This window comes from Pseudoalteromonas sp. SANK 73390 (assembly GCF_054966645.1).
In genome coordinates this window covers 1-99,723 of the sequence record NZ_ARPN01000105.1, presented here as the reverse complement: position 1 = coordinate 99,723, position 99,723 = coordinate 1, and the positions used below count along the sequence as shown (strand labels likewise).

Genomic DNA, 99,723 nt, shown 5'->3' with positions numbered 1-99,723 from the left:
CTTCGCGTAATGAAAGCCTTTGATTTGAACAAAATTCATACTTAAAAGATCAACAGACCCTAATGACTGGTAAATTCATCTTATTAACAATAAAACCTCAGGTCGAGTATACCGCGAGTACGGATATTAAGCAGTTTATATGCCGTTAAACCGGTTGGCTAGAACTCAAGGTAGTTTAGATAAATTGCCCCTTTTGTGTTTTTATAAACATAAAGGGGCGTATATCTGGGGGAGGGAAGTTATAGTGTTGCAAGAATTTGTTTTGCAGTGTTTCTGGTTAAACACGCTGCCATAGGAGACTTATTAAACTTTTTCCGACTTACCGTTTGTAAAGTACTACTATGTTTGTGAGTGTTATTTAGTACTATGACTTTGCATTCAATGTTGTTTTCAACTTCACTATAACGCAGCTCTACACGCTCTGCCTTGCGGATCACATTTTTATATGGGTAACCTTCATTGGTATTGATATGCTCAACATGTTGGTGTTTTGCATACGTTGCAGTGGTGAATATAATCAATAATAGTGTTATTAACGTTTTCATTATGTACTCTCTATTGCTAGTTGGCTTGAGGAAATTATTAGCTTATTTGACATTACTGACAAACGATAAAAACTGCTCTATAATTAAGTTTTTCTTAACTGTGTTGATGTCATGAGTTTACCTCCATTAAAAAGCCTGATGTATTTTAAATACGCAGCTCAGCTAGGTAGTTTTAAGCTAGCATCACAGCAATTGTTTGTTACACAGGCTGCCATTAGCCAACAAATAAGGGCTTTAGAAGCACATTTAAGCTGTGAATTGTTCATTCGCCAAACTAGAAAGGTAACGTTAACTCGACAAGGTGAGCAGTTATTACCTTATGTATTGGCAGCATTTAGCCAGTTTGAAGAGGGTGTAAAAGCGCTGCACCAAGACCCTTCTCCACATACTCTTAACTTATCAGTATTGCCGTCCTTTGCTGCCTGTTGGTTACTTCCCAAAATTCATGACTTTCAACAGCACCATAGTGATATTAAATTACGAATTGACCCAAGTGATAAACTGATAGATTTTGAACAAGGAGAGGCTGATTTAGGGATACGCTTTGGTTTAGGAAATTATATGGATGTGCATAGCGAGCTGCTCGGCGGAGATCATATGCTATTAGTTTATAAATCAGACATGTTAGATGAAACAAAGCCGCTTAAATCTCAGTTGTTATCGCAAAGGCTAATCATGGACGTTTGCCCCGATGCAGAACGGGCATGGCAGTTAATGTTTGATGAACTTGGCGTAACAGAGGAGCAAAAGCCAGACTTTTTAGAAATTGATAATGCGGCGCTGGTGGTGCAAAGTGTGTTGTCTGGACAAGGGATTGGCATGCTTAGGCGCAGACTTATTGAGAGTCAGTTAGCTCACCTACAATTACAAATCTGGCCGGGCTTTGAATTACTTTGTGAGTATCAGTATTATTTGGTGGGACCCATGAGTCATTTTTCTTGGACTAAAGTAATGGCTTTTAAAAATTGGCTTCAGTTGCATTTTAACCAATCATGTTGATTGTGAAGGTGATCTATATTTGCGCAACCAGTTTATTTACTTAATGCCTGTGCTATTGGCGATATTTGAAACCGGTTCCAAAGCATCTACTATTTCAAAATCCTTATTCCAGCCTGAGGCTTTAGGCGATATAGGTGTTAATTCACTCGCGCGTGACTTGAAGTTGTCATTGCATTTTCCTCCATGATCGTAGTGGGTTATACCTAGATTATGCTAAAGTGCTTACGAAAGTTTGTGGTGTGTGAAACTCTGCCAATGTGTGGTTTATGTAAATTACACTGGATTACACGGTTGAATAACGGGTACTCTGTGCCTATTGAGGTAAATTGGCTTGGCACTATGCTTGCTTTATCTACTTAGCTGTTTTGGTCATGCAAAGTAGGTGTTGTATGAAAAGTCTATTTGGGGTGTAAAATGCGCAAGCATGTGGTATTTACTATCTTCTTTTTATTGCTTTTATCGGGATGCGGGCAAGATATTCCGTTAGCTGAAGAGGTGGTGCATCAATTTGAAGCGGAGCCTTTACTTACAGGCCAAATTTCTGACGATGGTCGGTTGTTGTTAACGGTGACCACCTCAGAGCAAGTTAAAATTTGGCGAGCGGCGTCAAAGCAAGTTGAGTACCAAGTGCCTGAAAGTGAGTTACTCAAGCCTGTTCGTCATGCGCTTCTGTCGAATGATAATTCATTATTACTGATTGCTAACTACGATACGTTAGGCGTATGGTCTGTGTCGGGTAAGGCGTTCATACATAAAGTACAATTTAGTGGTGTTGATTCAATGGCCGCAATCAGTCATATTGCGTTATCGCCTAACAATGGTCGGGTCTTAGTTGCGATGACGGATGGTTCGTTAAATATGGCTGACTTAAATACCCGTCTTAACAACCGCTTTAAACCGCACGCTCGTCCTATCGACTTTTTGTTGTTTGGTAATCAAGGTGAGTTATTTTTATCCGGAGCGCAAGACGGCAAAGTAGGGTTATGGCAATTTGGCTCACCAAAGCCTTTGTTTGAAAAGGAGTTTGCACATCGTGTCACGAGTTTAAGCGTTGATCATGGCTTCTCACGCCTTTTTGTATCGGATGGCTTGAACGCTCAACATATAAAAACATTAACCCGTGGTGATGAAGTAACAAAACTAAACTATTCTGCGCGTTTTAAAGTCTTTAGGAAGTCACTGTTTATTCCCTCAACTCAGTTACTAGCAACTTCATCTTCTAAATCACATCTAAGTTTATGGAATACACAAACGGGAGATGAGCTAGGCACCTGGACTATTAGCGCACAACGGTCAGGGGCAACTATTATATCTATGCACGCAACACAAACTGGCAAACTTTATACGTTAAATAGTGATGCAATGCTTCAACGTTGGGATTTAAATGCGCTAACGCTTTAAATAAAAGGCACCAATATGATTAGAGTAATGTTACTTGGGCTATTTACTTGCCTTTTAGTCGCGTGTGGTGAGCCAGCTATGATCACATCAACTGAAAAACATCAGTTTAGTGATGCGTTGGTACTTGACGGGCAAATGTCGGCAGATGCTAAGCAAGTGATGTTATTGATTGAGGGCCCTAACTTAGCAGTATGGCGCACTAATGATAAGCAAATTGTAATGACGTTAAATGAAGAGCAATTACCAGCAAAAGTACGTGCCATATCGTTGAACGAACGCATTAATTTGTTACTAGTCGCTGGAGATAACAGCGTGCAGTTGTGGCACAGCCTTAGTGGCAGATTACTTAGCACCATTGACGTTAAAGGTATGGATGAGCTGGCTCGAGTATCAGCACTGAGGGCAAAAAAAGATGGCAGTGAAATAGCTGTTGGTTTCACCGATGGTTCTGTGGCGTTATTTGATTATGCAAATAAAAAGATGAAACATTTTATGCCACATTCTAGTAACATTATGGCCATTGAGTTTTACCAGAACAAGATAATAACGGGCTCGCATGATGGCTCTGTTAAAGCATGGGATGCGCATACAGGTACTACACAATATCAACGCCAGTACACCTCAAGGTTAAGCAGTTTGGCATTATCAGCAGATAAACAACAGCTTTTTGTAGCTGATGGACTGAAGACTCAGCAGGTGTTGCTAGCTGAAAATGGTGAGGTTGCAAGTGAGCTAACTTACCTCTCGCGCTTTAAATGGTTTAGGCAGGCACTATTTATACCAAATTCTAACTACCTGGTGACTTCAACCCCAAAATCAGAACTCAATGTTTGGGAAACTTCACTAGGTAAAGAGCAGGTAAGCTGGCAAATAGACTCACACAGTATGGGAACAACATTGCTAGACATGGTGATAATAAACAATGAGTTAATAACGCTCAGCAGCGAAGGCGTGATTGAAGTATGGCCGCTGATGTCTATTTTGACACAGCTTTAACCACTTATTTTATATTAGTATAATGATCAAATGACAGGTTTATTAATGCGTTTGAATAGCTTAATTCATTTTTTACAGCATAACAAAATTCAGCTGCTTTTGGTGGCTGTGTTTTATGTTACTAATGCGACAGCAAATGTGACGCTCTCAAATGAAGTTTGTAAGGGCTTTTTATTTGAGGCACAGCAACTTGAACGTGCAGGCAGCAGTGAAAAAGGGGCCCCATCGTATGGGCGATTTCAACGACTAGAAGAGCGTTTAAGGTTATTTTGTCCCGACATTAGCTATCAGGCACCATCAAAAAATGCGAGTAAAAACAAAGCAACGAGTGATAATAAACCTATCTTGCAAGTGGCTGCTACTGACTTAAAGCAAGGTATAGAACCATACGAGAGCACAAAAAAACAGCAAGCATGGCTAGCGTTTTATCGCGCCACAGAGCGTTGTACAAAAATCCGAAAGACGACACAAGAGCATGTGTATTGCACAGATGAAATATCAAAGCAAAAACGTTTATTTGACTTACACTGGGAAGACTTAGAGCAGTCAAAAGAACGTGAAATGGCTGCAGTAAAAAAGGTAGAACCGAAAAAGCAAATTGCTACTAATCAAAGTGTTGAGCAAAAACACAATACCAGTACTCAAGGCACTGATAACGATAGTGTTAAACCAAGTGCCACTAACACTCCTAATCAATATAAGCAAAGCTCTCAACAAGCCTCTACTTGGTTGTTTATCGGCCGCTATATTTGGCTTATTTTACTTATCACAAGTATTGTGGTTGTAACTGTTACGCTTTGGCCCTATACACGAAGAATTCTTAATAACCAAATAAGTAGACTATTCCTAAGTACTTTTTTATCTAAATCATTACCAAAGACTGATTACTATTTAGCTGGGAAAATACACTTTGTAAGTGATGGCAAAACGCACTATATTGATCAATTGATTCTCTCAAAATTTGGTGTTTTTGTTGTGCAATATCAAACTCAGTGTGGGTCTATTTGGCAAGATACACATTCAGAACTATGGACGCAAAGTGTTGACGATGAACGTTATTATTTCGATAATCCTATTGTGGATTTGGATAAGAAAGTGGCTTTTTTAAAAGACTTATTAGATATTGAGGGGCATGTTCAAGGCTGTATTATATTTCCGAATGACGTATCTTTTAGAACGACAGTGCCCAGCCAAGTCTGCCTGTATGACCAAGCCCCAAGCTATATTAAACAAATAGATACGCCATATTTTGAATTGCAACGATTAGAGACACTCAAAGAACAAATTAAGTTATACCAGAAAGACACATCATTCACAGAGCGTTTTAGTCAGCTTGTGACTCAAGGGCCTTAATTATTTTTGTGCCACAAGAAGGTATAGCCTAGATTAGCTCTTATGATGGTGCAGAAGCTCTGCTGTAGCGTAAAGAACTTAAGCTATAAGTTCTTTACGTGGTGACTTTAGTGAGGAACTAAACAATTTATTTAAACAAAAAATGTGCGCTATTTGTCTATAAATTTTTACTCGCTTAGTTGCCTAACTAAAGCTTCGCCTACAGCTTGGGCACTTGCAGGGTTTTGCCCAGTAATTAATCTATCATCCTCTACAACAAACACACCCCAAGGTTGCACTTTGTTAAAGCGTGCCGCACTTCGAGTCAGCGACTCCTCTAATAAAAAGGGGATATCATCAATTGTGCCATAATCAATTTCTTCTTCACGCGTAAAGCCTGTTACAGATTTATTGGCTAATAACTTATCGCCATTACTTAATGTTATAGGTAATAATCCCGCAGGGCCATGACATACTGCTGCTAGTACACCACCATTCTCATAATGCTTAGCGCTCAGAGCAGCAAAGCTCTGATTGCTTGCTAAATCGGATAGCAAACCGAAACCACCTGGGTAATAAATTGCATCATAACCATTAATATCAAGCTCTGTTATTGCAATGGTATTATTAACTTTGCTTTGAAAAATTTCATTACTCAAAATTTCATTATTCACTGTATCATCTTCTATATCTGTACCATACAGTGGTGCTTTACCTCCTTTTATTGAGGCAATATCGTAATCATATCCTGCCTCTAAAAATATGTGTAAAGCATGTGTTAGTTCAGGAGAAAAAGTACCGTTTTCTTTATCAGTAGTGCCCAATGTGGGGTGGTTGGTGACTGGGATTAGTATTTTTTTCATTGAAAAGTCCTTTATCTGCGTTGCTACAATATTAAGTTAAGTTTACGGATACAGATTAACTTTAGATCATTTTACAGCTTTGCAACTAGAGTCTCATATGAACTCCCTGCAAATGTCAAAAAGAAAGAGTTAAAATAAATTAGATGCTCGCTGATAGACGGGCTCAAATTGAGGAGCTACCTCTGGCTTTTGATGTATTCGCAACATTTTGACGTCTCTGTTGAGTAGTTTATGCAACTTCAGACCCTAATAATAAAGATTGTAATAACTGATTTTTATAAAGTGTATAGAGGTCTTAATTTAACGAATTGTGACTTTGGACTTTAATATTGATTATGCCACTATAATTAGCCTTCTATCGATTTTTACCAACCAGATAGAAGGCTAATTAGTTGCATGCTTTTCTCTGTGTTATGAAAATACATGCTCGCTCAGTAGCAATGTTGTTTGCACTACATTCAGGTCGAATCAGATCGGGTCTCAGCTTGTGCGGTCCAGCGTATGATCTCTGGGATCATGCCTTGGTTTTCTTCTGGAAGCTCAAGGTGTGGGCTAGATAAGAAAACGCGGCCCTTTCCATAGGTTGTATGAATACACGCAGTGTGACCGCTCATATGTTCATCGCTAAAGTATTCTGGAAAGCGAATACTTTCGTTTTCTGAGTCTTCAGGTTCTATCACAGATGCAAAAGAGGCGACTTCGTTTATAGTGCCAAAGCCTTTTTTGCGCTTGGCTTCCGTAGGTTGTCCGTAAGGAGGAGCAAGCATGAGAGGGCCTTGCCAGTAGAGCATCGGGAGCGTGTCTTTGAGTGTCCACTCAGTAGAAAGGATTGCCTCTACATGGTCAGCATTTAGCTTCACATTAATCAAACCGCCACCACGATTTTGGTGTTTCATGTCGTGTAGTTTTACATCAACTAATGCGAGCCATCCAAATCGAGCATTTGTCGCGAGAAATGCACCAGAGCAAATACCAAAGTAGCCACCTCCTTGGCGAACGAAATCGCGCACAATTTTTCTGCCGCGAACGCCAAGAACCCATTGTTGATGCAACATTACTCCACCGCCTGGAATAATAAAAACATCAACGCCTTCAAGCCTGCTTTGTCGTAGCTTTTTCCCGGTCACGATTATTGTATTTAAATCGGGCTCTGCCTTTAAGATCGAATGCAGAACCCTGGCTGATTTATTTTCTGGTCCAGCCAAGGAGCCCTCGTTGTTAACATCTAAAATAGCGACTGTTGTTGAGTTCACACGTTTTTCCTTGTTAAGAAATTGCAATTTCAATCTTCAAAGACATACCATAGAGCACAGGTCTATTCATTCTTAGATGCTATATACGATAACAAATAAATTATGACAAAAAATTAACAACGAATATAATTACTGTCAACAACTACTTGTGATTATGTATTTGAATACTGGCATAGATGATTACTCTATTAAATTGCACAAAGAGGGTTAAGTCGTTTGCTTCACAACCTATGTGTCAATTTACGTGTTTTCTATGCATTGAGTCCTCAAAATCACTTTTTGAGCTAAAGCGTGAGCAATAAAACTAACGTAAGTTTAATTAATGCAAGCAGAACGGTGTTTTTACACTTTTAATAGCAATAAATATTTGTTACATCAATAACCTTGTAGATTATCTGTGTTTAAATGCACGGGTTAGTATTACACTGTTATTTTAAATACAAACGAGGATATAATTATGATCGAACAAGGACAAGCATTACCACAAGCAACGCTAAGTGAATTAACGGCAGATGGAATGGTGAATCACCAAGTCGAGGAGCTATTTGCAAATAAAAAGGTTGTTTTATTTGCTGTGCCAGGTGCATTTACACCAACTTGCTCTGAGTCTCATTTGCCCGGTTTTGTTACACTTGCCGACAAAATTAAAGACAAGGGTGTAGATCTGATAGTCTGTGTTTCTGTAAATGATGCATTTGTTATGAAAGCTTGGGGCGAGTCGCAAAATGCTTCACACATAGCCATGTTAGCCGATGGTGATGCAAGCTTTACGCGTGCACTTGGACTTGAGATGGATACGCAATCATTTGGCGGCGTACGTTCACAACGCTATGCGATGATCATAGATAACGGCGTAGTATCTAAGCTTAATGTAGAAGCACCAAAAGAGTTTGAAGCAAGTAAAGCTGAAACTATTTTAGAATATTTATAGAATAGATAAACATACTGAGCTGCCGGCAACTGCAGCTCTTAACTCAAAAAACTTAAAATACTTACCATGCACCCACAGCAAACACGCCAGAATATCAAAAATATTATTACTGCAATAACGCAACAAGAACAGCACGTTAGAAACAAATATGGCATTTTAAAATACCAGAACCACATTAGCATAGCTATCTTACTGTTCTCATTTTTCGGTATGCTAAGTACTGGGTGGCTATATATTATTGGTGAGATTAACGGGTGGGTTGCCATTTTTTCAGCTGCTTTTTTTGCATCTATCTCTCATGAGCTTGAACACGACTTGATCCACAGGCAGTATTTCAAGTCGAACCCCTTGGTCCATAATATGATGATGCTAATTGTTTGGCTAATGAGACCAAATACGATAAGCCCTTGGTATCGTAGGCGAATACATCTGCATCACCATAAAGCGTCTGGAACTGAACAAGACATTGAAGAGCGTTTAGTAGGTAATGGCATTAAAAACCCACTGCTCAGGTTGCTGGTCATATCCGATGGGCTATTAGGTTTGATACTTCAGCGTAAACGCTATCAACGGGAAATAAATGGGTTTAGCTTTTTCAGCATTTTTAATGCCGGTTTTCCTATTGCTACTTGCTACTTTTTAATACTTTACTTTGCCATAACTTTTCACTGTTTTGATTTTATAAGTAATGGAAAAATCGAATATCCAGCATTACTGGCCAATGCAACACAGTGGGTCGATACAATGATGGTTATATTAATACTACCTAATCTATTGCGCTCTTTTTGTCTAAACTTAATCACCTCATCCATGCATTATTATGGTGGAGTAAATAATGTGCTGCAGCAAACACAGGTACTTAACCATTGGCTGCTTTTTCCTTTGCAACTATTTTGCTTTAATTTTGGTGTTACGCATACAATTCATCATTTTGTCCCTAACCAACCATTTTATATTAGGCAGCTGATCGCAAAACGTATTTTGCCTGTACTTAAACAAAATAATGTTCGGTTTAATGATTTTGAGAGTTTGAAAAATGCAAATTTGTATAGTCCTAACTAAAATATGATCTAATGGATTGACCGAATACAGAGCGTGCATTTGACCAAAGCTATGTTAATGACTAACTTTACGATTAAGTAAAATTTTATTCTCTTGTATGTCCAGTATTACCATTTCAAGAGAATTGCAGTCATTCAGAGGTCCAGTGTGACGTCTAAAGTAATCTGGCTCATCCTATGTGTAATGCTTTTTGCGCATATACACTTTGTGTACGCTCAAGATGATTTGTTTGATTTATCTTTGGAAGACTTAGCCAACTTTCAGGTGAATACAGCATCATTACGTAATCAAAGTAGGGCGCAAGCCCCCTCAAAAGTCACGCTTATTACCCAAGATATTATTCAAAAAAGAAATTACCGTTATTTGGCCGATTTACTCAAAGACTTGCCCGGTGTTCGATTGTCTTTATATTCATCGTCGGTGGACTCTGGCTCTTCTCAGTTAATTGTTAGAGGTATTACAGGGAACAACAAGTTAGTGTTAATGTGGAATGGCCAGCGGCTAAACCATCCAGATGCGCAACCTTTGCATATTACTCCATATCTTTACCCATTAGAGAATATTGAAAAAGTCGAAGTGGTTTATGGCTCTGCATCGGCAATTTATGGCAGTGACACTATCAGTATGAGTATTAATCTTATTTCTGCGGATACATTTGAAGAGCATAGCTTTTCAACCAATCTGGCAAGCGGTCGCTATAAAGAACAACAAGCAACTGTTGCATACCAAGGCAGTTATCAAGGCCTAACTAGCGAGCTAATGTTTGATTGGTTTAACACTGATGGTGTAGACTTTTCAAGTTTTGATGAGTTTTATAGCCAGTATCCTTTAGCTTCAGGCGTAGATGCACCGCTGTTGGACTTTCCAAAACAACAAAGAGCACCATATTATAACCCAAGTGAGCACGCTTTTACGGCTCGCGCTAGATTTGCCATTGACGACTGGGCATTTCAGACATATTACCAAAGCTTTAAAACCCAAACGCAAATTGGCTGGTCACCTATCATTTATGAGTCAAATAACAGCTCAGGGCAATATCATTTTGTTCAAAAGGGTTTTTACCTAACCCATAAACATACTTTTTCAAACGATGTTACTTTAGAATCATCATTGGAGCATACTCGAAATAAACTTAATCCCGATTCTCACTGGAATAGGCCCAATGCCTTTCCCTTTTTACAATACAGCGCTGCGCTGGAGCCTAGGGGAGTCGGTACAAAAACTTATAAGCTAAACTATGGTAAACGGTCAAAGCTAGAAGAACGATTATTCTTCAGCGCTTTTGACAATCAACTTCATACTGTGGCGGGTATTTCTTATACCCATGTAGATATGTTGCCAAAATCTGGCAATCTTGATTTCCCTGGTATCTATAGCCAAGCAACATCTCAAGTAGATCCGGTGAACTTTCATGATTTAAGTGAGCACAATTTAGGCCTTTTTATTCAAACACAATATCACTATTCAAGTGCTTTTTCAATAACAGCAGGAGGGCGTTTTGACGACCAAAGTCGTTATGGCAATACTTTTAACCCTCGGTTTGTGATTAACTATGAAAATGAGCCACAAAAGTGGTTCGTAAAGGGGATTTACAGTACGAGTTATCTGGCACCCGCAGCGTTTTTTACTTTTGATACTTTTATTGTTCCCAGAACATCCCAACAAGTACCAAACTTAAACCTAAAGCCTGAAGAAACAACAAGCTATGAAATAAATATGGGTAAAACGTTTAAGTACTTCGCATTAGAGGGCTCAATTTATCACACCAAAGTTGAAAACTTGATACGTCAACGACAAGTTAAGTCAATACAAAACTTCACAGATGAGCTGGGTAATTACACTTTTATCACGACGCATACAATTAATGCAGGCAACACAGAAATCACTGGTCTAACACTTGAAGCCAATACCGTGATAAACAATCAAATTATGCCGTATATTTCATACACGTTGGTAAATGGTAGCACCCAAGATACCGGTAATGCTGGGCAGCAGTATGACCTTATTCATGCGCCACAACATCAAATTAAACTTGGGTTTGATAGCCAATGGCTTGATGATAAGTTAACTTTTTATGCTCAGGCACATTACTTTGGTAAGGCACCGTTACATCCAGATAATTATCGCCGACCAGCGATAGATAATAATGGGCAACAATTTGAAATGGCAGATTACTGGTTAATTGAGATTGGCGCTCGTTATAAATTTAATCGTCACATGAGTGTGTATTTTGATGTTAGTAATACGATGGATAAACACTATGAGCAACCGATTGTTGGACAAGAAACCTCTGATTGGACAAGAATTGCCGCAACTCCTGGTATACCAAGGCAGTACTTTTTGGGAGTAGAAGTACAGTTTTAAATTTACTGAAGACATAAATAGCCACCTACCTCAGCAAGTGGCTATTTTCATATTCACAATCAGCTAGGCTGTTTAATTCTAAATACTAAACAGTACATAACGGGTACCACAATCAACGTTAATACTGTAGCAAACCCTAAACCAAACATAATTGTTACTGCCATCGACTTAAAAAATACATCAAATAGTAAAGGGATCATGCCCAATATGGTCGTAATGGCCGCCATTGAAACAGGTCTAACACGACTTACTCCTGAATCAAATACTGCATCATAAGGCGATTTACCTTGTGCTAACTCAAGATTGATCTGGTCAATAAGTACAATGCCATTTTTAATTAGCATTCCTGATAAACTTAATAGGCCCAGCAGAGCCATAAAACTAAATGGGGCATTCAGAGCAACTAAACCCGCAGTTACACCAATAATTGCCAGTGGTACTGTTGACCAAATAACTAATGGTTGTTTCAGTGAATTAAAGAGTAACACTGTAATCATAAACATAGCTAAATAACCAATTGGTAGCGAACCAAATATTGCTTTTTGTGCTTTAGATGAAGACTCAAATTCTCCTCCCCATTGCATTTCATATCCATGAGGTAATTCAATATGCTCAATATCACTGCGTACCCTTGCAAATAACTTGGCAGGTGTTTCATCACCAATCACGTCATGATCGGCCATCACGGTTATTGTGCGTTTGCGGTCACGACGCATGATCAACGGGTCTTCCCACATGACGTTAAACTCATCTACAACTTGTGTAATTGGCACGTAAACTCCCAAAACTGGGCTAAATATTTGCAAATCACTCAAGTTCTCAACATTTTTGCGCTCTTCTTCAGGCGAACGAGCAACAATGGGTAATAGCTGTGTGCCATCTCGGTATAAGCCAACTTTGTTACCCGATACGCTTGTTAACAACAATTCATCAATATCGGTCTTACTGATACCCAAACGACGTGCTTTTTGCTCATTAAACTCTGGGCGCAATACTTTAGTGCGTTGGCGCCAATTGTCTTTAATATTAAAAGCACCCGCATCTTCGGCCAACACAGATTTTGCTTGCGCAGCAAGTTGACGAAGAACAACGGGGTCAGGGCCTGAGAATCGAGCTTCTATTTTTGCATCTGTCGAAGGGCCAATCTCCATGCGTTTTATCTTAAGTGCACCTGCAAGTACATTTTCACGTTCGAACTCTCGCAGTCTGGCAATCATCGTTGTAACCGCTTCTCGATTGCTCACTCGAACAATAATTTGACCGTACGCTGCATATTGCTTTTCAGGTGCATAGGTCAACATAAAGCGTGGTGCACCTTGGCCTATCGTCGTTGTGACTTCTTCAACTAAAGCATCTTGTTGCAAAAATGCTTCGATAGTTGCAAGGTTGTCAGCCGTACTTCGTATATCTGCCCCCTGATAGTGCCAATAGTCCACATAAAACATCGGAGTATTTGAGGCTGGGAAAAATGATTGTTTCACTGACTTAAAGCCAACTACTGACGCAGCCAAAAGAGCAAGCATAAGTAGAATAGTCATAGCGCGGTGCTTTAATGAAAAAGACAGCATTGCTTTATAAACATTAAAAATAATGCCTTTATATGGGTCTTCAGTATTGTCTGAAGATGGTTGGTTAGAAGCCTTAAACAGCTTGTCGGCAAAAAATGGTGTGAGTGTTATTGCTGTTACCCAGCTTAATAGTAAAGAAATTAATAAAACCCAAAACAGCGAGCCTGCAAACTCTCCACTGGCATCACTACTTAAGCCAATTGGCGCAAAGGCCGTGATACCAATCACTGTCGCACCTAATAACGGCCACTTAGTTTGTTCAACAATGTTCACCGCAGCCTGCAACTTGCTTTGTCCGCGTTTTAGATTTATCAGTATGCCTTCTGTCACCACAATGGCGTTATCCACCAGCATACCGAGCGCAATGATCAAAGCCCCCAAAGAAATGCGCTGCAAATCAATTGCAAACATCTTCATAAAAATAAATGTACCTAAAACAGTCAGTAATAATACGGCACCTATTAATAAACCACTTTTAACGCCCATAAATAGCAGTAATACGACAATGACAATTGCAACGGCTTCGAGCAAACTTATTATGAAACCATCGACTGACTTTTCTACTTCATTTGGCTGATGATAAACGTTGTTAATTTCTATACCGTGAGGGCGTTGGTACTCTAATGAATTTAGATGTTTATTTATAGCGTTACCGATATCGACCACATTGACGCCTGAACTAAACGAGACCCCAATTAGCAATGAACGCTGTTGGTTATAACGGGTAATATGGCTTGGAATTTCAGCATACTCTCGGCTTACTTTGGCAACATCTCCAAGATAAATTAATTCTTTTTCACCTGCTTTAGATATCAGTAAATGTTCAAGTTCAGTGACATCTTGAAATTCCCCCGTTGGGTGTAAACGAATAGATTCATCAGCAACACGGATCTTACCGGCATTTGATACACTATTTTGAGACTGTAATAAGCCAAAAATATAAGAGGGTGCAATACCAAGCTGTGACAGCTTTTGTGTTGAAATTTCAACGATTACTTGTGCTTGCTGCTCACCAGCTACTGTGACTTTGCTCACACCATCAACCAGTACTAACTCACGCTTTAAGTAATCAACATAATCCTTTAATTCGTCATATGAATAACCATCGCCAGTTACGGCATACATAACACCATACACATCCGCAAAATCGTCTATTACTTTGGGCGTATATACTCCTGGTGGCAAGCTAGGTTTAAGGTCGTTAATTTTACGACGTAGTTCGTCCCAAATTTGCTTTAAGTCTTTTTTACGATAATTACTTTTCATTTCTACCGTAATCTGCGATTTACCAGCAGATGAAATTGATGTCACATAATCCACATAAGGAAGTTGCTGAATGGCGTTTTCAATCACAAAAGTGACTTCTTCTTCAACTTGCTGTGGAGAAGCTCCCGGGTAAAGCGTCACAACCATCGCTTTTTTTAAAGTAAATTCAGGGTCTTCTAGCTGACCTAAGCCAAAGTAAGACACCGCGCCCGCCATAAGTAACAGTAGCGCGAACATCCAACTAATTACTTTATTTTCAATTGACCACTTAGCTAGACTCATAATTAAAGCCCTCGCTCCTTAGTCCAAGGCCTCACTTTTAGACCTTCTTCTAAATGGTGAACGCCAGCACCAACAATAATTTCCCCCCCTTTAAGACCAGATAAAATTTCAATGCTTTGTTGCTGCATTTTACCCACACTGACAGCTTGCTTGGAAACTGTTTGACTACTTTCATCAAATACCCAAACATTAGCGCTATCAGAGGTGGGCTCATTGGTGTGGGAAAATACGGCTGATATCGGCACAAGCAGTTTTTTTGCTGGAGAGTGTGTTATTTTACTGCGGTCAATATACACATGGCCTGTCATGCCTGCGAACAAATTAAAATCTTCAGGGATCGGTAGAGTAAATACCACTTTGTAGCTTAATGTAGCTGGATCTGCTTGTGTATCCCACTCTTTTATCGTTAGCTCATATGACTTATCAGGATAACCATCAAACACCACACTTGGATGGTAGTCTAACTCTTTGTCGACCCGAGCGACTAGTTTTTCAGGTACTTGAATTACCACATCCATCATGTCTCGGGTTTCTAAACGGAGGATATTTTGCTTTGCCACAACATTTTCAAAGTTTTTCACAAATACTTTCGCAATAGTGCCACTAAAAGGTGCTCGTAATTCACTATTTTGTAAATTGGTTTGTGCAATTTTAAGTGCAGACTCTGCAACTTGCTTGTTTGCCAGCGCCTGATCATACTCTGATTTACTTGCTATCGATTTCTGATATAGAGAATTGACGCGTGCTAATTGAGATGAGGCAAGCTCATATTGTGCTTTGCGCTGCTCTAGCTGTAAAAGAAAATCTTCAGGGTCAAGTTTGGCAAGAAGTTGCCCTTTAATAACTTCTTGTCCTGCTAACACTGGAAACGCCATGAGTTCTCCATTGACTCTAAAAGCCAAATAAGATCCTTGATTCGCAACCACTTCAGCAGGAAAGTTTCTAATATCACTTAACTCACTGTTGGCTACTGTGACAAGTTTTACAGGCCGAACAATTTCTCGTTCATTTTGAGGTTGTTCAGTTTCTTGGCAGCCAGTTAACAAAATTAGCACCGTCACTATTGCGGCTATTCTTTGCATGTAAAAACTCCATCTACGTTGTAGGTAAAAACTTATGCTGCAGAATATATAAAATCAATATAAAATAAAAATTATATAATATTAGATTCTATATAAATTTTTATTATGAAGATTGCTGATTTAGAGATTCTACATGCTGTTGCCAAGACCCATAGCCTAAGTGAGGCCGCATTGCGATTACATAGAACGCAGCCCGCTGTTACTCAAGCACTGAAAAGGCTTGAAGAACAGTTAGGTTTTAAAATTGTAAATCGAGATAATTATCGTGTAACGCTGACTCAAGAAGGACGAAGATTTTGTGATGAATCAGCAAAACTGCTCGTTTTTCGAGATGACTTGCACATTCTTGCCAAAGAGTTTTCTGCAGGCAATGAAGCTCAGTTTAATATTTGCTACGAGCCTCTGTGTTATCAAGCTCAGTACAATGACGTGATCAGTGATATATTTAAACAGTTTAAGCACACTGAAATGGCAATAACTAGCGGTAAACGTTTTGTCGCTCTGGAGCAAGTTAATAATGCAGATGCTGATTTGGGAATTGGGCCATGGTTTGATTTGTTTCATGCAACGGGTGATTTAGAGTCTATTGCAATTGGTGATATTCATCTTGGCTTGGTTGCTAAAAAAGGGTTGCTTCCCACGAAGCTCTGTTACGAACAACTTGCTAGCTACCCCAGTCTTGCCATGTTTGAAAGTGGATTTAATTTCGATAGTGAACGTCTTGCCTATGCAAAGGGCGCTAACATGATAAAACTAGATGATATTGCGTCTATTAAATCATTTTTACTAACAGGTACCGGTTTTGCAATGATTAGCCTCAGCCATTGTCAAGCAGAGCTTGATGCTGGATTACTAGAACAAATAGAGGTATTAGACCGACAATGTACGTTTACGGCCAAAATACATGCCTTTAGAAAACAAGTTCGACATCACGGGCCTGTTGCACGTGCTATTTGGCAAAAATTTCAAAAAATAGGTGCGCAATATGCAAAACAATAAAAGCCCTATTGATACTGCTTTTAAAGAGCGTATATACACCTTAATCGGTTCTATACCCATGGGAAAAGTCGCGGCGTATGGTCAATTGGCAAGGCTTGCCGGCGCCCCAAATCAATCAAGAGCAGTTGGAAGGTTGCTAAAAAACCTGCCGGCTAAAAGTACGCTGCCATGGCATCGTGTAATAAATAGCCAAGGTAAAATTTCTTTTTCAATAGAAAGCGAAAAATACCAGCAACAACGTAAGTTGTTAACAACAGAGGGGGTTATATTTAAAAACAATAAAGTCAGCTTAAAAACTTATCAGTGGCTAGCATAACGTTGATCGTTAATTTATAGCTATACGTAACTAACTACATATATTTTTTAACCGTAGGTAGTTATGATTCGAGCTATTTTTCCGTTACCCGTTTTTCTTCTTCCGGGCGGATATACCAAACTAAGAATATTTGAGCCTAGATATCTGAGTATGGTAGGAGAGGCGCTCAAGCGTGACCATGGGTTTGTTATCTGCAAACCCAGTGATGATGAACAATTAGAAATTACCAACGAAGGTATTTATGTGCGAATAGTCGATTTTTCACAAGATCAAAATGGTCAATTGCTGGTCGATGTACACGCGCAGCACCGAGTTCATATTAAATTGCCATTTAAAAATAATCAAAGTCTTACATACGCTACCATTTCTGAGTTTAGTGGGCCGCTTTGGAAACATTCCGATGACACCGTATCTCATTTTACCAGTGAGATGGGTGAAATGTTATCTAATGTGTTTTATCAACATCCGCAAATTGATGCTTTATATCAAGAAAAGCATTTTGAAGATCCGGTCTGGGTTGCAAGTCGTTGGTTAGAGTTGTTACCCATAAAAAATTCGGAAAAACATAAGCTTCAGTCATCTGTAAACTTTGAACAAGTCGTTAATTTCCTCCATACTGTTTTATACAAGTCACAGTGATCCATTAGATACGCGTAATCGTATATTTTTTATCGATAGTCTAAGAAGATATTAAGTTATGGTCGACCAAGTATCCCGATGCGATCCTCATGTAGTCGCGAGAACAAATAAAAGTATGGAACAAGCGCCAACCCAAGCTTTATCTGAAGCGCTATGCAAGGTTGCACAGTTAAGAGACAAACGTGCTTTTGCAATGCTATTTGAATATTTTGCACCAAAAATAAAGCGCTTTGGTATCAAACAATTTGGAAACGAAGCTTTAGCGATGGAACTGGTTCAAGACACTTTAACCACCGTTTGGCGAAAAGCTCATCTATATCACCCTGAAAGAGGTGCTGCAACAACTTGGGTATATACAGTAATGCGTAACGCATCATTTGACGCGTTAAGAAAAATCAAAAGCAATAAAGAAGAGCATTTAAGCGAAGATATTTGGCCTTTATTGCAAGAAGAGCAATCCTCTGAAGACGGGTTCTCGGACCACCTTGAAGACCAAAAGATTCAAGAGCATATTGGCAAGCTTCCTCCTGCACAGCAAGATGTTGTTAAGGGAGTGTATTTTCAACAAATGTCACAAGAACAACTTGCCGAACAATTAGATATTCCTGTTGGCACTGTTAAGTCTAGGTTAAGACTGGCGTTACAAAAGTTAAGAGCAGAAATGGGAGACCGTAATGATTAAGCACCATCCATCAGAGCAGCTACTATCTCAGTACAGCAAAGGTGAATTACCTGCAACACTATGCATGGCAGTTTCTGCACATCTAGATTTTTGTAGCTGTTGTAGAGATAAAGTTGCAGCGCTTGAGCTAAATCAAGCAAGTTCTGCTTTTGAAGCAAGCGAGGTCACACCAGATTTAGACGACTTTTCTGATATGTTTGCGCAAATAACGCAAAATGAAGATATTTATCAAGCAAAACCGTTTCACAATGAGCCTCTAAGCTACCAAAATAAACGTGTTGTTTTACCGCGTGCAATTGCAAGTTCCAGTAGAAGTAAATTTGTTCAATTAGGCAAACTTGCGCGCGCACGTTTGAACATAGACGATGGGGAACTTAGGGCAAGTTTGCTACAAATCGACGCAAGTGGCGAGATACCACACCATACTCATACAGGTTTTGAGCTAACGCTTTTACTTGATGGGGAGTTTTCAGACGAAAATGGCTCCTATGTGCCGGGCGATTTTATTTGGTTAGATGGTAAACATCATCACCAACCTGTCACAATGGAAGGCTGTTTATGCTTTACTGTTGTTAATAGCGCCCTACACTTTAATAAAGGGCTGAGCAAATTGCTTAACCCAATTGGCAACCTCATTTACTAGGTGTGATCAGATTATGGATAAGCTATCTGAAATAAAAATAGGCATTAGCGCTTGCTTAGCGGGTGACAAAGTACGTTTTGACACCGGGCATAAGCGCTCGAACTTTTGTATGGATGACTTTGCAAACCATGTAGAGTACGTAAAATTTTGTCCAGAAGTTGCTGTAGGTTTACCTATACCAAGGCCTACTATTAGGCAAGTAAAGGTAGGAGATACTATTAAAGTATGTCGCCCAGACGGCTCTGGTGACGTAGGTCCTAAACTCACTGAATATGGTAAGAAAGTAGCAACTGAGCAAGCAAAACATCTTTCTGGGTTCGTATTTTGTGCTAAAAGCCCGAGTTGCGGCATGGAGCGGGTGAAAATTTATAACGAAGCTGGAACGGGTAATACTTCAGAAGGGGTTGGCTTTTTTGCACAGCAAATTATGGCGCACAATCCGTTACTACCTTGCGAAGAAAATGGTCGCTTAAACGACCCGCATTTACGCGAGAACTTTGTTATGCGTGTATACGTATTTAAAAACTGGCAAAACTTGATTTTGACTCAGATAGGTTTACATGAATTAACTCAATTTCATGCAAAACACAAATATTTAGTTATGTCTCATAATTATGAGTCTTACAGGGCGTTAGGCCGGTTTCTTGCTCAATCCTCTGACATGCCAATTGAACAGGTAAAACATGAATATATCGCTGGGCTTATGAAGGCTTTATCTAGTCCCGCATCGCGCAAGAATCAAACCAATACACTGACGCACCTACAGGGCTATTTTAAAAATAATATTTCTAAGATTGAAAAGCAGGAGCTTTGTGGTGCCATTGATGACTATCGCCAAGGTGTTGTGCCGCTTTGTGTTCCGCTAACATTACTCAAGCATCACTTAACGGTTCATCCAAATGAGTATTTAGCGCAGCAGGTATATTTTGACCCCTATCCAAATGATTTAAGATTAAGGTTTAGCATCTGATGAATCCTATATTTTGGTTTCGACGAGACTTACGCTATTTTGCAAATGAAGCGCTTATCGAAGCAATTGAAAATGGTGCCACAGAGGCACTTTTTTTTGTCTGCCAAAAACAGTGGCAACAACATCATTGTGCCGATATACAAATAGATTTATTAAAACGTCGAGTGGCGTGGCTTGGGCAAGCGTTGTGTGCATATGGCATTCATTTAAATATACTTGAAGTCGATGACTTTTCCGCTATTCCTAAAGCGCTTAAACATTTTTGTGATCAACAAAATACGCAGCTTGTGTATGCCAACGCAGAATATGAACTTAATGAACGACAGCGCGATCAACACTGTATTGATGTAGGTATACAATTAGAACTATTTCATGGCGATTTAATGGCCCCGCCTAAGAGTGTTAGAACTAAAAGTGGTGAAATGTTTAAAGTTTTTACGCCATTTAAAAAGGCATGGTTAAAGCAGTATGAGCAAAGCCATGTTTTTATACCAAGTTGGCCTAAACCAGCATTAAATCAAGCACCAAGCTGGCATGTTCCTGATTGCTTACACAGTGATGGTCGCTCACAGAAGTGGCCTGTAGATGATGATGCGATTGCATCTGTTGCGGCTCATTTTGTAGAGAGTAAATGTCAAGATTACAAATCAGTAAGAGATATTCCAAGCATAAAAGGCACTTCAGGGTTGAGCCCGTATTTAGCTCTAGGAATATTGTCTGTAAAGCAACTACTTGCTCAACTTCAGCTTAATTACCCTGATATATTACATACAACAGAGCAGCCTGAATTTTGTTGGGTAAATGAACTTATTTGGCGCGAGTTTTACCGTCATTTAATCATCGAGTTTGCTGATTTATGTAAGCATCATAACTTCAATGCCAAATACAATGCAGTTGCTTGGCGATATGACAAGCAACAGTTCCACGCATGGTGTGAAGGAAAAACGGGTTACCCACTCGTTGACGCAGCAATGCGTCAGTTAAATCAAACAGGGTGGATGCACAATCGTTTACGGATGGTGGTTGCAAGCTTTTTGACTAAACATTTATTAATAGATTGGCGCTGGGGTGAAAAGTACTTTATGCAACAACTCATAGATGGAGATTTTGCGAGTAACAATGGCGGTTGGCAATGGGCTGCAAGTACTGGCTGTGATGCACAGCCCTATTTTCGGATATTTAACCCTATAACTCAAAGCAAAAAGTTTGATCCGCAAGGAGATTTTATTCGTAAGTATATACCTGAGTTGGAGAGTGTACCAATTAAATATTTGCACTTTCCTCATGACTATTTGGCTACGACTCAAAGTACTCATTACGTGTCACCGATTGTTGACCATAAAGAGGCAAGAGAGCGGGCTTTAGCAGCATTCAAGGTTTAATAAATGCATCACATAACTGCTCGTTTTATAGATATGTATAATCAACTTAACGCAGATAATTTGGCGCTTTTGCAACAGGTATATCACCGAGATATTCATTTTGTTGACCCCCTGCATGATGTTAAGGGCATAGGTGCACTTGAATCTTATTTTGCAAATATGTACGCCAATGTTAGCGCTATTGAATTTAACATTATTGAAACATACGATATTGAAGATCAAGGTTTCGTTTATTGGGAAATGCATTTTAACCATAAGAAGCTGAACCGTGGGAAAGATATTCAAGTGAATGGCCACAGCCACCTCAAATTTAGCGATGATAAAATAATTTATCAACAAGATCACTTTGATGCTGCTGCAATGTTGTACAGAAATATTCCGGTACTTGGCCATTTAATTCGTTTTATCGATAGGCGAGCGGTGAAATAATGAAAAATATCCTCATAACTGGTGCAACCTCAGGAATAGGGCGAGGACTTGCTGAGTACTACGCAAAAGAGCATACGGTTTATGCTTGTGGTCGAAATGAAGACGCCCTTAATGAGCTTGCAACATTCAACAACATTAACCCTGTCAAACTCGATGTGACTGATATTGGTTCAATCAGCACTGCATGTGAGCATATTGAAAAGTTAGATATTTTAGTGCTTAATGCGGGCAACTGCGAATACATTGATGATGCCAAACATTTTGACAGTGCGTTGTTTAAACGTGTTATAGATGTCAACTTACTTGCGTTGGCATATTGTTTAGAGGTTTTATTGCCAAAAGTATCTTCTGGCGGTCAGTTAGTCATTGTCAGTTCAAGTGCTGCATTTTTGCCTTTACCGCGAGCACAAGCTTATGGAACTTCAAAAGCGGCAGCCACCTACTTAGCAAAGTCATTGGCTACAGATTTAGCAGACATTGATGTAAGTGTTGTTCATCCAGGCTTTGTAAAAACCCCATTGACCGATAAAAACGATTTCCCAATGCCGCTTGCTGTAACTGTTGAACAAGCAACCATTGCTATCAGCCAAGGGATTGCAAAACGCCATAAAGATATACACTTTCCCAAACGCTTTACCTTCATTCTTAAATTTATACAGCTGTTGCCTTTTGGCGTCTGGCAATTTTTATCTAAAGGAATTAAACGTTGAAAAGAATAGCAATCATAGGTTCTGGTATTTCTGGTATGACAGCAGCCTATTTATTGAGCGATAAATATCAGGTGACGGTGTTTGAGAAAAATGATTATATCGGTGGCCACACCGCCACTGTAGATGTTGAACTGGATGGGCAACAATATGCGGTAGACACTGGCTTTATTGTTTTTAATGATAGAACATATCCTAAGTTCGAGAAATTACTAGCCAAACTTGGTATTAATCGACAACCCACTCAAATGAGTTTTAGCGTTAAAAATTCTCAAACTGGTTTTGAATACAATGGACATACGCTAACTACATTGTTTGCTCAAAAACGTAATCTATTACGCCCCAAATTTTGGCGGTTACTTTATGACATTGTTAGATTTAATAAAATGTGTAAAGCAATGTATGACAGCCAAGACTACTCACACTGTAAAACGCTTGGAGAATTACTCTCGCAACATCACTTTAATGACTTTTTTAAATTGCATTACATTTTACCTATGGGTGCGGCAATTTGGTCAACGAGCATTAAAGAAATGGCTCAGTTTGAAGTCGAGTTTTTTATCAAGTTTTTCTACAATCATGGCTTGTTAGATATCACCAACCGCCCGCAGTGGTATGTGATACCAGGTGGTTCGCGTGAGTACATCAGCCCGCTGATTGAGAAGTTTAAGGACAATATTAAGCTCAATGCCGATATTAGCAAGGTCGTTCGCGATGATAAAAGTGCGAAAGTTGTTATGCGTAGTGGCGAAAGCTTAGATTTTGATAAGGTTGTATTTGCATGCCACTCCGACCAAGCCCTCGCGCTCATAGACAACCCCAGTGAGGACGAACTATCTGTACTTGGTGCAATTGCATATACTGCCAATTCTGTCATCTTGCATACAGATCAAAGCATACTACCTAAAAGGCCTGCGGCTTGGGCTAGTTGGAATTATCTATTAGACAAACATACCGACAAAGCAGCCGTAGTCACCTATCAAATGAATATATTACAAGGCCTAAGTAGCCCTAAACCTTTTTGCGTCACCTTAAATCATGACGAAGGTATAGACGAAAGCCAAATTTTACGCCGTTTTACCTACCATCACCCGGTATTTAACCGCAATAGTATTGCTGCACAGCAGCGCAAGCCACTTTTAGATGGTAAGCATCATAGCTATTTTTGCGGTGCTTACTGGTTCAATGGTTTTCATGAAGACGGCGTTCGCAGTGCAGTAGATGTAGCAAAACAGTTAGGAATAGAGTTTTGAGTCAACCACTCAACAGCGCACTTTATATAGGTGATATTCGACATAAACGTTATTTACCAACAGAGCACAAGTTTAAATACCCGCTTTATATGGCATGGATAGATTTAGACGAAATAAACCAATTGAATGGTATTCATCCGTTATTTGGCACCAAAGGGTTTAAGCTACTTAGCTTCAAACAGCAAGACTATCTTACTAATTATAAAGGTAATTTGCATGAGCGTGCCATAGCAGCTAGTCTTGAGTTAGGTTGGAGTGGAAACATCAGTAAAGTAATGATGCTCTGTCAGATGCGCTGTCTAGGGGTCTATTTTAGCCCTGTTAACTTTTATTTTTTTGCTGATGATAATGGGCAATTTCAGCATATGATTGCTGAAGTAAGTAATACGCCTTGGAACGAACGACACTGTTATTTGGTAAAATTGCATCAAAAAGTGAACTTTAAGAAAAGCTTTTCCGTATCTCCATTTATGGATTTAAATATGCATTACCACTGGACAGTTAAAATGGCTGGTCGTATAGCATTGATACACATAGAAAATAAATCCGAAGAGACACTTTTGTTTGATGCAACTTTAAGGCTAAAAAAAGAGGCGCTGGCAAAAGGTAATGTATCTACTTTGTTAAAACGATTTCCTGCCATGACTTTGACTATTTTTAAAAGTATTTATTGGCAAGCATTAAAGTTATTCGTAAAAAAAGTTCCTTTTATTGGGCACTCGGGGCATTAATATGGAAAATACATCTTCAATTGAAAGTCAGTTACCTTTATCTTGGTCAGAAAAGTTTTTTAGTAAATTGGTCTTTTCTGCATTTGATAGCATTGAAACGGGCCACTTAACTGTACTCATGGCGCAGCAAAGGCATGAATTTGGACAGCGCGACAGCGAGTTGTCATGCACTATTACTGTTGTTGATAGTGCAATGTTCAAGTTATTTGCATTAGGGGGGAGTACAGGTGCAGGAGAGGCTTACATAGAAGGTTATTGGCGTTGCTCCAACCTTACTGCGTTAATTGAAATTTTTGCTCAAAATCAAGCTCAACTAGATGCATTTGAACGTAAGTTTGCTTTTATCACGGGGTTTGTTAACAAGTTAAAACACCTTAAAAATAAAAACTCAAAGCACGGCTCAAAAAAGAATATTGTTGCCCACTATGACATTGGTAATGATCTTTATAGCTCGTTTTTAAGTGACGAAATGCTATATTCGAGCGCTGTCTATCCCACTGCAGATAGCACTCTAGAACAAGCTCAACAGCACAAATTAAAAACTATCTGTCATCAAATCGACCTACAACCGAATGATACGGTAATAGAAATTGGTACAGGGTGGGGCGCTTTTGCAATATACGCGGCGCAAAATTTTGGATGCCACGTCACAACAACGACTATATCTGATGAACAGTATGAATATGTTTCTAATAAAATTAGAACACTAGACCTTGAAGACAAAGTAATGCTGCTTAAAAAAGATTACAGAGATTTAGAAGGACGTTATGACAAACTAGTATCGATTGAAATGATTGAAGCCGTCGGACATGACTATTTACCAAGCTTTTTTAAAAAATGCGATTCGCTATTAAAAGACGATGGTGCAATGCTGATCCAAGCCATTACGATTGCTTGTCAACGCTATGCTCATTACCTGAAACAATCAGATTTTATTCAACAGTATATATTTCCTGGGGGTTGTTTGCCGTCAATCACTGAGCTGAATAAGCAAATCTGTGCAAACACATCAATGGTAGTTCACAATATCAATGATATTGGATTGCATTATGCAAGAACGCTTAACGATTGGTATATGCGTTTCAAACAGGCTTGGCCGCAGTTGGATCATAACAAATTTGATCAACGTTTTTATCGCCTTTGGGAATTTTACTTATGCTACTGCGAAGGTGCCTTTAAGCAGCGCGCTACAAGCACCATCCACTTAGTAGCAAGGAAGCCTCGTTATGTATCGTCACGCTGCAACAATACGCTTAGTTATTAATTTTGCGCTGTTTCAGCTTTGCTGGTTATTAGCATTTTTTTTCCAAGCCCAAGCTGTGTGGGCTATGCTATTAATTTGCATAGCTTTATTATTCTCCCATGAAAAGTATTTGAAGCAATTACCGCTACTTGCAGCTTGTTTGCCAATAGGTATAGGGCTTGAAGTTTTTGCAAGTTATAGCAGCCTGATAGTTCATCCACAAGGTACGGTGCCGGGTTGGCTAATTATTTTGTGGATTGCGTTTATTTTAACGTTTGATAGCTCTTTAAAACGCCTGTTTACTTTGCCGAAATACCTAGGAACAGTGGTTTTTGCTCTATTCGCTCCAATAAGCTATATAACTGCTGCTAACTTCGGTATTTTCGACATTATAATGTCAATTGAGACATTTTATCTTGCCTTTAGTATGCTGTGGCTGATTTGTACTTTATTTATTATCAGAATTTATGATTGGTTATTAATCAAAAGCTAATTTATCACTGTTAAGGTATTGCGAAAAGTACAAACGCTTGCTAGTTTGTAGATGCTTGGTTAGTGTTACGCAAAAGCGTCATGAAAGCGCGCCATTCCTTGCTTTTATTAATTTTTGGCTAAATTTTTCAGGAAATGGTTGCACATCTAATCAAAATGCATAAACATAGATTTTGCTTAGGCAAAATATAAAATGAATAGGAATCTAATAATGAATAAAGCTCAACTAGTTGAAAAGATGGCAGCAGATGCTGAAATTTCTAAAGCGGCAGCAGCTCGCGCCCTTGAAGCATTTACTGGTGCTGTAACCACGTCTTTGAAAGACGGTGATTCTGTTGCACTGGTTGGTTTTGGTACATTCTCAGTTAAAGAGCGTGCGGCACGTACTGGCCGTAACCCACAAACAGGTGCTGAAATCCAAATCGCAGCGGCGAATATCCCAAGCTTTAAAGCTGGTAAAGGTTTAAAAGACCAAGTTAATCCTTAATCCGATTATATAGTTTAAACAACAAAGGGACTGATATGGTCCCTTTGTTTTATACTAACCTTATCAAAACACTGTCTATGTTAGCCTTTTAATGCTTTATCTCCTCGACCAATGCCTACTGCGCCAGATCGAACAAGTTCAATAATGTCACTTTCATGTCTTAGCATGTCTAAAAACGACTCTAATCGCTCAGCATTGCTCAATAGCTGCAATGTATAGCTCTGCTTACCCATATCTATAACCGAGCCTTGATATACGTCTGCGATACGCGTAACAGCAGCTCGTGTGGCTTCGTCTTTCGCAAACACTTTAACTAATAGTAGTTCTCTTTCTATGTGTGGCACTTCCGTCAAATCAATGATTTTAAGTACATCGACCAACTTGTTCACTTGCTTTGTAATTTGCTCAACTACTCGGTCATCACCATGCGTAGTAATAGTAATACGCGATAACGTGTTATCTGCAGTCGTACCAACAGTCAAGCTATCTATGTTATAAGCGCGCTGTGAGAATAGTCCTACTATACGTGACAAAGAACCAGGTTCATTTTCTAATAAAATACTTAAAATTCTGCGCATTATGCTTTTACTCCCTTTTTAAGCCACATCTCGTCAATTGCGCCCAGTTTAATTTGCATTGGATACACATGTTCATTTTCATCTACAAGAATGTCTAAAAAGACTAACCTGTCGGTGATTGAAAACGCTTTTTCTAATGCTGCGTCTAATTGATCTGGATGATCGACTCTTATACCAATGTGTCCGTAACTCTCTGCCAGAGCAACAAAGTCAGGTAAAGATTCCATGTATGAACTTGCATGTCTGCCGTCATACATCATATCTTGCCACTGCCTTACCATCCCTAAAGAACGATTGTTCAGCGAAACAATTTTTACCGCCAAGCCATACTGTAAACAGGTAGACAATTCTTGAATATTCATTTGAATAGAACCATCACCTGTTACACATACAACATGATGATCAGGGTATGCCAACTTTACGCCCATCGCAGCTGGTAAACCAAACCCCATCGTGCCTAAACCCCCAGAGTTTATCCATTGTCTTGGGTTTTTAAACGGGTAGTATTGCGCGGCAAACATCTGGTGTTGTCCAACATCAGAGCTAACATAGGCATCACCATTGGTAACTTCATACACTTTTTCAATGACTGTTTGAGGCTTAATAACATCAGTGCCCATATCGTATGATAAGCATTGCTGTTCTCGCCATTGGGTAATTTGCTGCCACCATGCTTCTTGTGCACTTCTATCGATACGACTGCTACTGTTATCTATAGCTACCTGTAATTGGCTTAGTACCGTCGATAAGCATCCAACTACTGGAATATGGGCCTTAATAGTTTTTGAAATAGAAGTAGGGTCAACATCAACATGCACAATTGTCGCATCTGGACAAAATTTTCTAACGTTATTAGTAACTCGGTCATCAAAACGAGCTCCCAATGCCAAGATAACATCGGCCTTAGACATCGCTTTGTTGGCTTCTAAGCTGCCATGCATCCCCAACATACCTATAAAATTAGGGTGTGTTCCGCTAATGCCTCCCAAACCCATTAAAGTGTTTGTAATAGGGGCATTTAATGTTTCAACTAACTCAGTAAGTTGCGCTGATGTATCAGATAAAACAATGCCACCACCTGAGTAAATAACCAGACGCTGAGCACCAAGAATTGCTTCGACCGCTTTTTTAATTTGTTTTGGGTGGCCTTTGCTACTTGGATTGTATGTACGCATATCGACTTTGTCAGGCATAGTGTAGTTAAATTTGAGCTGTGGGTTTAGAATATCTTTTGGTAACTCAACCACCACAGGCCCTGGTCGACCAGTACTGGCGAGGTAAAATGCTTTAGCTAGCACTGTTGGGATTTGCTGTGCATCCCGACAATTAAAACTATGTTTTACTATGGGCCTTGAACAGCCAACAATATCCGTTTCTTGAAATGCATCATCGCCAATAAGGTTTGACGGTACTTGGCCTGATAGCACTACCATGGGAATAGAGTCCATATAGGCTGTCGCTATACCAGTTACACAGTTTGTAGCACCAGGACCTGACGTGGCGAGCACAACACCGACGTTGCCTGTAGCGCGTGCATAGCCATCCGCCATATGCGTTGCAGCTTGCTCATGGCGAACTAAAATATGCTCAATCTCACTTTGTTGAAAAAGGGCATCATATAAATCTAAAACAGACCCTCCTGGATAGCCAAATATATACTCAACTTTTAAAGCTGCAAGTGCTTTTACAACAAGCTCGGAGCCATTAAATTGCTTTTTATTCATCCTCATTCCTCAGTATTGTCTTTACCTGTAGGTTATTTTTTCCAAAAAAAAACCCCGCAAGTTGCGGGGTTAAAGCGTAAATTTGCTCAACACGGCCCCGCTGGACTCAAAGATAAGACCAGGACTTGCACATGTAGATTAGATAAAATACGTTTCATTTTTGGTTTACTGTTAATTTATTTTTATTTACGAGCTTTATTAAATGTCGTTTTGATACTTATGTCAAGTGGAGTTAGCAGTATGCGCATAAAAATCGCATTTTATAAATATATTTAGGATTTCTATAGTATTTATAAATAGATGTTATGGGTATGGGAATTAAATATGCAGAATCAAGTGGGTCTATTATAAACCAGGCATACTACTGTGCCTGTAAAGAGGACTAGCAATTGCTAGTCCTCTTTATCGATTTACAAACGTTCAATCACGGCCTGTGTGAAATCAGTTGTACCATGATTACCACCTAAGTCACGGGTAGTACGATCACCAGTTTTGATAACATCAGCCACTGCACTTCTAATACGTTCTGCTGTTTCACCCATTTCTAGGTACTCAAGCATTTGAATTGATGCTAAGATCACAGAAGTTGGGTTAGCAAGGTTCTTACCCGCAATATCAGGAGCACTACCGTGAACCGCTTCAAAAATAGCTGCGTTCTCACCAATGTTTGCACCCGGTGCCATACCTAAACCACCAACAAGACCTGCACACAGATCAGATAGAATGTCACCGAAAAGGTTTGTTGTAACAATTACATCAAACTCTTCTGGGGTCATTACTAATTTCATACAGGTTGCATCTACAATCATCTCGGCAGATTCAATGTCTGGATAACGCTCGCCCACTTCACGCGCTACTTTCAAGAACAAACCTGAGGTTGATTTCAAAATATTTGCTTTATGAACTGCGGTAACCTTCTTACGGCCTTCACGGGTTGCTAATTCATACGCAAAAGTTACGATTTTTTCAGCGCCTTCGCGTGTAATTTTTGACATAGCTTCGGCTTCATTGCCGTCATCCGACACAACCTGACCTAAACCAGAGTACATACCCTGTGTGTTTTCACGTACAGTGATGATATCAATGTCATCATAGCGCGCTTTAGTGCCTTCAAATGACTTTACAGGGCGAACGTTTGCGTAAAGCCCAAACTGTTTGCGCAATGTTACATTAATAGAAGTAAAACCTTCACCTACCGGAGTTGTTAAAGGACCTTTTAAAGTAATCTTGTTTTTTTCAATCACTTCTAGAGTATCTTTAGGAAGTAGCTCACCAGTTTTTTCTAGTGCTGCAAGACCTGCATCTACGAACTCATAGTCGAAATCACACCCTGCTGCATTTAAAATTTCAATTGCAGAGTCGATGATGCTAGGACCTATGCCGTCGCCTTTAATTACGGTAATGGTTTGCTTTGCCATTCTGGTTTTTCCTTTATCAAAAGTATTTGTTACACCATACCCAATGGGCACTACTGAGAAGTTTAGTAAACAAAAAGGGAAGGTGTGTGTTCGCTTGAAAATTTAAGCGCGTTTTATAACAATTTATGCGTACTTATACCAGCAAGGAATTAAAATAAACCATAAATGGTATTTATGCCTAGTATCAACTCTATTTATTATGTAAATAGCAAACGCAGTTAGCCATCCTCATTATGCTTATGGCTAATCAATACAACAGCTTGGGCTATGAGCAAGAAAAGCATCACAGAAACTTGCAAGAGACTGCCATTGCATCTTTTGAAGTACATCTTCTAATAGCTGTTTTTGCCATGCACTAATAGTTTGCGATTCACCTAATGTATAAATAGCCAGCAACTTAATTGCTATTATATGTCGAGCATCTTCACTTAAAGTTTGCTTATCCTTAGCTTCAGTTTCTAGAAAAGCTTGATGCGTGTCAGAGTATTTAAAGTAAGTTTCAATGTATGATGTTAATTTAGCTTCACTCAATCGTCCAAAACCAAATAAATGTGCAATCGATATACCTTTGTCTTCGACTTCTTCTGTACAAGGTATAACACGTCGCATAACTGAAGTACTATGCTGATAAAGAATAAAGTAAATTGCTGCTGTAAAGGGGCTTAATAACCTTTCAAACTGTTCGCCTTGGGCATGGCTTAATAGAACCATAATTACTTTATTAATATGATTATATTTGTGCCACACATCATTGGCAAAAGGGTGATGAAGTTCAGAAATTAACGTCTCCAATAGCACCCGTTGGCAAAGTAGCCCCGCGATATCTAAACCAACCATTGTTAAACAATGGCGAACTGTCGTTGCTTTTTGGCCCTGACGATTATATTGCCTCGCTGCTACTTGCAGCGCTAGTTTAATCTGTGAAAATGGCATAATCGCTTTTTCTATTGCCTTAAATTCTAAAAATTGATGTTTCCCCAAGTCAGAAATTGCTTGCCAAATATCCGCTTGCAGGTGCTCTGACGTGATTGGTTCAGGCATTTGCTCATTAAACCATATTGAATAAAGCAAAGTTTTATCAGATGTAGAAATGGGTTGATAAAGTGGCGTAAAACGCTTGTTTGTTTTAATCATACCGACTGCGCGGTTATTATCTAACAACACCAACAAATGGCCATTATGGGTTGCAGATAAAATTAACGCACTTTGTCCCTTATATTTAACTAAGGAACCACCAGGGTATAAAACAATTTGCTTAGCAAGGGCTGATAATGATAGTTGTGCAAATTCATTATGAGTGCCAAGGTATAGTGACTTGATTGCTTGTACAATGGTAAAAGTTTTGACATTCGGTCTAGGTGTAATTGCTTTGGCTATTCGCTTTGCCAATGTGACCAAGATACTTGTATTATCATACAAAGGGAGTGCTTTTTGGCCTGTGATTGCTGTACTATATTTGTCGAGTCGAGACAAAATGCGCTGCATTTGCCCTTGTGGTACATTGGCGCTATCTAGCATTTTAAGAACAAATTGATGACGTAACTGGACTAACTTGCTCTCTTGTTTACTTAACACCGCAGAGCGAGCAATTTTATTGGTTTCATTAGAGCAACACAAATAGTCACTCAAGGCTGCAATCACAAGCTCTTCAGTAAACATCTCGTTATATCCATTCGCATAGCAGAATGCGCAAACTAATATACATTGGTTAACTGTTAAATTTGTTGTGTAGCCATAATCTGCCGCATAAAACTGTAAGTGTGCATGCATTGCATTAGGCTGTGTTTGATAACACAAAACAAAACGTTCAGCTAATTGAGTCAGGGTAGGGTAAATCGCTGACCACTTTTGTTTGTTGTAATATAATCTCAGCGCTTGATGAGTATGTTCAAATAAACGTTTTAGGTGTGTTGGGTTAGGCTTGAAGTCTGACATAGCTACAATGCCTTTTCATAAGCCACGTTTGCTGCAGGCCCCCATAAAATAAGTTTGCCGTTTTCAAACAACAAGCCTGTGCACTCATCTTGTGTCGTGATCCCATCAGGTTTAACTAACTGAGTACGGTAATAAACAATCTGCAACATTTTATTTGGTTGTTTCTTTACGTAAGTAAGGTCTGGACTTCCAAGCGTTTCTAATACTTGGTCGATTTGCACGCTCTGTTCTGGCTTGAATTTATTGATATATCGATTATTAAATGCTTCTCGGTCTTGCCAAATCATAGCTTGCGGGTCGTCTTTATAAAAATTAATGACTAACATCACGATTGCCGCATAAACAGCTAGGCCTAAAATAATATACTGTAATACTTTTTTGATCATAAAAAACTCACCTTAACACCGTGTGAGAGTATAACAGAGCATAGACTGAGACAAATGAAGATGCGACTAAACCATATCATGGTGATTAAGCCGTAACTGTTTCATGTTAAACCCAAGGTGTATATCTTTTCGCAAAGTAACCAACTGCTTGCTAATAACATAATCATCCATGCCAATAGTGAGTTTCTTTTTGATGGCTGGTTTGCAATTGGGGTCATCAATTGCAACTGCGATATCGCGATAGCCGTTTATAAGTTGGCATGCCGATTTTTGTCCAATTCCAGCGACTCCAGGGATATCATTGGTTTTATCACCAGCAAGCGCCCAAAAGTCTATGAGTTGGTGTTTATTAACACCAAATCGTTCAATGATGTAATTATCAGTCAGCCAATCTCGTTTGAAGTAATCATAAATAGTAATGTTATTACTCAATAAAGGGTAAAACCCTTTATCAGTTGACACGATAACAGACTGAACTGCGGCGTCACTGGCCTTGCAGGCTAATGTTGCAATCACGTCATCCGCTTCATCTTGCTCAGGTTTATATACGGTGATCCCTTGTTCAACAAAAGCCTGTGAAATAAACTCCAGATTATTTGCCAACTGCTCGGGCATAGGTTTACGGCTATGTTTGTACTTAGCATAAAAATGATAGCGCCAGCTTTTTTGACCATCAAAAACGGCAATTGCATGGCTTGCATCAGTTAAAGACAATAACTTCTTTGTTGCGTGACTAACTCGGCTTTTACAAGATATTAGAGTTTGCTGCGCGCTTCGGTGATTTTGCTGCTCATCAACAGCATAGATGCGCCGAATCAAATTCAGCGCATCTATTAATACTATTTTTGCTTTCATGCTTTTATTTGGTAGCAAGGCACATATTTACTGCCTGGCAGTTTCATTCGGCCTTGTTCAACAAACGCGCGCAACAGTTTATCCATATCTTTCATCAAAGACGTGTCACCACTGAGGGTGTATGGACCATGTTGTTTAATTGCTTGAATACCTTCATCTTTAACATTACCGGCAACAATACCAGAAAATGCACGACGTAGATTAGCTGCCAGCTGTTGAGTAGGTTGAGACAGGTGTAAGTCTAACGCTGCCATGTTTTCATGAGTTGGAGCGAAAGGCATTTGAAATTCATTATCGATTTTTAATGTCCAATTAAAATAATATGCGTCACCTTGCGCTTTGCGATACTCTCTTACCTCTTTCATACCGATTTTCAATTTTTGAGCAACCAAAGCTGGGTCATCAACAATTACTTCAAATTTACCTAATGCAGCCTCTCCAAGCGTACTTTTTACAAACATACAGATCTCTTCAAAGTACTGCGCAGATTCCTTTGGGCCTGTCAAAATAACAGGTAGGCACTGCTTTTGGTTATCCGGGTGCAACAAAATACCTAACAAATAGAGTAGCTCTTCGGCTGTTCCTGCTCCCCCTGGAAAAATGATAATGCCATGAGCGGTACGAACAAACGCTTCAAGGCGTTTTTCTATATCTGGCAGTATCACCAGTTCATTTACAATAGGATTGGGCGGCTCAGCAGCGATTATACTTGGTTCGGTCAGCCCCAAATAACGATTACTGCTAATTCGTTGTTTTGCATGACCAATTGTTGCGCCCTTCATTGGCCCCTTCATCGCGCCAGGCCCACAGCCGGTGCAAATATTTAAGCCACGTAAACCAAGTTGATAGCCAACCTCTTTGGTATATCTATATTCAACTTCATTTATCGAATGGCCGCCCCAACACGTAACAATATTGGGGTCGCAATTAACTTCCAAAGCATCTGCGTTACGTAGCATATCAAAGACCATGTGGGTTATCTCCCGAGGGGTGTTGATCTGCTCTTGATGACGTTGGCAAATAAATAATATATCTCTAATAACTGAAAAAATATGCTCATGAATACCAAGAATAATTTCGTTATCTACAAACGCTGTTTCAGGTGGGTTTGTCAGTTCAATCTTAATTCCGCGTTCACGAGCAATCAACTTTATATCAAAATCGTGGTACTTATTATAAATTTCTGAACTGGAGTCGGTGTGACTGCCAACATTCAATACAGCCAAAGCACAATTTCTAAATAGTCTATACCGCTCACTATTTGACGATTGTTCAAGTAAATCTACCTCAAGTTGAGATAGTAGGTTTAGTACACCAGTCGGGTTTAACTGTACTTGCATAGGCATTCTCCTTGTTATTCACGAAGGCATAGCCGGTCTCTACCACTATTTTTTGCCTCGTAAAGAGCGCTATCAGCCCTATCAAATGCTGAAAGCGGTGTATCACCTTCTTTAAACTGTGTTGCGCCTAAAGATATGGTGATTTGTACTTGCGTCTCTTTAAACTTAAAAGGGATCGACTTAATTGCATTACGTAACTTTTCTAATGCAGGCTTTGCATGTTGAACATTCATTCCAGGCATCAGTACTACAAACTCTTCACCACCATAACGGGCTATAAAATCAGTTTTCCTGATTGACTTTTTCAATGCTCTGGCAATAACTTGTAGTGTTTTATCACCTGCACTATGACCATATTTATCATTAATTGACTTAAAGTGATCTACATCAATAACGACTAAGGTCATATCACCTTTATTCACTCCAAATAGATGAAACTCTTGATTAAATCTATCATCAAATGCAGAGCGATTAGGTAATTTTGTTAATCCATCTAATAAACTTTTAAAACGCTGTTCAGATAAGCGCTTTTTATATGTATTAACTTTTGTTTCTAATATATTTATACGGTCGTTAATTTTATTAAAATTTTCATATAGCGCTTGTTTATCAAGGCTTTCTATTCGTTCTCGTTCGATCAAATCCTGACTGAGTAACTTTAGTTCATCATCAACCAAACTCTTAAGCTCACTAATTGATGTCGCCTTTTGCGTGCGTGAATTGAGGCTTTGAATTTTTGATTCTATCTGTTTGTTTAAATTAGTGATTTTCTTATTAACACTTTGTGAGTGTTGGGTTGTTGCTACAATTGAACTGTTTAGTTCTTCTAGAGTTTGGTTTAAAGAAACTAAAAAACCTTGTGCAGATTGTCTCTCTCGGCTGATACTTTTAACAATCACTTTTATAATATTTAAAGCTGAATTTAGCAGCGAGTCAACGCCATCACTTAAGTTAATGTCGTCTTTTATTACCTTAACTTCTTGCGACACATCTTCGTCAAAAGTTAGTTCATTGGCTAAATTCATCAACTCATTAGCAATTTCTGGCGCTTGGAGTGCACTTGCATCATCATCACTTGCGGATTGAGTTTTTAAAACTTTTAACTGTAACGCCTTTTGGTAGATGTCAGAGAGTTTTTCTATTACTGGAATATAATCATTAGCTGCATTGATATTACTGAGTTCGTTGTCTAGCAAAAAGCGCAGTTTTCTTCGTCCATCGTCAGGTAAGCCTTTTATTTTTTGTAGTTGCTTTCCTGCTTGAGTAATACTCTGTTGCAATGCACGGCTATTGGCAGAATTTGTTGCTTCTTGATGCTTGAGTGTTTCACTCATGCTTTCTATTAAGGGTTCAAAAGCTTCAAAATCCATACCTTTTTGTAAAGCGCTGCGAAATTTAGCCAGCTGGTTATCCAGCGCCACATCTTGGCCCTTACAGCTTAAAGATAGCTTTACTGCAAAGTTAGACAATACATCTACTTGATGTTTACGCGCTGTTTCAAGTGCTTTACGAGCTTTGATAGTTTGGTCTAGTTTTTTTTCTAGCAGCGCTGAGTTTTTAGTTACCAATATTAACTACTTCCATCATCACAATGTTTTAACCTAAGTTTACATCAATTATCTATTTTTGTTCATGAATTTTGTATCAGCTACTTTTAAAAAACGCCCAGCCCATTCACCGAGTTTTTTAGACAAGGTTTTGGGTTTTGTTATGCTCTTTGCAATTTTTTTAATCGTGGTCATATAATGAACGTCAAAAACTTACTCTTACCGCTTAGCTTGCTATCGTTAAGTGCGCTGGCAGAAGTTGAATATAAACTTGTTATTGAGCAGAGTGAGCATCACTTGGGTAATGTCTCTGTGATATTTCCAAAGTCAGCTCAAGCTCATCTAGACATTAAACTACCAGATTGGCGCACCGGACGCTATGAAGTGTTAAATTTAGCAAATGGTATTCGCTACTTTGATGCGACAGATCATAATGGTGACGTGCTAAACTGGGAAAAAATTGATAAAAGTACCTGGCGGGTACATTTAGATAACCCAACACAGGTGCAAGTGGGTTATCAAGTTTACGCAAATGAATTAGGTAAACGGGCTCGTCATATTGATGATAGTCACGCATTTATTGACGCGTCAGGTTTTTTTATGTTTTCTGAGTCCTTCCGCCAAGAGCCTGTGACTGTTGACCTCGACGTGCCCGCTCAGTGGCGTTCTGTCTCGGGTATGGACTTTGCACATGATGAGCACAGTTTTAAGGCGAAAGATTACGATACGTTAGTAGACTCACCAATTGAAACAGGCATTAATGAACTACACAAGTTTAAAGTCGATGAACGTGATTATGAATTAGTGATTTGGGGGCAGGGGAATTACAGTGTCGACCAAATGTTATTGGACTTAAAGAGGCTAGTTAAAACAGGTTCACTGATTTGGCATGACTACCCTTACCAGCGTTATGTATTTATGGTGCATGCAACCAGTGGCGCACGCGGTGCAACAGAGCATATAAACTCAACAATTATACAAAGACATCGAGACACATTTGCAAAACGAGAGGATTATGTTAGCTTCATTTCTACCGCAGCTCACGAGTTTATCCATACTTGGAATGTAAAAGCTTATCGTCCTGCAGGGTTAGTACCCTATGATTATACAAACCCAAATTACAGTGATCTGCTTTGGCTATCAGAGGGGTCAACAAGCTATTTAGAAGACTATTTATTGCTCAGTGCGGGGATCACCAATTATCAAGAGTTTTTTACCAACCTAACCCATACTCTCAATAAGCATTTGGCAACGCCAGGCAGACAGGTGCAGTCTGTAGCTGAATCAAGCTTTGATAAATGGATTAACAAAGGTGGTGATCATGGTAAAAACTACAGTACTAATATCTATCAAGAAGGTGCTATGGTGTCTTTAGCATTAGATATTGATTTGCTCGCACACAGTAACGGTGAAGTCAGCTATAAAGATGTACATAGCCAACTTTATAAACAGTTTCAACTGCCAAAGTCTTTTACAAGTAATGATGTCAAAAACATACTAAGAAACATATCAGGTCGTGATTACAGCCAATGGTGGGAGCAGCATATTAATTCACCACTAGCATTAGATATCGATGTACTTCTTGAGCATGTTGGTCTTGAATTTTCACGCCCTGCAAATGCAAAGCCAATTGCTAGTTTAGACCTAATTACAAAAAACGAAGGTCAGGTACTCATTATTGAGCATGTTGCTCGAAGTAGTTCGGCTTGGCAAGCAGGTTTAACTATTGCTGACAAGATTGTAGCATTCAATGATCATCATGTAAGAGACAATTTAAATGACTCTCTAGCTTACTTCAAAGGGGGTGATAAAGTAAAAGTAGACTTCATTCGCCGCGACAAACTCATGAGCACCTATGTGGTGTTGGATAGTGATTTTGATAAGCGAAAAAAAGTACGTGCAATCGCATTACCAAACGCCTCACAGCAAAAACTATTTAAAGCGTGGGCTGGAATTGCGCATCCGTTTGCTAATTAATTGATATTAAATAGTTTAACTGTGATGTGCAGTTAACTAAGGACTGTTGAACTTTGCTGTGTATTTTCACAGCAGTCATTCGGGTATTTTCCCAAGGTTGAATCTGCATTCATAGTTATGACATGTAAGTCAGGTGATATCATGGAAAATACCCCCAATGGACAGCCCAAAGTGGCCAACCAGAGGCTTACACGGCACTTTCATGGGCTATTAACATAGATTATTATGTAACATAGCTCATTTTTGTAATGAAAGCCTTTGATTTGAAAAAATTCATACTTCAAAGATCAACACGCACTCATATCAATTACATTAAATAAATGACCAGATATTGCGATTTTTAAATGCTGTTTATTTATCGTAAAGCGCTAGAGCTGCACCTGTGACATTTGTATATTCAACGATAGCAACGGGATAGAACCCTGTTTTACGCAGCGCTTTTGAAGTTGCACTGTTTGATGGACCTGCCCAAAAGTAACCTATGAATGGCTGCACCCACCCTGAAGCTGAACTTAACGCGCCTTTTAGTTGCGCTTGCTTTTCATTATTAGGTAGTAGCGTTTGTGGCAGTACATTGTCTCCAACACTATACAAAGGGGTTTGAGAACCAACTTTGCGTAAATAACTTAGCTCAACAATAGGTGTGTAGTCAGGTAAGTTACCTACTTGTAAGTCAACATAGTATTTACCAACCCAGTAGTTAATTTCGGCACGAGACTTCGGGTATCCCCAAATCTCTTTTCCAGCCTTTATCGCAAGTGGATTGTTTAGTTTTAGGTCTTGGTTGTACATCGCGTAATCTGACGGAAGACCTTGTTGTACATTCTTTGCATTCGCTTGCGCCATAATTTGTTGTGATGCAAGGAGGTATTGCATTTGTTCTAATTTAGTTGCACTTTTAGGTAAGCAGGGTAAAGACAATGAAGGGGCTATCTTACGTTTTACACCAATGGTGTTAACCGTTTCAGCATAAGCGCCGACAGGGCTTTTCGTTATATCTTGAAAGTAAAGTACGCCAATGCTTTGATTTGTGCCAACTCCGTCACAGCTAATTTCAATTGGCTCAAACTCGCTGTGGTTAATGAATTTTTTCGCTTGTTTTGTTTTTATAATGGATAAAAAAGCGGTGGTCAAATTGCCTTCAACATGAAATGGTACCGAGACGGTAGTGCCATCGCTTAACTGCTGGTATTCGGTTACAGGGAACTGTTCTTCGAGTTGTGTTGCATTTGCGAGCCCGCATACAAATATAGAAGTACTGAGAGCGGCAATCCGATAATAATGTACGTTATCATTCTTTATTCCTTATAGATGATTTATAGGTACTATTTTTGGTAAATCAAGGTAGCATGTTTTTATTTTGGGTCCAAGGTGGCTGAGAGAGAAATGCCAATACAAAGACAAAAAAACGCCGCTAAATAGCGGCATTTTTTAAGTTTATATATTTTATCTAACGGCCATCATAATGATACCTGGTAGTACAAAGAATGAACCAAGTACATAGCCAAGTGCCGCAGGTTTGTTATTGGCACCAATCTGCGCTAGTTTCTCAGCAAGGCGCAGAGGTAACTCTCTAAGCACAGGAGTTCCATAAATCAGTGCAACAGCAAATACGTTAAACATAACATGAACTAAGGCAATGGTAAGCGCCACTTCTGCTGCTGGGCCGGTAATTGATGTTGCCGCAAGTAATGCGGTAATAGTAGTACCAATATTAGCCCCTAACGTGAAAGGGTAAATTTGACGCGTTGTGAATACGCCACTTCCAGCAAGGGGTATCATTAAGCTTGTTGTTGTAGACGACGATTGCACCATGATAGTAACTGCAGCACCGGAACCAATACCCGCGATTGAGCCGCGACCAAGTGCGCCGTGTAAAATATCTTTAGCTTTACCTACCAATGCTTTTTTCAGTAGTTTACCAAGTGCTGTTACAGCAAATAAAATCAGGCCAATACCTGCAATTACCATTGCAACACCCAGCATTTGTCCTTCTAAGAACCCCAATGCGTCTTTTATCGTACCAACGGCAGGTTTTACTAATGGTTTAACAAAGTTATAGCTTTTCAGTGAAAGGTCTGCATCACCAACAAACATGTGTGACAGGTATTCAGCCAGTTTTTGTAAAAATCCAAACATGATTTCAAGTGGTAAGAAAATAGCGACTGCAAGCAGATTAAAAAAGTCATGAACAGTCGATGCTGCAAATGCTCTTTGGAACTCTTCTTTTGAGCGGATGTGTCCGATTGAAACTAAGGTATTTGTAATGGTTGTACCAATATTGGCACCCATGATCATTGGGATTGCAATGCTAATGGGTAATCCACCAGCGACTAAACCAACGATAACCGATGTAACGGTCGAAGATGATTGAACTAGGGCCGTTGCTAATGCACCTAAAATTAACGCTACAAAAGGGTTGGTTGCGAATGCGAAAATTTCTTTGGCGCCTTCACTGCCACCAGAAGCAATTTTAAAACCGCCACTCACGGTGCCAACAGCAACTAAAACAGAATAAACCAACAGGGCGATTGCTGCCCAGTTTAAAAACTTATAAAAGCCTGAATTTGCGGTATTACGCATATGTTTTCTCATTGGTTGCGCATCAAATTATTACAATTTGATGGTGTCTTTAAATTCAGATCGGATTTAAACATGCCTTTGTTACAGAAATATTTCAATGAGTCGGGATTTGGTTCGTTTTTTACAACATGGCGTGTATCTATGTACCTGTGCCAGTTCTCTTTGATTGAGTAATGAGTATGGCGTATATTATTATTAATGCCTTTGTGATTGATATCTTTCGATTATTTTTGTTTTTAAAATAATTCTCCCAGTGTTTGTTCCTTCTCTATTGTTACGCTTGCGAGTTATAGCGTATATATAAAAAGAATAGATGTGATGAAATAATTGTAATCTTCTTTATTATGTATGGCCAAGGTGACAAATTGGTGTAGGTTTCTCAACGTGACTCAATTCGGCAATTATTGATAAAACTGCTTGTGAAAAACCATGAAGGCGCTATTGTCGAGTAACTCAACTGCTAACTTGGTACTTTATCACTAGCTTGAGGGTTGGGCGTTAGTAAATTTTATTGTTTCTCCACAATTTCTCCATTTTCATTGTTTAATGTGGGCGCATATTAGGTAGCTCATGTAGATAAATGAAATTACTTCCTCTTTTGCTGTTAATAACCTCTTGGACAAGTTGTTTTTTTGTTCATGCCGGCTCGTTGGAACTTTCTGACGGACAACACGCCTATGATCTAAAGCAATTTGGTTTATTTTTTCACGACTACGATAAACAAATTACATCTTTATCCCAATTACAAGATTTGCCGCAATTACTTAAGCCTTACTCGATACAAAAGCCTCATATAAAGCCTTATTGGAAATGGTCAAAAATCGAATTGATTAACAACACAGATATTACTAATTGGTATGTCTCATTTGGTTTTGCCCGTTTACCCATATTAGAGATGTATTGGTTAGATGAGTCACAAAATATCATATCGCTCAACGAGCAAAGCTCTTTTTCTAAGCGGCCACTGCATTACCCTCAAATGTATGTCTCTATTAATATATTGCCCAATGAACGAAAAACTTTATTTATAAAATATCAAACTTTTGCAAATGCCCCAGCCAAAATCCAAATCCATCCGCCCGAGCACTTTAACAATACCGTGCAATTAAGCTTATTAAATAATGCAGTTATCGCTGGTGTGGTCATCGCTATTTTATTGATTGTTCTTGTGAATTTGTACTTTAATCGCAATCTGACTAATGTATATTATGCTACCTGGTCATTCATGTTTTTACTTATTGTTATTGATATGGCTGGGTTTACTTACCAATATTTATGGCCTGAGCTGGGTGAATTTGCTACTACATTTTCAATCATGTTAATGGTGTTAGTACCCATATTTCATTTGCTATTTGTGCGAAGCTTTTTGCAGCTCAAGCATCATCACCCTCAGCTTGATAACATTTACTTAGGGTGTCTGACGATTTACATCGTGCTTGTACCATTGGCGCTGTACTTACAATCTGTATTCTATAATCTACTTGCTAGTTCATTGATGATTGTTATTTTTATTTACACTTGCTATTGGTGTTGGCAGCAGCGAGCTCCAGGCATCAAAATATTTTCGGCCAGCTTGTTGAATCATGTGCTTTTTGTCAATGTACTCACTATATTAGGTGCAAGCTTTGGAAATATATTCGCAGCCTTTGATATTTCTACATACATTAAAATTGGTTACTTAATAGAGGTATGTTTATTTACTGTAGCAATGGCTGTTCAGCATAAATCAGTGCAACGCCAGCTTGTGTATCATTTACAAAATCAGGTAGATGTACTTAATCAATCGGTGCTTAACGAGCAGCGAAACTCGCAGCAAAAATCTGAACAAGTAAAGAAGCAAGAGCAGCGCTTATTTACAGACCTTTCGCACGAATTACGCACACCTTTAACGGTAATGAAAATTCAAGTTGAATCACTGCAACATAATATTGTTGAAAACGTACACGAATCCTACAGTAAATTGCATGACAAAATTGATGAGCTAAACGATTTTATAAATACCTTAATGTTAGTGAGCGACTCAAGAGATTTACATTTTGGCTTAAATATTCGTGCAACTGCTATCGGTCCTTTTATTAATGAAGTTAATCATTCATGTTTGCAAAAATTAAACTTACAAAAACAGCGTTTAACTCTAAATTGTCAACTAAGTGGCATTGAAACCATTAATATTGATAAAAATGCGGTTGCTAAAGTAGTTGAAGAGGTTGTGATTAATGCAGCGAAATTTGGTGGAGCAAACGTAGAAGTTATTTTGAGCTTTATTGATAAAGATGAGCATTTAATTGTGCGAATTGAAGACTCTGGTAACCCACTTACTTATGAAGCGCATCAGTTATTGTTTGAGCCATTATTCAGACAAGAGCCTTCTCGAAGTAGTTTACTTGGGGGGAAAGGGATGGGTCTTGCAGTGTGTAAGAAGATTATTCAAGCTCACCAAGGAGAGATCACCTCTCATAATAGTTTGTTAGGCGGGGTGTGTATTGAATTTACGCTACCCAAAAGCTTTGCCTACGAACCAGTGTGATCTTTGCGTATCATCCTATATTTCAGTAGACTTCACACCTTGGCAGCAATGATGAAGTATCTAATATGAGTAACTCGCAGTTTTGGCAAACTAAAAGCCTAGAACAAATGAATCAACAAGAGTGGGAAGCCATCTGCGATGGATGTGGTAAGTGTTGTTTACATAGCTTTATAGATAGTGATCTTGAAGAAGACGAAAATTTTGCCAGTACTGACTTCTTGCGTGAAGGAGAGTCACTTATCTATACTAGCTTGGTTTGTCAGTACATTGACGAGCAGACCTGCGGCTGTACTCGCTATAATGAACGTCAATCACTTGTTCCATCTTGTGTTAAGTTAACCAAAGCAAACCTCAAAGATATTTTCTTTATGCCACAAAGTTGTAGTTATCGCCGTTTACATGAAGGGCGAGGTTTAGCCAGTTGGCACCCATTACTTAACAATGGAAGCAAAGAAAAAATGCATTCTGTGGGCATTAGTGCAAAAGGTCGAGTTACCAAAGGTAATACCGTTGATATGGAAAATGAGTTTGAAGATTATGTGGCTCAGTGGCCAACCTTTGACTGTGATTAATTAATGAGTAGATTTGTTAAGGTTCAATCAAATACCACTATTTGCCTGTAAAATACGCAATGTGTTTTAAAACACGTAGCTTATTCAATCGTTGACTTTCTTGGTAGGCTTTACGAAAGCATCAAGCTAGAACCAATCTATTAAGCTTTTTATCTGTCAGCTGAGTATTTATTAACGTTATTGATAAGCGGAACGATTGATCTACAGTCGCTCCGCTTGAATGTGTTAAAACGATAACTTATCTAAAATATCGTCATCTACGTTATTGGATAATGTGACTTTGAGCTTGGGTGTACGTGCCATTTCGCGTTTAATGGCAAAGTTCGCTTCTTCATTACGCGCCCAACTTCGTCGCGCGATACCGTTGTTTACATCAAACAACAGCATTGATTTAAGGCGACGCTCAGCATCAGTGGAGCCGTCAAGCAACATACCAAAGCCACCGTTGATCACTTCACCCCAACCAACACCGCCACCATTGTGGATAGATACCCACGTAGCACCACGAAAGCCATCACCAATGACGTTGTGAATAGCCATGTCAGCGGTAAAGCGGCTACCATCATAAATGTTTGATGTTTCGCGAAACGGTGAGTCAGTGCCACTCACATCATGGTGGTCACGACCAAGTACCACTGGGCCTATTTCTCCTTGATTAATTGCATCGTTGAAGGCTTTCGCGATTTCTATACGCCCTTGTGCATCTGCATATAAAATACGTGCTTGAGAACCAACTACCAATTTGTTTTGCTTCGCGTCTTTTATCCAAGTAATGTTATCTTGCATTTGTTGCTGAATTTCTTCAGGCGACTCAAGCATGATCTTTTCGAGCACCTTTGCGGCAATCGCGTCAGTTTTATCTAAGTCTTCAGGCTTGCCTGAGGCACATACCCAGCGAAATGGACCAAAGCCATAGTCAAAACACATAGGACCAAGAATATCTTGCACATAAGAAGGGTATTTAAAGTCAATACCGTTGTCAGCCATTACATCACTACCTGCACGTGATGCTTCAAGCAAAAATGCATTACCATAGTCAAAGAAGTAAGTGCCTTTAGCCGTGTGCTTGTTAACTGCACTTGCGTGGCGTTTTAGTGTTTCTTGTACCTTTACTTTAAATACATCTGGCTCTTCGCGAATTAAGCGGTTTGATTCTTCATAACTAATCCCAACGGGATAATAACCACCAGACCAAGGATTGTGCAGTGATGTTTGGTCGGAGCCTAAATGTACAAAAATATCATGTTCATATAAAGCTTCCCAAACCTCAACAATGTTACCAATGTACGCAATTGAAACGACTTCTTTATTAGCTTTTGCTTCTTTAACACGTGCAATTAAGGCATCCATATTATCTATTAACTCATCAACCCATCCTTGTTGATGGCGTTTGGTTGCCGCTTTTGGGTTGACCTCGGCACAGATAGTAATACAGTTCGCAATATTACCAGCTTTAGGCTGCGCGCCACTCATACCGCCAAGACCAGCAGTTAAGAAGATCTTGCCTTTTGGACTTTCGCCTTTATTTAACACTTTACGAAATGCATTCATCACTGTAATTGTGGTGCCATGTACAATGCCTTGTGGGCCAATGTACATAAACGAGCCTGCTGTCATTTGCCCGTACTGCGTTACACCCAGTGCATTGAATTTTTCCCAGTCATCCGGTTGCGAGTAATTCGGGATCATCATGCCATTAGTCACAACCACACGCGGTGCATCTTTTGACGATGGGAATAAACCCATAGGGTGACCAGAATACATATGTAGCGTTTGGTCTTCTTCCATCTCGCTTAGGTATTTCATTGCCAGTAGGTACTGTGCCCAGTTTTGGAATACAGCCCCATTGCCACCGTAAGTAATAAGCTCTTCAGGGTGCTGTGCGACAGCTGGGTCTAAGTTGTTGTCGACCATTAACATGATTGCTGCTGCTTGCTCACATTTGGCAGGGTAGTCGGTGATTGAGCGAGCCTTAAGCGTGTAATTTGGTTTAAAGCGGTACATGTAAATACGGCCAAAATCTTTTAGCTCTTGTGCAAATTCAGCTGCCAGCTCTTGGTGCCACTCTTTTGGAAAATAACGCAGTGCATTACGAATAGCTAACTGCTTTTCTTCTGCTGATAAAATGTTTTTACGTTTAGGGGCACGGTTAGCGTCAGCCGGGTATAGTTTTGGCTCTGGTAATACGCTTGGGATCCCTTGCTTAATTTGTTCTTGAAAAGTCATCGCGATTCTCCCTTAGTTCACTGTAAATGCTTGTGATTTAACTAATTCTATCATAGCGTCGATATCTGGTTTTAATAGTCTATCTTCTTCGAGCTTAGCGACTTGTGCTCTGATCACAGCAAAGTTCTCTTCAAGTAAATGAGAGCATTTGTTTGGACGTCTAAACTCGATAGCTTGCGCCGCGTACATTAACTCAATCGCAAAGATTTTTTCTAAGTTGCCTAATATTTGATTGAGCTTACGACCTGAGATGCTACCCATAGAGACATGATCTTCTTGACCCATAGATGTTGGAACGCTGTCGGCAGAGGGTGGAAAGCACAGTGATTTATTTTCAGTAACCAACGCTGCTGTGGTGTATTGCGGGATCATCATACCTGAATTTAAACCACCAGAGGATGTTAAAAGGCGTGGTAAGCCATGTAACCCTTCAAGTAATAGGTAACAACGTCTATCTGATATGTTACCTAATTCAGCTGCGGCAATTGACGCGTAATCTAGTACCATTGCTAAAGGTTGGCCATGGAAGCTACCACCAGAAATTGCTTCTTCATCGCTTATTACAATGGGGTTATCAGTCACTGAGTTCATCTCAATTTCAGCTAACTCTTTAAGATGATTATAGGCATTACGTGATGCACCATGTACTTGAGGAATACACCTCAATGAATATGGGTCTTGCACACGGTCACACTCTTGGTGATCAGACATGTTTTGAGAGTCTTTAAAAAAGCGCCGCATACGCGCTGCTACTTCAATATTGCCTGCAAATGCACGAATTTGATGAAGCTCTTGCCTAAATGGAGATTGACTACCTTGCATACCTTCAATGCTCATGGCTCCAGCTAAATCAGCTAAATCAAGCAAATAGCGCATTTTTGTCAGTGCCGTGATGGCATGAGATAAAATAAACTGAGTACCATTGATTAGTGCAAGGCCTTCTTTTGCGTGTAGCTCTAAAGGTTTTAATCCATGTTCTTTAAGCGCTTGCGCAGCAGGCACAGTACTATCGCCTTGCCAAAACTCACCTTCACCTAATAATGGTAAGAACAAATGGGATAGTGGTGCTAAATCACCAGATGCACCCACAGAGCCTTGCTCAGGCACTACTGGAATAAGATCTAACTTAATAAACGTTAACATGCGCTCGACTACTTCAAGACGTATACCCGAATAACCCTGACTTAATGCATGTACTTTGGTAATTAGCATCAGCTTGGATATTGGTTTAGCAATCGCTTCGCCAACACCTACAGCATGCGTGATCAGTAAGTTTTTTTGCAGTAAATGTGTTTCTTCAGGGGAGATCTGTGTATCACAAAGTGGACCGAAGCCTGTATTAATACCATATATTGCTTTGTCTGAAGCTGCCATTTTGTCTACATTTTGGCGGCTCTTATTAATTTTATCTAAAGCGATTTGGCATAGTTCTGCTTTAATATTGCCATTAGCTATATCATTAACTAAGTCGAGATCTAGTCGATCAACACCATATCTAAAAGTCATATTATTCTCCTGAATATCATCTTGTTATGCACAGATGCACTACTAATGAGTGGATGTTAACTTGCTGTGGATGTTTTATAAATGCATAATAATCGTAACTCATTCCGAAAATATCAAACATTAAAGAAGGTATGCAATGCAGGTTCATGACGTTGATTTGCGCTTACTCAGAATATTCGTTGCGATTGTTGAATGCGGTGGCTTATCTGCAGCAGAAGCGCGCTTAAATATTGGTCGCTCTACTATCAGTTCTCACTTATCTGATTTAGAGGTGCGTTTAGGGATTAAACTATGTAAACGTGGTCGCAGTGGCTTTGAGATAACCGAGCCGGGGCGTATTACCTATCAAGCTTCATTAGAATTATTACAGCAGTGTGAAGCCTTTGCCACAACCGTGGCAAGCTCCAAGAATGAACTTTCAGGTCGCGTTACAATCTCGGTAATCGATACAATGGTAAGTGATCCGCGTTGTGGCGTAGCACGAGCAATAGCAGCATTAAAGCAAAAAAGCGATAACATTCAGTTTGATATTAATGTGTGTGAGGCACGTGAAGTTGAAACATCTGTTGTAAATGGGCGCTCGTTAGTAGGCCTTGGTGTAAGCCGTCATCATATACGGGGGCTAGACTATTTCCCCCTACACAATGAAAACAATTACTTATATTGTGGTAAGGATCACCCATTGTTTGATTGCAAACCCACACAAGTAAACAAATTATTGAAACAAGCTGAAGTTGTGACCAGCAATTATATGAGAGATAAAGAGGCTCGCAATGATGGCTTAAATTATCAAAACAGTGCAACCGCTTATCATGATGAAGGTATTGCTCATTTAATATTATCTGGTCAGTTTATTGGTTACTTACCCGATCATTATGCAAATTATTGGATTGATAAAGGCGTATTCAAGGCCATTTTACCAAAGCACTATAGTTATCAAATACCAGTCGTATTGATCACATCAAAAAATTATGTGGCTTCACCACTGGCCAATGCGCTTATTGAGCAAATAAAGCAGTGTCACGCTTTTTAAAAAAGTCGAATTGATTATCGAGCGGCAGTTTTCTATCAAAATGCTCGTGCTTTTTTGGTAATTGTGCTTGAGATACTGTTTATGGTGGCAACGGAAATCACACACTGATAGGTGGCGAAGGTTTAGAGACTTTATTCGGTGATGCAGGGGGTGATATTTTAAGTGGCGGAAGAACATACGGTGTATGGACCAGCGACAGTTTATATGGAGGTTCTGGTTATGACACATGTTACAATATCAGTGATGCACCTTACTTTAACTCGTGCGAAAGTCTGCCATGACATTTATGGCATGATTGATTTGATTGAATAACGTCTAACCTCTACATGAAAGTAGAGGTTATTTGTTATGATAAGAGCATAACAAATAACCTTTAGTACTATCTCGTTTTTTAAACGGCTTTAAATCCATCAAAAACCAATAACTCCATGATATTAAGTGTTTAATTAAAGGGTGGTATATAAAACACAGTGATTGGAACGTTCCTATGTGTTGAAAGTGATTTTATCACTGCAGTGTGTAAAATCAATATATCCCTACAATTGGAGTTTTACATGTGAGTGATATAAACACGCAACAGAGTTTTGCTGTGCAAGGTAATAACGAAAACAAAAACTACTTGTTACCGCTCAGTGCAATGACCACCTTATTTTTTCTTTGGGGCTTTATTACAGTCTTGAATGATGTATTGATACCCAGACTTAAAGGCGTATTTGATTTAAATTACACTGAAGCAATGATGATCCAGTTCTGCTTCTTCAGTGCCTACTTTATTGTTTCTTTGCCCGCTGGTGCATTGGTTAAAAAACTAGGCTATAAAAATGGCGTATTAATTGGTTTAGTTGTTGCCTCGATAGGGTGCATGTTGTTTTATCCAGCTGTTGTAGTACATGAATACTGGCTATTTTTAGGCGCACTATTTGTATTGGCCTCTGGTATCACGGTGTTACAAGTGTCTGCGAATCCTTATGTAGCAGCACTGGGCCCAGTTAAAACAGCATCAAGTCGGCTGAACTTGGCTCAGGCACTAAACTCGTTAGGTACAACAGTAGGCCCTTATGTTGGAGGTTTACTGTTTTTTGGCTCAGCAGGCGCTATGGCAGCACAAGCTGGTGCAGAGTCAGTGAAAATACCCTATTTAATGCTCGCAGCTGCTTTGCTAACTATAGCTATCGTGTTCGCATTTTTGAAATTACCAACGATTGAATCTCACTCTCAAGAAGACGATTGTAAAGCCAAGTCGCATAGTTTATTTGAAGCACCGCATTTGGTTATGGGTGTAGGTGCAATATTTTGTTATGTGGGTGCAGAAGTTGCGATTGGTAGTTTTTTGGTGAACTATTTTGCACAACCTAGTATCGCAGGACTTGAAGAGCACGCAGCAGCTAAGTTAATTAGTTATTATTGGGGCGGTGCAATGATAGGACGATTTATAGGCTCTGTTGTATTACAAAAAGTTGCACCTTCTAGAGCGGTAACATTTAATGCAGTGTGCATCATTGCACTTTTGACCATGACTATGTCTACTGATGGTAATCTTGCTATGTGGGCCGTATTAGCGATTGGCTTATTTAATTCTATCATGTTTCCAACCATTTTTTCAGTTGCAATTGAAGGGCTTGGCTCATTGACAAGTAAAGGCTCTGGTTGGCTTTGCCTTGCAATTGTTGGCGGGGCAATTGTGCCACTCATGCAAGGTGTATTTGCTGATTCGTTGAATATTCAAATTAGCTTTATTGTTCCATTAGTGTGCTACCTTTACATCGCTTGGTATGGCCTGCATGTCGCTAAGTGGACAAATATTTGGAAAACTAAAGTAAAATAACATCACACTTTAATTACAAACATTAAAAGGTAAGCACTTGCTTGCCTTTTTCATTGCTTTTACTAGGATCTGTTGATCTTTGAGGTATGAATTTTTTCAAATCAAAGGCCTTCATTACGCGAAATGAGCCATGTCGCATAATAGTTTATGTCAGTTACCAATGACAAAGTAGTGAAAGCCTTTGGGCAGCGCCATTCGGGTATTTTTTCTGCTTTATCACTTAGCTGACATAGAATAGCTATGCGACATGGGTTCTGCCTTGCCAAAACATTCGAATGACTGCTGCAAAAACACACAGCAAAGATCAACAGACTCTAATTATTTTAAATGTATTGAATACGTATTCATTGTATGTATATGACATATTTAATGGAACGTTCCATTAATTGTTTTAGGCAAGGTTGTAGAAAGTTATACCCATAAGGCGCATCTTTGTTGTTTGTCATAGCATTTAATACACAACGGTTGTTACATAAAGACAGGGTTGGATCAATTTTGTTTTTTCAGCCTATACTGTGTTAGTTATCGAATTAGCAGCAATAAATCGTTTGTTTTTAAGGCGAATGTATATGATTTAACTAATTTTGCTAAATAATCTCAGATACTGACCGATACGATAAGACAAACCAGTTTAATTTTGTTACATATGAATAAAGCCTGATTTGATCAGACGTTGTTTGCAACACAATGGCAACGGGTTTCAGCGTAAAATTTATAATAATAGGCTCATAATGTTTAAATCGTTTAAGTTCACAACCAAAGTTACCATTGCAGCATCGTTGGTGTTAGTGATGGTCTTAGGGTTATTTACCGTCAATAATTTTATCGTGATGCGTAGCCAAACCCAGCAACAACTTACCCTTGTACTGCAGGAAATTTCCGAATCTGTCTCTCAGAATATAGCCAATTGGCTCAATGATAGGCTAGATATTGTTGGCTCTGTTGCTCTGGGGCATCGTTCATCAGATTCACGCGAGCAAATATTAAGACGTTTAGCGACCGCTGATGCGGCAGGAGATTTTAAAAATGTTTATATTGGTATGCGAGAAGGCGACTTTATTTTAGATGACCCAAATATTGTGTTGCCGCCAAATTATGATGCAACCACAAGGCCTTGGTATCAACTAGCAAAAGAGAAAAACGGCACGGCATTCACCAATCCGTATATTGATGTTACAACCAATGAGCTGACTATTTCTGCCGTTGTGCCAGTGACCAATGGCAGTGAGTTTTTGGGTGTTGCTGGTGGTGATATTGATATGGCTATCATCACCGATATTATTAATGAAATTGATTTTTTGGGTTACGGTTATGGCTTTTTACTCGATGCAGAAGGTCGTATTTTGTCTCACCCTAATACCAAACTTAACGATAAACCCATGTCAGATTTATTTGGTAAACACTTACCACTTCAAAGTGAGTTTATAGAAGAGGAAATAGATGGGAGCGAACGTCTGATCTCATTTGTAAAAATGGCAGGAATTAAAAATGTTGATTGGTACTTAGGTGTGGTGATCAATAAAGAGATTGCTTACTCTTCGGTGTCTTCCTTTAGAAATATGGCTGCGATATATATGTTTTTGGGTGTGATTGTGATCATACTGATGTTGAAATTCTTACTCGCATATTTAATGAAACCTGTCGAACAGCTCAATGAAGCGATAAAAGATATAGCCCAAGGCGAAGGTGACTTAACACGCCGCTTGCATGTTGAGAATGAGGATGAGTTTGGTGAACTGTCAAATTATTTCAATTTGTTTATCGAGAAAATTCACGACTCAATTGCACAAGTAAGAGATACAACAATTTCACTAGAGCACTCAGTAGAAAGCTTAATCGCTCAAACTCAGTCTACCTTAAGTATGTATAGCGATCAGACTAAGCGTACTGATAATGTTGCAACGGCAATTAATGAGTTATCTTCAAGTGCCGTAGAAATTTCAAATAATGCCGGTCATGCGTCTGAGCTTGCGAGTGAGGTTAATAAGTTGAGTGCAGATAGCCAAGCTGCTTTAAATGCTAATATTGCAGAAATTGCTTCTTTGAGCGATAAAATGGTGCAAGCACAATCAACAGTTGATAGCTTGGATAAGCACTCAGCAAGTATCGGGCAAGTGCTTGAGGTTATCAAAGGAGTCAGTGAGCAAACAAATCTATTAGCGCTCAATGCAGCCATTGAAGCTGCTCGTGCAGGTGAAGCTGGCAGAGGGTTTGCAGTTGTTGCTGATGAAGTAAGACAGCTTGCTCAACGTACCCAAGAGTCAACGCAAGAAATTGAAAATACTATTATTGAATTGCAGCAAGGTTCGTCATCTGCCGTTGCAGTAATGAAATCATCACTTGAAGATTCTGCGAAAAGCGCATCACAAGCCACACAAGCGGGTGAGAAAATGCATGAGGTAAGTAATGCCATTGATTCGATAGATGGCGTTAACCATGCTGTTGCAAGCGCAACGCAAGAACAAAACACCGTTATTCAATCATTAGATAGCGATATACATCATATTAGCGACTTATCTGTTCAAGGGTCAGAAAACTTAAATGCAACTCTAGGTGAATGCAAACAACTGCAAGCTCAGTTTGATGAGTTAGAAAAAATGGTCATGAAGTTTAAAGTTTAACCTCATTGCTCTATAAATAACCAAAAAGCCAGCCCGTTATAGGTGCTGGCTTTTTGTTTTCAAAATAACTACATTGTTGCAAACCCGCGAATAAAGCGGGTTTAAAGTAATTAAAGTCCCTTTTATTACAACTGTCATCTTTTTGTATTTTTTACGCAACACGTTTGTCATTAAACACCCTTAAACTGCACCCAATTTAATTACTAGCGAAACTTAAGGTGTATGCGATGAAGTGCGTTAACCCCCTGTTGTTAGCAGGTTTGCTTGCAACTGCGACCAGCGTCCAAGCCACTGACTTAAATAAAGTCATCGACAAAAGTAGTGCAATTAATGAATCTGCACAAAAATCTCAAACAAAAATCGATTCAATAGCAGACTCAATGCAGTCTCGCTTACAGAAGTTTAAAACGCTCAATAAAGAGATAGATGGTTTAGCCGTTTATAACGCGCAATTAGACAAGCAAATTAAAAACCAACTTGATGAAATGAATGCAATCAATGCATCAATGGATCAAGTATCAGTTATCGAACGCCAGATCACACCTTTAATGCTAAGAATGATCACGGGTTTAGAGCAGTTTGTGTCATTAGATATCCCATTTTTACCAAAAGAGCGTAGTGAACGTCTAACAACTTTAAAAGCAATGATGGAGCGTGCAGATGTAACATCAAGTGAAAAGTTCCGTCGTGTATTAGAAGCTTATCAAGTAGAAGTAGACTACGGGCGCACTATTGAAGCATATACCGCATTAATTGATATTGATGGCCAAGAGCGTGAGGTGGACTTTTTACGTATTGGTCGTATGGAGCTCCTATACGTGACTAAAGATGGTTCTTTAGCGGGTAGTTGGGACCAAGATACCAAGCAGTTTGTTGCACTAGATGATACCAGTATCAGTCAGATCAATAAGGGTCTTCGCATTGCTCGTAAGCAACTAGCCCCAGATATGTTAACGCTACCAGTTCATGCGTCAGAGTAAGAGGTTCAAGATGAAATTTATTAAGCAATTTAGTCAAAAAGCCATCTTGGCTGCAACATTAACGCTATCTGTATCAGCAATGGCTGAGCAAGCGTTAGACTTAGACTCATTATTAAAAACATTAGAGCAAGGTCAAGCTTCACAGAATCAGCAAAACAGTACTCGTGAAGCTGATTTTATGGCTAAGCAAGACCAACAGGTTGCAAAGTTAAATGAGTTAACGCAAAAGCGTAATGCAGAACTATCTCGTTCTGAGCGTTTTGAAACCCAGTTTGAAGAAAATGAAATTAAGCTGCAAAACTTAACTGATACGTTGTCCAAACGTATGGGCTCACTTAAAGAGCTATTTGGTGTATTACAGCAAGTTGCTGGTGACTCAAGTACAAAATTTCAAACGTCAGTGGTATCTGCGCAAATCCCTGGTCGCAGTGACTTTATGGATGAAATGGCGAAAAAGATGGGATCAACATCTCGTCTAGCGTCAATCGAAGACATCGAGAAAGTGTGGTATGAGCTTCAACGTGAAATGACCGAGCAAGGCAAAGTAACGCGCTTTAATAGCGAAGTAATTGTTGCTGGTGGCCAAAAAGCAAACAAAGAAGTTGTTCGAGTTGGTGCGTTTAACTTAATCTCAGATGGTAAATACTTAACTTATAACCCTGTTACAAGTACATTATCAGAGCTTACGCGTCAGCCTGTGTCTCGCTTTACTGAAACAGCTGCAGATTTACAAAATGCCAATAGTGGTGTGGTTGATTTTGCCCTTGACCCAACCGGCGGTTCAATTTTAGGCTTATTAGTTCAAGCACCTAATACTGAAGAGCAAGTTCACCAAGGTGGTGCAGTAGGTTATGTCATTCTAGGCGTTGGTGTATTAGCTTTGCTTATCGCGCTAGAGCGTTTTATTTCTCTTATGATTATGGGCACAAAAATCAATCGCCAGCTTAAAGACAGCACAGCACGTGATGACAATCCGCTTGGCCGAGTAATGAAGGTTAAAGATCAATATCCTAACGTAGCTTATGACACATTAGAGCTTAAATTAAGTGAAGCTATTTTAAGAGAAATGCCAAAAATAACACGTAATTTAACACTGATTAAAATTATCTCTGTCGTTGCACCTTTATTAGGTCTACTAGGTACAGTTACCGGTATGATTAACACTTTCCAAGCAATTACCTTGTTTGGTACTGGCGACCCTAAACTCATGGCTGGTGGTATATCTCAAGCACTTGTAACGACTGTTCTAGGCTTAGTGGTGGCAATTCCTACCGTGTTCTTATACACAATACTTAATACTCGTTCACGTAACTTACTGCTGATTTTACAAGAGCAAAGTGCGGGCATCATTGCTGAGCGAAGCGAAAAAGGAGCGTAATCGTGGTCCTATTGATTGAAGCAATCAATGCGCTACGAGAGTTTTTAGATACGGGTGGCCAGGTTCTTCTGGTCATCGGACTAATCATCTTCGCCATGTGGTTGCTTATTTTAGAACGTTTTATGTTTGTATTTGGTAAATACCGCACATATAAAAATGAGCTGTTAATAGCTTGGAAAGCGAGAGAAGAACGAAACAGCTGGAATGCTGAGCAAATTCGTCAAGCGCAGATATCACGAGCAGGTATCAGATTAAATGCAAACTTGCCTTATATTAATGTGATGGTTGCTTTGTGCCCATTACTTGGTCTGCTAGGTACAGTAACAGGCATGATTGAAGTGTTTGATGTTATGGCAATCACAGGAACTGGTAGCGCACGTTCGATGGCATCGGGTGTGTCAAAGGCGACTATTCCGACGATGGCTGGAATGGTAGGCGCATTATCAGGCGTATTTGCATCAACTTACTTGCAACGTAAAGCAAAGCGTGAAGTTGAGTTGTTAGAAGACAAATTGTTACTTGACCACTAAGTCGATTAACCAGAGGAAAGAATTATGAGAGCCCCTTTAGCAAAAGTGTTTCAAGAAGAAGAAGCCGAAGAAATTAACATGACCCCAATGTTGGACGTGGTATTTATCATGCTTATTTTCTTCATCGTAACGGCATCATTTGTCAAAGAAGCAGGGATAGATGTGAACCGCCCAGAAGCTGCAACAGCCGTGAAAAAACAACGTGCCAATATATTGGTAGCGATTTCAGATAAAGGCGAAATCTGGATCAACAAACGCCAAGTAGATGTGCGCGCTGTTCAAGCTAATATTGAGCGTTTAAAAGCTGAAAATCCACAAGGTAGTGTGGTCATTCAAGCTGATAAAAAAGCCACTACGGAAATGTTAATTAAGGTTATGGATGCGTCTCGTGCTGCTGGTGCGTTTGATGTGTCAATTGCCGCACAGGAATCATAGGTAGCAATATGCGTTATTTAATAGCACTGGTTATTGCAGGTGTTGTTACCTTCTTTTTGTTCTTGGGTATGCAAGCGCTTATCCAAGGCGGAGAGGGAGCAATGACAGATCCTGTTAAAGGAAACGTGCTTGATTTTGTTCGTTTGAAAAAAGAAGAAACGGTACAAAAGAAAGAGCGAAAACCACAAAAGCCGCCCACACCGAAAGAGCCGCCACCACCAATGGATGCGCCGCAAATGCAAAGCAATGACTTGGATGCTGCGGGCGCAGATTTTGATTTTAGCGCCAATGTTGAAGCCGATGTTGATTTGGCAGGTGGCCTTGCGCTTGAATCAAGCGATGGAGAATATTTACCGATTGTAAAGGTAGCCCCAGTTTATCCACGTCGAGCTTTATCTCGTGGCATTGAAGGCTACGTGATAGTTGAGTTTGTGGTAACAAAACAAGGCACGGTAAAAGACCCAAAAGTTGTAACGGCTCAGCCAGAGTCTATTTTTGACCGTGCAGCCTTAGATGCAGCGTTGAAGTTTAAATACAAGCCTCGAGTTGTTAATGGTGAGGCAGTAGAAGTTGCAGGTGTACAAAATAAAATCTCATTCCAAATTAGTGGGTAATGAGGTTGTAGAGGTGCGATTATGAAAAATATTAAACAACTAGCTATTTATAGCGCGATGTTCATAGCAGGATCAGTAGCGCCATCAGTACTGTCGCTTACACCGTTTGTAGATGTAAATACAGTACAGGCTCAGACAAAAACTAAGCGTGTTCCAGCGCTCAGAGAAAAAGTATACAGCCAGTTGGCTCGCGCACAAAAACTTGCTGATGATGGCGATGTTAAAGCGGGCTTAGAAGCCTTAGATAGTATTAACGAACGTTCATCAAGTATGAACTCATATGAAATTGCCATGATGCATAATTTCTATGGCTTTATCTATTACAATGAGAATCAGCTTGATAAAGCCATTGCATCTTTTGAGAATGTAGTGGCTGAAGAAGGTATTCCGGAATCGTTACGTTTATCTACTACATTTAGTTTAGCGCAGTTGGCCATGGCGAACTCTCAATACGATAAAGTAAATGAATATCTAGATAGCTGGGATGCAATAAATACTAAAGTTACTCCAGATAGTTACTATGTATTACGCGCACAAGCAAATTATCAGATAAAAGATTATTTACAAGCATTAAAATATATTAATACTGCGATTAACCTAGCTGAATCAGATGGTAAAATACCAAAAGAGAACTGGTTAGTTTTACAGCGCGCACTGTATTATTCACTGAATAAACCAAAAGAAGTAACTGAAACATTAGAAAAAATGGTTAAGTTATTTAATAAACCAAATTACTGGGTTCAGCTTGCTGGTATGTATGGTGAAATTGGTGAAGAGAAAAAGCAGTTAGCAATATTTGAAGCAGCTGACCAACAAGGGTTTGTTAAGTCGCGTTCAGAGCTTAAACAACTTGCACAAGTTTATATGTATAATGGCTTATCTTATAAAGCGGCTAAAATTATGGAACGTGGTTTAGAACAAGGTGTTATAGAAAATAACGCTAAAAACCAAGCGTTTATTGCTGAGTCTTTGGTGCAAGCTAAAGAAGATAATAGCGCAATTCCTTACTTTGCTAAAGCAAGTAGTTTGGTTGACCATGGTAATTATGATCAACGACTCGCTGAGTTGTATATTAATTTAGAGATGTTTGATGAAGCGGCTGATGCGGCGCGTTCTGCATTAGATAAAGGGCAGCTTGCTTTTGAATCAAATGCGTATGTTGCACTTGGTATGGCGCAATATAACTTGCAAAATTTTGATGCATCTATATTGGCATTTGAACAAGCAGAAAAGCATAAAAAGTCAGCTAATTTAGCAAAGCAGTGGATTAAATACGTTAAAAAAGAAAAGCTCCACGTGGAAACGTTAAAGCAAGCACTTTTATAAATTTATAATCGCAACACCAAAGCCGCCTTCGGGCGGTTTTTTTATTTCTAAAAACTAAATTGTCATTTTTGTTTCCATAAAGTGTAACCCATTTGTAATACAGTCAAGTTACTTTATGTCCAAGCTTTTTATGCACTTATAATTATTATATATTTTGGAGATAAAAATGAAACTTTCTGGGTTATTCAAAGTAAGCCTTGTAGCTTCTGCATTAGTACTAGCCGGTTGTGGTGGTGACATTAAAGTAACACCTACAGTAAATGATAGTAGTGTTACTAACTCAAATAACACAACGACTAACCCTACAACACCTACAGACCCAACACCTACAGACCCGACACCTACTGAAAATCCATGTACAGCACGTACTGTTGCAGGTAACGAAGTTCAAGGTGCATTTGAAGCTCCTCATTGTGTATATGGTACTGACTTTGCTGGTAAGACATTAGAAATTGAAGAAGATATTACCTTTGCAGCGCTTGCTGATAACGGCGCACATGTTTTTGATGGCGCAATCCAAATGGGTAAAGACTGTAAAACAACTTCAGGCTGTACCGTTGAAGCAAATGGCCCAACTTTAAACATAGAAGCAGGTGCAACCCTTGCTTTTAAATCTGGTGAAGCAATTGTTCGTATTGGCCGTGGTGCTAAAATAAACGCAATTGGTACTGCACAAGCACCAATTACATTCACATCAGCAAACGTTTATTCTGAGTTTGATATTGCAGAGACTGGTGCTCAATTTGCAGACTGGGGTGGCATTATCATCAACGGTTTTGGTTTAACGAACCAGTGTACAAATGCAGAGCGTGCAGCTAACACTTGTAACGCAGAAGCAGAAGGTATCATAAGTCACTTTGGTGGTAAAAATAACGCAGACAGCAGTGGTAACATCAAGTTTGCTAATATTTGGTATGCAGGTTCAGGTCCGCGTGAAGGCGGTGACGGTGATGACTTAAACTCACTAACACTTAATGGTGTAGGTTCAGGTTCTACATTTGATTACCTTCATGTTCACCAAGGTTTTGATGACGGTATCGAGTTCTTCGGTGGTGCTGCAAACATCAAACATATCGTAGTAACAGATACACAAGATGATGCAATCGATATTGATGCAGGTTGGCAAGGTAATGCACAGTTTATCTTCGTGAAACACGGTACAGTAACAACAAAGAAAGCAGTTACTTATTTTGACGAAGGTGAAGAAAAAACAATCCCTGCTGGTTCAGAAGGCTTCATGGGTAACAACGGTTTTGAAACTGATGGTCAAAAAGGTAAGGGTGATGAATACTCAGAAGTACCTGCATCAAACCCAATTATTGCAAATGTGACCGTAGTAACAACTGATGGTAAATCAATCCGTGATAACAGTTCATCTCAAGCTGCTAAATTTGATGATGCAATTGAAGGTATGTACTACAACGCTTTATTTGTTAAAGCGCAAGGTGATAATGGTACTGATTGCATAGAGTTCAAAAAAGAAAGTGCAGAAGAAAAAGCGGTTGCAGGCAAGTTGATGTTCAACAATTCCGTACTTGCATGTGTAAATAACTTTAAAGTGGGTGAGAATTTTGTTAGCGGTGGTTCTAAAGCAGAATGGTTTGCAAACAGCGGTTCTAGCTTAGTTTTGAATAGCGGTGAAGGTGTATTGGCTGCCAATGGCTTTGCAACTAACACAGCCTCTACAGATGTTACCATCCAAGCGAATGACCTAAGTGGTTTAGATGCAAGCTTCTTTGAGCAAGTTGATCACATCGGTGCAGTGTCAGATACAGATACTAGTAGCGAATGGTATAAATGGGTACAAAAATCACTTGCTGCCATTGCAAACTAATAATCTATTAAGATTTTAAGTGTTTATCACAAAGTGGGCGCAGCTAATGCGCCTTTTTTATGATTTTTGGCAGGATTACAAATGAATACTCAAATGAAATTAAAAAAAATTGCTTTGGCAGTTAGTTCTGCAATGATGGTAGGCATTTCATTGCCTAGCATAGCAGCAGAAGACGAAGCAATCGAAGAAGTTGTTGCAGTTGGCACGCGCTTACAAGGCAGTGCAGCAGCAGTAATTGAAGAGCGTAAGAACCAAGCATTTGTTGCCGATATTATGGGCGCAGAGCAACTAGCTCGAACAGGTGACAGCGATGCTGCTTCAGCTTTGCGTCGTGTGACAGGCCTAACGCTTGTAGATGGAAAATTTGTGTATGTACGTGGTTTAGGTGAGCGTTATTCAAGTGCGCGATTAAATGGCGCATCAGTACCTAGCCCTGATTTAACACGTAACGTAGTACCGTTAGATATTTTCCCTTCAAGTATTATTCAAAGTTTAGCGGTACAAAAAGCATACTCACCTTCAATGCCTGCGGCGTTTGGTGGTGGTAACATCGACATTCGTACCAAATCTGTACCTTCAGAGTTTTCTGCTGGTATAGAGGTTGGCGTAGGTATGAACTCAAGCTCGGATGAAGGGTATACATATTCTAGACCCAATGCTGGCCAGCCAGATGCTTTGCATAGTGCCGTTTTGAGATATAAAGGCGACTTTAGCCTAAGCGGCATTGTAGACAGAGACGGAATTAAAAGCACTGAAACTCAAAACCGAGCTGAACAAGCTGGGGCCATAAACAAAGCGCTTGTTTTATCATTACCTAGAGACTTAAAAGTAACTAAAGAGTCGTTAGATCCTAACTATGATATCAAAGCAAACATTGGTAACAGCTTTGATGAAGAGTACTTTGGTGGTACTGTTGGCTTTATGCTTGCGGGCTCTTATGATAGTGACTGGTCATTCTCTGAGCGTAAAACAGCTGTTACTGACGATGATCCGTCAGAAGGCTGTACAACCTCTTTAGCGACCACAGAAGATGCTAGAAATAACTGCTACATTACTGTAAAAGATTCAAAAGTAACGACTGAAAATGAACGTTTAAGTGGCGTGTTTAACTTAGGCTATAAGTTAGATCAGCATAGTGTCAGTTATTCTAAAATTTACTTAGAAGATAATGAAGACGAAGTAAACCTGTCAGTACTGCAAAGCCCTAATGGTAGTACCGTAAGAACAATTGCGGGTACGGGTCAAGCTCAACGTTCTCATCGTTTTAATTATGAAGAACGTACTTTAGATGTTGATCAGTTTATAGGCCAACATACCTTGCTAGATTACTGGGGAATTGGCGCAGATTGGCAATATACAGAGTCTAAAGCTGAGACGCGTATTCCTACTAATATCGACTATAAATTTATTGATACGTTTGAAAATGGTATTTATGAGAATTCAATAGTAACAGGTGATGACAACCGTGCTGTTTATTCTTATACCGATATGGTTGATAACGTAAAGTCATACGGTGGTAATGTGACACTGCCACTGTCGTTTGATAGTGTTGAAGTAACGTTAAAAGCGGGTTATGACTTTTTAGATAGAGCACGTGTTTACAATACTTCTAGTTTTGCTATTAATAACGAAACTGGCATTTCAATACCTGTAAATAGCGATGAAAACAATATCTTAGGCATGACAAGCTATCTAACCGATACTTTTGTTAATGATAACGATTTTTTCTTGTCGTTTAATGAGCCAACAGCACCAAGTGCAGATGACTACATTGCTGCACAAAAAATTGATGCTGGTTATTTTGAGTTTGATGCATTCTTTAATAACACTTGGCGTGTAAGTGGCGGTTTACGTTACGAAGATTTCAAACAAGTTACTATCGGTACATCTAGTTTAATCTTTGATAAAATTACTCAGGGTATTTATTACTCAGAAGAGACAATCAAAGAGGGTACGGTAAATCTTGATGATGTTTTCAGCTCGTTAGCTTTGACTTACTTAGCCGAAAATAACTATCAAGTTCGCTTTAGCTATGGTGAAACGGTAGTTCGACCAGATTTACGTGAATTAGTCGCTGTTGCTTACTTTGACCCTCTAACTGATATTAAAACATTTGGTACACCAGGCCTTAAAAGTAGTGATTTGAAAAACTATGATGCACGTTTTGAATACTACATGGATAATGGTGACAACTTCTCCGTTGGTGCTTTTTACAAAGACATTGCTAACCCAATTGAAACTGTACTTCGTGTAGGCGATGAAGATTACAGCGCATCTTTTGTTAACGGCATAGAAGGTGAAGTATACGGCATTGAAACAGAATGGTTATTCGATTTATCATCATTGGTAAGTGGTACTTTTACTTCGGGTAACATAACCCTCAGTGATTCTGAAGTATCAATTGATCCAGCTTTTGCGGGCAACTTAACTAACCCTACTAAGCGTATGACAGGTCACTCAAAATATGTTGTTAACTTACAAATGGGTTTTGACTCAGCTGATGGACAACACAGTGGTTCAGTTGTATATAATGTATTTGGTGAGCGTATTTTAGCATCAGGTATTGGTGGGCGAGATGATGCTTTTGAGCAGCCTTTCCACTCACTTGATTTAGTATATACTTGGTATCCAGACTTTAACTCTAAAGTTAAGTTTAAGGTTAAAAACTTGCTAGATGAAGAGCAAGAAGTGACACAATCAGATTTAATTGTAAGACAAAAAGAAGTGGGAACTTCTTTAAGTGTGAGCTATAGCTACGAGTTTTAAGCGCTAGCATACAGTTAAAACTGTTCAAAATATAAGCCAAGGCAATTGCCTTGGTTTTTTTATCTCATAAAAAGTTATTAGATTTGATTGCGAAAATATGACATGTGACGTAGAATAATCACAATCGGTTATATGAATTAACACTGAACCAAATAATTTACGTATAAATGTTAGTACTTTAATAAATTTGTCATCTTTATACTTTAAAGTGCTTTCAATCCAAAAGGTTATAATTAAAAATTATAAACAAACCTAGAACCGAGTTCTGAATTGGTGTCGTGAACATCAGATTAGGACAACCTTTACATGTTGTATCCAAACCCCGCTTGCGGGGTTTTTTATTTTTAATTTATCTTTAGTGTACTGAAAAACATAGTTATTTATTTTATATTGATTGCTAACTTAAAATCTTTTATGTCTTTTTAGCCACCTTCTATTTTTATTTCTCCTACCTATTTATTTAGAAGATCAAATTTCAAAGTCCGATATTAATATGTATTGAATTACTGGTTCATACTAATTTATGTCTATTTTAAGGGAAATAATATGAAATTTTGGCTAGTCGAACTCAGCCACATTTGTTATTTTGGACGTCTAGACTCACGCAATGTCTAATAATTTAAAATAAAGGTAATAATATGAAAAAAGTAGGACTCGTTGGTTGGCGTGGTATGGTGGGCTCGGTGCTCATGCACAGAATGATGGAAGAAAATGATTTTGCGTTAATTGATGCGACTTTTTTTACTACATCACAAGCAGGGCAGCTTGGTCCTAACTTTGCTGGCGCTGCAAAACCTTTGCTAGATGCCAATGATATGAACGCTTTGTCAAAAATGGATGTGATTATTTCATGCCAAGGTGGTGATTATACCAACTCTGTTTACCCTAAATTGCGTGACTCTGACTGGAGTGGCTATTGGATTGATGCAGCATCAGCACTGCGTATGTCATCTGATAGTATTATTGTGCTTGACCCCGTCAATAACGATGTGATCACACAAGGCTTGGAGCAGGGTGTTAAAACATTCGTGGGGGGTAACTGTACAGTTTCTCTCATGCTACTCGCACTAGGCGGTTTATTTGAGAAAGACTTGATTGAATGGGTAAGCCCGATGACATATCAAGCGGCGTCAGGAGCTGGTGCGCGCAACATGCGTGAGCTTATTACGCAAATGGGTGAGATCCATGGCTCTGTCGCAAGCCAGTTAAATGACCCAAGCTCAGCTATTTTAGAAATTGATAAAATTGTTGCGAACAAAATTAAATCTGATGATTTGCCCACCGATCAATTTGGCGTGCCTTTGGCTGGTAGCTTAATACCTTGGATTGATGTGCCAATGGAGTCTGGTCAATCGAAAGAAGAATGGAAGGCACAAGTAGAAGCAAACAAAATCCTTGGCTCATCAAAATCGCCTATCCCTATAGACGGCTTATGTGTGCGTATCGGTGCAATGCGTTGTCACTCGCAAGCAATGACTATAAAACTAAAAGCTGACTTACCAGTAGACGAAATAGAGCGAATTTTAGCCTCCCATAATGACTGGGTTAAAGTCATACCAAATAATCGTGAACAAACGGCTAAAGAGTTAACGCCTGTTAATGTTACAGGTACACTTGATATACCTGTTGGCCGCATACGTAAGTTAGCAATGGGTCCAGAATACATAAGCGCGTTTACTGTTGGTGACCAATTATTGTGGGGCGCAGCTGAGCCACTTCGCCGTATGCTGCGGATAATATTGTCAAGCTAAGCTCTCACTTGTAATTCAGGCTCACAAAATACTAGGCATTTTTAAGCTAAACAGTTGGCGCCAAATTGGCGCCATTTTTATTTTTGCTGCCAAAACTTAGCGTATAGCTTTGGAAATTGTTCCATAAGTAGTTTTGGTTTGTTTTTAAATTTTTTGCCTTGTGGCGCAAAGTTAACAACATTGTGATAGGGCAGCTCTTCGCCTGTAATATCTTCATGCAACAAACCAGCAATCAAGTCGAGTTCATCGCAGTAGGGCGCTGGTAGGTCATTTTTAACTGGTATATGTTCGTACTCTGCCAAGCAGTCAGGGTTAGCTAAAAACTTTGCTAAGTTTTCTTTACCTTGAAGAATTAACCAGTTACAAAAGTCTAAAAAGTCATACTCGCTATTACAGCCACACATTACATATGCAAAAGCCCAATTATCCCAGTGCCATAGTTTACGCAGTTCTTGCGTGTAGAGAACATCAAATTGTGCGATGTCATTTTTGTCGAGTGTTGATAGGGCGGTTCTAAGCGCCAAGTTAACATTATTACTATTTTTTACTGACGCTATTATTTGCCAAAAAGTATCGGTGTTCATTATCACATTCTATTGCGTTACATTTATTGCAATTTTAGCATAGCAAGATAAACAAACGCAGCCCTATAGACGTTTTGCTGATATTGCTGTAGATTCGCGGTGCATTAAATAAAGAGTGAATAAAGATGTTTGATAATGGCTTTGCCTGTATTGGCTTAACTAACCCTAAAAGCCCCAGTAACGTTGGCGCAGTAATGCGTGCAGCCGGTTGTTATGGGGTAAACTCGGTTTTTTATACGGGTAAACGATTTGACAACGCACGAAAATTTACCACTGATACCAAAAAGGTGTATCAAAACATTCCATTAATAGGTACTCAGTCACTTGCCGACGTGTTACCGCTCGGCGCAACGCCTGTTGCAATTGAGCTAATTGAGGGGGCAAAACCACTTACTGAATATACTCACCCAAAGAGTGCATTTTACTTATTTGGTCCTGAAGACGGTTCTCTCGATAAAGACACGCTTAAACTCTGCCAAGATGTAATATATGTTCCTACTCAAGGATGTATGAATTTGGCTGCAACCGTTAATGTTGTGCTTTATGACAGGTTATTGAAATCGGGCATTAAATTTAATGATGATGAAATAATTCGCAATAGCCGAGATAACAACAATAATATTGTTTTAACTGATCTTTTAAGTCAGCCATAAACAAATCACCAGTTGCAGTTTAAAACCTTGATATACCAGATTTTATTCTCAAAAAGTCTGGCTTTTGCAAATTTAACGGGGGGTAATTGAATATCCAGCCGTGCGGCTAAATGAGTTCTGATCAAGGCTTGTAATTGCGGACCTGCAAGTTTATTAAAAGAAGAGTGCAACTTTTCTTTGTCAGTAGTGCTCAGCTTATTTCCCTGACTATATTTATATGCAGAATCAACCCAAAAAAGATAGGCTTTTTTGGAAGTGTCTGGGTATTCAGCTGATAGTTTTGATATGTGAGGGTATAAACGTTGGTAGTTAACCCCTTGATTTTGAATTACAAAAGTAAACATTAAATTGATACCTGAATTAATATGACCGGAATGATTATTTGCTAATTGAAAACCCGACAATGCTTGACGAAAGTGCAGCTCAGCTTGCTTAATACTTCCTTGATCCATTGCAATTGCCCCTAAATTATTTTCAATAGTTGCAATGGCACGTAAGTTATCTAACTTTTTTGCAATGACAGCCGCTTGATTGTATAAAGATATAGCAATGGCATATTTTTGTTGATGACGAGCTACAACAGCGCTACTGATCAGTATTGAAATTCTTTGTCCTGACTGCTCGGTATGTTTTAGTGCACATGAAAGCACATTTTGAGCTGCGTCAAAATAGTTAGACTTTCTTAGCCAAATGCCGCTACCACTTAATATAGTGACTAACTTATCGGCAAACGCTTTTTTATCATCCAAAGCAAACAGCGAGTCAAGTATCGGCTCAACAGCTTCTAACTTGTTTAGCATAATTGAAATACGCATTTTTAAAGCGTAAAAGGTAACTTTCTGTTCATCAGACAAGGAATTTACGTTTTTTATTTGGTTAAGAATTGCCTGTGATTGCTTAGGATTAGATCGCACGAAGTATTGCGCTCGTGTGAGTTCATAGTCAACGTCTTCGCTTGATGCAGACAAACAAGATGAACTGATAAAAGTTAGCAAGGAAAATAAAGTAACTTTATATTTATACAACAAAAGTGATCCCACATAGGATATAGAATACTTTCAAGTATAGGATGAGCTGAAATGTGGTCAAGCACCTCGTTTAGTCCGATATTGTCTAGTATTGGACATTGTGTGCATTTATAAATGGTATCGACTATGAAACATCATAAACAACATTAATAGCTCATAATTTATATTATGTTAAATTATGGTGTGTAATATCACTTGCCACTACTACCTTTGTATTTTATCCTGCGCAGACTAACAGCTATTGTTGTAAGGGGTCGTTCATTTCTAGATTTGGGAGAGATTAGAATTTTAAGATTTGATAGCTTTGAAGCCCCTATTAACTAAGGACTTCACACATCCTAGCCTTAAAATTTATCAAAATCAACTTACGTTTGTTTTTAGACAAAAACCGCTCATTTTGACTCATTTGCCGCTCATTCCTGATCGTTCGACGTTTAGAATTAGATCGAAATTCGCCGTTTTAAATTAAGTTTAAATAGGCTTTAAACGCACATTAAACCCCGTTTAAATCTTTTGAACAGCAACCACACGGTTAAAATCGCCATCAACTTGTACAGTAATGATCACACCGTTTAGTTGTAGCTTTATCACGCTTTTGTTAAACGATACATATGCACCCGTTTGCACAACTTGCATCAGCTCTGTTGCTTTTTCATAACCCAATACATTTATAGCGCTCATCATTGCTTGATGCTCGATGACAATTAACGTGCTTTTTGCACTCAGTGAATTACTCGCTATTTTATAAAACACATCACTTTGCATGTGGCCCAACACAAACACGGTCCCAGAATCTGTTTTGTTCAGAGCTTGTTTAGCTGCGGCTGTTGCTAGCTGTTTTTTAAAATAGCTTTTTTCGCCTTGGTTTATTATCTCGTTAAAAATAGGTGTTGCTACTTCGCGTAAATTTTTATCCAAGCGCCCTAGCATTTCGCCTGTTGATTTGTCGGCTCCTAACCATGCTTTACCCGGGTTATAGTTCCAACCTAAATCAATGCCAGCTAGTTTTTCTAACTCTTCACCCGTTTCAGAGTCTGCAACTTTAAATGGCTTTAACAGTGGCTCAACTACGTGATCAGGCGTAACAGTTAGGCCCATTCGTTTTATATCTGCATCGCTTAAACTTACAACTTTACATCGGCACATCCAACCATTTGGCGGATAATGAGAGTCCCAAAACTTATGATCTAACGGTAACAATATATAGTGCCACTTTTCGTGGGCTTTTCTTACTCGTTGATCACCTGCGGTCAGATACAGTAAATATGGCCTGCGGTGTTTTATACGTTCTTGCTGTTGCCAGCGGCCCGCTGCGCGTGCTGTATTTTTATTGTTTTGGTAAATAACTTGGGTTCGCCAACCTCGTTTGCCATTGTACGACCAGCCATGTTTAGCAACTACGTCATCAAACCTTTTTCTGAATGATGATAGCGTTTCGCCTTGCTCAATTGATGTAACAACTGATTTATATAAATCATCTAAAAGCTGTGTTTTGGTCGCGCCAGCAACTGTAAACGCGCGTGCATGGATATGACCTTGTAAGTCTTTGTATGACTCTGTGGGTATTTGGATTTTTTGTTTTAGATGAGAAATGGCCTCGTCAAACTTAATGAGTCGGCCATACTGGGGAGAAATTGGCATAAGCGCCCTACTTAATTTTGCTTAGCAAACTGTTGGTTTTGTCTTTTGAGCCTTGGCTTGAGCCATAAAAAAACTGAAGTATTGCGCCAAGTGTTGTGCCAAGTAAAACTTTGCATTTTTCTTGCGCTATCAAGGTTTTTAAAAGCGATCTCTGCGAGTGTTTCTTCCTTATTTATAACCGCAAGTCTAAATTGATATTGAAGTGGGTCGCTTGTGCCTATTCTTTTCAAAACCTCGTCTGGCTCTTGTGTGCCTGTGAGTGTTTGAGCTATATCAACAACTTTTTTAGCTACTTCTTCGCCATTATCACCGCCAATCCATTGACCAATTTTAGTATCTAAACCAGTTAATTTTGCTACACCTAGTGCAATTGTGATTGGGTCCATAACTCACCTCACAGCTTTGCAATATCAAGTGAAACGGCGTTGTCGTTGCCGTGATCATCTTGCTTATAAAAACGAATGAAACGCACGCTATCAATGGCATTAATTGACTCGGCGAGCATGTCCATAGCGCGGTTCCATTTGCCTGTTTCGTCTTCAATCTTAAGTCGTCGTAAACTTAAAATTCGCTGAGGGTTTACAGCGCCTTGCTTGTCGGTAGCAAATACCTTGTTTACGATGGCTCTAATGTTTTGGTTGCCGCCTTCAGACCATTCATCTAAGCATTGATATATGAGTTCTTTAGCTAATCTTTCTTCGGGACCTAGTTCTATTCGTTCTTGCGACTGTATTTTCACAGCGAGCTTATTATCAAACGAACGCAGTGTGACATTGCCTTTTTTACCGCCTAAATTTACGCCGTATTCTTGAGCCAATAGCTCCATAAACTCGTCGGCTTGCTCCATTTGCAACTGTTTAAACGCTAAAAGCTCCGCTTGTTGTTTCTCAGCCAACGCTACGGCTTGTTTTACAAACTCGTCCTTAATTAGGTCTGTTTGTTTGATGTTTTCTATGGCAACCAAATTACCTTTACCGTCTTTCATGTAACCGTCTGGTATATCAGTCATCGTTTATCTCCGCAGTGTTGGCTTCATCCATCCCTTGTAAAAATTCCAGCTCAAATGCTTTGCTTGCCACATCGGCCAGCGCGCTAGAGCTGATATTTGGGAATTGTGAAAGGATTTTTTGTTTTAGTTCTTCGAGCGATTCTGAGCCTTTGGCGAACTCAAAAATTTTGGCAATTTCTGTATGCGTCGCTTGGTCAAATTCGTCGAATTGGGGCATATCCATGTGGTTTATATCCGTAGCTGCAAAGTCCTGTTTTGCAGCGCTCGCAATTCCTGCGCCATCGTCCTGTACTTCTAATATTTTTTGGCCATCTTGAGGCTTTGGTATGCCCAAGGTGCTATAAACATAGTCTTCGGTAACCGGCACTAACTTTGCGCTTTCACGTACTACGCTGACCGCATCCAGATTGATGTCTTTTTTGTCGCGCCAAATGTATTTGGGCGGCTCGCCACCATCAAAATTAACTTTGTGAATGGCTTCTAATATCTGGTTTCTATACCCAGATACAAGCGCCCTATCTGCCCGTTGATTTTCACCTGCGCGTTTAGCATGGGTTTCACTGGCAGCCCTTGCCCCGCCTTGCTTTTGTTCTGTTGCTAAAGTTTGACTTGTGAGCGCTTTACTCATTTCTGAATTACATAAATTAATAAGCTGCAGCTGTACAGGCTCACCGCTCATTTTGCTTTCTAATATTTCAATTGATGTGTCGTCAGGAATCACCGCCACACCGTCACTAATGAGCTTTACCAGCCCGTTGATGAGCTCTTCTATTTGCCCGTCGGGTGTCCCAACAGGGTGTTTTCCGATTGGGAATGGCACCCCAAAACGCTCACACAACTGGAAAAAAAACTTAAATCCGCCATGTTTAAATGTCCACGGCCAAAAGCAACTGCTTAACAGCGGGATACCATAGGGGTTTTTACTGCTTGGCATATGTCGAACACAGGTCCAGCGCGCATGTTCAGTGAGTTCGCCTTGTGGGTTTTCTTTGGTTTTCACAAGTAGTTCGTGATCTGAATTAAACACAAAACGACTCGCGGGCCAGCTATCAATGCTCGATGGCAACCATTGGTTATTGGCCTTTTCGTACTTGCCTAAATGCGTAACCGAATAGCCGTGTAAAATGCCGCTGTAATTGTGCCAATCTAGGTCTAGCCACTGGGTATTTACACGGGGTCTACGTGCAAAAAGTTGCTTTGCTAACTCATAGCTTTTCTGGCTTGCGGCATCATCACCGCCTGGTACCAGTTCGGCATTGAATGCAAACATACCTGAGCGCAGAGAACGTAGCTCGCCAATCACATGCGGGTCGCGCGTTATCTCATCATAAATCAGCGCGCTTTTCCCTGCTTTGCGTAGCACTGGATCGGGGTTTGGTAGCTCTGTCATCATGGCAAACATGTTTGGGTCCGTTGCGCTCATGTTGAACAGCTTTTGTAGCTTTCTATAGTTTTTGTAGCTTAAATGCGGCTTAGACATGGTAACCCTCAATATTCTTGATTACTTTGGTGCTGCGAGGTTTAGGTACGCCTCCAGCCCCTTTACTTGCAGACTCCCATAAAAGCGATAGCGCACAACTCAAGTCATAATGGTGGGCACTTTGTTTCGCGGGCCAGTTTTCAAGTTCATCCGTTAATAACGTGCACTTAGAGTGAAAAGCAATTTGGGCTGGCTCGTTAGTCACATAAGGTTCAAGGGCTTCTATCCGCTCTTCTTGACTAACAGTGGCGGTGACTCCTCGCAGTGGCAATGCGATTTGCTGGTCTAAGCCGCGCTTTATATAGTCATGGCGCATGTACTCAAACGCGGTATTATTCTCAAAGGCCCATACAATGCAGTTGTATTCTTTCTGGGCTCTAATTAGGTCGTTGAGCAATTTGCTTGTACCGCGTACTTTACGGCTTTCGTACTCAACGTGTAACTTGCCAAGTTCCAGTGAATAAAAGCCAACAAGCAGTGCACTCGGGTCGGCTTTTTGCGTTTTTCCCATGCTTGGGTCGCAAGCGCCGTAAGGCTTCCATAGGTTCAGACGGTTTACCCAAGTTTCAAACTGATAGAAAATTTGCTCTTCATCGCTTTTGGCAATACCTTGCATTTCTCGGTTGAATTCTTTTTTGTTAGAGGCCCACATTTCCATTGTTTTATATAGCGAGCGAACGCTAGGCCAACTTGTTTTAGCGCCTTTACTCATCTTGCGTTTGTTCTTCAGCCAAAACTTAAAACTGGGTTTATCTTGTGTGCTAACAGCCTCCCCTTTTTTAGCCGCGCGTTTCTCAAACTCTTTGTCGTCATAGAGCATCAATTCACGGCATTGCTTCCAAAGCTCCATGTCTTCTGGGTATTCAGAGATGGCTTTGAATCTATGAACAATATGGCCAGGCGCATTTTCAGCACGAGAAATAGGGTCATCGTTGTTAAGTACCGTGTTAATACCAAGAAACTTAACTGAGCCGTCAGGTGGACCAAGATATTGAACCGCAGCCTCAAGAAACCCCCAGCGGTTGTCTCGCTCAGTGGGCGATTTTGCTTCTTTGTCGGTAATAATATCATCAGAAAGCAAAAGTTTTGGTCGGCTAGCGCCGTGGAATGTTCCCCTTACGCCTTGTTCAGCCCCTCGGCTTTCAAAACGGACCCCTTGCGGCGTAACAAACTCGCCAATTTTCCAGACGTTTGAGGGGGTGCATATCTCAGGAAAATCTAAAGACAGATTGTTATTGTTCAGCAGTTCAGTTTTAACCACCTCTAAGGTTTTGGCGGGCATTTTAGCCTCTGCACCAAACAAAATAACATTGTCGATAAACACACTCGGACGCGTTAAGTTAAGTTCGTTGCATATCTCTTCGTCTTGTCTTAGCGCTTGTATACAAACGTATATTGGGGCAAGTTTGGCTGCAAGAGTGCTCTTACCTTCGCCTCGTGGCGCAACAAACCAGTTTTTCCAACCATTATCAAGGTCAAGTGCTTTAGGAAACCACTTCATAAAGTACTCTTGAAACTCACTTGCCTTTTGGTCGTCATCAAGCCACATATGATGGGGAAAGTACGTATACACAAAAAACGTAAAATCGCCGTTTAGTACACGTTTTCTACGCGCTGAAATTGCCTCTGGGCTTGGGTCAATATTCCGTTCTTTGGCTTCTATATCGCGGCGCAGAGTGCCAGCTATACTTTCGAGTTCGGTTAAGAACTCTTTAGAATTCATATCTGCCATTAGTCATCCAGCTCTTTGTCTAAACGTGGACCGAACGCTTGCAGAATGTCAACAAGTGCTGGGGCAAAGTCGGGGTGATGGGTTGAAACAAACTGTGCCAGTTTTTTGATTACTTCAGCCGCAATTGAACGCTTTTCTAAGCGCTTATTGCCTCCGCTATTTTTCATCACCTTGCTCATCATATCGGTGAGAGAGTTTAGGGTTTTGGTGCGCTGATCTAGTGTGAGTTCGCTGCTTTGCTGCTTGAGTAGGTTGAACGTTTCGCTTATTTGAATCGTAAATTCTTCGATGAAATCTTGGGTAAACTCGCCTGCTGGCCCAACTGATTTACGTGACGCAGCACGGGCCAAGTCCCAGTCGTCACCGTCTGCTTTTGCTTCAGCTTTCCAGCGACGTGCGGTGCCATCAGCCACATTATGCTTTATTGCAGCAACAGATAGCGCGAGTAATTCATTGACATAGCTATGACGTACCGCGTTTTTAATGTCTAAACTGTGGGCCATATTAACTGCTCCCAGTTTTTAAAATCTCGACAGCCATAGCAACAATAAGCCCCGCACCACCACCAAACCCAGCCATTTTAATACGGTTATTGGTTACATGGGTTTCAACTTTTTCAACACGGGCTTCTAAGCCGTCTACGCGCTTGGTTAGGTCGGTTTTAATGTCGGTCACTTCTTTTAAAATCGCGGTTTGTGTCGCTTGAATTTGGCCAATGGATTGAAAAAGTTGGTTCTCTTGCTCTGGGGTCATTGTTGCCACTCCCCTGTTGCCATTTGTTCGGCTAGTTCGTCGGCGCGCGCGCCAACTTGTGAGGCCCAGCGGCTATTGAGCATTTCAAGTGCGGCGGTTTCCCACTTTCCAGCTTCAACCGCTGCAATGGTATTTTTGAATTTCAGTAGGCCAGAAATGCCCAGGTTAAACGCCATGTTCACTAGCACGGCTTTGCGTGCGGGGTTACATTTTGATGTGTTGATGTTGCTTTGAACTTGCTCGGTAAAGGCTTTTATGTCGTTGCGTAGTAAATACAACGCTTCATCTTCGGTTATGCCTCGGTCTTCTAAATTTCGGCCATAGCCAATGGTTTGCTTACCCTGCGTACATAGATATGCAGTAGGCATAAACCCCTCATGGCGTTTTAGTTGTTGTAGTTGTTTTTCCATGGCTCACCTGCGCAGCTTGTTTTAGTTTGGTTTTAATACGAACAAAACAATCAGGCACAGGTTTGGGTGGTTTTTCAGCGCGCTTTTTGGCTATCAGCGTTTTAACGCTATTGCGCAATAACTGTAAATACCGTGGCTCGCATAACGCAGCAATCGCTTGTTTTTCTTCTCGCGTTTTTGCTGCAACAATGCGCTCGGCCAATTCCCACACGGGCAATGATTTTGCTTTGCTCATGGGGCAATAATCGCGCAGTTACTAATGCTATGGGATATGTAAACTAATTTGCAGCGGTGTGATTGAGGTGACTAAATTAGGCTAAATTAAAAACGGCTAGTATGCAATACCAGCCGTTTAAATTGAGTTTAAACATGGTTTAAAGCGATGGGTTATCTACCGACCCTACTGTGGATGCCTTAACGCTAAACTCTGTTAACGCTCCGTCAAAACTAGATGAGGTTGCAATGTACCCACAACTGTCGCATATGATACTAAATTGATAGTGTTTTACTGTGTACAAGCAATCAGGGTTGTTAGTCCCGCAGTCTGGGCAATTTACCTTTTTAAGCTTCGATGGATTTATGCCTAACGCGTCCACTTTCGCTTTAATACTTGGTGTTTGTGAGTTCATAAATTATCTAGCACCTGCAAAAGTTAAGTGATCAACTGAAAAACAGCCCGATTTACCCTTGAGCTTAACTACTACTTCACCGCTACACATTGTCCACGCTTCAGTTGTTGTATTAACTGACTCACCTCCCCTGAGTGCTATTACTGATTGATAAATAAAACAGCTACCTACAGGGTACTTTTCATTAAATTGCTCGGCCGTTATTTGTCGCATACTATCTCTCTCTTAGCCTCTTCTAGCTCTTGCTCTAATTCAAGGAGCGGCAAGCCAAGGCGTTTACGTTGTTTAATGTAGATGTTTAAAGTGTTTAAACCCGCTTTAAACATCCATGATTTTGGTGTGCTGCCGCCGCTTAACTGCAAAGCGGTGAGTAGCACAAAATTATTGCTACGCATTATTCGCCACTGTTTTGCTCCCAAAAAACACGCCATAGCGATTTACTTTCGGGTTGAATGGGTGGATAGGCGGGCATTGCATTTTTACCTGTATTGCTCGTGGGTCTATCTGGCGGAATAGACGGCCCGCCATTTCGCCCTGTGCGACAGTCATGCTTTTGCGTTAAATGGTCACAGTCTGCTATGAGGCCCAGCACAAAACCCAGTGCAATCAAACCTACATAAACCAACTGTTTTAGTGCTAACTTCATATCTTAAACTCCATTTGGTGCTCTTTATAAGCTCCCTGCTCTTTGAGTATTTTGGTGATCCACTGGCGGGTGATTTTAAATCGCCGTACCAGCTCTTGGATTGTTGTGCCGTTGGCTACCTCACTCACTATGGTTTGGTCGCGCACTTGCACCAAAACCTTATGCAGCATAGGTATTTGATACTGTTGCTCGGCGTAACGCTCAAGCGCCTTGCACATATCCAACCCAAACACTTTTACAAACTCGCATTCAGGTGTTGGGTGTTTGGGAATGTAAAACATTTGGCCTTGCTGCTCTGTTAAAACTGCAATAGCCCGCTCTACGCCCAGCACTTTTACAAACTCACGAATACCTGCAGGGAGTGCACGTAAATCAATAGTTGGTTCACTCATCAAACAGGCCCTCTATGCTGTACGCCCTGTCAATTGCTCTATTGCCTAACCTGTCTTCAAGCAATCTACGTTTTGCGCATTTTTGTCGGTCTTTGACGCTAGGTTTGCGCGCACCAAAATTCTCGGTGTAGGGCGTGTGCTCAGGGTTAACAGGCACACGGTTAAACTCGTTAATTGTGCTCATGGGCATGCCCTCTTGCTAACCAGTTTTTGAGTATTTCAATCAACTTTTGCCAATGGTTTTCGGCTCTAAATAACGTTTCACCATCGGTGTACTTAGCACAAAAGCTGTCACACGCTTGTTTGCTATCAACCTGCACTAGTCCTGCCTTGGCGAGCTTGCCCCACAGGCGGTAAATGTGGCGTAGCGCCTCGGGTAGCTTGGTTTTAGCTTTAGAGCTGCTTGCGTTCATACCCTGGTAGCGACCGAGTAACTGCTTTTGCTCATCAGGCATTAGTTTGGTACAAGTAGAAACGCGGTACTTGCTTACCTCAAGTACGTTTTGACGGTGTGCGTCATCACTAATATGCGCGTAGCGCTGAGCTACTTTAATTTGTTGAATGAGGTTCATTAGGCCACCTCTTCTATAATAAAATCAGGTAATAAGCTGAACTTTTTAATTTTTACGTCCCAGTTTTTCCAATCTGATTCGTACAGCGCAGCTATGTCGCTATAGCGTTTGGTAAATTCACTGGTAAAACTTACCTGCGATTTAACCTTTTCTTGCTGTTTACATTCGTATAGCTTAGCGCCTAGCAATATGGCGAATGCCGCTTTAGTGTTGCCATTAACGCTGTCTAGAATAATGCCGCAAGGGTCGTGTTTGCCCAGTGCGCTCAGCATTCTGGCGTTGTTAATGTTGTTGCTAATTACAAACTTGGCGCTAAAAAAGCCTTCGTTTATTTCTATAGAATATGGCATGTTATTAATTCCTGTTGATTGCCTTGTTGCAGCAAGGCTTTTAATAAAAAGGTAAATAAGTGACTACTTATCCAAACCACCGAAAGTACTTGAAGTTCGCTTTGGCAGCTCAGCAGTCAATTGATCAAAGCTTTTCTGAAGACGACGTTGAAGCTCTGAGTCTTGAGTTAGCTGGTTGGACTTTGAATGACTTTCGCGCTTGGCGCACTGACAACAGTCACGAGGTAAATGCATTTCTAGAGGGGGTGAATTTTGCATCTTCCTTAGACGAGCTAACTCATCCTTCGTTAAAAATTCGCTTAGCCGGCTATCATGTTCTGTCTGAGGCGGTTTCATTGCTGTCTCCGTTAATTGGGTCTTTGCTGTTAGAGGTTGAGGATTCGTATCCTGGTCAAATTCGCTCTTTGAGCGAGGTGTATCAAAAGTCGCGTTTAACGCTGGATTATGTGTGGCCATTTGGCACCCCCTGTCCGTTTAAATTCAAATAGTTGGTTTGTTTAAAATCGCTGAGAAGATTGAATTAACCATGAGTCGATCCACTTTTTTATTCGGGTTTTTGCGTATGTGAGTTATTAAATGTGGGAGTAACCCTTCAACGAGCATACGAGCATTACCCTCCACTCTTTTATGCAGCCACTGCCACCACTTATGGTTATCTTCCGCAATTGGTAACGTGTTGTCGGTTAGCTCAAAGAAAAGGGTTTTAATATCGTCAACTGGTAACTCGCCAACAGGCTTGGGCCAGAAGCACACTCGGCTAGAGATGAGTTCGTAGCGTTCTTCACTTTGTAATTTGTCTACTAGCCTAATATTACCTACCAGTACAACACCAACAAATGCCTTGTCAGATATGGTACGTAACGGGTCTAGCGCACTTGGGCGGCATTTGTCGGCTTCATCCAATATGATCAGACGTTCAGAGTCCTTAAGTGCATCAGTTATTCTTTTGAGGCGAACAGAGTTTGACGCTTTAGGTATTCCTAACTTTGTTGCTAGGCAATCTAAAACTTGTGCGGATGAGGTTTCCTCATCGCCATAAATAGCTAATACATCATCGTTATCTTCGCAATAGCGTTTAATACCCGTTGTTTTACCAAGCCCTGCCTGCCCAACAAAAACTGCAATCCGGCGTCTATCGCGTGCCTGCTCACACGCCATTTTTATTAAACTAGGTACACTGGTTTTAACAAATGGTACTTCACCGTAGCGAATTTTAATCTTCTTATTCTCAGTGGCTTGTTGAGGGTCGTCGGTTTCGCTATCTAGCTCGGTAGGCTCTAACATACTCCAAACTTCGTGTAAGTATTTGCTTGGTTTAGCAGCATATTTACCGTTTAACAATTGGCTGACCATACCTGTAGTTTTACGTAAACGAGAAGCTATCGAACTACTTGTAATCCCTTGGCCGTTCAGCTCTTTGTCTTGCATGCGCTTTTTAATGCGCGCTAGCACAAGCTTGTCGTCTTCTGAATACGTATTGCTGATAGCAGACTCATCACCAAAGTTTTCAGCGTCAAAGTCACCAAAAAAATGTTTCCAAAGTTTATCTAACACCTTTTTTGGGTTAATTGGGCTTTGGCCATTTAAAATTGTATTCACTTGGTCAAGTGGCCAACCTAAGCAATATTCAGTCGCATTAATGTTAAATAGCGCAATCTCAGCGTTTAAAATCGCAACTTGCTTTTGCTGTAGGTCGCTATAGTGCTGTGTAAATTTCATTTATTCGTCCTCCAAATCAAATAATTCACTCGGGTCAAATGCCACTTCAGCCTCTTCAAACTCAACGGCAAAATCATTTATATTTAGGTCTAGGGTTTCGGGTTGTTCGTGGGTAAGTGCATTTGTATCTGCGGCTAAAGCCGATACAGACTCAACGTCAACAACTCGGCTCAATGCTGCGCGGGCTTGTTTTTCAGCCAAGTGCTTTTGTAAACGTTTTTCTTGGTTTTCAAGGCGTTCAATTTGTTTTTGCTCAATGCGGGATGCAGGAAGCGCTTCAGATTTCGACTTAAGCAAGCAAATCATAATGAACTCGCCAGTAAGCTCGTATAAATTGATGTACGAGTCATCGTGTAGGTCATAGCCTGCGACGAGTTCTTGGCCGTTAAATTGATGTAAGTGATCAGCTCGGTATAAACGATTGTGTAAGCGAATACGACCACGGAGAATATTTACTTTTTCGCGCGGTAGTACAACAAAGTCAGTGCAAGGGGGCCTGTCTTGTTGTAGCCCCTCTTCCCACACTTGTAAACGTGTTCTGCCTTTAATTTCAGGGTGCGGGCTATTGTGATAATCAACTAAAAAAGCCTTAAACTCAGTTACCCACTCTTCAACTGTTGGCAAACGGCGCTCGCCTTTGCGTACTTCTCTAAGCAAAACTTGTTTATGGTGATCGTTGTGGTGGCGTCCGCAATAACTGGCAAAGCGCTTTCCGACTCGGTCTTCCATGTACAAGAAGAACCTTTCGATCCATTTGGCTCGTGCATTGCCCGGAATAGCAAAAATGGTTTCTATATCAAACTGCGCATATATGCCCGTGCATTCATCAGCCATCATTTGGCTTTTGTACCCTGAGCCGTTATCAACATACAGCATGTTAGGTATATGGTTGTGGGTACGAATAGCACGAGTAAGCGCTGTTAATGTGCTAATAGATGACTCAGCTTCGCCCAGTTCCCAGCCAACAATGCAGCGGCTTCCTACATCTTGAAAAGCGGTAAGTTCTGCGCGCCAAGGCTTACCCGTGTTTGGGTGAGCTAAATATACATCTAAGGTGTGGCCATCGCCGTTATAAATAAACCCAGGCGGAATGTGGTCGGTTGAGCGTATTAAGTGATCTTTGTGCTTCTCTCGATACAACTTGCTGCCCATTCGGTATGGGCTTTGGGGGCCAAGCTCATGAGGCAATTTATTAATAAAACGGCGAACTTGAAAGGCCTCGACTTTATAGCCTTCTTTTATTAGCTGGTCGGTTACTTGAGCAAAGCTTGGTGAGTTAATCGCGTGGTATAGCTCTAATGCGCGTCTAGCCCAATCAGGTTGCTTAGCTATGCGGCCTTTGTTATTGGGCAAAAGCCCTACTAGTCCATTCTCTTTATAAGCATTGCACCAGTTGTAAAGCGTTGCGCGTGACGGAAATTTACCTACACATGCAAGAGCTAGCATAACTGCTGGCGTTACCATACCTACGTCTACGTTTTGCTTTAATTTATTCAGTGCTGCGTCTAAGTTACCCTCGAACGCAATCAAGTGCTTCACAAGAACAGCTTTAGCTTGTGCTTTTTTACGTGCTTTATCGCCAGCTTGGTTCCAATCTTTTGTACTGGTTAGGCTTGGTAGGTTATTAAATTTAGCTACGGCTGGGTGCATTAGTTATTCCCCTTGTTTAAATTGAGTTTAAAGCTCTCAAGCAAACGCTCACGCTCTGTGTCTACGTATTGCCATTCGGCGTTATCAAACTGCGGTAGGTTGTCGATGCCCTGCACATGGTCACCAAATTCGTCATGTATTTGGCTGAGCATGGTGCCAATTTGTGTGTAAATACTGGCGTATGCGTGGTGCAACACTTGCGCAGCGCTTATGCGGTCATTTAGGTCAATTGTGCGTAGGTCGCATAGTTGTTTAACGCTCGACTGCGCCTGTTGCAGTGCTTCATTTAAAAGCTCGGTATGAACAATCGCGTCTTTACGTATTTCGCTAATAAAAATTGGCATATCAAAACGCGATGTAGGTGCCTTACGCAGTCGCTCGTTTTCAAGCTCGTTGATTGTGTGGGCAAGTGTGTCTTCAAGGTCAGTTTTGCTTTCAAGTAGCTCAGCAACTTGTTGCTTAATAGAACTACCCGCTGTTTCAGCCAACACTTCGTAATCTTGATCATCAAGTTCCTTGAGTGTTTCAATCGGGACTTTTGTGAGTTCACTCAGCTGATGTTGATTCATATTCAAAAGCGACAATTTGTCACTTTTAGATTTTGGTAGCGAAATCAACATTTTTGCTACAGCAATCGTTCGTTGAGCAGAACGACGATGAATCCCCCTCTCATCAAGTAATTGAATAAATCGGCCGTGCTGAACTTGTGCTTTAACGTGTAACAAGATAAGCCCCATTTCCGCAGCATCGCTAAATTGCCTATTAGCTAAGAAAGTAGCTCTATCCATGCAGTCGTCTATTGAGTCAGGCATAACAATATTTACAGGCAGAGTGTTAGCCTCCAAATGGCTTAAAAGCTCATCTGCCGACGCCTCGCCAACCATAGCAACTAGCTCTTTACTCATAGCAAACCCCAAATTTTAAACAGATCTTGGTCTTTGATTGTCATGATATGCGCCTTAATTATTCTTCAGTGGGTATTGATATCGAGTCGATGATTTCTTGTTGTGATCTAGCAATTTGTTGTTTTTGCATTTCCATTTCAGCGTGTTGTTGTAGTAATTGTGCTCGTTGGTCAAAAGCTTTATACATCAATGGTCCAAGTAAAATATTTACAGGCTCCATGCTTCTAATGGCCCAGCAAAGAGCGGGTAAATAGTGGATAGGCATATGTGCTGGTTGACTTGGTGCAAACCATTTGTTGAGCTTATTCTCGTCCACTTCAACCTCAAAAACTTTAAGAGCTTGGTTCATTCGTGCTGAAAGCCCTGCACGAGTAAACCCGCACTTTCTCATGCATGCGTTCACACAATGAACAAATTGGTGGTACACATCACAATCAGGTGGCACGTCAGCTTCAAGAATATTAGTTTTCATGTTTGCGTTCATCATGGTAAAAATCTCCGTAAAATAACCTAGCCTTAACTTGCTTTAGCATTCATGCTTATAGGGTCTGGCACTCGCTTCCCAGCTCGGATCGCTTTTACAACTTCTTCTCGTCGCGCTGTTCTGCCTGAAAATGCAGGCATATAAAAAGTGCCAAATACTTGGTTTGTTGGAAGGTCTAAGGTTTGGGCTATTGTTTCTGCAACTCGTAGTGATTTGCCTTTGCACTTTGCTATTTGGGTGACATGACTGACCGTTACATTTAGGGCTACAGCTATATCAGTAAACAAAATATCTTTGCTTTTTAGCTTTTCTTGTATCTCAGGGAATGTTAACTTTTTAGGTTGACTCATTTGTATGACCTCGAATGTACATATGTATTATTAACTTATTAAATTAATACATATGTATAAATCTTTGTCAAACAAAATACAGATATATTTTAAATTCAGTTTTAACCATACATATGTATTGACGGTGAAACATGGTTCTTGATACAGTTCAATTTGTTGATGTTCAAAGTGTGTACGATCAGCTTTATAGACTATTTAATGTTGATAGTGACACGGGGCTTTCTCGGGCTCTTGGGCTTTCTGCTTCCGCAGTTAGAAATGCTAGGAACAGAAATAGCTTACCTTGGGAAGGTGTTATTAACGGATGCATTTCTAAGGGAATTGATCTTAACGAAGTGTTTACAGGAAGCGCTTTAAATGTCAACAATGATAAAGAGGAAATATCTACTCGTGAAGACACTACGGAGTTTGCTGTTACTGATGTATTAGCAGCTAATAAGCTAGTAGTAGAAGTTTTAGATGATATTCTCGCTTATAAACGCTTAACAGCAGAACGTGAACTCTTAGTACGGAACAAGTTAACGCCATTGCTTTTAGAAAAGGTTTTTGAGTATAACTTTAATGAAGTGATGGTTAAGACAGTTGCGGAGGGTGCGCTATATATGACTTAAAGGAAATTTAAATGTTTAAATTAAAAAAATTATTACTCCCACTCACAATAGCAGTTGTTAGCATGAGTGCCGCTGCGCTTACCCCGCTTGAAGATCGTGCTCGTGTATCACACATGAACGCCGATTTATTGTTACCCGATGGTTCAACCCTAAATGTTGATGTGTCGTTTGACTGCGGTAGTGATTATAAAAATACCGCAATGATGGTTATGAGTGACTCCGGCGCACAACTCCTTGCTGCGGGTTATACGCATTTGTATGGCGTTGAAGCGGGCAAGGCCGTTATGCGCGCATGGAACACCAAAAAAAATAAGACTGACCCGCGAAAACCTACTTACTTATTTGTATTAGCTGAACGTACCAAGAGCTTTAACTGGCAAAGTTCACAGTACAGCCCCCAAAAACTTAACAATCACTTAAAATCTGTTACAATGAATGGTGCTCATTATGAACAATACCAATCAACAAACAATGAGCAAGATGTTCCTGTTGTTTTGGCGGGTTGTGGAGTAAGAGATCACAACGCCTACGAAGTAAATTAGGAAGTATAGGCCAGCTAGAAGGTTGGCCAATTTTTTGAACGGATTATCTTATGCGCTTATTAATAATTTTAGCTTCATTGTTTTATGCATGCTTTGCAACGGCCTTTCAGTTTGAGAATTTAAACAGTATTGAGCAAGACGCAACGGGCAACTTTTATTTGTCGTCGCACGATGGCGTTTATAGGTACGATGGACGGCACTTTGTAGCATTAAGCGCAGTTACAAATTTACCTAGTGGTTTAGTGCGTGATATTGAATACAATCAAAGCACTCTATTTACACTATATGCAAATGGCGAAATTTGGCGTACAGACTTGCCTACCCTTCTGTCAGAAAAAATAACCGCGATTGCAGCAACAAAAATTGCAGTAACAAATACATCATTACTTGCCCTTGCAACAGACCAAGTTAAAAAAATAGACCTTGATACTGGGGTTATAAGCACTCTATATAATGGTGCTGGTAAAGTGTTGGATATTGACGCTTTCGGCTCTGACGCGTACTTAATGACAAAAGAAGGTGTGTTTTTAATTCAAAACGAAGTCGTTACTACAATAGAAGCAGGTGAAATTCAAAATGGTGATATAGCAGCAACGCCACATGGGGTTGTGTATTTTGCTAATGAAAAGTTGAGTTACTACTCGACTATACAGCAACATCTGATCAGTAATACGGAGATTAAAAGCGCAGATAACATTATTTTTGCTGCACCCTACTTTGTATATTTTACAGAAAACGAACACGTACATGAGCTAACACTTACTGATTTAAAGATTACCCGCCGTTCAATAAACCCTACTAAAAAGAATTACAGTGATCTATTTGCTGACAATAACAACAGAATATGGGGCATTGGCTTAAATAAATTTGAGCCCGTTGAAGTTGGCTTAAAATCCACCATCATTAATCTTGGCTCAAAATATAATGTAATCGAGTCGGTTAATGGCGCTATGTGGCTTGGGACAACAAAGGGCTTGTACAAAAAAGTGGGCCAATCTTATACAGCAATAGATTGGGTAAACCAAAAGGTTTCACCCAGCAAGTATGAAGTAACTGCAATGCAGCACTTTAAAGGCGGTATTGCACTGGGCACTAGCGTAGGGGCGTTTTATGTTGATATACAGTCTAATACGGTTACTAAATTACATAACGACTATGTAATTAACTTTGCAGTTGATCACAACACTTTAAACATTGCCACAAACGACAGCGGCGTAATACACGTTGATGCAAGTTTAAAAGTTACCGTGAATAAGCGTATAAAGTCATTGATGACGACTTTAGAAGTGCTTGATGTAAATGTGAGCGGGCAATCGACTTACATTGCGTCAGAGCACGGTTTATTACACATAAAAACAGATAACTGGTCAGAAATTACTTTAGACATAGATACTTTAGTAACAGACAGCTATGTATTAAATTCCACGTTATTTGCAGCCACCTACGGCATGGGCCTGTGGAGAAAAGCGAAAGGTGGCGAGTGGGAGCAGCTTAGTTCGCCGCACTTTATTAAAGAGCTTGTGCTGTTTAATAACAATTTGTACTTAGCCACAAACAACGGCGTTCATATTTTAGAGAACGGTGCAGACTACACTAAGTTGATCACAGGAACAGAAGCAGAGGCGTTCACTATTGGTAGTTTAAAAGCTTTGGGGGATCGTTTGTATGCAAGCAGCGCTGATCACATATTTGAGCTTACAACCGCAAAGTCAGTGGAGCTATTTGCGCCAAAACTTACTAGCGTAACGGTAAACGGGTTAACAAGCTTTAATGTTACAAACTTTGAGACACACAATTCATCTATTGATGTAACGGTGAGCGACTACAACTTTGTAGGCGACAATAACAATACATTTGAGTTTAAGTTGAATGGCGGCGAGTGGCAAACACTATTGGCACCTGGCATTCAATTACAAAACTTAAAAGCTGGGTCATATAACGCGGTATTCAGAATTGAAAACCAAGGTCGTTATAGCGCCGAGACTCCGCTTGAGTTTAAAGTGCTAACAGTTTGGTACACCTCACCTACTGCGGTATCTGCCTATATAGCAGCGGCTATTTTGCTCGTACTGGTCGTGTTTGCCTTTTGTTATTTTTGGGTGCAGAGCTTTCATAAAGTATATAGAAAGAACCAACAGCGCTTCCAACGTGAAGAACTCAGCGATGCAGTGCTTAAAGTACACGAAGCAAAAGCATTATGCGGCGGCGATGCAACTATGGTGACAGAGGGCTTAGTACGATTAGACGAAGCACTCGTAAAACTCGACCCAATTGCACGAGACCAAGCCGCGCTTGGCAAAGAGCGCCTAATCGTTGCCATTGATATGTTACACGTACACTGCTCATATCAAAGTGACATGGAGCTAAACTTTGACGTGTCTCTCGGTGACGCTAAGTTAGACCGTCAGCTTGAAAAAGACATATACAGCGTACTCTATCACTCAGTAAACAATGCATTAAAGCATTCACAAGCCGAGCACTTAAAAGTGAATGTTAATAAGTATGTTGACCACATATTGGTATGTATTGAAGATGACGGTAAAGGGATGTCGTTATATTCACGTTTTCACTTTGGCGTAGGTATTTACTCAATAAAGCAAATAGCCAAAACATACAAAGCCAGTTTGCAGATCAGCAGCTCAAAAACAGGCACCAAAGTGACTATGTTGTTTCCGTTTACCGACTCGCGAAGACCAACGAAAGAAGAGATAAGACGCGATGTAATGGCAAGAATGGATTGAAGTTAGGTGGTGAATTTAAGCATAGGTAAGTCACTCTATGCTTAATTGATCTAAAATAGTATTATCTATTGATTATGATCTGGCTCATAAGCGTTGTGTTGATTCTGCTAATTTAACGACATTTATTAACTCATGCTCTCTTGGTAATTTTTCATCAGTGTACCCGTTTTTACCATAGAACCTGATTGTAACTGATTCGTAGTTAGCTTCAGCTATCTTTTTAGCTACATTAATATCTATTACATCTGATATCACTTCGATTTTTTGATGCTTTCTAGCTACATCATTATAACTACCAACCACCCTATCTACTTGCCCAGCAACCTTAGCGACCATTTCTTTATCAATATAGATTTCAGCTGAATCAACAAAAGACCAGCCATCATACAAAGCCTTGAAATAAAGATCGATAGATATTTTGCTGTTTCCACTTACCCAAGTATATTGAATTGTTCTAGTTTCACTGCCCCCCATAGCTAAAAGGACATTCATATCATTCGCAGTTGCTTGTACGCGATCTTTTAATTTATCGTAAGAGCATGATATTGGCTTACAGTTTTGTGTTAAAGCAGCTTCGGGGATCCCGCTGCCTTGGCTCATTTTTGCATAGTCATTTGCAACACAACCCATTAGTGAACCTATTAGTGCAACCGTTAAAATATTATTCTTCATACTCGTTCCTTTCTCCATGTTTGAATTTTTCCAATTGTCAGCAGAACTACTTAGTATATATGCGACATCAAGCCAATTTAATCGGCATGTTTATACTTGTAAACTATTATTCTTGCATTTGTCATAACTTTTCTTTCTTCTAATGTATGTTATAAGCAATAGCCGAGCACGCGCGCGTAAGCTCAGTTTCTAATTTAAAACTAATGCCAGCAGCTTGTACTTGAGCCGAACTTTTAAATACGTGTTTAACTCAGCGTTAAAAGCTGATATTTCGGAGTGTTCATCCATTGCCTTGCGCCTAAGATGGGCTAAAAGATGTTAGAGCCTGTTGAAAACGCTCCTCTGAACCTTTTGTTAATTCGCAATGGTTCCATGCTTTGTCGAATGGCCTAAACCTAACATCTGCTTTGTACGTAGTCCCTCTGTGCTTGTGTAAAAATTGCCAATTTGCTTTAGGCGTGATTGTGCAGGGATTTTCGGTATGTATGTTGTGACCCTCTGAGTTTACGAGAGTAAACACGTATACATCACCATCGATTGAAGCAAGTTTGACTTCTTGAACGTCTGTTTTGAGTAGGGGGTAGAGAGCTGCAAATACCCCCAGACTCACCCCTGCTAGTATTGTGTAATATAACCACTTTAGTTGTGCAAACATGCAAATTTATCCTTTTGATTAGTGTGGTTTCAATTTATCGAAGTTGTATTTGTGAATAAAGTAAAAAGTGAATATTTGCGAAGATAGCTATGTAAAGTTGTTTCTATATGCGTTCTATCCTCACGCGCGCGTAGGCTTGGTTTCTAATTTATTGACCTTTCATAGGAAACCCAATGAACGATGTAACTTATGTAATGAAACCCGTTGTTGAGCAGTTGGAAAAAGTTAAAGCTGAACTTGAGCTGCTAACGCCGGAGGAATTAGCGCAGGCGCAGAAAATGGTTGGAGTGTTTTTTAAAGGCGTTGCAGAGCCAGTTGATGGTACTAAAGACGCCCTAAATTTCATTATTTACAATAGCATTCAACAAGTCGTTGAAGCTGAGCGAGCGCCAACGATGCTTGGAACATGCCCCGCTATACCAATGTTGCCGCTAACCTCTGTGCTTTATAAGGTAAAAGGTAAGCAAGACAAGCTCTACGACGCCTTGCTAAAAACCTTAACTACGCTGCATAGTCAAGCGGTAGCCGATTAACTGCTTGTGTCTTTTAAGCTGTCTATCGTTGCTTGGTAGTCTTCACTAAACTCAACTTTTTTAGTGCTGGCGTAAATGTTGATCCCTTGCTTTTTAAGTTCGCTGTAAAGGTTAATGGCATCTTGTACCGCGTCTTGTTCAGGTGAAAGCTTTGATGAGTTGTGATTGTCTGCTGCCATTAAGTGTACGGCCGCGTACGCAATAAATTGGTTCTTGTTGTTAAACATAGTTATTCCTTAAGAGAGTTAAACACCCTGTAGCCCCACGCTCAGGGTGTTTATTTTTTATCACAAAGTAAGATTTGTAGACAGTGTTACCGCTGTTTTATAAATAACGCCTCAAACGCGCTCTCTCGGGCTTAAACTCATTTGCAGTAGTCAGGTTCATCTGAAAAGGGTTTAAACAAATTTAAACGCCGTTTAAACACCTTTTAAACACCTTTTAAACATTGTTGTGTGCAATGTGTTGGGCTGGTTTTTGGTTTGGGGAGTAAAAAGCGCGGTGAGAGTTACCGCGCTATGATGATTCGTTTTGCTTATCACTTTTTTTAGGTGGAGGGTTATTTATAAAAAACTCATACATATTAGTTACACGGTAGATACCCAAAATAGCTTCTAAAGTAGCCGTTATTGAATAGCTAAATATTAAGTGAGAAAAGAACCAAAAAAACCAAACAGGCCACACACTAAACGGTATGAAAGTATGTATGAAATAAAATGCATATGCCTTGTTAATTAGTGCAACAACGATAGCCAACACTTGCAAGACCAAAAAGTGAACAAACGTCGTATTAATATCACAAAATGGAGTCGTATCGTTTGGGTTAGTCTGCTCGGCTAAAAAACTTCCTAAACTTATCATCACCAATTGCCATCCATAAAGCAAAGCCGCCTAGTGAAAATCCAAGTAAATTTGGAACAAAGCTTAGCACTGCATCCCACCAATACGGTCGGGACCATATTGGCCAAAGGATAATGTTTATTACAAATGCGGCTCGAAAGTAAGGTGACTCCAACAACTTTTCCCAGCCACCATAAGCCTTCCAGTAACGTTTAATTATATTCGGTTCAATCATTGCCTAAGGTTTCTTAAATAATCAATAGCTCGATATGCAAGCTCTTTAAATGAATTATAGTGATCAATTATATTATCGTTGAACGTATCACTCATAGCAAACGGACGATCTGTAGTTGTGATTATTGTTCTTCGATTTTCTTCATCGCGCCCTGTAACTATAAGTTTGCCATTTCTAGCCGCAATTCTAGATAACTGTTTTAGTTCATCATCCATTACGATTTGTTGCCCATTAATTGCCTTATACTCTTCTTTCACCGAATTTACATTTAATTGATTATAACGGGCAAGCAACTTACGCTCAGCATCCTCAATCGAGTTTGGCCGTGTGATGGTTAATTCTATGGCACGTTTAAATTTAAGGTTTATGGCTGCCTCAATAGCTTCATGCTGGGGTAAGTGTGTAACATTAACTTCGTTGAATATATTCACGAGCTCTTGTTGGTTAAGCAGACGATTAAAGAAGTCAGTAGCACTAGTTGAACCTAAACTTTTTTGATCTTGGTATTTTGAATATACAATAATATGCTCTTCAGGGAAGAGTATAAAATGAAACCGAACACCTAAAGGTTTCAAGTAGTTAATCTCTTTTGTTTTTTCTAACTCTTCTTCATCTGCAAATTGACCGGTTCTAGAATCAAACCAATCTGCGCCTGGCGGTATATCTGTATATTTAATTATATCTCCGTAAACTGGCGCTACTTCTTTACCAAGTGGATCTTGCTTCATTTGGTGAACTTCTGAAAGGGAGGCGTACGTAGTTCCCTTGACGTTTATAGGTCTATCTAACTGTTTTGCTGCCAAAAATAATTCTACGTATTTTTTTGGGTTATGAGGGTGAACGGTAATATTGATCGCACCTACTTCTACTTTCTTATTCATGAATTCCCTGTAAGGTAAAGGTTAACTAAGTGTTTAATTTTGACAAGCTAAGCCCTGTTTACTCTAATGTCAACTAATACGGGGTCCGTAGAATAAATAACACCGAACAAAATACTTGTTGATCGTTTTGTTTGCGGTGTTTAGTCTATTTAAATGCTGCAAGAGCACAGTATGTAAACCAGTTTCCAACTCCCCTACTTTTTTAAAATCGCTAACCTAGCTGCATGTTTTAAACGTGAGCAAAGGCAATGGCGCAAAAGAAACCCAACACAAAATTTAAATGGTTTGAAATATTCAGAGCGGGTAAACACACCGACTCAAAAGGCAATGAGGCTGAATTTAATAAGTCTGATTTACAAAGCGTTGTTGAGAATTTTAAACCGCGTACCTCGCCGCTAGTTATTGGCCACCCTAAAAACGACGATCCTGCATGGGGTTGGGCTGAAGAACTCAAGATAGAAGACGATGTTTTGTATGCGAAGGCTGAATCAGTGGACGCTGATTTTGCTGAGGCAGTTGAAAAAGCACGCTACCCAAACCGCTCCGTGCGTTTACGTAAAACAGACAACGGCTTTGAGCTTGGCCACATCGGCTTTTTAGGCGGTAAGCCCCCCGCTGTTGATGGCATGCAATGGTTATTTAGCGAAGACGAAAGTGGCGATGCGGTTGTTTTGGAGTTTGCTGCCAGTGAACGTATTGAGCAAGTGGCCATTGATAGCGCACAGGGCTTAATCAGACTTGTTGGGAACCTTAAAACTTTTGTTGCTGACAAGTTTGGCGCTGATGAAGCTAATAGCGTGTTTTCAGAGTGGGAAGCTGAATACCTTCAACAGCAAGTCACCATTGCACAGCACGAAAAACACACCGAACAACCCCCTATAGAACCTAGCGCGGAGTTTTCTGCGCCCGACAATCAAGATGAGGAAAACACCGTGACTAAAGAAGAGAAAGAAAAACTCGAAGCAAAATTAAAAGCTGAGCAAGCAAAAAACGCGCAACTGCAATTTAATCAACGCAAATTTGATGCACAAACGTTTATTGATACAAAAGTAAATGGCGGTAAAGCGCCCCGCGTCACTAACACCGACGGCATTGCTGAATTTATGGCGCATCTTGAGACCGATGAAGCCCAAACATTTGAGTTTGCAGCCGCTGACGGTGAACAAAATACCACGGCTAAACCTGTTGAGTTTTTTAAAAGCTTTTTGCAAACGCTACCAGAGCAAAAAGGGCTAACGAAAGACTTTAGTAAAGATGACGGCGGCGAAACTGAAATTGATGATTCGGCTGAAGCGTTAGCAGCTAAGGCGCTGGATTTTCAGCAAGCGGAAGCAAAGCGAGGCGTGACGGTTTCTATCTCGCAAGCACTCAACAAAGTACAAAAGGAGCAAGCTAATGGCTAATCCTGGTTTTATTAAAAATTATAACGCTGCGGGCACACTCGGTGCGTATCGAATTGCTTCACTTTTTGACCAAGCAGACTTTGCTGTTAAACAAGCTACTGATGTTGCTTCACCAATAATCGGTCTTACGGAGCATGGCAGTGATAACAGCGGACGCGTTGATATTGTAATGACACAAACAGGCTGTGTTGAGTATGGCGGAGATATAAAAACTGGCGACCCACTGGTGCCTGATGCTGATGGTCGTGCTATTGCACTCGATATGGCAGTACACGCAGAAGATGTACAAATTTGGGTTTTAGGCACCGCCCTAGAAAGTGGTACCGCAGACACAATTGGTACATCAACGATTAACCCATTTTTAATTGTGAAGTAAGGAATTAGTTATGAGCGGAATGCCATTTACACCAGATACGCAACAGACAGCCATTGCGATAGCGTATCGTAATGCTGAGTTGATTGCTGACGCAGTATGCCCAAGAGCGCCAGTTGGCAAACGCACATTTGAATATCGTGTGTTTGATAAGTCGGAGCGAATGACGATACCAGACACGTTAGTTGGTCGTAAGTCAGAAGTTAACCAGATTGAGTTTACATCTACGGAGCAATCAGCAACCTGTGAAGACCATGGTTTGTCTGACGTTGTGCCTAATGATGATATTAATAATGCACCTGTTAACTACGACCCACTGCACCACGCAACTGAGAGTATTTCGGATTTACTACTTTTAGCGCGTGAAGTACGGGTAGCAAAACTCTACTGCGACCCAGCCAATTATGGCTATAAAAACAAACTTGGTACAGGTGGGCTTAAATACTTAGATGACGACACGCTAGATGTTTTACCATTTTTGCAAGAGCTAATCGACGATATGTTGTCGGCCCCAAACCAATTGACCATCCCTAAAAAAGCGTTAACCAAGCTGCGCTCTAATAAACACGTTATTAAGGCGTATAACGGCTCATTGGGTGACAGTGGCTTGGTGCCTGTTGAGTTTATTCAAGACACGCTGGGCATTGATAAAGTGCATGTAGGCCAAGCGTGGGTTAACACGGCTAAAAAAGGTCAAACCCCAAAATACGAAGCTGCATGGGGGGCGAATCTAATGAGCTTTACACGCGTTGATGGTTTAGCCAGTGCCAGTAATAGCCGCATGACTTTTGCGCTCACGGCTCAGTATGGTAATAGAATTTCTAGCCGCCGTGATGTGGCAGCGGGCCTTGATGGCGGCGTTGAAGTGTTAGTAGGTGAAAAAGTGCGTGAATTAGCAATTGCCAAAGAGTACGGCATGCTACTGACGGACTTATTTAAACCAGCTGCCTAATTATCCATTGTCCAAACCATAGGGCGTGACGAGCGCCCTATTATCACGAGGCTTGTTATGTTTGTTAGCACATCTCACACCATTAATACCATTGGCATGCATTTGCTAGTGCAATTTGCACAGGGGCGTTTTAATAGCGAAAGCTACGCGACTGAAGAAGACCTAAACAGCGCTCTTTTACAAAGCCCTGTGACAGAGTTGCAGCAGCAAATTTATGGTTGGTTTAACACCGCAAAAACCAATGTAGATGCATTGATTTTTGGCTATGTAGCTAAGTTTAGTTTGTCTATGGACGACATTGAAAATAGTTTATTGCCAGGACTTGCCGCAGACCTCATGCGCTACGAACTGTGTACCAACGATGGCGACGAGGGCATTTTAAAGCGCCGCGACAACGCCATTAAACAGCTAGAAAAAATCGACAAAGGGGTTATTCAGCTAAAAATCTCACCCCCCACAAAAAGCACTGGGGTAATTAAAACCGCTAAACCCGCCTCACAGTTTAATTGGAGTCGCTACTAATGGCGGGCGTTTATATTGAAATATCGGGCAATGCGCTTGAGTCGTTGCAACTCATTAATAAAAAGAGCGCTGCGCCTGATGAGGTATTAGACGACATAGGCGCGTTTTTAGATAGAGACGTAACAGAGCGCTTTTTAGATGAAATGGCACCCGACGGTACGCGTTGGCAGCAATCAGAAGCAGCTAGAACAGGTAAAGGGCGTAACCCAGAAAAGCCAGGCCTAACACTTACCGACTCACGCGACTTGGCGGGGTCAGTCACACACGACGCTGATAACGGCGAATTAGAGCATGGCTTGGGTGAAGTGTACTCAGCAATACACCACTTTGGTGGAAAAGCTGGGCGCAATCACTCAGTAAAATTACCCGCACGTCCGATTATTGGTATCGAACAAAAGCAAGCTAGCACCATTGTCGAAATGGTCAGTGGCTGGCTCATTTAAACGGGGTTTAAACCATGTTTAACTTTGATTTAAACCACATTGAAACTGCGTTAAAGACGGCACGAATTGGCAATTTAGGCATGGCTGCTGATTTTAATGAAGCACGTAAACGCGCTGTTCAATCGCCTCAATTATATGTGCTGCCGCTCGATGAAGACTACGAGCTGGCCCAAAGCGTTACGGGCCAAGATGAGTACAAAATTACAGAACTATTTGCTGTGATGATTGTTATTCCTTGTATTTTCGGTAACAAAATAAGTGATGAACAAATTAAACAGCTGCGCGGGCAAGTAAAACAGGCAATTGCAGGTTTAACGTTTAAGCCATGGCAACCGATTGAGCTAAGCCGTGGCCGCATCGTTGAGCTAAACCAAACTACCAATAATTTAATCTATCAATGCCAGTTTAAAGTGACTGGCCACATAACAGTAAACACAAAGGCAGCTCCATGAAAAAAGACACCGTAGAGCCAAAACCTAAACTAACGCCCGGGCAAATTGCACAGCAGGCCCGTGAAGCGCTGGCCACGCAAACAGACCGACAAATAGTAGCGGGGGCGTTTACGCTCGATGACAACAACAAGTTAACAGCAGGGGGTAAATAATTATGAGCAGCTGGCGATTTAAAGACAAAATATTGTTGGCAGATGGGCTAGGCACAACGCTAACAGGGTTACATGCTATTTATGCCTCTGACATTGAATTTAACATTGAAAGCGAAACTGACTCCGACGAAATTGAAACCGCACACAGCGGCGCAAGCTTGCAGGTGTATTACGGTCAGCACGTGTCACTTAACTTTAAAACGCCCTTGGCCATGTGTGGCACTGCTGGGAGTTCTCCCGCAATCGCGCCGCTATTATTAGCGTGTGGCATGGTGCAGGTGTCGACGGCTTCAAGCGTCACATTTACAAAAGGCGCTGCAACCAAAGCGAAGTGTATGCTGCGTTTTGGCAGTAATACGCATGAGATAAGCGAAATGTTGGGTACGTTTAGCCTCAGCTTGGAGAAAGGTATACCCAAAATTAACTGGCAGTTTAAGGGTTTGTTTAGCCCCCCTATTCACTCTGCGGTGGCCCCTGCTGTTGATTGGGACCGCTGGAACCGCCCTGAAGTACTGGGCGTTGCGTGTAACTCCGCGTTTCAGCTTAACAACGTGGCGCGTACACTTCATAAACTCACGATTGATGTTGGTAATAATGTGATCTTTGACCGCGCAATTAATCACGAAGAAATAATGCTGACGGGCCATGAGTCAAAAGCACAAATGACGCTGAGCGCTGATGCACTGGCCAGTTTTGACCCATTTAAAGATGTTGGCCAAATGCAAAATTTTGAGTTTACGCATGGTACAGAAGCTGGCAGCAAAGTGTCGATTTTGGGGCGCTTTCAAATGCCAGTACCAAAATATGCATCGCTTGAGAGTGAATTGGCCGGCTATGAATTTGATGGGAGCCTAGTGCCAAGCGGCGCGGGCTATGACGAATTAACGTTAGTATTTGAGTGATCTGTTTATGAAATTAAAACTATTAGAAAGATTAGCTGGCTCTGTGATTAAAACCCCTGTTAACTTTGAATTTGGTGGGGTGCGATTTAAGTTCATAGCGCACGTTAAAGTGCTCACCGCGAGTGAGTTAGATGTTTTATTGAGCAATGGTATACGCGATGATAGCTTGGTTGAGGAGCTATTAATTGGCTGGGATGATTTTACAGATGAGGGTGAAAACGTACCTTTTTCGTTAGGTGTGCTTGAGCAACTGTTAGCTTATGCAGCAATAACACAGCGCTTGGCTGACGAATGCGTTAAGACTCAGTACCGAGTACAGGAAAAAAACTAACCGACGTTGCTAGGTGGTTTGTGGGCGACTTAGCAGCAACGAGCAAAACAATAGATGATGATTTGGCCCATTTTGGTGGGCCAGTCACTCAGCCCAAACAGCAAAATGAACTATATGTTTTGCCGCAGAACTGGCCCGCAGTGAATGCGCTCACGCTTGCAAGCTCACAGTGGCAATACTGCAAAGACGGTGTAGAGATAGGGCTTGATTACGCAAGAGCGGAAATAGCGTGGCGCTATGCTGAGCTTAAATTAACGCCCACCGATTTTAATAAACTGCAGTTTTTAGAGCGCACAATAATAACACTACAAAGGCAAGGCGATGAGCAAAGATTTGAATCTAGCGTTACGCTTGAAGTACGATGGTAAATCGGTCACAACAGGTACTGCACGTAATGTGCGCGATTTAAATAAATTGCCGGTTGCTATTCGCCGCCAAGTGACTGCAAACGAGCGCCTAGGTGCAAGCCAAGCCTCGATTATGCGCCAGCAAACGTCTATGGGCCAGCAGTTAGGTATTTTGCAAAGTGGTTATAGTGGGTTGGTTAGTGCCATGTCGGGTGTGGTGGGTATTGGTACCGCCGCGATGTTTGTGCGCGATACCGGCAATGCGCAATTACTCGATACGCGACTCAAAGGGTTAACCAGCTCAGCTCGCGAGTACAATGCCGTGCAAAGTTATTTGTTTGCTACAGCAGACAGACTCAACACCAGTTACACTACCCTCGCTGATTCGTACTCTAAAATACTCAACTTGCAAGAAGCTGGCGTTGTAACACAAACACAAGGCGTGAGCATTTTAGAGGGTTTTGCTAACGCGGCGGCTAAAACAGGCGCGGGTAACGAGCAGTTAAAACAAAGTTTATTTGGTATGACTCAGGGCATGACTGCGGGTGTGCTGCGAGCTGAAGAGCTCAACCAAGTTACCGAGCCGTTGCCAGGCTTGATGCAAAAATTAGATAAAGCAGCCGGCAAAGCAGCGGGCGGTTTTAGGCAAATGGTGAACGACGGCAAAGTAACCAGCCAAATGTTTAAGCGCTATTTAATCAAAGCGTTGAACGAGTATGCGGGCGCTGCTGAAGCCACTGAGGGCAAAATAAACGCCAGCTTTGCAGAGATGGGTAACGAGTACCAGCGTTTAATTCGTGAGTATGAAAAGCCTGTAAACTTTGCGGTAACAAGTGTTGTGAGCGTATTAAAAAGCGCCATGGTTGAGCTGCGTGAAAACAAAGGGCTTGTAGATAATCTAACTACCTCAGCCGCAGCCCTTGCAATTGTGCTCGGCTCTAAATTGGTGGGCAGCGCTGCACAATCTGCCAGCGCGTTTGCAAGCCAATCCATTGCTAAAAACCGCGCACTACAAGCAAGCTTGGCACTCGCAGCGCAAGAGCAACGCAGTGCTGCAATACAACATAAAGCAGCGGTACAAGCACAGCAGTTTGCACAGCATCAACTTAATGTAGCTCGCACCACCGAGCTTAGAAGCCGCGCTATTGCGCAGCTGGCTATTGCAAACCAAAAAGCGGTTGCAAGCCAAGCAGCATTAACCGCTGCGACAAATACGTATACTGCAGCGGCAAGTCGAGCCAGTGTTGCAACCCGCGCATTGTCGGGTGCCATGGCGTTATTGGGTGGGCCAATTGGTATTGCAGTCACAGCTGCTTTAGGCATCGCCTATTTTGCGAGCCAAAGCGATGAAGCAAGCACCAGTAGTAAAAAACTTAAAACTCATTTATACAATTTAAGCGATGCGTTTGACTCAGTAAATAATGCCAATGCTCGCTCTGAAATGAGCACAGCTAAAAATAAAGTGGCTAACTATACAGCCCTAATTACCAAAGCATATACAAAATTAAAACGGTTAAAAGGCCTTGAGCAAAACGCGGGTTCAGATAGAAGTAAATTTGGTTACACACAACAAATTAATGAGGTTAATCGTTACATACAAGCTCAAGCAAAATTACGTGCTGAAGCAATGGAGACTGTGCAACAGATAGCGAATGTTGAACAAAACATTAAGAATTTATCCTTCAAAATGCTTGCTGAAGGTGCTGAACTTGCAACTGCCGCATTGCCTGCGAATATACAGCGTTTACAAGCCAGTTTACTCAACGAAGAAGCCGCCCTTAAACACAGTTACAACAAGCGCAAAAAAATGGTTGAAACGGCGCGCGATAATGATGTAGCAAATACGGCTAAATACAATGCGATTCTAAAGCAACTTGATGCAAAATATGCAGATGACGTTAATAAGCTAAAAGCCAAAAAAGAAGCTGAAAAAACCCGCATTCAAAACCAAGCGGAGCGTAAACGTAAAAATGACCAACGTGCAGCGCTTGAAAATCGCATTGCACAAGTTAAAGGTTTTGCGAACCGCGAAGCACTGGCCGCTTATAACAGCACACTACAAGTTGAGCAAGCGCGTCAACAAGCGCGTGTTGATGCCGCGCGCAGAGCACAGCTCGGGTTAGCTGCTAATGACGATGTTGGCGAGATAAAACATAATGCAAACAATGAAATACGAGATATTCAGCGCCAGCAAGAGCTGTTAGCTGCAGATGGGTTTCATTCAGAAGCAGAGCAAAAAGAGTGGCAGCATCAAGAAAACTTGATGCAAATTCGCACTAAAAATACCGGTGCAATGCAACAGCATTTAATGAAATTTGCTAATTTTGAAAAAAAGACCACGCTAGAAAAAACAGATGCGGTGATTGGTATGGGAGCTGCGGGCTTAAAAGCACTGGGCCAGCAAAGCAAAACTGCATTTAAACTGTATAAAGCGTTTTCGATAAGCCAGGCATTAATCAAAACCTATGAATCGGCAACGAATGCGTATGCATCGTTGTCTATTATTCCTATCGTTGGCCCAGCCCTTGGTGCTGCTGCAGCCGCTGCAGCGGTTGCTATGGGTATGGCACAAGTTAGACAAATTAAAGCTCAACAACCTGCAGGTATTGCCCATGGTGGTTTAGATTATGTTCCAAACGAAAGCACCTACCTACTGCAGCGCGGCGAACGGGTGCTATCGCCCAAGCAAAACGTTGAAATTAGCTCAATGGCCCGTCGCTATAACGCAGGGAGCCAAGCAAACGGCGGTGCGAGCAACGGTAATGTTAGTTTTAACATTACCAATCAAATTGTTGTCCAGGGCGCTCAAGATGATGCTGCAGCCACGCGCACCGGTGAAAACATCGGTCGTCAAATCACCGCGTTGATTTTAAGTGATATTCAAGAAAACGGTGTTATTATCAAGTCAATCAGGAATGCTGCTTAAATCAATCTATCTGTTTTCCTTGAAGCTTAGTAAGGGCTGAGGGCTTCCAGCCAATTTGAGCAAAAAATTGAATAATAGACATAATAAAGGAATTATTTAATGGCAACATTTAATCAACAAGGCCAGACTGTTGGCACTCAAAACAACGCAGATACCATATCTATCGGGCAAGCTCAGAATAAGAGTGAATTTTTAGTAGAGCTGAAGGAATTACAAAAAGCACTCGAAAAAGCCATTGATGATAAGTTGATCACCGGCGAAAATGCCATTGATGCAGAAATGCATGTAAAAAAAGCTGCACTTCAAGCCAATGAAAGCCAGCCAGATAAAAGCTCGCTCATTTCTCATTTAACGTCTGCAAAAGAGTTGGTTACCTCAGCAGATAAAATCACCTTAGGATTAAGCTCCATCATTGATAAAGTTGGAGAGCTATTTTGAGCAATATTTACAATCAGACAAGTCAAACTGTGGTTGGCACACAAAACAATGCTGACACAATTAATATTTACAATGATGAGCTGGCAAAGGCTGCATTTGAGGCAATGAAAGCCCAAGTCGAGACTTTAACGGTGAGTGACCAAGAGAAGCAAGGCATTATCAAATCCCAACAAGAAACAATTACGCTCCTTCTACAACAAAAGAATAAAGATAATACGTTCGATATTGATGAAGCGTTACGGGGTATTGCTCAACACGACCTGACCAAAGCGGATGCTATTTTAGCGTCTGTGATAGATGAAGATGAATTGGTCATTGCTGAAACAGCGAACCGTTATTGTCAACGAGGCGCTTTGTGGTTTGCCACAGATACAGATAAGGCAATCATATTTTACCAAAGAGCCACTCAGCTTGCGCCTGATAATGCTAATGGCTGGAATCAGCTAGGCCACCTTTACCAAAGGCGAGGGCAACTTAACGATGCATTAGCAGCGTATGATACTGTAAAGAAAATAGGTATTACCGAAAAAGACCCTATTTTACAAGCTGTGGCTTACGGTAATATCGGCAATGCCTATCAAACACAAGGTAAGCTGGGGGG

The 99,723-nt window shown here is 40.4% G+C and carries 101 protein-coding genes and 1 pseudogene; 56 read left to right on the top strand and 46 right to left on the bottom strand.

Annotated features, from left to right (window positions below; translation table 11 throughout):
• Positions 1 to 239: 239 nt before the first annotated feature.
• Positions 240 to 545: a hypothetical protein gene (locus SANK73390_RS13045; protein WP_261591385.1), complete on the bottom strand. Its 306-nt coding sequence runs from the start codon at positions 543 to 545 to the stop codon at positions 240 to 242.
• A 111-nt stretch (positions 546 to 656) separates the two neighbouring features.
• Between SANK73390_RS13045 and SANK73390_RS13040 the strand changes: the two genes are divergently transcribed.
• The 4 genes from SANK73390_RS13040 (at position 657) to SANK73390_RS13025 (ending at position 5,294) form a co-directional block, all read left to right on the top strand.
• Positions 657 to 1,544 carry a LysR substrate-binding domain-containing protein gene (locus SANK73390_RS13040; protein ID WP_462766423.1) on the top strand — a complete coding sequence of 296 codons (888 nt, stop codon included), beginning with the start codon at positions 657 to 659 and terminating at the stop codon, positions 1,542 to 1,544.
• A gap of 414 nt (positions 1,545 to 1,958) precedes the next feature.
• Positions 1,959 to 2,945, top strand: coding sequence for a WD40 repeat domain-containing protein (locus SANK73390_RS13035; protein ID WP_462766422.1), 987 nt, complete (start codon positions 1,959 to 1,961; stop codon positions 2,943 to 2,945).
• Positions 2,946 to 2,960: 15 nt separating this feature from the next.
• Positions 2,961 to 3,941 carry a WD40 repeat domain-containing protein gene (locus tag SANK73390_RS13030; RefSeq protein WP_462766421.1) on the top strand — a complete coding sequence of 327 codons (981 nt, stop codon included), beginning with the start codon at positions 2,961 to 2,963 and terminating at the stop codon, positions 3,939 to 3,941.
• A gap of 45 nt (positions 3,942 to 3,986) precedes the next feature.
• A complete protein-coding gene (locus tag SANK73390_RS13025; protein ID WP_462766420.1) occupies positions 3,987 to 5,294 on the top strand; it encodes a nuclease-related domain-containing protein in 1,308 nt (435 codons plus the stop codon).
• A 167-nt stretch (positions 5,295 to 5,461) separates the two neighbouring features.
• On the opposite strand, the gene SANK73390_RS13020 is transcribed toward SANK73390_RS13025, so the two are convergent.
• Together SANK73390_RS13020 and SANK73390_RS13015 are read right to left on the bottom strand one after the other, a co-directional pair.
• The gene (locus tag SANK73390_RS13020) at positions 5,462 to 6,136 is read right to left on the bottom strand and encodes a type 1 glutamine amidotransferase domain-containing protein (protein ID WP_462766419.1); all 675 of its coding nucleotides are present in this window, start codon (positions 6,134 to 6,136) and stop codon (positions 5,462 to 5,464) included.
• Between the two features lie 458 nt (positions 6,137 to 6,594).
• Positions 6,595 to 7,389 carry a BPL-N domain-containing protein gene (locus tag SANK73390_RS13015; protein ID WP_462766418.1) on the bottom strand — a complete coding sequence of 265 codons (795 nt, stop codon included), beginning with the start codon at positions 7,387 to 7,389 and terminating at the stop codon, positions 6,595 to 6,597.
• Positions 7,390 to 7,846: 457 nt separating this feature from the next.
• On the opposite strand from SANK73390_RS13015, the gene SANK73390_RS13010 reads away from it, so the two are divergent.
• From SANK73390_RS13010 to SANK73390_RS13000, 3 genes are all read left to right on the top strand, one after another.
• Positions 7,847 to 8,320 carry a redoxin family protein gene (locus SANK73390_RS13010; protein WP_462766417.1) on the top strand — a complete coding sequence of 158 codons (474 nt, stop codon included), beginning with the start codon at positions 7,847 to 7,849 and terminating at the stop codon, positions 8,318 to 8,320.
• A gap of 66 nt (positions 8,321 to 8,386) precedes the next feature.
• The gene (locus tag SANK73390_RS13005) at positions 8,387 to 9,382 is read left to right on the top strand and encodes a fatty acid desaturase (protein WP_462766416.1); all 996 of its coding nucleotides are present in this window, start codon (positions 8,387 to 8,389) and stop codon (positions 9,380 to 9,382) included.
• 147 nt (positions 9,383 to 9,529) lie between these two features.
• Positions 9,530 to 11,746 (top strand): TonB-dependent receptor plug domain-containing protein, encoded by a 2,217-nt coding sequence (locus tag SANK73390_RS13000; protein WP_462766415.1) that lies wholly within the window; start codon positions 9,530 to 9,532, stop codon positions 11,744 to 11,746.
• Positions 11,747 to 11,805: 59 nt separating this feature from the next.
• On the opposite strand, the gene SANK73390_RS12995 is transcribed toward SANK73390_RS13000, so the two are convergent.
• Together SANK73390_RS12995 and SANK73390_RS12990 are read right to left on the bottom strand one after the other, a co-directional pair.
• A complete protein-coding gene (locus tag SANK73390_RS12995; protein ID WP_462766414.1) occupies positions 11,806 to 14,862 on the bottom strand; it encodes an efflux RND transporter permease subunit in 3,057 nt (1,018 codons plus the stop codon).
• Between the two features lie 2 nt (positions 14,863 to 14,864).
• The gene (locus SANK73390_RS12990; RefSeq protein WP_462766413.1) at positions 14,865 to 15,944 is read right to left on the bottom strand and encodes an efflux RND transporter periplasmic adaptor subunit; all 1,080 of its coding nucleotides are present in this window, start codon (positions 15,942 to 15,944) and stop codon (positions 14,865 to 14,867) included.
• A 105-nt stretch (positions 15,945 to 16,049) separates the two neighbouring features.
• On the opposite strand from SANK73390_RS12990, the gene SANK73390_RS12985 reads away from it, so the two are divergent.
• The 14 genes from SANK73390_RS12985 to SANK73390_RS12920 all read left to right on the top strand — a co-directional run bounded on the left by SANK73390_RS12985 (position 16,050) and on the right by SANK73390_RS12920 (position 26,917).
• Positions 16,050 to 16,943 (top strand): LysR family transcriptional regulator, encoded by an 894-nt coding sequence (locus tag SANK73390_RS12985; RefSeq protein WP_261594875.1) that lies wholly within the window; start codon positions 16,050 to 16,052, stop codon positions 16,941 to 16,943.
• On the top strand, positions 16,930 to 17,259 hold the full coding sequence (locus tag SANK73390_RS12980; RefSeq protein WP_462766412.1) for an MGMT family protein: 330 nt from the start codon (positions 16,930 to 16,932) through the stop codon (positions 17,257 to 17,259). Before SANK73390_RS12985 ends, SANK73390_RS12980 begins: the two co-directional genes overlap by 14 nt.
• A gap of 63 nt (positions 17,260 to 17,322) precedes the next feature.
• Complete coding sequence (locus SANK73390_RS12975; RefSeq protein WP_462766411.1) at positions 17,323 to 17,898, top strand: LON peptidase substrate-binding domain-containing protein; 576 nt, start codon at positions 17,323 to 17,325, stop codon at positions 17,896 to 17,898.
• Positions 17,899 to 18,013: 115 nt separating this feature from the next.
• Entirely contained in the window at positions 18,014 to 18,580 is a 567-nt protein-coding gene (locus tag SANK73390_RS12970) for a sigma-70 family RNA polymerase sigma factor (protein ID WP_462766424.1), read from the top strand.
• Positions 18,573 to 19,223, top strand: coding sequence for a ChrR family anti-sigma-E factor (locus tag SANK73390_RS12965; protein WP_462766410.1), 651 nt, complete (start codon positions 18,573 to 18,575; stop codon positions 19,221 to 19,223). Before SANK73390_RS12970 ends, SANK73390_RS12965 begins: the two co-directional genes overlap by 8 nt.
• 13 nt (positions 19,224 to 19,236) lie before the next feature.
• Positions 19,237 to 20,193: a YbgA family protein gene (locus SANK73390_RS12960; RefSeq protein WP_462766409.1), complete on the top strand. Its 957-nt coding sequence runs from the start codon at positions 19,237 to 19,239 to the stop codon at positions 20,191 to 20,193.
• Positions 20,193 to 21,575 (top strand): deoxyribodipyrimidine photo-lyase, encoded by a 1,383-nt coding sequence (phrB, locus tag SANK73390_RS12955; protein WP_462766408.1) that lies wholly within the window; start codon positions 20,193 to 20,195, stop codon positions 21,573 to 21,575. The genes SANK73390_RS12960 and phrB overlap by 1 nt, the downstream gene beginning before the upstream one ends.
• A gap of 3 nt (positions 21,576 to 21,578) precedes the next feature.
• Positions 21,579 to 22,004, top strand: coding sequence for a nuclear transport factor 2 family protein (locus tag SANK73390_RS12950; RefSeq protein ID WP_462766407.1), 426 nt, complete (start codon positions 21,579 to 21,581; stop codon positions 22,002 to 22,004).
• The gene (locus tag SANK73390_RS12945; protein WP_462766406.1) at positions 22,004 to 22,714 is read left to right on the top strand and encodes an SDR family NAD(P)-dependent oxidoreductase; all 711 of its coding nucleotides are present in this window, start codon (positions 22,004 to 22,006) and stop codon (positions 22,712 to 22,714) included. The genes SANK73390_RS12950 and SANK73390_RS12945 overlap by 1 nt, the downstream gene beginning before the upstream one ends.
• Positions 22,711 to 23,964 (top strand): NAD(P)/FAD-dependent oxidoreductase, encoded by a 1,254-nt coding sequence (locus SANK73390_RS12940; protein WP_462766405.1) that lies wholly within the window; start codon positions 22,711 to 22,713, stop codon positions 23,962 to 23,964. The genes SANK73390_RS12945 and SANK73390_RS12940 overlap by 4 nt, the downstream gene beginning before the upstream one ends.
• A complete protein-coding gene (locus tag SANK73390_RS12935; RefSeq protein ID WP_462766404.1) occupies positions 23,961 to 24,695 on the top strand; it encodes a DUF1365 domain-containing protein in 735 nt (244 codons plus the stop codon). The genes SANK73390_RS12940 and SANK73390_RS12935 overlap by 4 nt, the downstream gene beginning before the upstream one ends.
• A 1-nt stretch (position 24,696) precedes the next feature.
• Positions 24,697 to 25,959, top strand: coding sequence for a class I SAM-dependent methyltransferase (locus tag SANK73390_RS12930; RefSeq protein WP_462766403.1), 1,263 nt, complete (start codon positions 24,697 to 24,699; stop codon positions 25,957 to 25,959).
• A complete protein-coding gene (locus SANK73390_RS12925) occupies positions 25,922 to 26,431 on the top strand; it encodes a DUF2878 family protein (RefSeq protein WP_462766402.1) in 510 nt (169 codons plus the stop codon). The genes SANK73390_RS12930 and SANK73390_RS12925 overlap by 38 nt, the downstream gene beginning before the upstream one ends.
• Positions 26,432 to 26,641: 210 nt before the next feature.
• The gene (locus SANK73390_RS12920; protein ID WP_261594888.1) at positions 26,642 to 26,917 is read left to right on the top strand and encodes an HU family DNA-binding protein; all 276 of its coding nucleotides are present in this window, start codon (positions 26,642 to 26,644) and stop codon (positions 26,915 to 26,917) included.
• Positions 26,918 to 26,997: 80 nt separating this feature from the next.
• On the opposite strand, the gene ilvN is transcribed toward SANK73390_RS12920, so the two are convergent.
• The 8 genes from ilvN to SANK73390_RS12880 all read right to left on the bottom strand — a co-directional run bounded on the left by ilvN (position 26,998) and on the right by SANK73390_RS12880 (position 36,721).
• Positions 26,998 to 27,495: an acetolactate synthase small subunit gene (gene ilvN, locus SANK73390_RS12915; protein ID WP_462766401.1), complete on the bottom strand. Its 498-nt coding sequence runs from the start codon at positions 27,493 to 27,495 to the stop codon at positions 26,998 to 27,000.
• Positions 27,495 to 29,219 carry an acetolactate synthase 3 large subunit gene (locus SANK73390_RS12910; RefSeq protein WP_462766400.1) on the bottom strand — a complete coding sequence of 575 codons (1,725 nt, stop codon included), beginning with the start codon at positions 29,217 to 29,219 and terminating at the stop codon, positions 27,495 to 27,497. The genes ilvN and SANK73390_RS12910 overlap by 1 nt, the downstream gene beginning before the upstream one ends.
• A gap of 410 nt (positions 29,220 to 29,629) precedes the next feature.
• The gene (locus SANK73390_RS12905; RefSeq protein WP_261594891.1) at positions 29,630 to 30,637 is read right to left on the bottom strand and encodes an isocitrate dehydrogenase; all 1,008 of its coding nucleotides are present in this window, start codon (positions 30,635 to 30,637) and stop codon (positions 29,630 to 29,632) included.
• Between the two features lie 243 nt (positions 30,638 to 30,880).
• Complete coding sequence (locus SANK73390_RS12900) at positions 30,881 to 32,572, bottom strand: hypothetical protein (RefSeq protein WP_462766399.1); 1,692 nt, start codon at positions 32,570 to 32,572, stop codon at positions 30,881 to 30,883.
• 2 nt (positions 32,573 to 32,574) lie between these two features.
• Positions 32,575 to 32,958, bottom strand: a complete 384-nt coding sequence (locus tag SANK73390_RS12895; protein ID WP_462766398.1) for a DUF3192 domain-containing protein — start codon at positions 32,956 to 32,958, stop codon at positions 32,575 to 32,577.
• A gap of 66 nt (positions 32,959 to 33,024) precedes the next feature.
• Complete coding sequence (xni, locus tag SANK73390_RS12890) at positions 33,025 to 33,813, bottom strand: flap endonuclease Xni (RefSeq protein ID WP_462766397.1); 789 nt, start codon at positions 33,811 to 33,813, stop codon at positions 33,025 to 33,027.
• Positions 33,810 to 35,153, bottom strand: a complete 1,344-nt coding sequence (gene ppnN / locus SANK73390_RS12885) for a nucleotide 5'-monophosphate nucleosidase PpnN (protein WP_462766396.1) — start codon at positions 35,151 to 35,153, stop codon at positions 33,810 to 33,812. Before ppnN ends, xni begins: the two co-directional genes overlap by 4 nt.
• 14 nt (positions 35,154 to 35,167) lie before the next feature.
• Complete coding sequence (locus SANK73390_RS12880) at positions 35,168 to 36,721, bottom strand: diguanylate cyclase (RefSeq protein WP_462766395.1); 1,554 nt, start codon at positions 36,719 to 36,721, stop codon at positions 35,168 to 35,170.
• Between the two features lie 177 nt (positions 36,722 to 36,898).
• Between SANK73390_RS12880 and SANK73390_RS12875 the strand changes: the two genes are divergently transcribed.
• On the top strand, positions 36,899 to 38,677 hold the full coding sequence (locus SANK73390_RS12875) for a M61 family metallopeptidase (protein ID WP_462766394.1): 1,779 nt from the start codon (positions 36,899 to 36,901) through the stop codon (positions 38,675 to 38,677).
• Between the two features lie 351 nt (positions 38,678 to 39,028).
• On the opposite strand, the gene SANK73390_RS12870 is transcribed toward SANK73390_RS12875, so the two are convergent.
• Entirely contained in the window at positions 39,029 to 39,811 is a 783-nt protein-coding gene (locus SANK73390_RS12870; protein ID WP_462766393.1) for an acetoacetate decarboxylase family protein, read from the bottom strand.
• 312 nt (positions 39,812 to 40,123) lie between these two features.
• Positions 40,124 to 41,272 carry a Na/Pi symporter gene (locus tag SANK73390_RS12865; RefSeq protein ID WP_462766392.1) on the bottom strand — a complete coding sequence of 383 codons (1,149 nt, stop codon included), beginning with the start codon at positions 41,270 to 41,272 and terminating at the stop codon, positions 40,124 to 40,126.
• Between the two features lie 568 nt (positions 41,273 to 41,840).
• Between SANK73390_RS12865 and SANK73390_RS12860 the strand changes: the two genes are divergently transcribed.
• Both SANK73390_RS12860 and SANK73390_RS12855 read left to right on the top strand, forming a co-directional pair.
• Positions 41,841 to 43,787 carry a sensor histidine kinase gene (locus SANK73390_RS12860; RefSeq protein ID WP_462766391.1) on the top strand — a complete coding sequence of 649 codons (1,947 nt, stop codon included), beginning with the start codon at positions 41,841 to 41,843 and terminating at the stop codon, positions 43,785 to 43,787.
• A 65-nt stretch (positions 43,788 to 43,852) separates the two neighbouring features.
• Positions 43,853 to 44,359, top strand: a complete 507-nt coding sequence (locus tag SANK73390_RS12855; protein WP_462766390.1) for a YcgN family cysteine cluster protein — start codon at positions 43,853 to 43,855, stop codon at positions 44,357 to 44,359.
• Positions 44,360 to 44,584: 225 nt separating this feature from the next.
• Here SANK73390_RS12855 and SANK73390_RS12850 read toward each other — a convergent pair whose 3' ends face one another.
• A complete protein-coding gene (locus tag SANK73390_RS12850) occupies positions 44,585 to 46,585 on the bottom strand; it encodes a urocanate hydratase (RefSeq protein ID WP_462766389.1) in 2,001 nt (666 codons plus the stop codon).
• A 12-nt stretch (positions 46,586 to 46,597) separates the two neighbouring features.
• Entirely contained in the window at positions 46,598 to 48,091 is a 1,494-nt protein-coding gene (gene hutH, locus SANK73390_RS12845) for a histidine ammonia-lyase (protein ID WP_462766388.1), read from the bottom strand.
• A 136-nt stretch (positions 48,092 to 48,227) separates the two neighbouring features.
• On the opposite strand from hutH, the gene SANK73390_RS12840 reads away from it, so the two are divergent.
• The 13 genes and pseudogenes from SANK73390_RS12840 (at position 48,228) to asd (ending at position 65,184) form a co-directional block, all read left to right on the top strand.
• Positions 48,228 to 49,124 carry a LysR family transcriptional regulator gene (locus SANK73390_RS12840; RefSeq protein WP_462766387.1) on the top strand — a complete coding sequence of 299 codons (897 nt, stop codon included), beginning with the start codon at positions 48,228 to 48,230 and terminating at the stop codon, positions 49,122 to 49,124.
• An 83-nt stretch (positions 49,125 to 49,207) separates the two neighbouring features.
• Positions 49,208 to 49,405 (top strand): annotated as a pseudogene (locus SANK73390_RS12835) (hypothetical protein); the annotation flags it as partial.
• Between the two features lie 275 nt (positions 49,406 to 49,680).
• On the top strand, positions 49,681 to 50,949 hold the full coding sequence (locus SANK73390_RS12830) for a sugar MFS transporter (RefSeq protein ID WP_462766386.1): 1,269 nt from the start codon (positions 49,681 to 49,683) through the stop codon (positions 50,947 to 50,949).
• A 731-nt stretch (positions 50,950 to 51,680) separates the two neighbouring features.
• Entirely contained in the window at positions 51,681 to 53,570 is a 1,890-nt protein-coding gene (locus SANK73390_RS12825; RefSeq protein WP_462766385.1) for a methyl-accepting chemotaxis protein, read from the top strand.
• 227 nt (positions 53,571 to 53,797) lie between these two features.
• Positions 53,798 to 54,550, top strand: a complete 753-nt coding sequence (locus SANK73390_RS12820) for a DUF3450 domain-containing protein (protein WP_462766384.1) — start codon at positions 53,798 to 53,800, stop codon at positions 54,548 to 54,550.
• A gap of 10 nt (positions 54,551 to 54,560) precedes the next feature.
• Positions 54,561 to 55,928 carry a MotA/TolQ/ExbB proton channel family protein gene (locus tag SANK73390_RS12815; protein WP_261594912.1) on the top strand — a complete coding sequence of 456 codons (1,368 nt, stop codon included), beginning with the start codon at positions 54,561 to 54,563 and terminating at the stop codon, positions 55,926 to 55,928.
• 2 nt (positions 55,929 to 55,930) lie between these two features.
• Positions 55,931 to 56,458, top strand: a complete 528-nt coding sequence (locus SANK73390_RS12810; RefSeq protein ID WP_462766383.1) for a MotA/TolQ/ExbB proton channel family protein — start codon at positions 55,931 to 55,933, stop codon at positions 56,456 to 56,458.
• A gap of 24 nt (positions 56,459 to 56,482) precedes the next feature.
• On the top strand, positions 56,483 to 56,893 hold the full coding sequence (locus tag SANK73390_RS12805; protein ID WP_070982912.1) for an ExbD/TolR family protein: 411 nt from the start codon (positions 56,483 to 56,485) through the stop codon (positions 56,891 to 56,893).
• Between the two features lie 8 nt (positions 56,894 to 56,901).
• A complete protein-coding gene (locus tag SANK73390_RS12800; RefSeq protein ID WP_462766382.1) occupies positions 56,902 to 57,507 on the top strand; it encodes an energy transducer TonB in 606 nt (201 codons plus the stop codon).
• 21 nt (positions 57,508 to 57,528) lie between these two features.
• Positions 57,529 to 58,833 carry a tetratricopeptide repeat protein gene (locus SANK73390_RS12795; protein ID WP_462766381.1) on the top strand — a complete coding sequence of 435 codons (1,305 nt, stop codon included), beginning with the start codon at positions 57,529 to 57,531 and terminating at the stop codon, positions 58,831 to 58,833.
• A gap of 166 nt (positions 58,834 to 58,999) precedes the next feature.
• A complete protein-coding gene (locus SANK73390_RS12790; RefSeq protein ID WP_462766380.1) occupies positions 59,000 to 60,667 on the top strand; it encodes a hypothetical protein in 1,668 nt (555 codons plus the stop codon).
• Positions 60,668 to 60,748: 81 nt separating this feature from the next.
• Positions 60,749 to 63,433, top strand: a complete 2,685-nt coding sequence (locus tag SANK73390_RS12785) for a TonB-dependent receptor domain-containing protein (RefSeq protein WP_462766379.1) — start codon at positions 60,749 to 60,751, stop codon at positions 63,431 to 63,433.
• 638 nt (positions 63,434 to 64,071) lie between these two features.
• Entirely contained in the window at positions 64,072 to 65,184 is a 1,113-nt protein-coding gene (asd, locus tag SANK73390_RS12780) for an aspartate-semialdehyde dehydrogenase (protein WP_462766378.1), read from the top strand.
• A 77-nt stretch (positions 65,185 to 65,261) separates the two neighbouring features.
• Here asd and SANK73390_RS12775 read toward each other — a convergent pair whose 3' ends face one another.
• Positions 65,262 to 65,768 carry a DUF4240 domain-containing protein gene (locus SANK73390_RS12775; protein WP_261626968.1) on the bottom strand — a complete coding sequence of 169 codons (507 nt, stop codon included), beginning with the start codon at positions 65,766 to 65,768 and terminating at the stop codon, positions 65,262 to 65,264.
• Positions 65,769 to 65,893: 125 nt separating this feature from the next.
• On the opposite strand from SANK73390_RS12775, the gene SANK73390_RS12770 reads away from it, so the two are divergent.
• Positions 65,894 to 66,421, top strand: a complete 528-nt coding sequence (locus SANK73390_RS12770; RefSeq protein ID WP_462766377.1) for an RNA methyltransferase — start codon at positions 65,894 to 65,896, stop codon at positions 66,419 to 66,421.
• 5 nt (positions 66,422 to 66,426) lie between these two features.
• Here SANK73390_RS12770 and SANK73390_RS12765 read toward each other — a convergent pair whose 3' ends face one another.
• The 18 genes from SANK73390_RS12765 to SANK73390_RS12680 form a co-directional block, all read right to left on the bottom strand.
• Complete coding sequence (locus SANK73390_RS12765; RefSeq protein ID WP_462766376.1) at positions 66,427 to 67,446, bottom strand: tetratricopeptide repeat protein; 1,020 nt, start codon at positions 67,444 to 67,446, stop codon at positions 66,427 to 66,429.
• Positions 67,447 to 67,953: 507 nt separating this feature from the next.
• A complete protein-coding gene (locus SANK73390_RS12760; RefSeq protein WP_462766375.1) occupies positions 67,954 to 69,090 on the bottom strand; it encodes a phage head morphogenesis protein in 1,137 nt (378 codons plus the stop codon).
• Between the two features lie 11 nt (positions 69,091 to 69,101).
• Positions 69,102 to 69,476 (bottom strand): hypothetical protein, encoded by a 375-nt coding sequence (locus SANK73390_RS12755; protein WP_462766374.1) that lies wholly within the window; start codon positions 69,474 to 69,476, stop codon positions 69,102 to 69,104.
• Between the two features lie 8 nt (positions 69,477 to 69,484).
• The gene (locus SANK73390_RS12750; RefSeq protein WP_462766373.1) at positions 69,485 to 70,099 is read right to left on the bottom strand and encodes a DUF3164 family protein; all 615 of its coding nucleotides are present in this window, start codon (positions 70,097 to 70,099) and stop codon (positions 69,485 to 69,487) included.
• Positions 70,092 to 71,579 carry a phage portal protein family protein gene (locus tag SANK73390_RS12745; protein ID WP_462766372.1) on the bottom strand — a complete coding sequence of 496 codons (1,488 nt, stop codon included), beginning with the start codon at positions 71,577 to 71,579 and terminating at the stop codon, positions 70,092 to 70,094. The genes SANK73390_RS12750 and SANK73390_RS12745 overlap by 8 nt, the downstream gene beginning before the upstream one ends.
• Positions 71,572 to 73,311 (bottom strand): hypothetical protein, encoded by a 1,740-nt coding sequence (locus tag SANK73390_RS12740; RefSeq protein WP_462766371.1) that lies wholly within the window; start codon positions 73,309 to 73,311, stop codon positions 71,572 to 71,574. Before SANK73390_RS12740 ends, SANK73390_RS12745 begins: the two co-directional genes overlap by 8 nt.
• Entirely contained in the window at positions 73,311 to 73,814 is a 504-nt protein-coding gene (locus SANK73390_RS12735; RefSeq protein ID WP_462766370.1) for a DUF1804 family protein, read from the bottom strand. The genes SANK73390_RS12740 and SANK73390_RS12735 overlap by 1 nt, the downstream gene beginning before the upstream one ends.
• 1 nt (position 73,815) lies before the next feature.
• A complete protein-coding gene (locus SANK73390_RS12730; protein ID WP_462766369.1) occupies positions 73,816 to 74,064 on the bottom strand; it encodes a hypothetical protein in 249 nt (82 codons plus the stop codon).
• Positions 74,061 to 74,474 carry a glycoside hydrolase family protein gene (locus SANK73390_RS12725; RefSeq protein ID WP_462766368.1) on the bottom strand — a complete coding sequence of 138 codons (414 nt, stop codon included), beginning with the start codon at positions 74,472 to 74,474 and terminating at the stop codon, positions 74,061 to 74,063. The genes SANK73390_RS12730 and SANK73390_RS12725 overlap by 4 nt, the downstream gene beginning before the upstream one ends.
• Positions 74,440 to 74,709: a hypothetical protein gene (locus SANK73390_RS12720; protein WP_462766367.1), complete on the bottom strand. Its 270-nt coding sequence runs from the start codon at positions 74,707 to 74,709 to the stop codon at positions 74,440 to 74,442. The genes SANK73390_RS12725 and SANK73390_RS12720 overlap by 35 nt, the downstream gene beginning before the upstream one ends.
• 139 nt (positions 74,710 to 74,848) lie before the next feature.
• A complete protein-coding gene (locus SANK73390_RS12715) occupies positions 74,849 to 75,103 on the bottom strand; it encodes a hypothetical protein (protein ID WP_462766366.1) in 255 nt (84 codons plus the stop codon).
• Between the two features lie 3 nt (positions 75,104 to 75,106).
• On the bottom strand, positions 75,107 to 75,316 hold the full coding sequence (locus tag SANK73390_RS12710; RefSeq protein ID WP_462766365.1) for a hypothetical protein: 210 nt from the start codon (positions 75,314 to 75,316) through the stop codon (positions 75,107 to 75,109).
• Positions 75,304 to 75,498: a hypothetical protein gene (locus SANK73390_RS12705; RefSeq protein ID WP_462766364.1), complete on the bottom strand. Its 195-nt coding sequence runs from the start codon at positions 75,496 to 75,498 to the stop codon at positions 75,304 to 75,306. Before SANK73390_RS12705 ends, SANK73390_RS12710 begins: the two co-directional genes overlap by 13 nt.
• Positions 75,498 to 75,749 (bottom strand): hypothetical protein, encoded by a 252-nt coding sequence (locus SANK73390_RS12700; protein WP_462766363.1) that lies wholly within the window; start codon positions 75,747 to 75,749, stop codon positions 75,498 to 75,500. The genes SANK73390_RS12705 and SANK73390_RS12700 overlap by 1 nt, the downstream gene beginning before the upstream one ends.
• Positions 75,746 to 76,141, bottom strand: coding sequence for a Mor transcription activator family protein (locus SANK73390_RS12695; RefSeq protein WP_462766362.1), 396 nt, complete (start codon positions 76,139 to 76,141; stop codon positions 75,746 to 75,748). The genes SANK73390_RS12700 and SANK73390_RS12695 overlap by 4 nt, the downstream gene beginning before the upstream one ends.
• Positions 76,134 to 76,325, bottom strand: a complete 192-nt coding sequence (locus SANK73390_RS12690; RefSeq protein WP_462766361.1) for a hypothetical protein — start codon at positions 76,323 to 76,325, stop codon at positions 76,134 to 76,136. The genes SANK73390_RS12695 and SANK73390_RS12690 overlap by 8 nt, the downstream gene beginning before the upstream one ends.
• The gene (locus tag SANK73390_RS12685) at positions 76,312 to 76,713 is read right to left on the bottom strand and encodes a phage protein GemA/Gp16 family protein (protein WP_462766360.1); all 402 of its coding nucleotides are present in this window, start codon (positions 76,711 to 76,713) and stop codon (positions 76,312 to 76,314) included. Before SANK73390_RS12685 ends, SANK73390_RS12690 begins: the two co-directional genes overlap by 14 nt.
• A complete protein-coding gene (locus SANK73390_RS12680; protein ID WP_462766359.1) occupies positions 76,713 to 77,063 on the bottom strand; it encodes a hypothetical protein in 351 nt (116 codons plus the stop codon). Before SANK73390_RS12680 ends, SANK73390_RS12685 begins: the two co-directional genes overlap by 1 nt.
• A gap of 59 nt (positions 77,064 to 77,122) precedes the next feature.
• On the opposite strand from SANK73390_RS12680, the gene SANK73390_RS12675 reads away from it, so the two are divergent.
• A complete protein-coding gene (locus SANK73390_RS12675) occupies positions 77,123 to 77,551 on the top strand; it encodes a hypothetical protein (RefSeq protein ID WP_462766358.1) in 429 nt (142 codons plus the stop codon).
• Here the strand turns inward: SANK73390_RS12675 and SANK73390_RS12670 are convergent.
• The 5 genes from SANK73390_RS12670 to SANK73390_RS12650 are packed head-to-tail and all read right to left on the bottom strand — an operon-like array spanning position 77,544 to position 82,171.
• Positions 77,544 to 78,782 (bottom strand): AAA family ATPase, encoded by a 1,239-nt coding sequence (locus SANK73390_RS12670; protein ID WP_462766357.1) that lies wholly within the window; start codon positions 78,780 to 78,782, stop codon positions 77,544 to 77,546. The genes SANK73390_RS12675 and SANK73390_RS12670 overlap by 8 nt on opposite strands.
• On the bottom strand, positions 78,783 to 80,432 hold the full coding sequence (locus SANK73390_RS12665) for a transposase (protein WP_462766356.1): 1,650 nt from the start codon (positions 80,430 to 80,432) through the stop codon (positions 78,783 to 78,785).
• Positions 80,432 to 81,337 (bottom strand): hypothetical protein, encoded by a 906-nt coding sequence (locus SANK73390_RS12660; protein ID WP_462766355.1) that lies wholly within the window; start codon positions 81,335 to 81,337, stop codon positions 80,432 to 80,434. The genes SANK73390_RS12665 and SANK73390_RS12660 overlap by 1 nt, the downstream gene beginning before the upstream one ends.
• Positions 81,338 to 81,395: 58 nt before the next feature.
• Positions 81,396 to 81,809 carry a hypothetical protein gene (locus SANK73390_RS12655; RefSeq protein ID WP_462766354.1) on the bottom strand — a complete coding sequence of 138 codons (414 nt, stop codon included), beginning with the start codon at positions 81,807 to 81,809 and terminating at the stop codon, positions 81,396 to 81,398.
• A 44-nt stretch (positions 81,810 to 81,853) separates the two neighbouring features.
• Positions 81,854 to 82,171, bottom strand: a complete 318-nt coding sequence (locus tag SANK73390_RS12650; RefSeq protein WP_462766353.1) for a hypothetical protein — start codon at positions 82,169 to 82,171, stop codon at positions 81,854 to 81,856.
• 131 nt (positions 82,172 to 82,302) lie between these two features.
• Between SANK73390_RS12650 and SANK73390_RS12645 the strand changes: the two genes are divergently transcribed.
• Genes SANK73390_RS12645 through SANK73390_RS12635 form a run of 3 tightly spaced genes read left to right on the top strand, consistent with a single transcriptional unit; the run spans position 82,303 to position 86,065 of the window.
• Entirely contained in the window at positions 82,303 to 82,782 is a 480-nt protein-coding gene (locus tag SANK73390_RS12645) for a hypothetical protein (protein WP_462766352.1), read from the top strand.
• A gap of 11 nt (positions 82,783 to 82,793) precedes the next feature.
• The gene (locus SANK73390_RS12640; RefSeq protein ID WP_462766351.1) at positions 82,794 to 83,324 is read left to right on the top strand and encodes a hypothetical protein; all 531 of its coding nucleotides are present in this window, start codon (positions 82,794 to 82,796) and stop codon (positions 83,322 to 83,324) included.
• A gap of 50 nt (positions 83,325 to 83,374) precedes the next feature.
• A complete protein-coding gene (locus SANK73390_RS12635; RefSeq protein WP_462766350.1) occupies positions 83,375 to 86,065 on the top strand; it encodes a sensor histidine kinase in 2,691 nt (896 codons plus the stop codon).
• An 84-nt stretch (positions 86,066 to 86,149) separates the two neighbouring features.
• Here the strand turns inward: SANK73390_RS12635 and SANK73390_RS12630 are convergent, their stop codons facing one another.
• On the bottom strand, positions 86,150 to 86,737 hold the full coding sequence (locus SANK73390_RS12630; protein ID WP_462766349.1) for a hypothetical protein: 588 nt from the start codon (positions 86,735 to 86,737) through the stop codon (positions 86,150 to 86,152).
• Positions 86,738 to 87,035: 298 nt separating this feature from the next.
• Complete coding sequence (locus SANK73390_RS12625) at positions 87,036 to 87,392, bottom strand: hypothetical protein (protein ID WP_462766348.1); 357 nt, start codon at positions 87,390 to 87,392, stop codon at positions 87,036 to 87,038.
• A 173-nt stretch (positions 87,393 to 87,565) separates the two neighbouring features.
• On the opposite strand from SANK73390_RS12625, the gene SANK73390_RS12620 reads away from it, so the two are divergent.
• On the top strand, positions 87,566 to 87,925 hold the full coding sequence (locus SANK73390_RS12620; protein WP_462766347.1) for a hypothetical protein: 360 nt from the start codon (positions 87,566 to 87,568) through the stop codon (positions 87,923 to 87,925).
• Here SANK73390_RS12620 and SANK73390_RS12615 read toward each other — a convergent pair.
• The 3 genes from SANK73390_RS12615 to SANK73390_RS12605 form a co-directional block, all read right to left on the bottom strand.
• Positions 87,922 to 88,152: a hypothetical protein gene (locus SANK73390_RS12615; protein WP_462766346.1), complete on the bottom strand. Its 231-nt coding sequence runs from the start codon at positions 88,150 to 88,152 to the stop codon at positions 87,922 to 87,924. The two genes, SANK73390_RS12620 and SANK73390_RS12615, sit on opposite strands and share 4 nt — an antisense overlap.
• A 596-nt stretch (positions 88,153 to 88,748) precedes the next feature.
• Positions 88,749 to 89,000 (bottom strand): hypothetical protein, encoded by a 252-nt coding sequence (locus tag SANK73390_RS12610; protein ID WP_462766345.1) that lies wholly within the window; start codon positions 88,998 to 89,000, stop codon positions 88,749 to 88,751.
• Positions 88,997 to 89,881, bottom strand: a complete 885-nt coding sequence (locus SANK73390_RS12605; protein ID WP_462766344.1) for a DUF4747 family protein — start codon at positions 89,879 to 89,881, stop codon at positions 88,997 to 88,999. The genes SANK73390_RS12610 and SANK73390_RS12605 overlap by 4 nt, the downstream gene beginning before the upstream one ends.
• A gap of 248 nt (positions 89,882 to 90,129) precedes the next feature.
• Here SANK73390_RS12605 and SANK73390_RS12600 point away from each other — a divergent pair, with 248 nt between their 5' ends.
• From SANK73390_RS12600 to SANK73390_RS12540, 13 genes are all read left to right on the top strand, one after another.
• Positions 90,130 to 91,284 carry a hypothetical protein gene (locus SANK73390_RS12600; protein ID WP_462766343.1) on the top strand — a complete coding sequence of 385 codons (1,155 nt, stop codon included), beginning with the start codon at positions 90,130 to 90,132 and terminating at the stop codon, positions 91,282 to 91,284.
• A complete protein-coding gene (locus SANK73390_RS12595; RefSeq protein WP_462766342.1) occupies positions 91,277 to 91,660 on the top strand; it encodes a hypothetical protein in 384 nt (127 codons plus the stop codon). The genes SANK73390_RS12600 and SANK73390_RS12595 overlap by 8 nt, the downstream gene beginning before the upstream one ends.
• A 10-nt stretch (positions 91,661 to 91,670) precedes the next feature.
• The gene (locus SANK73390_RS12590; RefSeq protein ID WP_462766341.1) at positions 91,671 to 92,609 is read left to right on the top strand and encodes a capsid protein; all 939 of its coding nucleotides are present in this window, start codon (positions 91,671 to 91,673) and stop codon (positions 92,607 to 92,609) included.
• A gap of 57 nt (positions 92,610 to 92,666) precedes the next feature.
• Positions 92,667 to 93,131 (top strand): phage protein Gp36 family protein, encoded by a 465-nt coding sequence (locus SANK73390_RS12585; RefSeq protein ID WP_462766340.1) that lies wholly within the window; start codon positions 92,667 to 92,669, stop codon positions 93,129 to 93,131.
• On the top strand, positions 93,131 to 93,574 hold the full coding sequence (locus tag SANK73390_RS12580; protein WP_462766339.1) for a phage virion morphogenesis protein: 444 nt from the start codon (positions 93,131 to 93,133) through the stop codon (positions 93,572 to 93,574). The genes SANK73390_RS12585 and SANK73390_RS12580 overlap by 1 nt, the downstream gene beginning before the upstream one ends.
• Before the next feature lie 14 nt (positions 93,575 to 93,588).
• Complete coding sequence (locus tag SANK73390_RS12575) at positions 93,589 to 94,026, top strand: phage tail terminator protein (RefSeq protein WP_462766338.1); 438 nt, start codon at positions 93,589 to 93,591, stop codon at positions 94,024 to 94,026.
• Positions 94,023 to 94,178 carry a hypothetical protein gene (locus SANK73390_RS12570; RefSeq protein ID WP_462766337.1) on the top strand — a complete coding sequence of 52 codons (156 nt, stop codon included), beginning with the start codon at positions 94,023 to 94,025 and terminating at the stop codon, positions 94,176 to 94,178. The genes SANK73390_RS12575 and SANK73390_RS12570 overlap by 4 nt, the downstream gene beginning before the upstream one ends.
• A gap of 2 nt (positions 94,179 to 94,180) precedes the next feature.
• Positions 94,181 to 95,080 carry a hypothetical protein gene (locus SANK73390_RS12565; RefSeq protein WP_462766336.1) on the top strand — a complete coding sequence of 300 codons (900 nt, stop codon included), beginning with the start codon at positions 94,181 to 94,183 and terminating at the stop codon, positions 95,078 to 95,080.
• Between the two features lie 7 nt (positions 95,081 to 95,087).
• Positions 95,088 to 95,411: a hypothetical protein gene (locus tag SANK73390_RS12560; RefSeq protein WP_462766335.1), complete on the top strand. Its 324-nt coding sequence runs from the start codon at positions 95,088 to 95,090 to the stop codon at positions 95,409 to 95,411.
• 20 nt (positions 95,412 to 95,431) lie between these two features.
• Positions 95,432 to 95,779: a hypothetical protein gene (locus SANK73390_RS12555; protein WP_462766334.1), complete on the top strand. Its 348-nt coding sequence runs from the start codon at positions 95,432 to 95,434 to the stop codon at positions 95,777 to 95,779.
• The gene (locus SANK73390_RS12550; RefSeq protein WP_462766333.1) at positions 95,733 to 98,684 is read left to right on the top strand and encodes a tape measure protein; all 2,952 of its coding nucleotides are present in this window, start codon (positions 95,733 to 95,735) and stop codon (positions 98,682 to 98,684) included. Before SANK73390_RS12555 ends, SANK73390_RS12550 begins: the two co-directional genes overlap by 47 nt.
• Positions 98,685 to 98,783: 99 nt before the next feature.
• The gene (locus SANK73390_RS12545; RefSeq protein WP_462766332.1) at positions 98,784 to 99,122 is read left to right on the top strand and encodes a hypothetical protein; all 339 of its coding nucleotides are present in this window, start codon (positions 98,784 to 98,786) and stop codon (positions 99,120 to 99,122) included.
• The coding region (locus SANK73390_RS12540) for a tetratricopeptide repeat protein (protein ID WP_462766331.1) at positions 99,119 to 99,723 on the top strand (605 nt) is incomplete at its 3' end. The genes SANK73390_RS12545 and SANK73390_RS12540, both read left to right, overlap by 4 nt.

Bases quoted from the DNA above. Each gene is read 5' to 3' on its own strand.
- SANK73390_RS13045 (WP_261591385.1), bottom strand. From the start codon at position 545: ATGAAAACGTTAATAACACTATTATTGATTATATTCACCACTGCAACG.
- SANK73390_RS13040 (WP_462766423.1), top strand. From the start codon at position 657: ATGAGTTTACCTCCATTAAAAAGCCTGATGTATTTTAAATACGCAGCT.
- SANK73390_RS13035 (WP_462766422.1), top strand. From the start codon at position 1,959: ATGCGCAAGCATGTGGTATTTACTATCTTCTTTTTATTGCTTTTATCG.
- SANK73390_RS13030 (WP_462766421.1), top strand. From the start codon at position 2,961: ATGATTAGAGTAATGTTACTTGGGCTATTTACTTGCCTTTTAGTCGCG.
- SANK73390_RS13025 (WP_462766420.1), top strand. From the start codon at position 3,987: ATGCGTTTGAATAGCTTAATTCATTTTTTACAGCATAACAAAATTCAG.
- SANK73390_RS13020 (WP_462766419.1), bottom strand. From the start codon at position 6,136: ATGAAAAAAATACTAATCCCAGTCACCAACCACCCCACATTGGGCACT.
- SANK73390_RS13010 (WP_462766417.1), top strand. From the start codon at position 7,847: ATGATCGAACAAGGACAAGCATTACCACAAGCAACGCTAAGTGAATTA.
- SANK73390_RS13005 (WP_462766416.1), top strand. From the start codon at position 8,387: ATGCACCCACAGCAAACACGCCAGAATATCAAAAATATTATTACTGCA.
- SANK73390_RS12995 (WP_462766414.1), bottom strand. From the start codon at position 14,862: ATGAGTCTAGCTAAGTGGTCAATTGAAAATAAAGTAATTAGTTGGATG.
- SANK73390_RS12990 (WP_462766413.1), bottom strand. From the start codon at position 15,944: ATGCAAAGAATAGCCGCAATAGTGACGGTGCTAATTTTGTTAACTGGC.
- SANK73390_RS12985 (WP_261594875.1), top strand. From the start codon at position 16,050: ATGAAGATTGCTGATTTAGAGATTCTACATGCTGTTGCCAAGACCCAT.
- SANK73390_RS12980 (WP_462766412.1), top strand. From the start codon at position 16,930: ATGCAAAACAATAAAAGCCCTATTGATACTGCTTTTAAAGAGCGTATA.
- SANK73390_RS12975 (WP_462766411.1), top strand. From the start codon at position 17,323: ATGATTCGAGCTATTTTTCCGTTACCCGTTTTTCTTCTTCCGGGCGGA.
- SANK73390_RS12970 (WP_462766424.1), top strand. From the start codon at position 18,014: ATGGAACAAGCGCCAACCCAAGCTTTATCTGAAGCGCTATGCAAGGTT.
- SANK73390_RS12965 (WP_462766410.1), top strand. From the start codon at position 18,573: ATGATTAAGCACCATCCATCAGAGCAGCTACTATCTCAGTACAGCAAA.
- SANK73390_RS12960 (WP_462766409.1), top strand. From the start codon at position 19,237: ATGGATAAGCTATCTGAAATAAAAATAGGCATTAGCGCTTGCTTAGCG.
- phrB (WP_462766408.1), top strand. From the start codon at position 20,193: ATGAATCCTATATTTTGGTTTCGACGAGACTTACGCTATTTTGCAAAT.
- SANK73390_RS12950 (WP_462766407.1), top strand. From the start codon at position 21,579: ATGCATCACATAACTGCTCGTTTTATAGATATGTATAATCAACTTAAC.
- SANK73390_RS12945 (WP_462766406.1), top strand. From the start codon at position 22,004: ATGAAAAATATCCTCATAACTGGTGCAACCTCAGGAATAGGGCGAGGA.
- SANK73390_RS12930 (WP_462766403.1), top strand. From the start codon at position 24,697: ATGGAAAATACATCTTCAATTGAAAGTCAGTTACCTTTATCTTGGTCA.
- SANK73390_RS12925 (WP_462766402.1), top strand. From the start codon at position 25,922: ATGTATCGTCACGCTGCAACAATACGCTTAGTTATTAATTTTGCGCTG.
- SANK73390_RS12920 (WP_261594888.1), top strand. From the start codon at position 26,642: ATGAATAAAGCTCAACTAGTTGAAAAGATGGCAGCAGATGCTGAAATT.
- ilvN (WP_462766401.1), bottom strand. From the start codon at position 27,495: ATGCGCAGAATTTTAAGTATTTTATTAGAAAATGAACCTGGTTCTTTG.
- SANK73390_RS12910 (WP_462766400.1), bottom strand. From the start codon at position 29,219: ATGAATAAAAAGCAATTTAATGGCTCCGAGCTTGTTGTAAAAGCACTT.
- SANK73390_RS12905 (WP_261594891.1), bottom strand. From the start codon at position 30,637: ATGGCAAAGCAAACCATTACCGTAATTAAAGGCGACGGCATAGGTCCT.
- SANK73390_RS12900 (WP_462766399.1), bottom strand. From the start codon at position 32,572: ATGTCAGACTTCAAGCCTAACCCAACACACCTAAAACGTTTATTTGAA.
- SANK73390_RS12895 (WP_462766398.1), bottom strand. From the start codon at position 32,958: ATGATCAAAAAAGTATTACAGTATATTATTTTAGGCCTAGCTGTTTAT.
- xni (WP_462766397.1), bottom strand. From the start codon at position 33,813: ATGAAAGCAAAAATAGTATTAATAGATGCGCTGAATTTGATTCGGCGC.
- ppnN (WP_462766396.1), bottom strand. From the start codon at position 35,153: ATGCAAGTACAGTTAAACCCGACTGGTGTACTAAACCTACTATCTCAA.
- SANK73390_RS12875 (WP_462766394.1), top strand. From the start codon at position 36,899: ATGAACGTCAAAAACTTACTCTTACCGCTTAGCTTGCTATCGTTAAGT.
- SANK73390_RS12865 (WP_462766392.1), bottom strand. From the start codon at position 41,272: ATGAGAAAACATATGCGTAATACCGCAAATTCAGGCTTTTATAAGTTT.
- SANK73390_RS12860 (WP_462766391.1), top strand. From the start codon at position 41,841: ATGAAATTACTTCCTCTTTTGCTGTTAATAACCTCTTGGACAAGTTGT.
- SANK73390_RS12855 (WP_462766390.1), top strand. From the start codon at position 43,853: ATGAGTAACTCGCAGTTTTGGCAAACTAAAAGCCTAGAACAAATGAAT.
- SANK73390_RS12850 (WP_462766389.1), bottom strand. From the start codon at position 46,585: ATGACTTTTCAAGAACAAATTAAGCAAGGGATCCCAAGCGTATTACCA.
- hutH (WP_462766388.1), bottom strand. From the start codon at position 48,091: ATGACTTTTAGATATGGTGTTGATCGACTAGATCTCGACTTAGTTAAT.
- SANK73390_RS12840 (WP_462766387.1), top strand. From the start codon at position 48,228: ATGCAGGTTCATGACGTTGATTTGCGCTTACTCAGAATATTCGTTGCG.
- SANK73390_RS12825 (WP_462766385.1), top strand. From the start codon at position 51,681: ATGTTTAAATCGTTTAAGTTCACAACCAAAGTTACCATTGCAGCATCG.
- SANK73390_RS12820 (WP_462766384.1), top strand. From the start codon at position 53,798: ATGAAGTGCGTTAACCCCCTGTTGTTAGCAGGTTTGCTTGCAACTGCG.
- SANK73390_RS12815 (WP_261594912.1), top strand. From the start codon at position 54,561: ATGAAATTTATTAAGCAATTTAGTCAAAAAGCCATCTTGGCTGCAACA.
- SANK73390_RS12805 (WP_070982912.1), top strand. From the start codon at position 56,483: ATGAGAGCCCCTTTAGCAAAAGTGTTTCAAGAAGAAGAAGCCGAAGAA.
- SANK73390_RS12800 (WP_462766382.1), top strand. From the start codon at position 56,902: ATGCGTTATTTAATAGCACTGGTTATTGCAGGTGTTGTTACCTTCTTT.
- SANK73390_RS12795 (WP_462766381.1), top strand. From the start codon at position 57,529: ATGAAAAATATTAAACAACTAGCTATTTATAGCGCGATGTTCATAGCA.
- SANK73390_RS12790 (WP_462766380.1), top strand. From the start codon at position 59,000: ATGAAACTTTCTGGGTTATTCAAAGTAAGCCTTGTAGCTTCTGCATTA.
- SANK73390_RS12785 (WP_462766379.1), top strand. From the start codon at position 60,749: ATGAATACTCAAATGAAATTAAAAAAAATTGCTTTGGCAGTTAGTTCT.
- asd (WP_462766378.1), top strand. From the start codon at position 64,072: ATGAAAAAAGTAGGACTCGTTGGTTGGCGTGGTATGGTGGGCTCGGTG.
- SANK73390_RS12775 (WP_261626968.1), bottom strand. From the start codon at position 65,768: ATGAACACCGATACTTTTTGGCAAATAATAGCGTCAGTAAAAAATAGT.
- SANK73390_RS12770 (WP_462766377.1), top strand. From the start codon at position 65,894: ATGTTTGATAATGGCTTTGCCTGTATTGGCTTAACTAACCCTAAAAGC.
- SANK73390_RS12760 (WP_462766375.1), bottom strand. From the start codon at position 69,090: ATGCCAATTTCTCCCCAGTATGGCCGACTCATTAAGTTTGACGAGGCC.
- SANK73390_RS12755 (WP_462766374.1), bottom strand. From the start codon at position 69,476: ATGGACCCAATCACAATTGCACTAGGTGTAGCAAAATTAACTGGTTTA.
- SANK73390_RS12750 (WP_462766373.1), bottom strand. From the start codon at position 70,099: ATGACTGATATACCAGACGGTTACATGAAAGACGGTAAAGGTAATTTG.
- SANK73390_RS12745 (WP_462766372.1), bottom strand. From the start codon at position 71,579: ATGTCTAAGCCGCATTTAAGCTACAAAAACTATAGAAAGCTACAAAAG.
- SANK73390_RS12740 (WP_462766371.1), bottom strand. From the start codon at position 73,311: ATGGCAGATATGAATTCTAAAGAGTTCTTAACCGAACTCGAAAGTATA.
- SANK73390_RS12735 (WP_462766370.1), bottom strand. From the start codon at position 73,814: ATGGCCCACAGTTTAGACATTAAAAACGCGGTACGTCATAGCTATGTC.
- SANK73390_RS12730 (WP_462766369.1), bottom strand. From the start codon at position 74,064: ATGACCCCAGAGCAAGAGAACCAACTTTTTCAATCCATTGGCCAAATT.
- SANK73390_RS12725 (WP_462766368.1), bottom strand. From the start codon at position 74,474: ATGGAAAAACAACTACAACAACTAAAACGCCATGAGGGGTTTATGCCT.
- SANK73390_RS12720 (WP_462766367.1), bottom strand. From the start codon at position 74,709: ATGAGCAAAGCAAAATCATTGCCCGTGTGGGAATTGGCCGAGCGCATT.
- SANK73390_RS12715 (WP_462766366.1), bottom strand. From the start codon at position 75,103: ATGAACTCACAAACACCAAGTATTAAAGCGAAAGTGGACGCGTTAGGC.
- SANK73390_RS12710 (WP_462766365.1), bottom strand. From the start codon at position 75,316: ATGCGACAAATAACGGCCGAGCAATTTAATGAAAAGTACCCTGTAGGT.
- SANK73390_RS12705 (WP_462766364.1), bottom strand. From the start codon at position 75,498: ATGCGTAGCAATAATTTTGTGCTACTCACCGCTTTGCAGTTAAGCGGC.
- SANK73390_RS12700 (WP_462766363.1), bottom strand. From the start codon at position 75,749: ATGAAGTTAGCACTAAAACAGTTGGTTTATGTAGGTTTGATTGCACTG.
- SANK73390_RS12695 (WP_462766362.1), bottom strand. From the start codon at position 76,141: ATGAGTGAACCAACTATTGATTTACGTGCACTCCCTGCAGGTATTCGT.
- SANK73390_RS12690 (WP_462766361.1), bottom strand. From the start codon at position 76,325: ATGAGCACAATTAACGAGTTTAACCGTGTGCCTGTTAACCCTGAGCAC.
- SANK73390_RS12685 (WP_462766360.1), bottom strand. From the start codon at position 76,713: ATGAACCTCATTCAACAAATTAAAGTAGCTCAGCGCTACGCGCATATT.
- SANK73390_RS12680 (WP_462766359.1), bottom strand. From the start codon at position 77,063: ATGCCATATTCTATAGAAATAAACGAAGGCTTTTTTAGCGCCAAGTTT.
- SANK73390_RS12670 (WP_462766357.1), bottom strand. From the start codon at position 78,782: ATGAAATTTACACAGCACTATAGCGACCTACAGCAAAAGCAAGTTGCG.
- SANK73390_RS12665 (WP_462766356.1), bottom strand. From the start codon at position 80,432: ATGCACCCAGCCGTAGCTAAATTTAATAACCTACCAAGCCTAACCAGT.
- SANK73390_RS12660 (WP_462766355.1), bottom strand. From the start codon at position 81,337: ATGAGTAAAGAGCTAGTTGCTATGGTTGGCGAGGCGTCGGCAGATGAG.
- SANK73390_RS12655 (WP_462766354.1), bottom strand. From the start codon at position 81,809: ATGAAAACTAATATTCTTGAAGCTGACGTGCCACCTGATTGTGATGTG.
- SANK73390_RS12650 (WP_462766353.1), bottom strand. From the start codon at position 82,171: ATGAGTCAACCTAAAAAGTTAACATTCCCTGAGATACAAGAAAAGCTA.
- SANK73390_RS12645 (WP_462766352.1), top strand. From the start codon at position 82,303: ATGGTTCTTGATACAGTTCAATTTGTTGATGTTCAAAGTGTGTACGAT.
- SANK73390_RS12640 (WP_462766351.1), top strand. From the start codon at position 82,794: ATGTTTAAATTAAAAAAATTATTACTCCCACTCACAATAGCAGTTGTT.
- SANK73390_RS12635 (WP_462766350.1), top strand. From the start codon at position 83,375: ATGCGCTTATTAATAATTTTAGCTTCATTGTTTTATGCATGCTTTGCA.
- SANK73390_RS12630 (WP_462766349.1), bottom strand. From the start codon at position 86,737: ATGAAGAATAATATTTTAACGGTTGCACTAATAGGTTCACTAATGGGT.
- SANK73390_RS12625 (WP_462766348.1), bottom strand. From the start codon at position 87,392: ATGTTTGCACAACTAAAGTGGTTATATTACACAATACTAGCAGGGGTG.
- SANK73390_RS12620 (WP_462766347.1), top strand. From the start codon at position 87,566: ATGAACGATGTAACTTATGTAATGAAACCCGTTGTTGAGCAGTTGGAA.
- SANK73390_RS12615 (WP_462766346.1), bottom strand. From the start codon at position 88,152: ATGTTTAACAACAAGAACCAATTTATTGCGTACGCGGCCGTACACTTA.
- SANK73390_RS12610 (WP_462766345.1), bottom strand. From the start codon at position 89,000: ATGATTGAACCGAATATAATTAAACGTTACTGGAAGGCTTATGGTGGC.
- SANK73390_RS12605 (WP_462766344.1), bottom strand. From the start codon at position 89,881: ATGAATAAGAAAGTAGAAGTAGGTGCGATCAATATTACCGTTCACCCT.
- SANK73390_RS12600 (WP_462766343.1), top strand. From the start codon at position 90,130: ATGGCGCAAAAGAAACCCAACACAAAATTTAAATGGTTTGAAATATTC.
- SANK73390_RS12595 (WP_462766342.1), top strand. From the start codon at position 91,277: ATGGCTAATCCTGGTTTTATTAAAAATTATAACGCTGCGGGCACACTC.
- SANK73390_RS12590 (WP_462766341.1), top strand. From the start codon at position 91,671: ATGAGCGGAATGCCATTTACACCAGATACGCAACAGACAGCCATTGCG.
- SANK73390_RS12585 (WP_462766340.1), top strand. From the start codon at position 92,667: ATGTTTGTTAGCACATCTCACACCATTAATACCATTGGCATGCATTTG.
- SANK73390_RS12580 (WP_462766339.1), top strand. From the start codon at position 93,131: ATGGCGGGCGTTTATATTGAAATATCGGGCAATGCGCTTGAGTCGTTG.
- SANK73390_RS12575 (WP_462766338.1), top strand. From the start codon at position 93,589: ATGTTTAACTTTGATTTAAACCACATTGAAACTGCGTTAAAGACGGCA.
- SANK73390_RS12570 (WP_462766337.1), top strand. From the start codon at position 94,023: ATGAAAAAAGACACCGTAGAGCCAAAACCTAAACTAACGCCCGGGCAA.
- SANK73390_RS12565 (WP_462766336.1), top strand. From the start codon at position 94,181: ATGAGCAGCTGGCGATTTAAAGACAAAATATTGTTGGCAGATGGGCTA.
- SANK73390_RS12560 (WP_462766335.1), top strand. From the start codon at position 95,088: ATGAAATTAAAACTATTAGAAAGATTAGCTGGCTCTGTGATTAAAACC.
- SANK73390_RS12550 (WP_462766333.1), top strand. From the start codon at position 95,733: ATGAGCAAAGATTTGAATCTAGCGTTACGCTTGAAGTACGATGGTAAA.
- SANK73390_RS12545 (WP_462766332.1), top strand. From the start codon at position 98,784: ATGGCAACATTTAATCAACAAGGCCAGACTGTTGGCACTCAAAACAAC.